This window comes from Mesorhizobium sp. L103C105A0 (assembly GCF_000502215.1).
Lineage (GTDB): Bacteria > Pseudomonadota > Alphaproteobacteria > Rhizobiales > Rhizobiaceae > Mesorhizobium.
In genome coordinates this window covers 287,004-402,346 of the sequence record NZ_AYXF01000004.1, presented here as the reverse complement: position 1 = coordinate 402,346, position 115,343 = coordinate 287,004, and the positions used below count along the sequence as shown (strand labels likewise).

General features: G+C 63.2%; 101 protein-coding genes and 3 pseudogenes (2 of these 104 cut by a window edge). 54 read left to right on the top strand and 50 right to left on the bottom strand.

Annotated elements, in window-relative coordinates:
• Positions 1-1,101, top strand: partial view of a malonyl-CoA synthase gene (locus X727_RS0134035; protein WP_031204298.1) — the 3' portion only. 411 nt of this gene lie to the left of the window's left edge; only the last 1,101 of its 1,512 coding nucleotides appear in the window; its start codon lies beyond the left edge, outside the window; it ends in the stop codon at positions 1,099-1,101.
• Between the two features lie 72 nt (positions 1,102-1,173).
• Here the strand turns inward: X727_RS0134035 and X727_RS149305 are convergent, their stop codons facing one another.
• From X727_RS149305 to X727_RS149330, 6 genes are all read right to left on the bottom strand, one after another.
• Complete coding sequence (locus tag X727_RS149305) at positions 1,174-3,225, bottom strand: ABC transporter ATP-binding protein/permease (protein ID WP_023834396.1); 2,052 nt, start codon at positions 3,223-3,225, stop codon at positions 1,174-1,176.
• 71 nt (positions 3,226-3,296) lie between these two features.
• A complete protein-coding gene (locus tag X727_RS149310) occupies positions 3,297-4,409 on the bottom strand; it encodes an NAD(P)/FAD-dependent oxidoreductase (protein ID WP_023834395.1) in 1,113 nt (370 codons plus the stop codon).
• 9 nt (positions 4,410-4,418) lie between these two features.
• Positions 4,419-5,594: an N-acetylglucosamine-6-phosphate deacetylase gene (gene nagA / locus X727_RS149315; RefSeq protein ID WP_023806186.1), complete on the bottom strand. Its 1,176-nt coding sequence runs from the start codon at positions 5,592-5,594 to the stop codon at positions 4,419-4,421.
• Positions 5,591-6,622 (bottom strand): SIS domain-containing protein, encoded by a 1,032-nt coding sequence (locus tag X727_RS149320; protein ID WP_023834394.1) that lies wholly within the window; start codon positions 6,620-6,622, stop codon positions 5,591-5,593. Before X727_RS149320 ends, nagA begins: the two co-directional genes overlap by 4 nt.
• Complete coding sequence (locus tag X727_RS149325) at positions 6,619-7,401, bottom strand: GntR family transcriptional regulator (RefSeq protein WP_023732576.1); 783 nt, start codon at positions 7,399-7,401, stop codon at positions 6,619-6,621. Before X727_RS149325 ends, X727_RS149320 begins: the two co-directional genes overlap by 4 nt.
• Entirely contained in the window at positions 7,398-8,276 is an 879-nt protein-coding gene (locus X727_RS149330) for an N-acetylglucosamine kinase (RefSeq protein ID WP_023668846.1), read from the bottom strand. Before X727_RS149330 ends, X727_RS149325 begins: the two co-directional genes overlap by 4 nt.
• A gap of 199 nt (positions 8,277-8,475) precedes the next feature.
• Here X727_RS149330 and X727_RS149335 point away from each other — a divergent pair, with 199 nt between their 5' ends.
• From X727_RS149335 to X727_RS149360, 6 genes are all read left to right on the top strand, one after another.
• Positions 8,476-9,432 carry an N-acetylmuramic acid 6-phosphate etherase gene (locus tag X727_RS149335; RefSeq protein WP_023696935.1) on the top strand — a complete coding sequence of 319 codons (957 nt, stop codon included), beginning with the start codon at positions 8,476-8,478 and terminating at the stop codon, positions 9,430-9,432.
• A gap of 1 nt (position 9,433) precedes the next feature.
• Positions 9,434-10,693 (top strand): ABC transporter substrate-binding protein, encoded by a 1,260-nt coding sequence (locus X727_RS149340; RefSeq protein WP_023668844.1) that lies wholly within the window; start codon positions 9,434-9,436, stop codon positions 10,691-10,693.
• A gap of 245 nt (positions 10,694-10,938) precedes the next feature.
• Positions 10,939-11,868 carry a sugar ABC transporter permease gene (locus X727_RS149345; protein WP_023696936.1) on the top strand — a complete coding sequence of 310 codons (930 nt, stop codon included), beginning with the start codon at positions 10,939-10,941 and terminating at the stop codon, positions 11,866-11,868.
• Positions 11,869-12,096: 228 nt separating this feature from the next.
• Positions 12,097-12,936, top strand: a complete 840-nt coding sequence (locus X727_RS149350) for a carbohydrate ABC transporter permease (RefSeq protein WP_023668842.1) — start codon at positions 12,097-12,099, stop codon at positions 12,934-12,936.
• Between the two features lie 250 nt (positions 12,937-13,186).
• Positions 13,187-14,248, top strand: coding sequence for a Gfo/Idh/MocA family oxidoreductase (locus X727_RS149355; RefSeq protein ID WP_023725887.1), 1,062 nt, complete (start codon positions 13,187-13,189; stop codon positions 14,246-14,248).
• Between the two features lie 30 nt (positions 14,249-14,278).
• Positions 14,279-15,277: an ABC transporter ATP-binding protein gene (locus X727_RS149360; protein WP_023725886.1), complete on the top strand. Its 999-nt coding sequence runs from the start codon at positions 14,279-14,281 to the stop codon at positions 15,275-15,277.
• A 26-nt stretch (positions 15,278-15,303) separates the two neighbouring features.
• Here X727_RS149360 and X727_RS149365 read toward each other — a convergent pair whose 3' ends face one another.
• From X727_RS149365 to X727_RS149385, 5 genes are read right to left on the bottom strand one after another with little or no spacing between them, the layout of a single operon-like run.
• The gene (locus tag X727_RS149365) at positions 15,304-16,197 is read right to left on the bottom strand and encodes an ROK family protein (protein ID WP_023725885.1); all 894 of its coding nucleotides are present in this window, start codon (positions 16,195-16,197) and stop codon (positions 15,304-15,306) included.
• On the bottom strand, positions 16,194-16,997 hold the full coding sequence (locus X727_RS1000000167960) for an alpha/beta hydrolase (protein ID WP_023725884.1): 804 nt from the start codon (positions 16,995-16,997) through the stop codon (positions 16,194-16,196). Before X727_RS1000000167960 ends, X727_RS149365 begins: the two co-directional genes overlap by 4 nt.
• Positions 16,994-17,830, bottom strand: coding sequence for a sugar phosphate isomerase/epimerase (locus tag X727_RS1000000167955; RefSeq protein ID WP_023725883.1), 837 nt, complete (start codon positions 17,828-17,830; stop codon positions 16,994-16,996). The genes X727_RS1000000167960 and X727_RS1000000167955 overlap by 4 nt, the downstream gene beginning before the upstream one ends.
• Positions 17,830-18,909: a Gfo/Idh/MocA family oxidoreductase gene (locus X727_RS149380; protein WP_023725882.1), complete on the bottom strand. Its 1,080-nt coding sequence runs from the start codon at positions 18,907-18,909 to the stop codon at positions 17,830-17,832. The genes X727_RS1000000167955 and X727_RS149380 overlap by 1 nt, the downstream gene beginning before the upstream one ends.
• Positions 18,910-18,923: 14 nt before the next feature.
• The gene (locus tag X727_RS149385; RefSeq protein ID WP_023834393.1) at positions 18,924-20,159 is read right to left on the bottom strand and encodes an ROK family transcriptional regulator; all 1,236 of its coding nucleotides are present in this window, start codon (positions 20,157-20,159) and stop codon (positions 18,924-18,926) included.
• 139 nt (positions 20,160-20,298) lie between these two features.
• Here X727_RS149385 and X727_RS1000000166535 point away from each other — a divergent pair.
• Positions 20,299-20,478, top strand: a pseudogene (locus tag X727_RS1000000166535) (ATP-binding cassette domain-containing protein); the annotation flags it as partial.
• Positions 20,479-20,555: 77 nt separating this feature from the next.
• Here X727_RS1000000166535 and X727_RS149395 read toward each other — a convergent pair.
• Entirely contained in the window at positions 20,556-22,358 is a 1,803-nt protein-coding gene (locus X727_RS149395; protein ID WP_023834392.1) for an ABC transporter ATP-binding protein, read from the bottom strand.
• A 191-nt stretch (positions 22,359-22,549) separates the two neighbouring features.
• Here X727_RS149395 and X727_RS149400 point away from each other — a divergent pair, with 191 nt between their 5' ends.
• The 8 genes from X727_RS149400 to X727_RS149435 all read left to right on the top strand — a co-directional run bounded on the left by X727_RS149400 (position 22,550) and on the right by X727_RS149435 (position 31,041).
• Positions 22,550-23,908 (top strand): LLM class flavin-dependent oxidoreductase, encoded by a 1,359-nt coding sequence (locus X727_RS149400; RefSeq protein WP_023668832.1) that lies wholly within the window; start codon positions 22,550-22,552, stop codon positions 23,906-23,908.
• Positions 23,909-23,923: 15 nt separating this feature from the next.
• Positions 23,924-24,700 carry a DUF427 domain-containing protein gene (locus X727_RS149405; RefSeq protein ID WP_023725876.1) on the top strand — a complete coding sequence of 259 codons (777 nt, stop codon included), beginning with the start codon at positions 23,924-23,926 and terminating at the stop codon, positions 24,698-24,700.
• A gap of 35 nt (positions 24,701-24,735) precedes the next feature.
• Positions 24,736-26,379 carry an ABC transporter substrate-binding protein gene (locus tag X727_RS149410; RefSeq protein ID WP_023668830.1) on the top strand — a complete coding sequence of 548 codons (1,644 nt, stop codon included), beginning with the start codon at positions 24,736-24,738 and terminating at the stop codon, positions 26,377-26,379.
• A 37-nt stretch (positions 26,380-26,416) separates the two neighbouring features.
• Positions 26,417-27,376, top strand: a complete 960-nt coding sequence (locus X727_RS149415; RefSeq protein WP_031198523.1) for an ABC transporter permease — start codon at positions 26,417-26,419, stop codon at positions 27,374-27,376.
• On the top strand, positions 27,373-28,254 hold the full coding sequence (locus tag X727_RS149420) for an ABC transporter permease (protein WP_023668828.1): 882 nt from the start codon (positions 27,373-27,375) through the stop codon (positions 28,252-28,254). Before X727_RS149415 ends, X727_RS149420 begins: the two co-directional genes overlap by 4 nt.
• A gap of 99 nt (positions 28,255-28,353) precedes the next feature.
• Positions 28,354-28,839, top strand: coding sequence for a hypothetical protein (locus X727_RS149425; RefSeq protein WP_023834391.1), 486 nt, complete (start codon positions 28,354-28,356; stop codon positions 28,837-28,839).
• 165 nt (positions 28,840-29,004) lie between these two features.
• Positions 29,005-30,444 carry an aldehyde dehydrogenase family protein gene (locus X727_RS149430; protein WP_023746609.1) on the top strand — a complete coding sequence of 480 codons (1,440 nt, stop codon included), beginning with the start codon at positions 29,005-29,007 and terminating at the stop codon, positions 30,442-30,444.
• A 15-nt stretch (positions 30,445-30,459) separates the two neighbouring features.
• Positions 30,460-31,041, top strand: a complete 582-nt coding sequence (locus tag X727_RS149435; protein ID WP_023738080.1) for a DUF1349 domain-containing protein — start codon at positions 30,460-30,462, stop codon at positions 31,039-31,041.
• A 19-nt stretch (positions 31,042-31,060) separates the two neighbouring features.
• Here the strand turns inward: X727_RS149435 and X727_RS149440 are convergent, their stop codons facing one another.
• Positions 31,061-31,840, bottom strand: coding sequence for a helix-turn-helix transcriptional regulator (locus tag X727_RS149440; protein ID WP_023834390.1), 780 nt, complete (start codon positions 31,838-31,840; stop codon positions 31,061-31,063).
• A gap of 110 nt (positions 31,841-31,950) precedes the next feature.
• On the opposite strand from X727_RS149440, the gene X727_RS149445 reads away from it, so the two are divergent.
• From X727_RS149445 to X727_RS149465, 5 genes are all read left to right on the top strand, one after another.
• Positions 31,951-34,110, top strand: coding sequence for a hydantoinase/oxoprolinase family protein (locus X727_RS149445; protein WP_023834389.1), 2,160 nt, complete (start codon positions 31,951-31,953; stop codon positions 34,108-34,110).
• Positions 34,111-34,122: 12 nt separating this feature from the next.
• Positions 34,123-36,327, top strand: a complete 2,205-nt coding sequence (locus X727_RS149450; protein WP_023745193.1) for a hydantoinase B/oxoprolinase family protein — start codon at positions 34,123-34,125, stop codon at positions 36,325-36,327.
• Positions 36,324-36,809 carry an acetone carboxylase subunit gamma gene (locus tag X727_RS149455; protein ID WP_023745194.1) on the top strand — a complete coding sequence of 162 codons (486 nt, stop codon included), beginning with the start codon at positions 36,324-36,326 and terminating at the stop codon, positions 36,807-36,809. Before X727_RS149450 ends, X727_RS149455 begins: the two co-directional genes overlap by 4 nt.
• Before the next feature lie 95 nt (positions 36,810-36,904).
• A complete protein-coding gene (locus X727_RS149460) occupies positions 36,905-37,732 on the top strand; it encodes an SDR family NAD(P)-dependent oxidoreductase (protein WP_023745195.1) in 828 nt (275 codons plus the stop codon).
• A 275-nt stretch (positions 37,733-38,007) separates the two neighbouring features.
• The gene (locus tag X727_RS149465) at positions 38,008-39,291 is read left to right on the top strand and encodes an O-antigen ligase (protein WP_023689977.1); all 1,284 of its coding nucleotides are present in this window, start codon (positions 38,008-38,010) and stop codon (positions 39,289-39,291) included.
• Between the two features lie 10 nt (positions 39,292-39,301).
• On the opposite strand, the gene X727_RS1000000165615 is transcribed toward X727_RS149465, so the two are convergent.
• The 3 genes from X727_RS1000000165615 to X727_RS149475 form a co-directional block, all read right to left on the bottom strand.
• Entirely contained in the window at positions 39,302-40,393 is a 1,092-nt protein-coding gene (locus tag X727_RS1000000165615; protein ID WP_023696958.1) for an acyltransferase, read from the bottom strand.
• A gap of 177 nt (positions 40,394-40,570) precedes the next feature.
• Positions 40,571-41,794 carry a polysaccharide biosynthesis/export family protein gene (locus X727_RS149470; protein ID WP_032885928.1) on the bottom strand — a complete coding sequence of 408 codons (1,224 nt, stop codon included), beginning with the start codon at positions 41,792-41,794 and terminating at the stop codon, positions 40,571-40,573.
• A gap of 217 nt (positions 41,795-42,011) precedes the next feature.
• The gene (locus X727_RS149475) at positions 42,012-42,689 is read right to left on the bottom strand and encodes a sugar transferase (protein ID WP_023668816.1); all 678 of its coding nucleotides are present in this window, start codon (positions 42,687-42,689) and stop codon (positions 42,012-42,014) included.
• Between the two features lie 607 nt (positions 42,690-43,296).
• Here X727_RS149475 and X727_RS149480 point away from each other — a divergent pair.
• Positions 43,297-43,569: a hypothetical protein gene (locus X727_RS149480; protein WP_023668815.1), complete on the top strand. Its 273-nt coding sequence runs from the start codon at positions 43,297-43,299 to the stop codon at positions 43,567-43,569.
• Between the two features lie 47 nt (positions 43,570-43,616).
• Here the strand turns inward: X727_RS149480 and X727_RS149485 are convergent, their stop codons facing one another.
• The 6 genes from X727_RS149485 to X727_RS1000000166530 all read right to left on the bottom strand — a co-directional run bounded on the left by X727_RS149485 (position 43,617) and on the right by X727_RS1000000166530 (position 49,333).
• Complete coding sequence (locus X727_RS149485) at positions 43,617-45,452, bottom strand: ABC transporter ATP-binding protein (RefSeq protein ID WP_023834388.1); 1,836 nt, start codon at positions 45,450-45,452, stop codon at positions 43,617-43,619.
• A 6-nt stretch (positions 45,453-45,458) separates the two neighbouring features.
• A complete protein-coding gene (locus X727_RS149490) occupies positions 45,459-46,427 on the bottom strand; it encodes an HPr kinase (protein WP_023819505.1) in 969 nt (322 codons plus the stop codon).
• On the bottom strand, positions 46,427-48,343 hold the full coding sequence (locus tag X727_RS149495; RefSeq protein ID WP_023834387.1) for a lasso peptide isopeptide bond-forming cyclase: 1,917 nt from the start codon (positions 48,341-48,343) through the stop codon (positions 46,427-46,429). Before X727_RS149495 ends, X727_RS149490 begins: the two co-directional genes overlap by 1 nt.
• Before the next feature lie 3 nt (positions 48,344-48,346).
• Entirely contained in the window at positions 48,347-48,754 is a 408-nt protein-coding gene (locus tag X727_RS149500; protein WP_245274170.1) for a lasso peptide biosynthesis B2 protein, read from the bottom strand.
• Positions 48,747-49,016 (bottom strand): PqqD family protein, encoded by a 270-nt coding sequence (locus tag X727_RS149505; RefSeq protein ID WP_245259933.1) that lies wholly within the window; start codon positions 49,014-49,016, stop codon positions 48,747-48,749. Before X727_RS149505 ends, X727_RS149500 begins: the two co-directional genes overlap by 8 nt.
• 164 nt (positions 49,017-49,180) lie before the next feature.
• Positions 49,181-49,333, bottom strand: a complete 153-nt coding sequence (locus tag X727_RS1000000166530) for a lasso RiPP family leader peptide-containing protein (protein ID WP_023684233.1) — start codon at positions 49,331-49,333, stop codon at positions 49,181-49,183.
• Between the two features lie 484 nt (positions 49,334-49,817).
• Here X727_RS1000000166530 and X727_RS149515 point away from each other — a divergent pair, with 484 nt between their 5' ends.
• From X727_RS149515 to X727_RS149555, 9 genes are all read left to right on the top strand, one after another.
• A complete protein-coding gene (locus X727_RS149515) occupies positions 49,818-50,942 on the top strand; it encodes a nucleotidyltransferase family protein (RefSeq protein ID WP_023834384.1) in 1,125 nt (374 codons plus the stop codon).
• A 130-nt stretch (positions 50,943-51,072) separates the two neighbouring features.
• Positions 51,073-52,095, top strand: a complete 1,023-nt coding sequence (locus tag X727_RS149520; RefSeq protein ID WP_023703574.1) for a glycosyltransferase family 2 protein — start codon at positions 51,073-51,075, stop codon at positions 52,093-52,095.
• 127 nt (positions 52,096-52,222) lie between these two features.
• A complete protein-coding gene (locus X727_RS149525) occupies positions 52,223-52,618 on the top strand; it encodes a hypothetical protein (RefSeq protein WP_023668807.1) in 396 nt (131 codons plus the stop codon).
• A gap of 121 nt (positions 52,619-52,739) precedes the next feature.
• Positions 52,740-53,639: a glycoside hydrolase family 16 protein gene (locus X727_RS149530; protein ID WP_023834383.1), complete on the top strand. Its 900-nt coding sequence runs from the start codon at positions 52,740-52,742 to the stop codon at positions 53,637-53,639.
• Between the two features lie 55 nt (positions 53,640-53,694).
• On the top strand, positions 53,695-55,026 hold the full coding sequence (locus X727_RS149535; RefSeq protein WP_023668805.1) for a UDP-glucose/GDP-mannose dehydrogenase family protein: 1,332 nt from the start codon (positions 53,695-53,697) through the stop codon (positions 55,024-55,026).
• Positions 55,027-55,057: 31 nt separating this feature from the next.
• Positions 55,058-56,137 (top strand): glycosyltransferase, encoded by a 1,080-nt coding sequence (locus X727_RS149540; RefSeq protein ID WP_023668804.1) that lies wholly within the window; start codon positions 55,058-55,060, stop codon positions 56,135-56,137.
• Positions 56,138-56,360: 223 nt separating this feature from the next.
• The gene (locus X727_RS149545) at positions 56,361-57,602 is read left to right on the top strand and encodes a glycosyltransferase (protein WP_023736210.1); all 1,242 of its coding nucleotides are present in this window, start codon (positions 56,361-56,363) and stop codon (positions 57,600-57,602) included.
• Between the two features lie 221 nt (positions 57,603-57,823).
• Positions 57,824-58,993 carry a glycosyltransferase gene (locus X727_RS149550; protein ID WP_023736209.1) on the top strand — a complete coding sequence of 390 codons (1,170 nt, stop codon included), beginning with the start codon at positions 57,824-57,826 and terminating at the stop codon, positions 58,991-58,993.
• Positions 58,990-60,453 (top strand): lipopolysaccharide biosynthesis protein, encoded by a 1,464-nt coding sequence (locus tag X727_RS149555; RefSeq protein ID WP_023834382.1) that lies wholly within the window; start codon positions 58,990-58,992, stop codon positions 60,451-60,453. The genes X727_RS149550 and X727_RS149555 overlap by 4 nt, the downstream gene beginning before the upstream one ends.
• A gap of 225 nt (positions 60,454-60,678) precedes the next feature.
• On the opposite strand, the pseudogene X727_RS1000000166525 reads toward X727_RS149555, so the two are convergent.
• Positions 60,679-61,728 (bottom strand): annotated as a pseudogene (locus X727_RS1000000166525) (polysaccharide pyruvyl transferase family protein); the annotation flags it as partial.
• Positions 61,729-62,022: 294 nt separating this feature from the next.
• Between X727_RS1000000166525 and X727_RS149560 the strand changes: the two are divergent.
• The 6 genes from X727_RS149560 (at position 62,023) to X727_RS149580 (ending at position 69,657) form a co-directional block, all read left to right on the top strand.
• Complete coding sequence (locus X727_RS149560) at positions 62,023-63,195, top strand: glycosyltransferase (protein WP_023684222.1); 1,173 nt, start codon at positions 62,023-62,025, stop codon at positions 63,193-63,195.
• A gap of 44 nt (positions 63,196-63,239) precedes the next feature.
• Positions 63,240-64,235: a glycosyltransferase family 2 protein gene (locus tag X727_RS149565; RefSeq protein WP_023725858.1), complete on the top strand. Its 996-nt coding sequence runs from the start codon at positions 63,240-63,242 to the stop codon at positions 64,233-64,235.
• Positions 64,232-65,179, top strand: coding sequence for a glycosyltransferase family 2 protein (locus X727_RS149570; protein ID WP_023703568.1), 948 nt, complete (start codon positions 64,232-64,234; stop codon positions 65,177-65,179). Before X727_RS149565 ends, X727_RS149570 begins: the two co-directional genes overlap by 4 nt.
• A complete protein-coding gene (locus X727_RS0134020) occupies positions 65,169-66,116 on the top strand; it encodes a glycosyltransferase family 2 protein (RefSeq protein ID WP_023689993.1) in 948 nt (315 codons plus the stop codon). The genes X727_RS149570 and X727_RS0134020 overlap by 11 nt, the downstream gene beginning before the upstream one ends.
• A gap of 75 nt (positions 66,117-66,191) precedes the next feature.
• The gene (galU, locus tag X727_RS149575) at positions 66,192-67,088 is read left to right on the top strand and encodes a UTP--glucose-1-phosphate uridylyltransferase GalU (RefSeq protein ID WP_023668795.1); all 897 of its coding nucleotides are present in this window, start codon (positions 66,192-66,194) and stop codon (positions 67,086-67,088) included.
• 190 nt (positions 67,089-67,278) lie between these two features.
• Positions 67,279-69,657, top strand: a complete 2,379-nt coding sequence (locus X727_RS149580) for a polysaccharide biosynthesis tyrosine autokinase (protein ID WP_023689994.1) — start codon at positions 67,279-67,281, stop codon at positions 69,655-69,657.
• Between the two features lie 89 nt (positions 69,658-69,746).
• Here X727_RS149580 and X727_RS149585 read toward each other — a convergent pair whose 3' ends face one another.
• Positions 69,747-70,448: a metallophosphoesterase family protein gene (locus X727_RS149585; RefSeq protein ID WP_245274169.1), complete on the bottom strand. Its 702-nt coding sequence runs from the start codon at positions 70,446-70,448 to the stop codon at positions 69,747-69,749.
• A 71-nt stretch (positions 70,449-70,519) separates the two neighbouring features.
• Entirely contained in the window at positions 70,520-72,427 is a 1,908-nt protein-coding gene (locus X727_RS149590) for a propionyl-CoA synthetase (RefSeq protein ID WP_023834380.1), read from the bottom strand.
• A gap of 218 nt (positions 72,428-72,645) precedes the next feature.
• On the opposite strand from X727_RS149590, the gene X727_RS149595 reads away from it, so the two are divergent.
• The 4 genes from X727_RS149595 to X727_RS149610 all read left to right on the top strand — a co-directional run bounded on the left by X727_RS149595 (position 72,646) and on the right by X727_RS149610 (position 75,658).
• Positions 72,646-73,443 carry a DUF2259 domain-containing protein gene (locus tag X727_RS149595; RefSeq protein WP_245260048.1) on the top strand — a complete coding sequence of 266 codons (798 nt, stop codon included), beginning with the start codon at positions 72,646-72,648 and terminating at the stop codon, positions 73,441-73,443.
• Positions 73,444-73,944: 501 nt separating this feature from the next.
• On the top strand, positions 73,945-74,232 hold the full coding sequence (locus X727_RS149600; RefSeq protein ID WP_023745210.1) for a PqqD family protein: 288 nt from the start codon (positions 73,945-73,947) through the stop codon (positions 74,230-74,232).
• Positions 74,232-74,666, top strand: a complete 435-nt coding sequence (locus X727_RS149605; protein WP_023745211.1) for a lasso peptide biosynthesis B2 protein — start codon at positions 74,232-74,234, stop codon at positions 74,664-74,666. Before X727_RS149600 ends, X727_RS149605 begins: the two co-directional genes overlap by 1 nt.
• A complete protein-coding gene (locus X727_RS149610; protein WP_023745212.1) occupies positions 74,663-75,658 on the top strand; it encodes an HPr kinase in 996 nt (331 codons plus the stop codon). The genes X727_RS149605 and X727_RS149610 overlap by 4 nt, the downstream gene beginning before the upstream one ends.
• An 8-nt stretch (positions 75,659-75,666) precedes the next feature.
• Here X727_RS149610 and X727_RS149615 read toward each other — a convergent pair whose 3' ends face one another.
• The 15 genes and pseudogenes from X727_RS149615 to X727_RS149680 all read right to left on the bottom strand — a co-directional run bounded on the left by X727_RS149615 (position 75,667) and on the right by X727_RS149680 (position 90,267).
• Complete coding sequence (locus X727_RS149615; protein WP_023725855.1) at positions 75,667-76,692, bottom strand: nucleotidyltransferase family protein; 1,026 nt, start codon at positions 76,690-76,692, stop codon at positions 75,667-75,669.
• Positions 76,693-77,139: 447 nt separating this feature from the next.
• Positions 77,140-78,126: a dihydroxyacetone kinase subunit DhaK gene (dhaK, locus tag X727_RS149620; RefSeq protein ID WP_023668785.1), complete on the bottom strand. Its 987-nt coding sequence runs from the start codon at positions 78,124-78,126 to the stop codon at positions 77,140-77,142.
• A gap of 22 nt (positions 78,127-78,148) precedes the next feature.
• The gene (locus tag X727_RS149625) at positions 78,149-78,574 is read right to left on the bottom strand and encodes a hypothetical protein (RefSeq protein WP_023668784.1); all 426 of its coding nucleotides are present in this window, start codon (positions 78,572-78,574) and stop codon (positions 78,149-78,151) included.
• 10 nt (positions 78,575-78,584) lie between these two features.
• A complete protein-coding gene (ptsP, locus tag X727_RS149630) occupies positions 78,585-80,171 on the bottom strand; it encodes a phosphoenolpyruvate--protein phosphotransferase (RefSeq protein WP_023745213.1) in 1,587 nt (528 codons plus the stop codon).
• On the bottom strand, positions 80,155-80,457 hold the full coding sequence (locus X727_RS149635) for an HPr family phosphocarrier protein (protein WP_023684207.1): 303 nt from the start codon (positions 80,455-80,457) through the stop codon (positions 80,155-80,157). The genes ptsP and X727_RS149635 overlap by 17 nt, the downstream gene beginning before the upstream one ends.
• A 21-nt stretch (positions 80,458-80,478) precedes the next feature.
• Positions 80,479-80,868 (bottom strand): dihydroxyacetone kinase phosphoryl donor subunit DhaM, encoded by a 390-nt coding sequence (gene dhaM, locus X727_RS149640; RefSeq protein WP_023725850.1) that lies wholly within the window; start codon positions 80,866-80,868, stop codon positions 80,479-80,481.
• Positions 80,865-81,467, bottom strand: a complete 603-nt coding sequence (gene dhaL, locus X727_RS149645) for a dihydroxyacetone kinase subunit DhaL (RefSeq protein ID WP_023668780.1) — start codon at positions 81,465-81,467, stop codon at positions 80,865-80,867. Before dhaL ends, dhaM begins: the two co-directional genes overlap by 4 nt.
• A 70-nt stretch (positions 81,468-81,537) precedes the next feature.
• Positions 81,538-83,178 carry a dihydroxyacetone kinase subunit DhaK gene (locus X727_RS149650; RefSeq protein WP_023834379.1) on the bottom strand — a complete coding sequence of 547 codons (1,641 nt, stop codon included), beginning with the start codon at positions 83,176-83,178 and terminating at the stop codon, positions 81,538-81,540.
• Between the two features lie 64 nt (positions 83,179-83,242).
• Complete coding sequence (locus tag X727_RS149655; protein ID WP_023668778.1) at positions 83,243-84,256, bottom strand: ABC transporter ATP-binding protein; 1,014 nt, start codon at positions 84,254-84,256, stop codon at positions 83,243-83,245.
• The gene (locus X727_RS149660) at positions 84,249-85,361 is read right to left on the bottom strand and encodes an ABC transporter ATP-binding protein (protein WP_023707800.1); all 1,113 of its coding nucleotides are present in this window, start codon (positions 85,359-85,361) and stop codon (positions 84,249-84,251) included. Before X727_RS149660 ends, X727_RS149655 begins: the two co-directional genes overlap by 8 nt.
• 2 nt (positions 85,362-85,363) lie before the next feature.
• Positions 85,364-85,567, bottom strand: coding sequence for a hypothetical protein (locus X727_RS149665; RefSeq protein ID WP_023668776.1), 204 nt, complete (start codon positions 85,565-85,567; stop codon positions 85,364-85,366).
• 214 nt (positions 85,568-85,781) lie between these two features.
• Positions 85,782-86,732 (bottom strand): carbohydrate ABC transporter permease, encoded by a 951-nt coding sequence (locus X727_RS149670; RefSeq protein ID WP_023668775.1) that lies wholly within the window; start codon positions 86,730-86,732, stop codon positions 85,782-85,784.
• Complete coding sequence (locus tag X727_RS149675) at positions 86,729-87,676, bottom strand: sugar ABC transporter permease (RefSeq protein WP_031198535.1); 948 nt, start codon at positions 87,674-87,676, stop codon at positions 86,729-86,731. Before X727_RS149675 ends, X727_RS149670 begins: the two co-directional genes overlap by 4 nt.
• 229 nt (positions 87,677-87,905) lie before the next feature.
• A pseudogene (locus tag X727_RS01000000164750) lies at positions 87,906-89,313 on the bottom strand (ABC transporter substrate-binding protein).
• Between the two features lie 255 nt (positions 89,314-89,568).
• Entirely contained in the window at positions 89,569-90,267 is a 699-nt protein-coding gene (locus X727_RS149680) for a PIG-L deacetylase family protein (protein WP_023715560.1), read from the bottom strand.
• Positions 90,268-90,293: 26 nt separating this feature from the next.
• Here X727_RS149680 and X727_RS149685 point away from each other — a divergent pair, with 26 nt between their 5' ends.
• The 5 genes from X727_RS149685 (at position 90,294) to nhaA (ending at position 97,353) form a co-directional block, all read left to right on the top strand.
• Positions 90,294-91,184 carry a DMT family transporter gene (locus X727_RS149685; RefSeq protein WP_023694178.1) on the top strand — a complete coding sequence of 297 codons (891 nt, stop codon included), beginning with the start codon at positions 90,294-90,296 and terminating at the stop codon, positions 91,182-91,184.
• A gap of 40 nt (positions 91,185-91,224) precedes the next feature.
• A complete protein-coding gene (hrpB, locus tag X727_RS149690) occupies positions 91,225-93,687 on the top strand; it encodes an ATP-dependent helicase HrpB (protein ID WP_023834378.1) in 2,463 nt (820 codons plus the stop codon).
• Between the two features lie 32 nt (positions 93,688-93,719).
• Entirely contained in the window at positions 93,720-95,045 is a 1,326-nt protein-coding gene (locus X727_RS149695) for an ActS/PrrB/RegB family redox-sensitive histidine kinase (protein ID WP_023834377.1), read from the top strand.
• An 86-nt stretch (positions 95,046-95,131) separates the two neighbouring features.
• Positions 95,132-95,695, top strand: coding sequence for an ActR/PrrA/RegA family redox response regulator transcription factor (locus X727_RS149700; protein WP_023672848.1), 564 nt, complete (start codon positions 95,132-95,134; stop codon positions 95,693-95,695).
• A gap of 470 nt (positions 95,696-96,165) precedes the next feature.
• Positions 96,166-97,353 (top strand): Na+/H+ antiporter NhaA, encoded by a 1,188-nt coding sequence (gene nhaA, locus X727_RS149705; protein WP_023834376.1) that lies wholly within the window; start codon positions 96,166-96,168, stop codon positions 97,351-97,353.
• Between the two features lie 52 nt (positions 97,354-97,405).
• On the opposite strand, the gene X727_RS149710 is transcribed toward nhaA, so the two are convergent.
• Positions 97,406-97,906 (bottom strand): MmcB family DNA repair protein, encoded by a 501-nt coding sequence (locus X727_RS149710; RefSeq protein ID WP_023713558.1) that lies wholly within the window; start codon positions 97,904-97,906, stop codon positions 97,406-97,408.
• Between the two features lie 449 nt (positions 97,907-98,355).
• Here X727_RS149710 and X727_RS1000000165610 point away from each other — a divergent pair, with 449 nt between their 5' ends.
• Complete coding sequence (locus X727_RS1000000165610; RefSeq protein WP_023834375.1) at positions 98,356-99,084, top strand: Rha family transcriptional regulator; 729 nt, start codon at positions 98,356-98,358, stop codon at positions 99,082-99,084.
• On the opposite strand, the gene X727_RS149715 is transcribed toward X727_RS1000000165610, so the two are convergent.
• On the bottom strand, positions 99,081-99,263 hold the full coding sequence (locus tag X727_RS149715) for a hypothetical protein (RefSeq protein ID WP_023703116.1): 183 nt from the start codon (positions 99,261-99,263) through the stop codon (positions 99,081-99,083). The genes X727_RS1000000165610 and X727_RS149715 overlap by 4 nt on opposite strands.
• Before the next feature lie 299 nt (positions 99,264-99,562).
• Between X727_RS149715 and X727_RS149720 the strand changes: the two genes are divergently transcribed.
• Positions 99,563-100,183: a winged helix-turn-helix domain-containing protein gene (locus tag X727_RS149720; RefSeq protein ID WP_023834374.1), complete on the top strand. Its 621-nt coding sequence runs from the start codon at positions 99,563-99,565 to the stop codon at positions 100,181-100,183.
• A gap of 97 nt (positions 100,184-100,280) precedes the next feature.
• Here the strand turns inward: X727_RS149720 and X727_RS149725 are convergent, their stop codons facing one another.
• Positions 100,281-101,234 (bottom strand): IS1595 family transposase, encoded by a 954-nt coding sequence (locus X727_RS149725; RefSeq protein WP_023834373.1) that lies wholly within the window; start codon positions 101,232-101,234, stop codon positions 100,281-100,283.
• A gap of 79 nt (positions 101,235-101,313) precedes the next feature.
• Between X727_RS149725 and X727_RS149730 the strand changes: the two genes are divergently transcribed.
• Positions 101,314-101,661, top strand: coding sequence for a hypothetical protein (locus tag X727_RS149730; protein ID WP_155923576.1), 348 nt, complete (start codon positions 101,314-101,316; stop codon positions 101,659-101,661).
• A 259-nt stretch (positions 101,662-101,920) separates the two neighbouring features.
• Here the strand turns inward: X727_RS149730 and cueR are convergent, their stop codons facing one another.
• Positions 101,921-102,340: a Cu(I)-responsive transcriptional regulator gene (gene cueR, locus X727_RS149735; RefSeq protein WP_023703112.1), complete on the bottom strand. Its 420-nt coding sequence runs from the start codon at positions 102,338-102,340 to the stop codon at positions 101,921-101,923.
• Positions 102,341-102,578: 238 nt separating this feature from the next.
• On the opposite strand from cueR, the gene X727_RS149740 reads away from it, so the two are divergent.
• Positions 102,579-103,196 (top strand): L,D-transpeptidase, encoded by a 618-nt coding sequence (locus tag X727_RS149740; protein ID WP_023692663.1) that lies wholly within the window; start codon positions 102,579-102,581, stop codon positions 103,194-103,196.
• A 182-nt stretch (positions 103,197-103,378) separates the two neighbouring features.
• Here X727_RS149740 and X727_RS149745 read toward each other — a convergent pair whose 3' ends face one another.
• The 3 genes from X727_RS149745 to trpS all read right to left on the bottom strand — a co-directional run bounded on the left by X727_RS149745 (position 103,379) and on the right by trpS (position 105,810).
• Entirely contained in the window at positions 103,379-103,948 is a 570-nt protein-coding gene (locus tag X727_RS149745; protein WP_023685140.1) for a NifU family protein, read from the bottom strand.
• A 201-nt stretch (positions 103,949-104,149) separates the two neighbouring features.
• Positions 104,150-104,641, bottom strand: a complete 492-nt coding sequence (locus X727_RS149750) for a universal stress protein (protein ID WP_023672856.1) — start codon at positions 104,639-104,641, stop codon at positions 104,150-104,152.
• Between the two features lie 101 nt (positions 104,642-104,742).
• Positions 104,743-105,810 carry a tryptophan--tRNA ligase gene (gene trpS / locus X727_RS149755; RefSeq protein ID WP_023834371.1) on the bottom strand — a complete coding sequence of 356 codons (1,068 nt, stop codon included), beginning with the start codon at positions 105,808-105,810 and terminating at the stop codon, positions 104,743-104,745.
• Between the two features lie 431 nt (positions 105,811-106,241).
• Here trpS and X727_RS1000000166515 point away from each other — a divergent pair, with 431 nt between their 5' ends.
• Positions 106,242-106,406 carry a hypothetical protein gene (locus tag X727_RS1000000166515; protein ID WP_023834370.1) on the top strand — a complete coding sequence of 55 codons (165 nt, stop codon included), beginning with the start codon at positions 106,242-106,244 and terminating at the stop codon, positions 106,404-106,406.
• 19 nt (positions 106,407-106,425) lie between these two features.
• Here X727_RS1000000166515 and murJ read toward each other — a convergent pair whose 3' ends face one another.
• Genes murJ through X727_RS149770 form a run of 3 tightly spaced genes read right to left on the bottom strand, consistent with a single transcriptional unit; the run spans position 106,426 to position 111,754 of the window.
• The gene (gene murJ / locus X727_RS149760; protein ID WP_023834369.1) at positions 106,426-108,024 is read right to left on the bottom strand and encodes a murein biosynthesis integral membrane protein MurJ; all 1,599 of its coding nucleotides are present in this window, start codon (positions 108,022-108,024) and stop codon (positions 106,426-106,428) included.
• A gap of 58 nt (positions 108,025-108,082) precedes the next feature.
• Entirely contained in the window at positions 108,083-110,878 is a 2,796-nt protein-coding gene (locus X727_RS149765; RefSeq protein WP_023834368.1) for a [protein-PII] uridylyltransferase, read from the bottom strand.
• A 33-nt stretch (positions 110,879-110,911) separates the two neighbouring features.
• On the bottom strand, positions 110,912-111,754 hold the full coding sequence (locus X727_RS149770; protein WP_023834367.1) for a glycosyltransferase family 25 protein: 843 nt from the start codon (positions 111,752-111,754) through the stop codon (positions 110,912-110,914).
• Positions 111,755-111,930: 176 nt separating this feature from the next.
• Between X727_RS149770 and X727_RS149775 the strand changes: the two genes are divergently transcribed.
• The 3 genes from X727_RS149775 to X727_RS149785 form a co-directional block, all read left to right on the top strand.
• Positions 111,931-114,444: a heavy metal translocating P-type ATPase gene (locus X727_RS149775; RefSeq protein WP_023834366.1), complete on the top strand. Its 2,514-nt coding sequence runs from the start codon at positions 111,931-111,933 to the stop codon at positions 114,442-114,444.
• Positions 114,445-114,487: 43 nt separating this feature from the next.
• On the top strand, positions 114,488-114,871 hold the full coding sequence (locus tag X727_RS149780) for a DUF305 domain-containing protein (protein ID WP_023685134.1): 384 nt from the start codon (positions 114,488-114,490) through the stop codon (positions 114,869-114,871).
• A 92-nt stretch (positions 114,872-114,963) separates the two neighbouring features.
• Positions 114,964-115,343 carry the 5' portion of an aldo/keto reductase gene (locus X727_RS149785; RefSeq protein ID WP_023834365.1) on the top strand. It continues 466 nt past the right edge of the window, so 380 of the gene's 846 nt are visible here — the first part of the coding sequence; the start codon lies at positions 114,964-114,966; the stop codon falls past the right edge of the window.

Genomic DNA, 115,343 nt, shown 5'->3' with positions numbered 1-115,343 from the left:
GCACTGGCGGCACAGCAGCCCACGGATTTCGACGCCGTGGCGCGCGGGCCGGACGATCTGGCCGCAATCCTTTACACATCCGGCACCACCGGACGCTCCAAGGGCGCCATGCTCAGCCATGAAAACCTGGCCTCCAATGCGCGCGTGCTGGTCGAGCAATGGCGTTTCACCGGGGATGACGTGCTGATCCACGCGTTGCCGATCTTCCATACGCACGGCTTGTTCGTCGCCACCAACGTCACCCTGATGGCCGGCGCCTCGATGCTGTTCGAGCGGAAATTCGACGCCGGCCGCATCGTCTCGCTCTTGCCCCGCGCGACAGTGCTGATGGGGGTGCCGACCTTCTATACCAGGCTCTTGCAGCAGGACGGGCTGGATGCCCAGGCGGCGAAGAACATCCGCCTGTTCGTTTCCGGCTCGGCGCCGCTGCTCGCCGAAACGCACAAGGCCTGGCGCGAGCGCACCGGCCACGCCATTCTCGAGCGCTACGGCATGACCGAGACCAACATGAACACGTCGAACCCCTATGAGGGCGAGCGCCGGGCCGGCACGGTCGGCTTCCCGCTGCCCGGCGTTTCGCTGCGCATCGCCGACCCAGACAGCGGGGATGCGCTTGGCCCGGGTGAAGTCGGCATGATCGAGGTCAAGGGTCCGAATGTCTTTTCCGGCTATTGGCGAATGCCGGAAAAAACCAAGGCGGAGTTTCGCGACGACGGCTTCTTCATCACCGGCGACCTCGGCATCATCGACGCCGATGGCTATATCCATATCGTCGGCCGCGGCAAGGATCTGATCATATCAGGCGGCTACAACATCTACCCCAAGGAGATCGAGAGCGAGATCGACGCGCTGGCGGGGGTTCTGGAAAGCGCAGTGATCGGCATTGCCCATCCCGATTTCGGCGAAGGCGTCACCGCTGTCGTGGTGCGTGCGCCGGCATCGCGGATCACCGGGGCCGAGATCGTTGGCGCCATTGCCGGCCAGCTGGCCAAATACAAGCACCCGAAGCAGGTGATCTTCGTCGATGAGCTGCCGCGCAACACGATGGGCAAGGTGCAGAAGAACCTGCTGCGCGAGACCTACAAGGGTCTCTACGGCTAATCCATAGCCGGCTAATGTCTTTGCCCAAGCGCTTCGCCTGGACATCTGTTCGCGGTTCGGCAGTGGCGCCTTTTACCTGCGCGGCTTTTTCACCCGAGTGCTGGAACCCCACAAAGCGCGGTTCAGCAGGCTGCGTTTGCGCTTGCGCGGGATGAGGTCGACGTCGCTGACGAGCTTGGCGCCGCCCTCCCGCCGCTCCAGGGTGATCTTGCGGCTGTGGAAGGCTTCGAGCTCCGCACGATGCGCCACGCTGATGATGGTGACGTCAGGCAGTTCGCGGATCACCGTCAACATCATCGTGTCCTGGCTCTTCTCGTCGAGCGCCGAAGTCGCTTCATCCAGCACCACGATATCGGGGCGATGCAGCAGCAGGCGCGCGAAGGCGAGGCGTTGCTTTTCGCCGCCCGACAGCGTCTGGTCCCATGGCGCCTCTTCCTTGATCCTGCCGGTGAGATAGCCAAGCCCCACCTTGTCGAGGGCAGCCTTGATTTGCTTGATGGTCCACTTGTCCGCCGCCGCGGGATAGGCGACCGCGCGGCGAAGCGTTCCGGAAGGGATGTAGGGGCGTTGCGGCAGCATGAACAGGCGCCTGTCGGTGTGGAAATTGACGCTGCCGCCGCCCCATGGCCACAGGCCCGCGACGGCCCGCACCAGCGTCGACTTGCCTGAACCGGATTCGCCTGAAACCAGCACCCGCTCGCCCGGCTCGATAACGACCTCGGTTTCCTTGACTACGGAGGTGCCGTCGTCGAGTGTCACGGAAAGATTGTCGAGGCTGAGGATGGCGCCGTCTTCCGCTTCGCCCCGGTTGATGCGTCCGAGCGCATCGCTCTGCTCGGCGCGCTCGAGCCCGTCGAGCGACATCATCAGCGAGGCAATGCGCCGCGCGGAGGCGTTCCAGTCGGCGAGGCGCGGATAGTTGTCGACCAGCCAGCCGAACGCGCCTTGCACGATGCCAAAGGCAGACGCCGCCTGCATCACCTCGCCAAGCGTCATCGAGCCTTCGAGGAATTTTGGCGCGCACAAAAGGATCGGCACGACCGGCGCAAACAGGCTCGATCCCTGCGACACCGCGGCCGTGCGCATGTGCTGTCCGGTCAGCAGCGCCCATTGCCTCAGCACATGGCCGAAATTCCTGTCGATGCCGCTGCGCTCCTCGTCCTCGCCTCCCAGCAAGGCGATGCTCTCGCCGTTTTCGCGCACGCGCGTCAGCGTGTAGCGCAGTTCGGCCTCCGCCTGGTTCTTCCGCTCGGAGAGCTGGACGAAGTCGCGGCCGATGACCACCATCGAGGTCGAGGTGATGACGGCATAGATGATCGCGGTGATGACCAGAAAGCCGGGAATGGTGATGCTCTCGCCGCCGATCGGCAGGGTGAGCGCGCCGCCGATGGTCCACAGCACGACGATAAAGGTAGAGGCCGACAGGAATGCGTTGAGGACGCCGGCAGTGAAATCGACCGGCGACTCGGTGGCGATACGCAGATCCTCGGTCATGCGTGCCTCGGGGTTCTGGTGATCGCCGCCCACGAGGTTCAGCTGGTAGTAGCGGCCGAGATCGGAAGAGCACACGTCTNCGGTGGTCAGCCAGGAACGCCAGCGGCGCTGGATCGTCATGCGCAGATAGACCTGCGCGACGACAAGGCTGCCGCTGCAGATCACCAGCGGCACGAATACGGCGCTGAGGAGATAGACTGTGCGGGCGTTGCGCTGCTCGAGGGCATCGAACATCGAGCGGTTCCAGACGTTGATGCCATACTGGAAACCGATGTTGATGCAGATCAGCAGCAGCACTCCGATCGTCAAAGGCCAGGCGAGCTTGTCGCCATGCCTCCCCCAATAGCCGCGCCCGCTGATCCAGAAACGCCGCAGCAGATATTTTTTGCGCGCCTGCTCGGCCTGCTCGGGCGTCAGCTTGGGATCGGGTTCGACGGCATCCGGCGGCGGCGCAGCCTCGCCAACGGGCTCGGACGCGGCTTCGGCGGCCGATGCTTTTTTCTCGCGCGGCGTGTCCTCGCGCGGTCCATCTCCGCGCGTTTGCCGTGACGGCTTTTCCCGACGCGACTTCGGGGCATCGCGCGCTTCGATGCCGTCGGCCGGTTCCGATTTGGGTTTTGCCTCGGACATATGCCCCGACAACGACCTCCATATCAAAAGGTTTCATGGTATGCGCCTGCCCGACGTTTCAGGAACGCCCGTCATTGCGGATATAAAAGCCCAACGACATGTTCTGCGATGGCGAGGCTGGCGGTAAGGCCAGGGCTCTCGATGCCGAACAGATTGACGATCTGACCGCCCCCGTGGTCAGCCGGTCCCTGGATGACGAAGTCGGCGGCCGGCTGGCCCGGACCGGACAGTTTCGGCCTGACGCCGGCATAGGCCGGTTGCAGGGCGCCGTCCGCCAGGCCGGACCAGTAGCGCCTGATTTCGTCGTAGAAGGCAGCGCCTCGTGCGGGATCGACGGTATAGTCGACGCGATCGATCCATTCGACATCCGGGCCAAAGCGCGCGCTCCCCGACATGTCGAGGGTCAGATGCACGCCGAGGCCGCCATGGACCGGCACCGGATAGATCAGCCGCGAAAAGGGCGAGCGGCCGGAAAGCGCGAAATAATTGCCGCGCGCCAGCCACAGCGGCGGAACACGGTCTTGCGGGAGGCCTTCGATGCGGCCGGCGAGCGCCTGCGCGTCGAGGCCGGCGGCGTTGATGAAGGCGCCGGTCTTCAAGGTGAAACCCTCGCCATCGGCGTCGCGCGTGTCGATCCGGATGCCGTCGGCTTCGATGCTCGCGCCTGAGACAACGGTGAGCAAGGCGAAAGATGCGCCGGCCGCTTCCGCGTCTCCACGCAATGACAGCATCAGCGCCTGGCTGTCGACGATGCCGGTTGACGGCGACAGCAGCGCGCCGGCGCAGCTCAGCGCCGGTTCCAGGCTTTCGGCCTCTGCGCGCGTCAAAAGCTTGAGGTCACCGACTCCGCATTGCGCCGCGTTGATCTGGATCGCCTGCAGTTTGTCCAACTGGTCGGGTTCGACGGCAACGATCAGCTTGCCGGTGCGATGATGGGCGACGTCGTGCTCGCGGCAATAGGCATAGAGACGCTCGCGGCCGTTGACGCAGAGACGGGCCTTCAGGCTGCCCGGCGTATAATGAAGCCCGGCATGGATGACTTCCGAATTGCGCGAACTGGTGCCCGTGCCGATGGCTGCGGCCTTCTCGACCACCAGCACCTCGCGGCCCGACAGCGCCAGCGCGCGGGCAATGGCGAGGCCGACAACACCGGCTCCGGCGACAACGCAGTCGACATCATGCATGGGTGGACTTTAGCGCGGACTGTCCGCGCCTGCAAAAACCTTGTCGCCGCCGATCCAGACGCCGTTGACGTCGAGGGCGTCCGACAGAGCGACGATATCGGCAGCCGTGCCATTGGCGAAGCGGCCGAGCCGGTGGGCCTGGCCGACCGCCTGCGCCGGATAGAGCGAGGCCATGCGCAACGCTTCCGACAGGTCCAGCCCGACGATCCTGTGCATGTAGCGGACGGCCGAGATCATATCGAGATCGGCGCCGGCCAGCGTGCCGTCGGCCAGCCGCAGACTGCCATCCTTGCGATAGATGATGCGGCCGTTAAGGGTGAACGACGTCATGTCGGTGCCGATCGTCGCCATGGCGTCGGTGACCAGCACGATCCTGCCCGGCCCCTGCTTGGCGCGCAGCGCGATTGCCATGGTGGCGGGATCGACATGGATGCCGTCGGCGATGATCCCGGCCGACAGACTGCCTATGTCGATGGCCGCACCCGCCAGCCCCGGCTCACGGTTGCCGATCTGGCTCATGGCGTTGAACAGATGTGTGACCACGCTGGCGCCGGCATCGGCAAAGGCTCTGGCCGTGGCGTAGCCGGTGTCGGAATGGCCGAGGCTGACAATCACACCGGCCTTGGCCAAGGCCGCAACGCGGGCAGGCTCGACGGATTCAGGCGCTATCGTCGTCAGCAGCACCGGCAGGTTTTTGCGTGCCGCGACCAGCGCCGCTTCATCCGCATCCGTCATCGGCCGGATCAGCGCCGGTTCATGCGCGCCCTTGCGGGCGACGGAGAGATGCGGCCCTTCGAGATGCAGGCCGAGAAATCCCGGCAGTTTTTGCCGTGCCGCCCCGGTGCCGGCGGCAATGGCCGCGGCGGTGATGTCAGGCGTATCTGTGATCAGCGTCGGCAGCAGTGCGGTCGTGCCGAACGGCGCATGCGCCCGGCAGATTGTTGCCAGCGAGGCGACATCGGGATGGTCGTTGAGCATGACGCCGCCGCCGCCATTGACCTGCAGGTCGACAAAACCCGGCACCAGCATGCCGCCCCCGGCGTCGATGCGGGCAACGCCCGACGGAATGGCGCCGACGGGATGAATGCCTTCGACCACATCGCCGTGCACGACAAGGGCGGCGTTATCATGCCAGTCGTCGCCATCGAAAATTCGGGCGCCAGTCAGGGCAAAACGGTCGCTCATACGGTTTCCGTCACCTTGCGCAGATTGCGCGGTACGTCCGGATCGAGGCCGCGATGGCGGGCGAAGGCTTCGACGAAGCCGTAGAAGGAGACGATCAGCGTCAGCGGGTCGGTCAAGGGATGACCGGTGGCGACATGCGGCAGCCGCGCCGCGCTCTTGGCTTTGTCCGAGGTTACAAAAACTGCTGCACCCTTGCCGGCAAGGTTGTCGGCAGCCTCTGCCACGGACGGCTCGGAGGCATCGCGGGCGGCGAGTGCCAGCACCGGGAAGCCTGGCCCGACCAGCGCCAGCGGGCCGTGCATGACTTCGGCTGCACTGTAAGCCTCGGCATGCATGCCGCAGGTCTCTTTGAATTTCAGCGCCGCCTCGTTGGCCATCGCCGCCGACGGGCCACGGCCGAGGATGAACAGCGATTGCGGCGTCTCCAACGCGCCGGCCAGCGCCATCCAGTCGCAGGCGATCGCCTTGCTGAAATGCTCGGGCAGGCGGGCAAGGGCGGCCAGCAGTCTGTCGTCGCCGGTGCAATGCGCCATCAGCGCCAGGCCGGCGACCGCCGAATTGACGAATGTCTTGGTCGCCGCGACGCTGCGCTCGGGGCCGGCCAGAATGTCGATGGCAAAATCCGAAGCCCGCGCCAGCGGCGAATCGGCGGTGTTGGTGATGGCGACGGTGAGCGCACCGCCGGCCCGTGCCGTCTCGGCCATGGCGACGATGTCAGGGCTCTTGCCGGATTGCGAGATGGCGAGGCAAGCGGAACCGGCGAGCTTGAGCTTGGCGCCGTAGATCGAGGCGATCGACGGACCGACCGATGCCACGGCCAGGCCGGCGGTCAGTTCGACGGCATATTTCATGAAGGTGGCGGCATGGTCGGACGAACCGCGCGCGACGGTAACGACGAAGCTCGGATCGCGCTCGCGAATGCCGCGTCCGGCCTCGGTCAGCACCGCCGCCGAGCCATCGAGCAGGCGAGCGACGGCTTGCGGAATTTCGTCGATCTCGCGCCGCATATGGGTGGTCTTGGGGATCATGGTCGGCCCTCTTCGCTCGGCCCTGTCAGGCGCAATTCGGCGACGAAATCATAGGCATCGCCGCGGTAGATGGAGCGGGTGAACTCGATCACCTTGCCGCTCGCGAGATAGGAAATGCGTTCGATGTGCAGGCCGGCAATGCCGGATGGCACTTCGAGCAGACGCGCATCGGCGTCGCCGAGATTGGCGGCCGATATGCGCTGCACCGCCCGCACCGGCCGGTTGCCGGTCAGTTGCAGCGCCGCATAGAGTGACGAGCCTATCCCGGCCGGATCCGGCAGCACGCTGGCCGACAACGAGGCGCGCTCGATGGCCAGCGGCGTGTCGTTTGCGATGCGCAGGCGCGCCACGCGCGCCACCAGCTCGTTCGACGACAGGCCGAGCACCATCATCTCGTCGGGCGAGGGCGCGTAGAGGCCGCGATCGAGCCAGGCTGAACGCACCGCCATGCCGCGCCTTGCCATGTCTTCGGTGAATGAAGTGAGCCTGGACAGCGACTGCTCGACGCGCTCCATGCGCGGCGCCACGAAGGTGCCGGAGCCGTGGCGCTGCACGAGGATACCGCCCTTGACTAGGTCCTGCACCGCCTTGCGGACGGTGACGCGCGAAATGTCGGCCTTGGTGGCGATGTCGCGCTCGGAAGGCAGCGCATCGCCCGGCCCGATCAGGCCGCGATTGACGGCGTCCTCGATGCTTTTCCTGAGCTGCAGGTAGAGCGGGGCGCCGCTCTGCGACGACTGCCTCAGCGTGGCGAAGATCTGGTCGGCGGCATCGCTCATCGCGTCGCCTCCGCTTTGACGAAGATGCGGGCCGCCATCTGCACGGCGCCGCCCAGCGCATCGTCGAGCGGCGCTTTCAGCAGCGCCTGGTAGCGCTGGGAAAGGCGCGGCCCATAGAGCGGCGCCAGCCCGCCGAGCAGGCAGAGCGGGGCGTCATCAGAGAGGTCGAGCGCGTGGAGCGACGCCTCGACATCGGCAACCGACTTGTCCACGATCCAGTTGGCGACGCTGTCGCCCTTCTCGGCATGCTCGAAAACCTTGGGCGCGAAGCCGCCGAAATCGCCGGGCTTGGCATTGGTGGTGAACTCGACCACGTCTTCGGGATTGTTGCGGAAAATGGCCATCATGCTGTCGGTCAGGGCTGAGCGCGGCCGGACGCCGTCATGGGCGAGCAGCGTCTGCTCCAGCAGGTCGCGGCCGATCCGGGCGCCGCTGCCTTGATCACCGACCTGAAAGCCCCAGCCGCCGATGGCGCGCGACGTGCCGCCCTTGCGCGCCATATAGGCGGTGCCGGTGCCGAGGATGGCCATGGCGCCGTCACCAGAGCCGACTGCCCCTTCGAGCGCGATCTCGGCGTCCGTCTCGACGCGGCTGATGCTGAACGGCAGGATTGCTTCAAGCTGCTGGCGGTAGGTGCCGACATTGGCGCCGGCAAGGCCGAGAATGGCTGGTGTCTGCGGGATCAGGTCCGGATCTTGCCCGGCGGCGATGAAGGCCTGACGAGCAGCCTCGACGATGTGGGTGCGAGCGCCGGTGAGATCGGTGCGGATGTTGGCGGCGCCGCTTTTGGCACGGCCAATGACAACGCCATCGCCTGTCGCAAGGGCTGCCCTGCAGCTGGTGCCGCCGCCGTCGATACCGAGCACGAATTTCACGCGATGTCTCCTCCGCGCGGATAATACCAATAAAATACCAATAGCCAAGGGATTAATTTCCGTTTCAAAAAGATTAAGGCGTATCAGGTTGAAAAACCCGGGAATTTCGCCGGCTCAACGATTTCCAGTTCGCAATTTCGTTAATGCGTGTGGACAAGTGGTATTTTTTTGGTATTGTTCTTCCATCGGAGGGACAGGGATGGCCGAACCGCGCACCGAAGCGCTTCACAGCAATGCCGAGGGACTGGACATCCAGGCCCCGGACGCCATCCTTTCTTCTTTGGTCAATGCGCAGATCGAGGCCGCCAAGGCTGTGCGCGACGCCATTCCCGCCATCGCCGCCGCAGCCGAAATCATCGCCGGGCGGCTGAACGGCGGCGGCAAGCTCGCCTATGCTGCGGCCGGCAGCTCCGGCCTGATGGCGCTGGCCGACGCGCTGGAGTTGCCCGGCACCTTCGGCATCAAGCGCGAACGCATCGCCATCCTCATCGCCGGTGGCGACGACGCTTTCAAGACCCTGGCCGGCGGACCGGAAGACGACACCGACGAAGCCTCGACGGCAATTGCCGGCGCCGGCATCGGCAAGGGCGACTGCCTGATCGCGATTTCGGCCAGCGGCTCGACGCCCTATGCGGTGCAGGCGCTGAAGGATGCGCGCAGCCGGGGCGCGGCAACCATCGCCATTGCCAACAACAAGGACACGCCCCTGCTCAGGCTGGCCGACGTCGCCATCCTGCTCGAGACGCCACCGGAGGTGATTGCCGGCTCGACGCGCATGGGCGCCGGCACTGCCCAGAAGATCGCGCTCAACATGCTGTCGACGCTTACCGCCATTCATCTTGGCCATGTCCATGACGGCTACATGGTCAATCTCACCGCCGACAACATCAAGCTGCGCGACCGCGCGGCTCGCATCGTCGCCGCTATCAGCGGCCGCGACCGGCAAGACGCCGTGCGGCTGCTCGAAGCGAGCGGCGGCGTCGTCAAAACAGCCATTCTGCTCGCCGCCGGCGCTGCCAACGCCGTTGCGGCCGAGAAGATACTGGAAGGGACCGGCCAGAAGCTGCGGCCAGCCCTTTCCGCGATCGAGGGGAACAAGGGCGCGAAGGCCCCTGTTCTCAAAACCGAACCTGAAAAAGGTCAACAGGGAGACTAGCATGACAACGAAATTACTGACGGCACTGCTTCTCGGCACCAGCATTCTCGGCACCGCCGGGTTGGCTCACGCCGATGACGTAACGCTCAATATCGAAAGCTGGCGCGGCGACGACCTTGCCATCTGGAAGGACAAGCTGATCCCGGCTTTTGAGGCCAAGAACCCGGGCATCAAAGTGGTGTTCGCACCGTCGGCGCCGACCGAGTATGACGCCGCACTCGGCGCCAAGCTCGCCGCCGGCTCGGCTGGCGACCTGATCACCTGCCGCCCGTTCGACAAGTCGCTCGAACTGTTCAAGAAGGGCAACCTTGCCGACCTGTCGGCGCTGCCCGGCATGGAAAACTTTTCGCCCGTTGCCAAGGCCGCCTGGCAGACCGACGACGGCAAGGCGAGCTTCTGCGTGCCGATGGCCTCGGTCATTCACGGCTTCATCTACAACAAGGACGCCTTCGACAAGCTCGGCCTCAAGGTGCCGACGACGCGTGACGAGTTCTTCGCCGCGCTCGACAAGATCAAGGCCGACGGCACCTACATCCCGATGGCCATGGGCACCAAGGACCTCTGGGAAGCCGCGACCATGGGCTATCAGAACATCGGTCCGAACTACTGGAAGGGCGAAGAGGGCCGCGCAGCGTTGATCAAGGGCGACCAGAAGCTGACCGACAAGGACTGGGTTGCTCCCTATGAGGAACTGGCCAAGTGGAAGCCTTATCTCGGCGACGGCTTCGAGGCCCAGACCTATCCGGACAGCCAGAACCTGTTCACGCTTGGCCGCGCCGCCATCTACCCGGCGGGATCGTGGGAGATCGGCCTGTTCAACACCCAGGCGCAGTTCAAGATGGGCGCCTTCCCGCCGCCGGTCGAGAAGGCCGGCGACACCTGCTACATCTCCGACCATACCGATATCGGCATGGGCCTGAATGCGGCGTCGAAGAATGCCGACGCGGCCAAGACCTTCCTGTCCTGGGTCGCCTCGCCGGACTTCGCCACCATCTACGCCAACGCACTGCCGGGCTTCTTCAGCCTGAATTCCACCCCGGTGAAGATGGAAGACCCGCTGGCGCAGGAATTCGTCTCCTGGCGCGACAAGTGCAAGTCGACGATCCGCTCGACCTACCAGATCCTGTCGCGCGGCACGCCGAACCTCGAGAACGAAACCTGGGTTGAATCGGCCAACGTGATCAATGGCACCGACACGCCGGAAGCTGCCGCCAAGAAGCTGCAGGACGGCCTCGACAGCTGGTACAAGCCGGGCAAATAAGAGCTCAGACAACAGACAGGGCCCCAAGTGGACGGCCCTGCGTTTTTCGACAGCATCATCGACTGCGAACGACGGCGCCGCCCCTCATCCGCCTGCCGGCACCTTCTCCCCGTATAGTGACGGGAGAAGGATTAGCCGAAACGCAGGCGCCCCCTCTCCCCGTCCTTCACGGGGAGAGGGTAAGGGTGAGGGGGCAGCGCTGCCGTCGAAGGCAGTGCTAAACCTGATCGGCGGGGACCGCACTCATGGCCGCACAAACACGACCGAAACGACCGTTCCGCTGGCATATCGGCGTCTTTCTGGCGCCGGCGCTGCTGGTCTATACGGCGATCATGATCCTGCCGCTGGCCGGCACGCTGCAGCTGTCGCTGTTCCGCAATGTCGATCAGCATCAGGTGTTCGTCGGTTTCACTAATTTCCGTACGTTGTTCGGCGACCCCAACTGGTCGGTCGGCTTCTGGAACGCGCTGCGGAACAATACCTGGTTCTTCATCATCCACATGGTGGTGCAGAACCCGATCGGTGTCATGCTGGCGGCATTGCTGTCCAGCCCGAGGCTGAGATTCGCCGCCTTCTATCGCACCGCGATCTTCGTGCCGACCATCCTCTCCTTCGTCATCGTCGGTTTCGCCTGGAAACTGATCCTGTCGCCGTTGTGGGGCGTGGCGCCGCATCTGATGGATCTGGTCGGCCTGAAAAGCCTGTTCACGCCGTGGCTCGGCAAAGAACAATATGCCCTGACCGCGCTCAGCCTGATCTCGGTCTGGCAGTTCGTCGGCATTCCGATGATGCTGATCTATGCGGCACTCCTGTCGATCCCCGAAGAGGTGATCGAGGCTGCCGAGTGTGACGGCATCACCGGCATGTCGCAGTTCTGGAAGATCAAGCTGCCGCTGATCCTGCCCTCGATCGGCATCATCTCGATCCTGACCTTCGTTGGCAATTTCAACGCCTTCGACCTGATCTACACCGCGCAAGGGGCGCTGGCCGGCCCGAACTATTCGACCGATATTCTGGGCACTTTCCTCTACCGCGCCTTCTTCGGCTTCCAGCTGCAGACCGGCGATCCCAATATGGGTGCGGCGATCGCCACGATGATGTTCCTGATCATCCTCGGCGGCGTCTGCGTCTACCTGTTCCTCGTCCAGACGCGCCTGCGTCGCTACCAGTTTTAGAGGGGCAGACATGTTACGGCTAAACACCCCCCTCTGGCCTGCCGGCCATCTCCCCCTCAAGGGGGGAGATTGGATGGCACCATTGGCTTCGCAAATCTCCAGCGTTGGAGAAGAGGCGCCGAGCCTCAAGCTGCCAATCTTCCCCCTTGAGGGGGAGATGTCCGGCAGGACAGAGGGGGGTGCCTTGGTGCCGACCTCAACAGTCATCGCTCGTCAGGAGACCTTCCAATGAGCACCGCCACCCGTTCGCTGCCCCGCACCATCGGCGCCCACGCGATCCTTCTGACCTATACGGCGATCGCGCTGTTTCCGGTGATCCTGGTCATCATGAATTCGTTCAAGTCACGCGCCGGCATCTTCAGCGAACCGCTGACGCCGCCGACGCCAAAAACCTTCGACCTGATCGGCTATACCACCGTGATCGGGCAGGGCGACTTCATCCACTATTTTCAGAACAGCCTCGTCGTCACCGTCGCCTCGCTGTTCTTCGTGCTTCTGTTCGGCGCGATGGCGGCGTTCGCGTTGTCGGAATACCGCTTTCGCGGCAACACGCTGATGGGGCTTTACCTCGCGCTCGGCATCATGATCCCGATCCGGCTCGGCACCGTCGCCATCCTGCAATTGATGGTGGCGAGCGGGCTGGTCAACACGCTGACGGCGCTGATCCTTGTCTACACCGCGCAAGGCCTGCCGCTCGCCGTCTTCATCCTGTCAGAATTCATGAAGCAGGTGTCGGACGATCTGAAGAATGCCGGCCGTATCGACGGGCTGTCGGAATACACGATCTTCTTTCGGCTGGTGCTGCCGCTGGTGCGGCCGTCGATGGCGACGGTCGCCGTCTTCACCATGATCCCGATCTGGAACGATCTGTGGTTCCCGCTGATCCTGGCGCCGTCGGAAGAGACCAAGACGGTGACGCTCGGCGCGCAGCTTTTCCTCGGCCAGTTCGTCACCAACTGGAACGCCATCCTGGCGGCACTCTCGCTGGCGATCATGCCTGTGCTGACCCTCTACGTCATCTTCTCGCGGCAGCTGATCCGCGGCATCACATCCGGAGCCGTCAAGTGAGCGGAGCCCTACAAATCTCTGCTGGAGCCTTCACCCCACCCGGCGCTGCGCGCCGACCTCCCCATCAAGGGGAGGTAAAAGGTCGTGGCTTCATTCACGACCGCCAAAGGGCGACTTTCGGAGAAGCTTCTTTGGCAGTGAGGGTGTTCGCGCCAACGTCCTACCTCCCCTCGATGGGGAGGTCGGCGCGAAGCGCCGGGTGGGGTGACACCCTCTCAGAAGGAACAACTGGAACATCTGGAGTAGTTAGGTGACCTCTAAATCGCCCCTTCGCGTCGTCGTCGCAGGCCTCGGTAATATGGGGCGTAGCCATGCGCTGGCCTACCACACAAATCCGGGTTTCGAGATCGCAGCACTCATCAACCGCTCCGACGTGCCATTGCCGGAAGGACTGTCGGGCTATGACATCCGTCGTTCCTTCGACGATGCATTGCGCGATGAAAAGCCCGACGTCGCCTGCATCGCCACCTATTCCGACAGCCATGCCGACTATGCGGTGAAGGCATTCGAGGCCGGCTGCCACGTCTTCGTCGAGAAGCCGCTCGCAACGACGGTGGCGGACGCCAAGCGCGTCGTCGCCGCGGCCAAGGCCAATGGCCGAAAATTGGTGATCGGCTACATCCTGCGCCACCACCCGTCCTGGGTCAGGCTGATCGCCGAGGCGCGCAAGCTCGGCGGCCCTTACGTGTTTCGCATGAACCTCAACCAGCAATCGTCAGGCCCGACCTGGCAGACGCACAAGCAGTTGATGCAGACGACGTCGCCGATCGTCGATTGCGGCGTGCACTATCTCGACGTGATGCTGCAGATCACCGACGCCAGGCCGGTCGAGGTGCGCGGCATGGGGCTGCGGCTGACCGAGGAGATCGCGCCGACAATGTACAATTACGGCCATCTCCAGGTGCTGTTCGACGACGGCTCGGTCGGCTGGTACGAGGCGGCTTGGGGCCCGATGATCTCGGAGACAGCGTTCTTCGTGAAGGACGTGATTTCGCCCAATGGCTGCGTGTCGATCGTCATGAAGGAAGGTGTGAAGTCGGACGACATCGACACCCACACCAAGACCTCGACCATCCGCCTGCACAGTGCGGCGACCGGCGCGGACGGCAAGTTCGCCAGGCCGGACGAGATGCTGTCGATGGACGGCGAACCCGGCCACCAGGACCTCTGCGATCTCGAACAGGCCTTCGTGCTGAAGGCGATCCGGGAAGACATTGACCTGACCCGCCACATGGACGACGCGGTGAAATCGCTCGCCGTCTGCCTTGCCGCCGATGAGAGCGTGCGCAGCGGCGCCCCAGTTAAGCTCTAGTAGGGCAAACTCTAGAACAAGGACGAAGCCGTGGGCTCGCTGGTAATCGAGAATGTGAAGAAGGCCTTCGGGCCGGTCGAGGTGCTGAAAGGCATCAACCTCGAAGTGACCGACGGCGAATTCGTCGTCTTCGTCGGCCCATCTGGCTGCGGCAAGTCAACCTTGCTCAGGGTCATCGCCGGGCTGGAGGATTCGACCTCCGGCAGGGTGGTGATCGACGGCGCGGATGTCTCGGCCACGCCCCCGGCAAAACGCGGCATCGCCATGGTGTTCCAGACATACGCGCTCTACCCGCATCTGACGGTGACGAACAATATGGGCCTCGGCCTCAAGCAGGCCGGCACGCCCGCCCCGGAGATCGAACGCCGCATCGGCGTCGCCTCGTCGATGCTGTCGCTGGAACCGTATCTCGAGCGGCGGCCGGCGGAGCTGTCGGGCGGCCAGCGCCAGCGCGTCGCCATCGGCCGCGCCGTGGTGCGCGAGCCAAAACTGTTCCTCTTCGATGAGCCCTTGTCGAACCTCGACGCAGCGCTTCGCGTCAACACGCGGCTGGAGATCGCGCAGCTGCATCGCCGGCTGAAGGCGACGATGATCTACGTCACCCACGACCAGGTCGAGGCGATGACGCTGGCCGACAAGATCGTCGTGCTCAACGCCGGCCAGATCGAGCAGATCGGCGGCCCGATGGAGCTCTACAATTCGCCGGCAAACGAGTTCGTCGCCGGCTTTATCGGCTCGCCCAAGATGAATTTCATCGACGGCGCCAGATTGGGCGAGACGGCCAAGACGATCGGCGTGCGGCCGGAGCATCTGACCGTGGATCCAAGGTCCGGCGCGTGGAAGGGAACGGTGGTGCATGCCGAACATCTCGGCGCCGACACCAACCTCTATCTCGACTGCGAAAAGGCCGGGCTGATCACGGTCCGCATTTTCGGTGTCTACGACGCCGAGCCCGGTGCGACGCTGTATGCAACGCCCGAGCCGGGTAAGACATACCGGTTTGGGGCGGACGGCAAGACGATCAAGTAATCCTTCGCCGACAGCAACCACGGCGATCACACCGCGCCGAGCAGCACCGCGCCATGGATCGCCGCCTGCCAGCCCAGGGCCGCCCAGCGTATGTCCAGAGGCTCTACAACAAGCGAATGCGGCAGGCTGTCCGCGATGCGCTGCTTGAGCGCCTGGCGGGGATAGGACTTCATGTCGACGATACCGCCGCCGATCAGGATCGTCTGCGGGGAAAACAAAGCGGCTGCCGTTGCGATGGTCACCGCCTGCTGCCAGACGATCTCATCGAGCCATTCGCGCAGCGATGGCGGCTGCCCGGCCGCCGAAAACAGATCGGCCACCGGGATATCGTAGTCTGTCGCGAGTTCGACAAGCGTTGCCCCTGAGGCGTAGGTCTCGACCCGGTTTGGCGGTCCGCTTTCGTCAGGCCGGTAGATCGGCATGTGGCCGATTTCCAGCGCCCAGCCGCCGCCCCTGAAAATGCCGTCCTTGCCGAGATAGGCCGCACCGATGCCGGTGCCGAGATAGACCGCCAGCACCTCCTTTTGCCGCTTCACCGCGCCGGCAACGCTTTCGCCCAGCAATTGCAGCACGACGTCGCGTTCGAGCCGCACGGGAACGCGGAGCCGCGATGCCAGTACCGTACCCAGCCGGATACCGTTCAGTTCGGGAATGTTGGCCGTGTGCAGCACCGTGTCGAAGTCGCGGTCGATGAACCCAGGCACCGTCGCAACGACCCGTGCAGGTTTGAGCCCGGCATCGCGGCAGGCTGCGGTGACCGCATCGGCCAACCCCGCCACCGGCGCGCCCTGGCGCAGTTGCGCGGTCGGGTAGGTGCGGGCGAAATCCACCGGGTGGCCGCGATCGGCAAAGCCAACCTTGACTGACGTGCCGCCGATCTCGACCACGGCGATGGTCTCATCCGCCGTTTTGTCGGTCATGCGAGCGGTTCCAGGAATTCCGAAAGACAGGCGCGGAATTCCAGCCGGTAGGCGGCGCGATCCTGCGATTTGGCTGTGATGGTGCAAAGCCGGGCCGACGGAATGAGCCCGGCCAGCGTCTGTGCGTCGTCCAGTCGATGGACGAGGTCATGCTCATGGCCGATGACAAGGGTCGGCACCGCGATAGCGCGGATGTCCGCCTCGCTCACGCCGGGACCATCGCCGGCGATCGCCGAAAGCAGCCTGCCGAACAGAACCGGGTCCGGGCGAGTGAAGAAGCCTTGCAGGCTGCCGAGATTGTCCGGCGCCAATCTGGCCAGTTCGCCGGCAACAGCGCTGTCATCGAACAGACGCCTTGCGTCTTGGGGCGAATGCCGCATCAAGAGATCGCCGACCACGGCATAGGGCCTCATATTGGCCGGTGCAGCCTGGGATACCCACGCAGGCCGGGCGAGCACCAGCGCCCGCACCCGCGCCGGCCTGTGCACCGCCAGGCGAAGCGCCAGCGCCGCGCCCATCGAGATGCCGCCGACGACGGCCGGGCCTAGGCCGAGATCGTCGGCCAGTGCATCGACGTCCTCGGCAAACGTCGCGATCGAAAGCCGCTCGACCGGCCCGTAGCCGGATCCACCCTGGCCACGGCATTCGAGCGTCACGCGCCGGGTCACCGGCAGATCGGGAAACACGTCGGCGACCTGCGCCTCATCGCCGCCCAGCCCATGCTGGAAGATGACGGGAAGCCCGGCGCCGACGTCCCGGTAGGCAAGGTCGACGCCATCGCGGCTGAAGGTCTCTTTCACGCGAGCTCGCTCTCTTCCAGTACGGTGCGCAGAAAGGCGCCGACACCTGGCGCCTCGGCCTCTGTCAGGCCATGTGTGATCAAGGGGCCGTCGAACCCGGCAGCCTTCAGGCGGCCGATGAAATGTGGGAAGTCGACCACGCCCTTTCCGGCTGCGGCAAAACTGCCATCGGCATGGCGGTCCTTGGCATGGGCCATGCCGATCTCGGCGGCCAGCAGATCGATGGCTTCGCCGATGAGGCGATGACGCTCCGCGCTGTCGGCCACTTCGAACAGATTGGCCGGGTCGAGCACGATGCGCAGCCGCGTGCTGTTCATTTCGTCCAGCAGGCGGCGTGCGGCCCGGGCGCTGGAGAGGACATTGGCCAGTTCCGGTTCGATGCCAAGCTCGATGTCGAAGCGCTCGGCAATCGCGATCGCCGCTTCCATCTCCGTCCGCAGATCGCTCCATGCCGCCTCGCTTGCATTGTCGGGATGCCAGCGCCACTGATCCTGCGCATCCCTTGTGCCGGTGCACAGCGTAATCAGACGGGTGCCCATATCGGCGCATGACGCGGCCAGGACCTCGAGCCGGGCAAGTCCCTGGATGCGAACCGTGCGATCCGGGTGGATCATGTTGTAGGTTCCCGAAACCGCCGCGATCGAAACGCCGGCCTCGCCGCTCGCCTCAGCGACGGACCGGGCCGCGCCGAGCTCAATGCTGTCCGGCATCGACGGCAGTCCAAGGCACGCCATGTTGAACTGCGCCGCCGTGTAGCCGCCGTCCGCGACCGCGCGCAGCACCGGCAAGGCGCCGGTGGTGGCGAAGGTCTTGGCGAAAATCCCAAGCTGCATCACACGACCCCGTCGACATCGGCCAGACGGACGGCGCGGCCGCCGGCAGCGGCCGAGCGGGCGATGGCAGCCATGCCCCTGACCGATGCGATGCCGTCCTCGATGCCGGCGCCGATCATCGGCGCGCCATTCAGCACGACATCGGCAAAGCCTTCGAGCTGCCGGCGATAGAAGTGGCCATCCGCGCCAAGCGTCCGGTGCCAACTGCCATCGGCCTCGCGGAAAATGTCGACCTCGCTGCTCTTGTAGTACCAGGGGTTATACGTCTTCGCGAGAACGCTGCCGTTCTGGCCATAGATCTGGAACCCTTCGTGCCAGTCCATGCGCACGGCGACCGTCAGGTCGAGATGGCCGATCATGCCGTCGGCGAAGATGGTGGTGATGAACCAGCAATAGGCGCCATAGCGCTCGGTGAGCCGGGCCTCCACCGCTTCGATCGGCCCATGCAGATGGCGCGCCGTATCGAGGAGATGGCTGCCATGCGCCAGCATATAATACTGGCGCAGATCCGCCTTGGGATTGACGGCAGGCTTGCGCGCCTTGGCGCTGGTGATGATCAGCGGCTGCACCGCATCGGTCATCGGGTAGCGGTGGGTGCTGTCGCAGTACCAGCCTTTGAACGCCAGCCGCTCGCCCATTTCGTCGTCGACGAAAGCCTTCGCCGCTTGGATGCCGGGATCGAAGCGCTTCATATGGCCGACCTGGAGCACCTTGCCGCTCTTGTGGAGCGCGGCCCGCAAGTGCTCGACCTCTTCGACCGAAACGCCCAGCGGCTTTTCGCAAAGCACATGCTTGCCGGCATCGAGCGCCAGTTCCGCGGCCTTGACGTGAAAAATGTCCGATGTCGCGATGATGACGGCGTCGAGGTCGGGATCGGCCAGCATCAGGCCGTAGTCGGCATAGGATTTTTCAGGCGCGTAGGTCGCGGCCATCCTGTCGCGCAGATCGTCGGCGACATCGCAGATGGCATAGAGATCGGCATTGCATGCCTTGGTGCAGGACTCGAAATGCGCCGCCTGGGCAATCGGACCGCAGCCGAGCACGCCGACACGCAGCCGCTTTTCGTCTTTGCGAGGCATTGAATCTCTCCTGATTAGCGCGCGGCGAGGCCGCGAAGTTGAAATTGCGGATCGCCCGACAAAGCTGCCTGATGCAGCAGACAGGCAGCGCCCAATGCCGGACCGTCGGCGCCGACGCGCGACAGTTCGACTGTGGGAACCGGATAACCTTCAGCCAGGAAGTCCGAGAGGAAAGCTGCCACCTGTTTGGAGACAAAGGGATAGACAGCATTGACCGAGCCGGAGAGGATGATGCGCTCCGGCTGCAAGGTGCAGGCAAGTGTCGCCAGCCCGCGACCGAACCAGAGCGCCCAGTCGCGCGCCGTGGCAACGGCTGGCGGATCGCCGTCGGCCAATGCCGCCACAAACTCATGCAGGCCGGCGCGCAGTCCGCTTATGTGCAAATAGCGCGCCAGCAACGCATCCTTGCCGACATAGGATTCCAGCCGCCCCGGGCGCTTCGCGTCGAAGACAAAACCTTCGTCGCCAATGCGAAGATGACCGATTTCGCCGGCGCCGCCGAGCCGGCCGCGATGCAGCCTGCCGGCATTGATGATGCCGCCGCCAACGCCGTTCTCGATCAGGATGACCAGAGCATCCTCATGGTCCTTGCCCGGCTGCGACCGGTATGTCTCGGCCACCGCCACGGCATTGGCATCGTTCTCCAAGAGGATTGGAAAGTCCGCGCCAAAGGCAGTGCGCAAAAGCTCCGCCAGATTGACCCCGTGCCAGCCAAGGATGGTGGCATGGTATGAAATCCCGTCGGCGGCGGGGAAGCCGGGCACGGCGACATTGAGCCCGTAGGGGCGCGTGCCCGCAGGCAATTGCGAGCGGATCTCGGCGACGAGTTCCCCGATGATGTCGACCGCGGCTTCAGGCGTGCTGCCCGGGCCGGCAAATGCCCTAGAGGCGCTCGCACGCCGCGCGCCGGCAAGGTCGACAGCCACGGCTGCGATCCAGTTGACGCCGATATAAGCGCCAAGGAAGAAGCCGCCATTGCCTTCGATCTCGACAAGGATACCGGGACGGCCGACCCGACCCTCGCTATCCTGCTCGTCATCCGCTCCATCCGACCGCTCGCGCGCCAGACCGGCTTCGGTCAGCCCCAGCACCAGGGCGCCGGTGGTCGACCGGGTCAGGCCGAGATTGCGTGCGAGCGCCGCTCGGCTCGACGCGCCGGCACGAAACAGCGCCGCAAGTGCCCGCGTTTCGTTCGGCCGAAGATCGGTCGACACCAGCACGTCGTTCTCCACAATTTGTTTGATTGACATACTAATAGAATTTCTAGGCGATTTGAAAGACCCAAGGTGGGGTGCATTGCAACAAATATTCAGCATCCCAAAGCCCATTGACCCAAGTTTCAAACGATGATTTGTATCAGAAACTTACAAATTGGCATGGGAGGATGCGATGCCGGTTCTAGCGCGTCTCGAACACATCGTGAAGGATTTCGGTGCCGTTCGCGCGCTGGACAATGTCTCGCTCGACATCAATGAGGGCCAGGTTCTCGGCCTGACGGGCGACAATGGCGCCGGCAAATCGACGCTGGTCAAAACCATCGCCGGAAATTTCCAGCCGACGTCAGGCGCCTCCCAAGCCTGTCCTCCGGCCGCATCGGCCGGGGGACATCTCCTCGAAAGAAGGCTTGTCAGTTGCCCGCTTCGCAATCAGAGACTGCTTGCGTCTCTCCAGCAGGCGATCAGATGACCGTCGCCGGCCTGCCTGACGGGTGGTTGCGCCTTTCGGCAATCGGGCAGCGCGACAGGACAGCGGGCGGCAAAGGAGCATCCGGAGGTCTCGGCATCGTGTGCCGCGACGTGGAGCTGAGCCGGAGCCCTCGGCGCCGTCTCATCCGAGGACGCGGCCAGAAGCAGCTTCGTGTAGGGGTGGTTGAGGCCACGGAAAATCTGCTCGGATGATCCCGTCTCGACCAGCCGGCCGCGATAGAGCACGCCGATCCTGTCGGCCATATAGCGCACCACCCTGAGGTCGTGGCTGATGAACAGATAGGTGGTGTCCTTGTCGCGCTGCAGGTCGTTGAGCAAATTGAGCACGGTCGCCTGCACGGAAACGTCGAGCGCAGAGGTCGGCTCGTCCAACACCACGAGCTTCGGCACGCCGGCAAAGGCGCGCGCAATCGCCGCCCGTTGGCGCTGGCCACCAGACAGCGATCTCGGCTTCTGGTCGACGGTCGTAGCGGCAAGACGAACCGAGGCCAGGAGATCGCCGACACGCTGCTTCACCTCGCTGCGGCTAAAGCCGGCGAGCCGCCGCAGCGGACGGCCGAGGATCCTGCCGATCCGCTGGCGCGGATTGAGCGTGCGGTCGGGTGACTGGAACACCATCTGCACGTCGCGCCGTTCGCTCAGGCTTCTTTTCTCGACGCGCGGCGCGACAGTGCTGCCGAACAGCTCGACCGACCCAGCGTCCGGCGTCTGGAGGCCAGTCACGATCCTTGCCAATGTCGACTTGCCGGAGCCGGATTCGCCGATCAGCCCGAACGTCTCGCCCTGGGCTATCTCCAGGTCGATATCGTGCAGGACGGCCTGGGAGCCGAAGGCGCGGCTGATGCCTTTGCAGGCGACGGCGATCGGACGTGCGGCTTCCGGTTGATCGCTGCGGACAGGCTTCGACGGGCCGGTTGTGTGCATCTCGGCCAGCCTGCCGTCGCGCTTGGTGAAGTTGAGCGCCGGGATCGAGGCGATCAGCGCCTTGGTGTAGGCGTGAACAGGGTTCTCGAAGACATCGTTGGCGATGCCGCTTTCGACCACCGTCCCCGACTGCATCACGGCCACCCGATCGCAGGCCCGGCGGACCATGTTGATGTCATGGCTGATCAGCAGAACGCTGGTTTGGTGATCGCGGCGCAAGTCCTGCAGGATGGCGACGATCTCGGACTGGACGCTGGCGTCAAGCGCCGTCGTCGGCTCATCCAGCACCAGCAGCGACGGGTCGAGCGCAATGGCAATCGCGATGTTGGCGCGCTGCTGCATGCCGCCCGACAATTCGTGCGGATAGAGATCGAGCACCCGCTCCGGATTGCTCACCCTGACGCGGCCGAGCAGCTCGGCGGCGCGGGTGCGTGCTTCGTCCTGCCGAACCGGGCGATGCCGCATGATCGTCTCGGTGATCTGCCGGCCAATCGTCATGGCCGGATTGAGTGCCGCACCTGGATGCTGGTAGACGGCCGCGATGCGATCGCCCCTTAGCCGGCGAAGCTGCTCGCCGGAGAGACTGCGGATCTCGCGACCCTGGAATTCGAGCGCCGACGCGGCGATCCGGGCGTTGCGCGGCAGATAGCGCAGAATAGCGAGAGCCACCGAGCTCTTGCCCGATCCGGACTCGCCGACAAGGCCGAGCGCTTCGCCTTCGCCGATGGCGAGCGACACGCCGTTGACGGCCGGATGCGATCCCCGGCGTCCATCATAGGCGACGGTGAGCTGCTCGACGTTCAGAACCGATGACGACATGTCTTGCTGAAACCACTTTCTTTCGGCGCGGTCTTCGAGGGCAATCGCTTCCGCTTTCGCGCCGCACAATCTCTATAAAATTACTCGAATTAAGCTGGAGCGCAATCTACCTTTCATCGCTCAGGAGAGATTGTCGCAGCCGGTCGAGGCGTCGCGACGGTCCCTTGGAGCAGTTCTGCAAGGAGGCCGACATGGCACGCGACCACATGATCCTCAGCGCGTTTTTCTTCAACCCGCAGGGCGATCATCGTATGTCATGGCGCCATCCGCGCGCGCCCGGCCGCGAAGTGCTCGACTTCGACTTCTACCGCGATCTCGTCCAGTCTGCCGAGCGCGCCAGGATCGATACGATCTTCGTCGCCGACCATGTTGCGATCTGGGATTCCGTACAGAGCGGCGTAGCCCATTACGCCAATGCCCGCCTGGAACCGCTGACGCTGTTGTCGGCGCTTGCCGGCGTGACCAGGCATATCGGCCTCATCACCACCGCCTCGAGCTCCTACAGCGAGCCCTACAATGTCGCCCGCATGTTTGCCTCGCTCGACCATATCAGCAAGGGCAGGGCGTCTTGGAATGTGGTGACGTCGGCCATGGACGAGGAGGCCCGCAATTTCGGCCGCGACGGCAATATCGAGCACGCCTTTCGCTATGAGCGCGCCACCGAATTCCTCGATATCGTCAAGGCACTGTGGGACAGCTGGGAAGACGAAGCCCTGCTTATCGACAAGGCATCGGGCTATTTCGCCGATCCCGACAAGGTCCATGCGATCAACCACAAGGGCCCGCACTTCAAGGTGCGCGGACCGCTCAATGTCTCGCGCCCGCCGCAGGGCCATCCGCTGATCGTCCAGGCCGGCTCGTCCGAAGACGGCAAGAATTTCGCTACCGCGCATGCCGATGCGCACTTTGCCATCTACAGCACCAAGGAAGACGGCATCAAATATAGGCAGGACATCAACGAGCGCCTCGCCCGTTACGGCCGCAAGCCCGAGAGCTTCAAGATCCTGCCGGGCATCCTGCCGATCGTCGCAGCTTCCGAAGCGGAGGGACGCGAGCGGCAGGAGTATCTGCAGAGCTTGCTTCCCGATCGGGTCGGCATCGACCTTCTCTCGAGCTGGAGCGGCGTCGATCTCTCCGTATATCCGCCGGACGGCCCGCTGCCGCCGCTGCCGGACGAGAGCACCTTCAATGGCGGCCGCACCTCGCTCAATCGCGTCAAGGAATGGTCGAAGCAGAACCTCACTCTGCGCGAGATCGCTCGCAAGCTCGCCAACAGCGGTTCGGTGCCGACCGTCGTCGGCACACCGAACCAGATCGCCGATCAGCTGCAGGACTGGTTCGAGGCAGGTGCCGCCGACGGCTTCAACCTGATGTTCCCGCTGCTCCCGGAGGATTGGGTGAATTTTGCCGAGCAGGTCGTGCCGGAACTGCAGCGCCGCGGCGTATTCCCCACCGAATATGCGCCGGGGACGCTGCGTGATCGTTTCGGCCTGGCTCGGCCGGCCAACCGCTTCGCCGAACAGCGCGACAATGTGCGCGCCGTATCCTGACTTGGGGCAACTGATATGACCGCAGCGCCAAAACTTCAGCCCCGCGAAGCCACGGCTCCGCAGCTCATCAATGTTCTGCACAGCCCCAAGCGCATTCGGGTCAAATTCGCCGGCCGCACCATCGCCGACAGCCGCAACGTCCTGGTGCTGCGCTCCAACCATTTTCTGCCGATCTATTTCTTCCCGGCCTCCTCGGTGGACCGCTCGCTCTTGAAGCCGTCCGAGCATCGCCAGCCGCATCCAGTCGGCGGCGAAACCACCTATTGGGACCTGGAGACGGGATCGAAAGCTTCTCCCAATGCGGCCTGGTCGTTTGTCGCGCCGCAGGATGAAAGCCTGTCGCCACTGGCCGGCCGCATCGCCTTCACCTGGAAAGCGGTCGACCAATGGTTCGAGGAGGAGGAAGAAGTCTTCGTCCACGCCCGCGACCCATACGCCCGCATCGACGCTCTGCAGAGTTCAAGCCATGTCCAGATCTGGTTCGACGGCGAAGTGATCGCCGACAGCCATCGCCCGGTGCTGCTGTTCGAAACGCATCTGCCGACGCGTTTCTATTTGCATCCGGACGATGTCAGGCTCGACCGTCTGGTCGACTCGGACAGCACGACGCGCTGTCCCTACAAAGGCATCGCCTCCTACTGGTCGGGCCGGCGCGCCGACGGCTCGGTGAGCCCCGATGTCGCCTGGAGCTACCGCGATCCCATTGCCGAAATGCCCAAGATCAGGGGCCTCATCGCCTTTTACCCGCAAGCCGTCGACCGCATCCATCTCGACGGCGAACCAGTCGCTTAAGCCATTCAACAGTCATTTCAGACAGGGGTTCCAGAATGACCAAACGCAACGACATCAATACGCTTCGCAATCTGTCCGGCGACATCTGGAACGTCGCCGTCGATGAGCACCAGGCCGGCTTCCTCAAGCGCCGCGATCTGCTGAAATACGCAGCCTTGATCGGCCTCACCGGCTTTGCCGCCTCGCAGGGACTTGCTGGTTTCGGCACGGCGCGCGCTGCCGGCGCCGGCGGCACGGTCCGCGTTGGGCTCGGACAGCCGACCAAGGCGATCGATCCCGTCTCCATCACCGATCCGGCCAGCATCGGCGTCATCAGCCAGGTCGGCGAATATCTCATCCTCGACGATCCCAAGGACGGTCTGCAGCCCAAGCTCGCTCTGTCGTGGGAGGCCGACGAGACCGCCAGCCGCTGGACCTTCAAATTGCGGCCGGGCGTAAAATTCCACGACGGCCGCACCGTCACCGCCAAGGATGTGGTGGCGAGCTTCGAGCGGCTGGTCGATCCGGCCAGCGGTTCGTCCGCGTTGTCGGCCTATAAGGGCATCCTGTCCAAGGGCGGCGCCAAGGTCGTCGACGACCAGACAGTCGCCTTCGATCTCGACGGGCCCAACAGCAACTTCCCCTTCTATGTCTCGTCCGACGTCTACAATGCCGTCATCCTGCCGGCCGACTATGCCGGCGATTTCGAGAAGAATTTCAACGGCACCGGCCCGTTCAAGCTCGAATCCTTCCGCCCCAAGCAGGGCGCCAGCTTCGTGCGCAACCCTGATTATTGGGGCGACAAGGCGCTGCCCGACCGCGTCGAAATCAAGTTCTTCGACGACGAGCAGGCGCAGGTGCTGGCGCTGCAGGCCGGCCAGCTCGACGTCATCCCGAGCACGACCCGGCTGGAATTGGCGATCGAGGGCAATCCCAACTTCAAGCTGCTCAGCGTGCAGGCAAGTTCGCATGACGAGGTGCATCTGAGGACTGACCAGGCGCCGTTCACCGACAAGCGCATCCGCCGCGCCTTGGCGCTCACCATCGACCGCGAGGCGGTGGTCAAGGGCTTGCTCAAGGGCCGCGCCATCGTCGGCAACGACACCCCGTTCGCGCCGATCTTCCCCTCGGCCGATCCGTCGGTACCGCAGCGCAAGCAGGACATCGCCGAGGCCAAGCGCCTGCTTGGCGAAGCCGGCGTGCCGAACGGCTTCCCGGTGACGCTGACCACCGAGCGCGCCTATGACATTCCCGATTATGCCGTGCTGATCCAGAATTTTGCCAAGAAGGCCGGCATCGACATCAAGCTCAACGTGCTGCCGCAGGACGCCTATTATGGCTCGGCGAAGTTCGGCTCGTCGCCATGGCTCGATTCCAATCTCGGCATTACCGATTTTGGCCATCGCGGCACGCCCGACATCTTCCTCAATGCGACGCTGAAGAGTTCGGGCGCCTGGAACGCGGCGCATTTCAACAACCCGGCCTATGACGGGTTGCTGCTCGAATACGGCAAGGCCCGCGACCTTCAGGCGCAACGCCTTGCCGCGGGCAAGATCCAGACCTTGCTGCTGGACGAGACGCCGCTGATCATCAGCTACTTCTCGCAATACAGCCGCATCGTCTCGTCGAAGGTCGAGGGCGTCCGCTTCACGGCGATCTCGCATCTGCTGCTCGATCGCGTGACGTTCGCCCAGGCATGATTGCGAGACGTCCAGCCACTCCGGGCACTAAAATCCGATGCTGACCGGCCGCACTGTGTTGGTGCGGGCAGCCTCGCTTCTGCTCACGCTGTGGCTGGTCAGCATGCTGGTGTTCTTCGCCGGGCAGGTTCTGCCCGGCGATGTCGGTCGCCTCATGCTCGGGCCGTTCGCCGATGCCGAGGCCGTCGCGGCGCTGAACAGGCAGCTCGGCGCCGACCAGCCGGTGCTCGTGCAATACTGGCACTGGTTCAGCAGCGTGCTGTCAGGCGACTTCGGCACCTCCCTGTCGTTGCGTTTGCCGGTGGCGCCCTTCGTTCTGGAAAGCCTCAAGCGCTCGGCGGCCCTTGCCGGAATTATCCTCGTCTTTCTGTTGCCGCTGGGCATCGGCGCCGGCATCGTCGCCGGTCTCAACCAGGGCCGCTTTATCGACCGCCTGATCGTACTCGCCGGCGTGTCCTTCGGCATCGTCCCGGACTTCGTCTCCGGCCTGCTGTTGCTCATCGTCTTCGGCCTGTGGCTGAACTGGTTCCCGATCACCGGCGCTGCTCCCGATGGCGCCGGGCTGTGGGTCAGTGGCTATTATCTGATCCTGCCGGCGCTGCCGCTGGTGCTGAACCTTGCCGGCTACATCACCCGCATGACGCGGGCCGGTGTGATCGAGGCGCTGGCCGCCGACTATACGCGCACCGCCGTCCTGAAAGGCCTTGAGCGTCGCGAGATACTCATCCGGCACGTGCTGCGCAATGCGCTGACGCCGACCATCGCCGTGCTCGCGACCCAGACCGGTTACATGCTGGGTGGTCTGGTGGTCATCGAAGCCCTGTTCGGCATACAGGGCCTCGGCAACCTTGTCCTCAACGCCGCCAAGGCGCGAGATTTCCCGATGCTCGAAGCCGGCGTGCTGGTCATGGCGACCATCTTCGTGCTGTCGGCCGCGGCAGGCGATCTCGTGAATGCCTTGCTCGATCCGCGGCAGCGCCGCCGTGTCTCGCCATGATGGAACTGATGGAATTGCCGGAGCGCCGTACGCTGCGCTGGCGGGCAGCAAGTCGCATCCGCGAGACTGTTTCGCAGCTGCCGCCCTCGGTCATCATCGGCTCGCTGATCCTGCTGTTCTGGGTCGGCTGTGCCGTGTTCGGCAGCCTGTTTGTGCCCTACGATCCCTATGCCGAGGATTTCCTCGTCATGCTGGCGCCGCCCGACGCGGCGCACTGGTTCGGCACCGACCAACTTGGCCGCGACGTGCTGTCGCGCATCGCCGTCGGCTCGCGTGACATCCTGCTGGTCGCGCCGGCAGCAACACTGCTCGGCGTTGCCGCCGGCAGCGTGCTTGGCCTCGTGCTCGGCTATTTCGACGGGCTGATCGACGCCATCGGCGCCAGGCTGCTCGACACGCTGATGGCCTTTCCCTTCATCGTCCTCGTCACCATGGCGCTGGTCGCGCTTGGGCCATCGAACCTCACCGTCATCCTTGTGATCGGCATCGCCTATGCCCCGCTGGTGGCACGGACGGTGCGTGCCGCCGTGCGCGAGCAGCGCGAACGCGATTATGTCAGCGCCGCTCGTCTCGGCGGTGAGAGCGCTCTTTCCATCATGTTCCTCGAGATCCTGCCTAATGTCAGGGAAACCATTCTCATCGAGCTGGTCACAAGGCTTGGCTATGCCTTCTTTTCGATCGCCACGCTGAGCTTCCTCGGCCTCGGCATCCAGCCTCCCTCAGCCGATTGGGGACTGGCGGTCGCCGACGGCTACGGCTTCCTGACCGGCGGCAAATGGTGGGTGGTGATCTTCAACTCCGCAGCCATCGTTTCGCTTGTCATGGCAACCAATCTGATCGCGCAAGGCATGGGCGCCTTCGAAAACAGCGATCGGTGAAGAGCGGAACGCTCAGCAAAGCTGACGCGCAATCGCGGACCGTGCGCTAAAATCGTTCCTCGTGATTCGGCTCTGACAGGCCTCAAAGAAAGGAACGGCATGAGCAAGGCCCTCATTACATTCGCATTGGTCGCGGTGCTCACCGCATTGCTCATGGCGCTCAGCCTGGCGGTGGCCAGGCACGGCTATCCCTATGGCGCGATCGGCGTGAGGCGGCTGGACGGCATTGCCGATGCCCGCTCGTTCCTGCCGCTCGCCGCCGTCTATTTCTTCAGCGCCATGCTGATGATGATCCTGCCGATCCGCGCCGCCGGCATCGTCTTGACCCATGCTGCGGATGCGCTGTTCTGGGCGGTGATTGCCCTGTTCGCCACAATTGTCGGCTGTCTCGTCGCCCGCTGGGCTTTCGGCCAGAGCAGCGTGCTGTGGGCGCTCCTGAACTGGCGTTTCCTGTTCGCCGCGGCCATCGTTGGCAGCCATTTCACCATGAACGGGCTGCGCCGCAACATCCTGCTCAGGAGCTTGTTCTTCGTCATCTTCGCCGCGGCGACGCTGGCTTGCCTGTTCTGGACTTTTCCGACCTGACAGGGCCGCTTCATATTGTCCATCTTGAGGTCGCGGCTTTCATAGCCGCGCGCCATCGGCTATCCAGTCCGCAGCTAGATTTCAGCCCTCACAGTGTCGTCATTTGTCTGATAAATGATTCAGGCATACGGCACCGCCAGCGAACCAATACAAGGAAACCGCGACATGAGCCTGTTTCGTAAAAATCTGATCGATGGCGAGTGGGTGGGCGAGGCCGGCTCGCGCAACATCAATCCCTCGAACACGGGCGATGTCGTTGGCGAATATGCCTCGGCCGGCGCCGAACAGGCAAAGCAGGCCATAGCGGCGGCCAAAGCCGCCTTCCCGGCCTGGTCGCGTTCGGCGCCGCTGGTGCGCCACGCCGTGCTGAAAAAGGCGTCGGACGAGATCATGGCGCGCAAGGACGAGATCGGCCGCGCGCTGTCGCGCGAAGAGGGCAAGACGCTGGCCGAGGGCATTGGCGAGACCATCCGCGCCGCCCAGATCTTCGACTTCTTCGCCGGCGAGACGCTGCGCCTGTCGGGTGAATTGGTGCCCAGCGTGCGCCCGGGCGTCGGCGTCGAGATCACCCGCGAGGCCGTTGGCGTCGTCGGCATCATTACGCCATGGAATTTCCCGATCGCCATTCCCACCTGGAAGATCGCGCCGGCGCTCGCGCACGGCAACACCATCGTCTTCAAGCCGGCCGAACTCGTCCCTGAAAGCGCCTGGACCATCGTCGACATCCTGCACCGCGCCGGCTTGCCGAAAGGCGTGCTTAACCTGGTCATGGGCAAGGGCTCGGTGGTCGGCCAAGCCATGCTTGACAGCCCCGACCTCAACGCCATCACCTTCACCGGCTCGGTCGGCACCGGCAAACGTGTGGCTGCGGCCAGTGTGGAGCACATGCGAAAGTTCCAGCTCGAAATGGGCGGCAAGAACCCGATGGTCGTGCTCGACGACGCCGACCTCGCCACGGCGGTCGAATGCGCCATCAACGGCGCCTATTTCTCGACCGGCCAGCGTTGCACGGCCTCTTCCCGGCTGGTGGTGACCGAAGGCATTCACGACCGCTTCGTCGCCGCGCTCAAGGAGCGACTGGAAAAGCTCGTCATCGGCGATGCGCTCGATGCAAAGACGCAGATCGGGCCGGTCGTCGATGCGAGCCAGCTGAAGCAGGACGAGGACTATATCGCCATCGGCAGCCAGGAAGGCGCCAACCTCGCTTTCGGCGGCGAGCGACTCGATCGCGAAACGCCCGGCTTCTATCTCCGGCCGGCGCTGTTTACCGAGAGCACCAACGCCATGCGCATTTCGCGGGAAGAAATCTTCGGCCCGGTAGCCAACGTCATTCGCGTCAAGGACTATGACGAGGCGCTTGCGGTTGCCAACGACACGCCCTTCGGCCTGACCTCCGGGATATGCACCTCTAGCCTCAAGCATGCCACGCATTTCCGGCGCAATTCCGAGGCCGGCATGGTGATGGTCAATCTGCCGACCGCCGGCGTCGATTTCCACGTCCCGTTCGGTGGCCGAAAGGGATCGAGCTACGGCCCGCGCGAGCAGGGCCGCTATGCCGCGGAGTTCTACACCACGGTGAAGACAGCCTATACATTCGCCGGCTGATCGACGGGTGACCCGATGGCAGCGGCGAAAGAGGACCTGACCTGGCTCAACCCGCCGCCGCACCATGCCTTCGGCGATGGCATCGTGCATGTGCGCACCGCCGGGGAAACCGACTTCTGGCGCGAAACCTTCTACGGTTTCTGGCGTGACAATGGCCATTTCCTGTATCGGCCGGTCGAGGGTGACTTCAGCGCCGAAGTCACGGTCAAGGGCGACTACAAGGTGCTCTACGACCAGGCCGGGCTGATGCTGCGGCTGAGTGAAACGCACTGGATCAAGGCCGGCATCGAATACACCGACGGGCTGGCTTACTTTTCGGTGGTGGTCACCAACGACACCTCGGACTGGTCGCTGCTCAGCATTCCCACCGGCCCCGACGGCGTGCGCATCCGGCTGACCCGCCATGCCGAGGCGATCCGCATCCAATATCTTGATACCACCGATGGCAAGTGGAAGCCGGTGCGGCTGGCTTATTTCCCGATCTCCAAATCCGTCGATGTCGGCATGATGTGCTGCTCGCCGCAGCGCGAAGGGTTTGAGGTAACATTCTCCGGCTTTACTGTCGGCCCGCCGATTTCCAGGCAATTGCACGACTGACGGCCATATCGATGGCGGACTAACCGTCTGCCCGATGCTGGAAGAACTGCAAAAACAGCTCCCGTTCGGTGGTTATGTCGAGCTTCTCGTAGATGCGGCGGCGGTGGTTCTTCACCGTGCCGACGGCGATGCCGAGCCGTTCCGCGATGTTGGCGGTCGGATGTCCCGCCAGGATCAACTGAACCAATTCCCGCTCGCGCAGCGACAGTTCCGGCCACAGGCTCGCAGGAATGGTCGGCTCTTGCCGGGGCGAGGCGCCGGGGCCGGTCGGCGCCGATGTGCGGGAGAACTCGGTGCCGCGCGCCTTGATGTCGAGCGCATGCAAGGCCTCGAACACCGGCAGCCGCTCGTCCAGCAGGGCGATTTCGCTCTCCTTGAAGGTGGAGGTCGAGCGGTCGAGGAAGATGCCGAGGCACCAGTCGCCGCCATCGGCCAGCATGATGCCGACCTCGTCGCAGATCTCCGACTGCGCCAGGAAGCCGGCTATGTACTGGCCGCGTTTGGCTTCGTCGTCGGCAAGCCGCTTCAGCGGCAGGATGCCCAGCCGGCGTTCACGCCGCCACGAGGCATAGAACGGGTCGAAGACGTAGTAATTGTCGAGATAGCGCCGGACCATCTCGTCGGAGAAGCGCCGGTGCTTGATGAATTCCGGCGTCTGCGTCGCCGAATATCGGGTCACGGTGACGAGATCGTGCTCGATATCGGCGCCGATCAGGTCGATCAGGCAGTCGACATGCCTGTCCGTACCGGTGGCGGCAATCGCCCTGGCGAGCGGCCCCCAGATATTGCCCATGCGCATGCCCTTTTCTCGGCGATCCCGGTCCGGCGGACATTGTGTCTTTTGGCATATGGCGCAAGGCCGCCCAAGGAATCTAGCTTGAGCCATCCTACAGCAATCCTGAGGCGACCGTGACCCAACCCAACCTCACCAGCCCCATCGTCGGCAATCCAATCGTCATCGGCATCGACGCCGGCGGCACCATGACCGACACGATCCTTGTCGACCAGGACGGCCACTTCAAGATCGGCAAGTCGGCAACCACGCCGAAGAACGAGGCCGAAGGCTTCCTCGCATCGGCCGAAGACGCGGCCGACGCCTGGGGCATCTCGCTGGAGCAGCTGTTCTCCGGCGTCAACGTCGTGCTCTATTCCGGCACCGGCATGCTCAACACACTGTTGTCGCGCACCGGGCGCCGGCTTGGCCTGATCACCACCAAGGGTCTGGAAGACATGATCCTGATGGGTCGCGGCCTGCAGGCCTGGGCCGACTATTCCTATGCCGACCGGCTGCATGCGGTGACCCACCATCATCCCGATCCGCTGGTGCCGCGCCGTCGCACCCATGGCGTCACCGAGCGCATCGACCAGTTCGGCGACATCGTGCTGCCGCTCTACGAGCATGAAGTCGCGATTGCGGCCAGGAAGCTGATTGCCGACAAGGTCGAGGCGATCTGCATCATGACCATCTTCTCGCACGTCAATCCGGTGCACGAAAAGCGCATCGCCGAGATATGCCGCGAGGAGGTGCTGAAAGCCGGCGCCGACATCCTCATCTACACCAGCCACGAGGTCCGCCCGGTCATCCGCGAACAGTCGCGGCTGAACTCGGTGCTGATCGAAGCCTACGCGACGTCGCGCGGCCGCAAGCAGCTTAGGGGTATCGAGGACGTTTCGAAAAAATACGGCTTCAAATACGGCGTGCAGACGCTGCTGTCCTTTGGCGGCCTGACCTCAATCAACCATCCGCGCCTGCACGAAACCATGATTTCCGGCCCGATCGGCGGTATTCTCGGCGCGGCCTATGTCGGCAAGCTCATCGGCAACGACTCCCTGATCTGCTCGGACATGGGCGGCACCTCCTTCGACATGGGCGTCATTTCGCGCGGCCAGACGCGGATCGAGAACGAGCCGCTGATGGACCGTTTCAAGCTCAACGTGCCGACGCTGCATCTCGACACGATCGGCGCCGGCGCCGGCATGATCCTCAAGGTCGACCCGCTGACCAAGAAAGTCTCGCTCGGGCCGGAAAGCGCCGGTTCCGACCCCGGCCCCATCTGCTTCGCCAAGGGCGGCACTGAACCCACCATCGCCGATTGCGACGCCATACTAGGCCGCCTCAACCCGTATTATTTCCTCGGCGGCAAGGTCGTCTTGCAGGTCGAGAAGGCGCGCAAAGCGTTTGAGGAAAAATGCTCCAGCATCCTTGGCGTCGGTGTCGAGGAGGCTGCCGAAGGCATGATCGACATGCTGGAAGCCGATGCCAACAACGCGCTGCGCCGGGTCATCTCCGGCCAGGGCATCCATCCCTCGGAATTCACGCTGCTGTCCTATGGCGGCTCGGGTCCGCTGCATCTGGCCGGCTGCTCCAGGGGCATCGGCTTCAAGGACATCATCACCTTCCAGTTTGCCGCCGCCTTCTCGGCCTTCGGCTGCACCACCGCCGATTTCATGCGTCGGCATTCGGTCTCGACGCAGCACGACATCGGCGCCCGCGCAAGCGATGACGAGCTGCTCGCTTTCGGCAAGAAGGTCACCGACGTCTGGAATGATCTCACCAAGGCGGCGGTCGACGAGATGATCAGCGACGGCCATATCAGAGACAAGATCAAGACCGTGCCGTTCCTGATGATGCGCTACACCGGCCAGCTCGAGGATGTCGAGGTCATGGCACCGCTTGCCGAGGTCAATTCGGCTGACGACATGCGCAGGGTCATCGACGAGTTCGAGGCGGTCTACGCCAAGGTCAACCATCGCGTTTCGCGCTATGGCGAAGCCGGCTTCACCATCACCGAGCTCGGATTGATCGCCACCGCCGACAAGGTCAAGCCGGTGCTCTTGAAGCGCCCGCTCGGCAAGTCGGCCCCGGCAGCAGCGCACAAGGGCGTGCGCGAGGCCTATATCGGGGGACGCCGGCACAAGGCCAATCTCTACGAGATGGACCTACTGCAGCCCGGCCATGAGGTGATCGGTCCGGCCATCATCGAACATCCCGCCACCACGCTCGTTGTTCATCCGCAGGACCGTGTCCACGTCGATGAGTGGACGCTGCTGCATTACACCCATTCTTGAAAGGGCACCGCCATGTTGGACAGACCTGCCTCGGCCCTGCGCCTTCGCGAACGGCTGCTCGATTCAGAACGGCTGATGGAAGAGACCGGCTGCTATGACGGCATCACCGAGCTCACGCTACGCAACCAGGACCCGCTGAAATTCGAGACGCTGCACACCAAGCTGCGCGCCTATTGCGTCTCGGCCCGCGAAATGGCCCGCCGCATCTCGGCCTCGCCCGGCGTGCGCGAAGTCGGCGAAATGGTGGTGGCGATCTATACGCCCGAGGGCGATGCGATCGCGCTGTCCAACGGCATCATGGTCCACGTCCACACGATGAGCCGCTTCATCAAATGGATGATCAAGAACAATTACGAGGAAAACCCGAAGATCCGCGAAGGCGACATCTTCGCCAACAACGATGCTTTCATCGGCACCGTGCAGGTGCCCGACGTCATGGACGTAATGCCGATCTTCCATGAAGGCACGCTGGTCGGCTGGGCCGGTGCGGTCTGCCACGAGCTCGAAGCCGGCGGCATCACGCCCGGCGGCGACGTCTGCCTGGCGCAGGAGCGCTTCACCGAAGGCCTGTTCGTCTGCGCCGAAAAGATCGGCGAGAATGACGAGATCCGCCGCGACTACGTCATCCGCTGCGAGCGCAATCTGCGCATGCCGATCTACTGGGTGCTGGACGAGAAGGCCAAGGTCGCCTCCTGCATCGACATGCGCGAAAGCGTCAAGCAGCTGATCTCGGAGATCGGCCTCGACTACTGGATGAAGGTATCGAAGGAGTTCATCGAGGAGGGCCGTCGTGCCCAGCTCGCCCGCACCCGCCAGCTCACCGTGCCCGGCATCTATCGCGGCCACACCTTCTACGGCCATGTCACGGCGGGCAAGCCCGGCTTCCAGCTGCTTGGCGATCCCGACTGGCTCTACAACATCCCGATCGAGATGGAGATCACCACCGACGGCAAGATCACCATGGACTTCGAGGGCACGCAGCCCTGGGGCTACCATTCGATGAACTGCACGCCGGCCGGCATGGATGGAGGCATGTTCGTCACCTTGACCCAGCACATGAATTTCGAGGGCCTCGTCAATGACGGCGCCTGGATGGCGACCGAGCTGAAGCTGCCGCACGGCACTTGGACCAACCCCGACAATGAGATGGTGGCGACCGCCACATCCTGGGCGCTGCTGCTGCCGGCCTATGGCGTGTTCCAGCGCCTTTTGTCGCGCGGCTTCGTCGCGCGCGGCTTCGTCGAGGAAGCCTTCGTTGGCCAGGTCAACAGCCCGATGATTGAGATGGGCGGCGAAAGCCAGTACGGTACGCCGTTCGGCATGGCGCATTTCGAATGCGCCGCCGCCGGCTCCGGCGCGCTGGCCATCGCCGATGGCCTCGACACCGCCTATGTCGGCTGGAATCCGGAATCCGACATGGGCAACATCGAGGTCTGGGAACAGTCGATGCCGATGGTCTATATCGGCCGCTCGATCATGCCCAATTCGGGCGGCGCCGGCAAATATCGCGGCGGCTGTTCCTTCGTCTCGACCTGGCTGATCAACAAGACCTCGCACCTGCGACTGCACACCTCGGAACACTCCTCGCGGGTATTCGACAATGGCGGCATGTGCGGCGGCTATCCCGCGCCGACCTGCCAGAAGCATCGCGCGGTGCGCAACTCCAACATCCACGAACTGGCGGCAAAAGGCGAACCGCTCGCGCATGCCCCAGGTATCGATCCGCATGTCTCCGACTACGAGAAGAACATCGGCGGCGACCATGCCGTGGTCGAAGGCCCCTACATCACCTCGCCGCACAAGTCGGGGGACATCTTCAGCCATTCCTACAATGGTGGCGGCGGTTACGGCGACGTGCTGGAGCGCGATCCGGTCAAGACCGCCTGGGATGTCGAGAACGGTTTTCTCACCCGCCAGGCGGCGATCCAGATTTTCGGCATCGTGCTGAAGGACGACGCCGAGGGTTATCCGGTTGCCGATATCGACGCCACCGTCGAACGTCGTGCCGCCATGCGCAGAGAGCGTCTGGCCAAGGCGATCCCGGTTTCGGACTGGATCGCTGCCGAACGCGGCCGTGTCGAGAAGGCCGACTTCGCGCCCGAGGTGAAGAAAATGTATGCCAGCGCGATCAAGCTGTCGTCGCGCTTCACCAGGGATTTCAGCGATTTCTGGACCGTCGACGCCAGATCGATCTTCATGCCGGGAGCAAAGCCATGACCTCGTACAGCAAGGAAGTCCTCGGCGATCTCTCAGCCGGCAAGCTCCCCTGGCCTCAGACAAAGCGCATCATGAGCGCCTACAAGGACGACGACCGCTTCTTCAAGATGCTCGCCGTCTATCAGGACCGTGTCACCTGGAAGGACCCGATCCTGCTGCCGGTCTCGGATCACCTGTTCATCTGCCAGAGCGGCGACGAGCGCATCACCCGTTGCGAATGCGGCCACTCCTTCGGCGACTACCGCAAGAACTGGAAGCTCAAGGCTGCGATCAACGTGCGAAACACCGAGGAAGCGCTGCGCGAGATCTATCCCAACAGCGATATCCCCGATCCGCAATGGATGGAAATCCGCGAATTCATCTGTCCGGAATGCGGCACCATGCACGAGGTCGAGGCGGCGGCACCCGGCTATCCGATCGTGCATGATTTCGAACCCGATCTCGAAGGCTTCTATCGCGAGTGGCTGGGCAAACCGCTCTAGCGACGTGGTGACCAGCGCTGCAGGCAAGGTAGCGCTCGTCACCGGGCTGGGTCTAAGACTATCGCATCAAACATCGTATCGGAGATTCACTGCCCATGACAGACCTTTCCGGCCGCAGCGCGATCGTCACCGGCGGGTTTTCCGGCATGGGCTTCGCGATTGCGACGGCGTTGGCGCAAGCCGGCGTCAATGTAGCGGTCGGCTCCTACATCGCCCCCGCCGGCGCCGAAAGAACCGACGCCGCCTACTATCCCGGCGCAGATGAAATCGAGCGCGTGCGGTTGGCCCTGTCTGCCCACGGCACCAGGGTTTATGCCGCCCATCTCGATGTCCGCGACAGCGAGGTGACCAACCGGTTTGCGGCTGACGCGCAGGCCGCCATCGGCCCGGCCGACATACTGGTCAATGCCGCGGGCACCACCGCCGAACAGCCGGTCTGCGGCCATTCCGACGCGCTGTGGAACAAGATCGTCGACACCAATCTCAGCGGAGCGTTCCGCGTCACCCGAGCTGTGCTGCCCGGCATGATCGAGCGCGGCTGGGGCCGTATCGTCAACATCGGCTCGACAGCGGCTTCCGTCGGCTGGAAGGACAACCCGGCCTATTGCGCCTCGAAGGCCGGGCTGCTCGGCCTTACCCGCTGCGTGGCGCTGGAAGGCGCCGCGCACGGTGTCACCTGCGTCATGATCAGCCCGACCTGGGTCGAGACCGAACTGATGCGCCGCAACGTGGCGCAGGTGGTCGAGCGTGAGGGCAACGGCAGAACCGCCGAGGAAGCGATGGCCGAGATCGCCAAGGGCAATCCCCAGCAGCGCATGCTGCAGCCGCAGGAAATCGCGGCTCTAGCCGTGTTCCTGTGCTCGGATCTGGCCAAGGGCATCACCATGGAAAACATCCAGATCACCGGCGGAGCGCTGTGGTAGCGGCCACAGTTTGAATTTTCGAACGAGCGAGCCGCATTAACGCCATTTGTCGGTTGCATGTTCGTTTTGGCCCTGCCTGCGGCAACTTTACCCCTCGCGGCAAATTTACCATTGAGTGACAGGCGATAGAGGTTATATTGTGCACTGCACAATGGATGCCCGCTGATCGGGATCCGGCAAGGGCAGGTTCCGGCGATCGCGCATGACGCAGAAAAGCCGACCATGGGCGCTTCAGCCCAGCTGAAAGGCGGCAGCATGAGAAATCCGGTACGGATATGAAGATCCCGAAATCCATTCTGATCGATCCGGACAACAACAAGGCCTATGCCGCCTTCGCCGTTGCGGTGTCGGTCTTTGCCTTCGCCTACTCCACCAATTTCGGCCAGATCCTGATCCTCGCCTACTATCTGGTATGGCTGCCGCTGCTGTTCGTCGACTACCGGCGTTTCGCCCGCGATCTCTCCAGCGCCTGGCTGCCGCTGCTGTTTGCGGCCTATGTCTGTCTGTCGCTGTTCTGGTCGCAAGCGGCCGGCACCAGCGCGCGGGCGGGGCTGCAATATTTCTCCCACATGCTGTGCGCCTACATCGCGGCGCGCACCATCAGCACGCGCACGCTGGTGCTGGGCTCGCTGATCGGCATCTTCATCGTGCTGCTGTATTCGCTGAAGGTTGGCGCCTATGCGCTCGACACTATCGACGGCACCACCAATTTCGTCGGCGCCTTCGGCTCCAAGAACCAGATCGGCTTCTTCGCCTCGCTCGGCATCTTCTTCTGCTTCGCTTTTCTGGCCTTCTACCGGCGCAACTGGATGAGCTTCGTCTGGACCGCGCCGATCATCCTGCTGTCCGTCTATATGCTGGCGATCGCCCACTCGGCGACGTCAGTCGCTTCGCTTCCGGCGGTGATCGGTGTCGTTGCCTTGCTTGCCATGAGCAAGGTTCTGTCACGCCGCTACCGCCGCGTGCTGTTCGTCGTCGGCGCTACGGCGCTGGTGGGCGGTGTGATGGCTGCGCTGAACCTTGGCTTGCTCGATGTCGTGCTCGGCATCTTCGGCAAGGATTCGACGCTGACCGGCCGCACCTATCTCTGGGAACAGGGCTGGGCCGCCGCGCAGCAGCGTCCGGTGCTCGGTTATGGCTATGCCGCCTACTGGATCCAGGGTTTTGCCGATCCGGAACGGCTCTGGGCCGAGTTCTACATCTCCACCCGCACCGGCTTCCATTTCCACAACACCTATATCGAGACGCTGGTCGAGCTCGGCTTCATCGGCGTGACGATGCTGGCGCTGATCATCCTGCGCTCCTTCTGGGGCCATGTTTCGAAGGTGGTGTTCGGTGACTGGAGCGCCGATTCGGTGGTGCTCGCCGGCGCGGTCGGCATGATGCTGATCCGCTCCTTCTTCGAGGTCGAGATCCTCGGCCCCTATTTCATGGCCTCGTTCATCGTCTATTACGGCCTGTTCAAGCTGCGCCCGGTGCCGCTCGCCAGGGCAAGGCGGGCCTATGTTCCGGTGCCGGACGAGAACACCGCCAACGGCCGCATGCCGGCGCGCGTCTGACTTGCTTATCTCAGGCGACGGCGCGCTTGCGCAGCATCAGCCGCTGCAGGAAGCGGCGCAACGGCTCGTCATAGACGCGCGTGGCGATGTCGGCGATGACGATGACCGAAACCGCCATGACGATGCCGAACCAGGGATGATGCGCGAACGGGTCGATCGCTGCGGCCTTGCCCGCCCCGGCGATGATCATCAGCAGCGGCGTGTGGATGATGTAGATCGGGTAGGAAATCCGCCCCAGCCAGCCATAGAGGCCTGACAGGCGCGGCGCCGTCGGCGCAATAGTGCCGACCACCACCAGCGCCGGGAAAACAAAGACGACGCAGGCGAGATCGTAGGCGACGCGCGCGCCGCCGGCCGGCGCGATGGCAAAGACGATGAGCGTCAGCGCGATCGCACCCTCGACCCACCAGCCGCGCCGCAGGAAGCCGAGCCCGCTTTGATAGCGTGTCATGGACCGGCAAAGCAGCACGCCCAGGAAGAACGAGAAACAGACGCGCGGCAGGCCGCTGATGATGGTCGAGCCGGTCATGCCGAAGTCGAGGGTGCCGGCCACGATCGAAGCGATGACCAGCAGCACCAGGCTGACGGCGATGAGCACGGTCAGCACGCGTTTCGTCAGCAGGAAGAAGACGGCGACATAGGCGATGTTGACGATCAGCTCGAAGAACAGCGACCACGACGCGGGGTTGAGCGGAAAGATCGTGTGATAGGCATCGCTGACCAGCGGGATGAAGAACATGCCGGTCGTCAGCATGGTGCCGATCTCGGAGATCGGCATGTATTCCGCCGGAATCAGCCGGTTCTTGACGATGAGATAGAAGAAACCGAGCAGCGTGCCGGCGAGGTAGAGCGGGTAGAGGCGTATCAGGCGGATCGCCAGGAACGTGCCGAAGCCCATGCCGTTTTCGATCTTGCGGTCATAGGCATGCGCGATGACGAAGCCGCTGAGCAGGAAGAACAGGTCGACCGCCAGATAGCTCGACGGCAGCACCTTGCCGGCGGCCAGGAACGGCGAGAAGTGGTAGAGCATGACGCTGATCGCCGCGACGCCGCGGATGGCATCGAGATTGAGGTAGACGTGGCGCGGTGCGGCGGGCTGCATGGAATGCCTTCAAGCGGTCGAAAAACGGAAGTTCCCGCCCGCACCCTGGCGCGAACGAGCCGAACTGGTTCCTCCCGCCTCCATCGCGCGGGCCTCGCCGAGCGAGCCCGAGCGCTAGAGCAATTCCGGGAAAAGTGGGAAACGGTTTTCCGTCCGGAATTGCTCCAAACAAACAGGTTACTGGCTGGCCGTCGGCGCCAGCTTCACCTTGATGACGTCGCCCGGCAGCACCGGCGTATCTTCCTTGGCGTCGATCTCGCTGGTCTTGCCGTCGGTCACGCGCACCAGCGAATAGATGAGCGCCGGCTCTTCATTGTTGTTTGTGATGGCGGCGGTCGTGGCCGGGTCCGATGCTTGGGCCATCAGGCCCTGTTGCATGTTGACCCTGAGTGCGGCTTCGTTGAGGTCTGCTTCGACCTGCTGCCGGTCGGCGGCAAGTCTCGAGTTCAACGTGTTCTGGGCATCGATGGCATCCTGCGTCGCCTTGCTGACCGACTGCTTGGCGGTGAGGATCGCCGTCTCATAGTCCAGGATCTTGCCCTGCAGATCGGTGACCGACTGTTGCGAGGAAAGCAGGCGTGCGTTGGCGACCAGGCCCTTTTGCGCCAGCGGACCGATACTGTCCGCCTGCTGCTGCGCCAGGTCGACCTGCTTTTGCTGGTTGACGATCTTTTTCTGCAGCGCCTCGATTTCGGACTGCAGGACCCCCTTCAGATCGTCAAGCGCCTGCAGCTTCAGCTTCAACGCTTTCTGGTCGGAGATCAGGATCTGCATTTCGTCGGCGACGATTGTCGCCAGGCGCGGGTCGCCCTCAACTTCCTTAGGCGCCTCGAAACTCTCCTTGCCGGCGAGATCGGCATCGATGCGGGCACGCTTGACGATCAACCGCACGCGCTGGTCGTCATAAATGTCGAAATTGCCCTTGGCGGTGATCAGGTCCTTGCCGAGCTGGGTGCCCAAATCGGCGTTGCGCCGGATGCCGCCGGCGATGCTGATCGCCTTGAGCACGGTCAGCTCCGGCACATAGGGAAACTGGCCAGGCGTCTGGATCTCGCCCGAGATGTAGAACGGCCGGAACTGCACCATTTCCACCGAGGCTTCCGGCTTGTCCGACAAGGCAAGCTTGCGCTGCAGGGCGACGCTGATCGCGGCCGCAACCTCCGACGTGGTCTTGCCGGCGGCCGGCAGTTCGCCGACGAACGGCACCGACAAATTGCCGGCTGGACCGACCGAATATTCGCCGTTTACCGCCGACCAGTCACGGAACGTGCCTTCCACCGTCTGCCACTCGGCGACGCGGATGTTGAGCTTGTCCTGCGAGCCGAGCCGGTACTCGTCGGCCATGGCCGGAACCGCGAGTGACAGAGCGAGGCACGTGGCGACGAGCCGTGCCGGCCGCATCGGGCCGGCAAGGCGAAAATACGCTGATATGTCTGTTTTCAACTGACGTTTCCGATCCGTTTTGGCCCCATCCGCCCGATAGGCCTGCTGCCGAGTGCCTCCTTCGGAACCTGGCAGAACACTATGGCTGCAATGCGAGACCGGCCCATCGCCGAATAGCTTTGGACCGGATTGGCTTCGGGCCGTGCCGGCCCGATTGCTGACCAGTTGCGGTCGGTCAGTAGGAACCGCGCGACATCCACACCGCGGGCACGGTCTTGAGGATGATGCGAACGTCTTCGAACAGCGACCAGTTCTCGACATAGTGACGGTCGAACGCGACGCGACTGTCATAGGAGACATCGTTGCGTCCGCTGACCTGCCAGAGCCCGGTCAGGCCCGGCCGCGACTTCAAATAATAGACCGCGGCGCTGCCGTAGATCTCAAGCTCGTCGCGCACCACCGGGCGAGGCCCGACAAGGCTCATGTCGCCCTGCAGGATGTTGATGATCTGCGGCAGCTCGTCGAGGCTGAGCTTGCGCAGAACGGCGCCGACGCGGGTGACGCGCGGATCGTTCTTCAGCTTGCGGGTCGCGATCCATTCGGCGTTGGCTTCCGGATTGGCCGCGAGATAGGCGGCCAGCACACGTTCGCCGTCTTCGACCATGGTGCGGAACTTGAGGCAGGGGAAAATCCGCCCACCGCGTCCGATGCGCTTGTGGCCGTAGAAGATCGAGCCGCCGTCGGAAAGCTTGACCAGAAGGGCCACCATCAGGAACAGCGGGCTAAGCGCCACCAAGCCGACAAGTGAACCGAAAATATCGAAACTGCGCTTCAGCAGCCCGCCGATGGGTGGCGGAAAATCTACGCCGACATGCGAAAATGCCGCATTGGCCGACTTGGCAACGTCCCTCATGCAAAAGCTCCATACGTTGAACGGATGGTTTATGCCACGATACCAAAAAAATGCTGCAGCGCAACACACAATTTCCCATATGGCTGAAATAGTCACGTCAGGAATTGACTAAATAATAAACCCTCCTTGCCCAAATTTTGCCCTTTATGGCGGGTTTGTGACGAATAATTAGCAACCCTAGGAAATGTAATGCCTTTTTTCGGCGGGTTTTGGGCAAATCGTCCTTTGCCGCAGAGGCAACGGCTTTAAACGATTTTCGAATCACTCGCTTTGTTAAATTAATCAAGTAAAATACTAATCAACATTGTAGATTCTACTGTAGTATAAAGCGCATGACGAGTTAGGCCACCACCCCTGCGTGTGCATCGCAGCATGGCGGAGTCCAAGCCGTCGCCAAGCCGAAAATTATTGCTGGTTGCCCTTGCCGTCAGTTTCGCGCCTTAATAGAGTCGCAAATTATTCCTGATAGAGTCTGGATGGGTTGGGAAGGCCGGAAGCAACCGGCCGAAAAAGAGCAGCTAAATAAGCTCGCATGGCGAATGGGGAGATACTCGGGTGGGTAAGTCATCGCTTTTGCATGCTCGGGCCGGTTGACGGGCCGCCGAACATGTCATTACCAAAATTCGTCATTGGAATGGTTTTCGCCCTCGCGATCGTGGTCGCGTGGTCCTATGTCGACGGCGCGACGGTCACCACAACAGTGCTTCGCGTCATCGGCTGCGCTGTCCTCATCCAAATCGGTTATTTCCTGCTGGTGTATGTGATGATCGCCAGGAGCGCGCCGACATCGGCCGACAGGGCTCGCGACGCCGAAAGAAGCCTCGGCGCCGACAAGGCGGTTGAAGGCGAGAAGCTCTCGGCGAGGCGCAGCGTGCATTGAACAGTCTGAAGCCGCAAGGTCGGCCTCGGATCATCTTGCAGCCGGACTCAGCCTGCTTCGGCCGGCTCGGGTTCCGATTGCTCGCCTGAAAGCATTTTCGACAGGCGGCTGCCGGCCTTCGCTTTCAACCTCTGATATTGCCCCACTTCGACGATTCGTCCGTTTTCGACTGCAACCACCCAGTCGGCGAAGGCGATCATCGATGGCCTGTGCGCAATGGTCAGGATCGTCATCGATCCGCGCAAGCCGTCGATCGACTTGGCGATCAGGGACTGGTTCTGCCAGTCGAGCGCGCTGGTCGCCTCGTCGAGAATGAGCAGCGAAGGTTTGCGCAGCAGCGCGCGCGCCAGCGCGATGCGCTGGCGTTCGCCGCCCGAGAGCCGGACGCCGCGGTCGCCGACCACCGTGTCGAGCCGCAACTCCAGCCGCTCGACGAAGTCGGCGCCATGCGCAGCGCGCAGTGCAGTCCACAGCTCCGCGTCACTGGCTTGCGGCGCGGCAAGGCGCAGATTGGCGGCGATCGTATCGTGCAGCAGGAACACGTCTTGCGGCACATACGCCACCTGGTCGCGCCAGCGCCGGCGGTTGGCGGCGCCGATCTCGACGCCATCGGCCAGGATTTTGCCCTCGCTCGGTTCGAGCAGGCCAAGCAGCATGTCGGCAAGCGTGCTCTTGCCCGATCCTGACGGACCGATCAGCGCCGTTACCTTGCCGGCGGGTAGGCCAAAGGTGACATCGCTCACCACCGGCTTGCCGCCCGCCTCATAGGCAAAGGAGACATTGCGTATGTTGAGCCCGACATCGAGCGACAGCTTGGCATCCGATTCGAGGTTTGCCGGCTCGCGCTCGGCATCGAAACGCGCCTGCATATCGCGCATCGAGGCATAGGCCGGCAGATTGATCAGCACCTGCTGCGCCTGCATCTGCATGTCCATGAAGCGCGGCGCAATGCGCATGAACACCAGAAGCAGGACAACGATCTCGGCCAGCGAGAGGTTGAAGCGGACCAAAGCGACATAGATGAACAGGCTCAGACCAATGACGCTGGCGACCTGGAACAGAGCGGTGCCGATGGTGCTGTTGCGGACATAGTTGATGTTGTCGGCCTTCATCTTCTCCAGCGTCGCGTGAAGCTGCGCGTAATAGGTCGCCTCGACATTCAGGCTCTTGGCCACCTTGATGCCGCCGAGGAACTCCGAGACCGTTCGGTACTGCTCCTGGCGATTGCTGGTCAAAACCCGGCCGAAGGCGCTGGCTCGTGCCCGAAACGGCTGCAGCGCCAGGAAGGTGACGATGCCGACGACAATGGCAAACGCCGTCATCACTGTCGAAATGAACAGCGAGACAACGAGATAACCCGCCAGAAGCACGGCGATCTGCACCAGCATCAGCAGCGAGAACGCCGCCGACTGCACGCGGTCGATATCGCCGGTCAGCGCATGGTCGAGATCGGAGCTGCGCATGCGCGCGAATATCCCCCACCGCGCCTTGCCGATGCTCTCGAACAGGTTCATGCGCAGGCGATTGATGAAGTCGAGCAGCAGCCGCGCCATGTAGACGGATTTATAGCGGTTGAACGCTGCCTGCAGCGCGACAAGCCCGACCAGCAGGCAAAGCACCGTGGTCAATTGCAGCGTTCCGTCCGGAGCCAGCCAGCGCACCCAGTCGCGGTCAGGCAACCTGACCGCGAAATTCTGCTCGGGTCGCCCGACCAGATGCAGCAGCGGCACCAGAAGCAGGATCGAAATGCCTTCGGTCAGGCTTCCCAGGATCAGGAACAGCAATGCCGTGAAGGTCCTGCGCCCGCCGATCCGGGCCATGGCGGCGCCGAAACCGGCGACATCGCGGTAAAACGAAAAGCGCAGGATCTGCGATGCGGCCATGTCAGCTCACCGCGGTCCTTTGTCGGCCGCCAGATCGTTTTCGATCAGGGCGACAGCTTCGCCGATACGGTCGAGCCCGGTCGGCACTTCGAGGCGACAGACGCCGATCTGGCTGGCCAGGGCGGCGCATTGGCGAAGATGTGTCGTGGCAAAATCGCCGACCAGGGCTGGACGGCCGAAACGCGTCACATAGGAAAATTTGATGATTGCCGGCAGGGCGCCGATGCCTGGCAGCGGCGTGATCGCTGCCTTGTCGCCGCGCTCGAGGATATAGATCCGGGTCGCCGGCACCGCGTCTGCCGCAAATCCGGCGTGCAGGCGATGCTGCATCTTGTCGATCGCCGCATGCACCTGCGGGCGTATTTCTGCCTGGCGGATGGGAAACGCGGCGGCGGCATCGGCGGCGAGCTTCAACTGCGGAAAACCCGGAACGATCATCGGCCGGTCCGTGAGATCGAGCGCCACGACATCGTCGGTCAGCAATCGATGCCCGGCACGGATCATCGCGCTCGCCGTCGTCGATTTGCCGGCGCCCTTGTCGCCCATGAAGACAGCGCTCTTGCCGCCGACCGCAATGGCGCTGGCGTGCAGGATGAGCAGGCCGCGCTGGTGCAGGAGCAGTGCCATGACCGGACCGAGCAGCGGAAACGCCAGCAGCGCATCGTCGACATCGGGCGCCGGCTCCACCTCGATGCGGCAGGCATCGGTGATCAGGAAGGCGCCGACCGTCTGCCATGCCAAATATTGCTGCCGCGGCTCGAAACGGAAAGCAGTTCCGGTCTCGGGCGAGGGTTTTGGCAGGTCGATCGGGCCGACCGTGATCAGCACATCGACGCAAGCTGGTTCGCTCGGCTCTAGCTCAGGCAGTTCGACCTGCGAAGCGATCGTCAGCCCATAGGCTTTGTAGAAGTGCTGTGCGCGAGCAGCAATTGCATGGCGGTCATCAGCGGCAAGAGGCATGTTGGCCGGCATCATCAGTGGCTCCCGCGCTGTTGCACCTGCCGCAGCCACAACGATAGCGAAATCGAACGCCATACATACTGGACATCGGGCAAGGTCGCGGCCTCGGGTTGGCTGGAAATGCGGCCATAGGCGGCGGTCACCTCAGGCAGGTTGACGTAAGGGGCAATCCGCGCCGCATCTTTCACCAGCACCTTGTCCAGGAGATCGCGGTGATTGGCCAGCATGCCTTTGACCAAATTGGAGGTGAAATCGATCTTGTCGCGCCGCCACTGCACCGCCGGGGGCAAAATTCCTTCCATGGCACGGCGCAACACCGAGCGGCCAAAGCCCTGGTTCAGCTTTTCCGCGCCGGGCAGTGCCAGGCAGAACTCAACCAGCGGCTTGTCCCAGAAGGGGTAGCGCGGCTCGACGCCGAAATTGGCGGCGGCCTTGTCGAGCACCTCGAAGGCGTGCGGCACCATGCCGTTCGACAGCAGCCAGCGATGGGTCAAGGTCTCGCTGGCGCTGACCGCGGGCGGCATATAGCCGGCCCTGCGGAACCGTTCGACGAGGTCGGTACGCATCGCCAGGTCCGGATTGATCAGGGCGCGCCAGCTCGTCGCCGGCCGCCCAGTGGGATGGCGCCGCAATTTGCCAAGCACGCGGTTCGCGAACCGCTTGATTCTCGCGATGCGCCAGGCCGGCCCGTAAAGGGTAAGGAACTGGTAGTAGAGGCCGAGCATGCCATCGCCATAGGTGTTGGAGGCGCTGCGCAGCTCGCGCCACAGCTCCATCCATTTGCCGGCATAGGCGAGTTCGTGCAGATGGCCGTGGCCCTGCGAAACCACCTCGTCGCCGCCATGGCCGTCCAGCAGCACCTTCATGCCCTTGGCGCCGGCGGTCCTGTAGATGTCGCGGGTCAGCGACAGGCCGGGGGCCAGGAACGTTTCCTCCTGCTCTTCCAGAATGCGTTCGAACTCGGCGAAGGGCGCGTAGTTGCCGACGGAAATCAAAGTGCCGTCGACCTTCTCCTGTCCAAGCACTGCCTCGATGAAAGGCCGCTCGTCCATCGGCGAACCCTTTTCGAACACCAGCGAAAACGTCGGCAGCCTCGGCTTTCTCTGCGCGGCATTCTGAAGGCCCGCCACGCAGGCGATCGAGGAGGAATCGAGCCCTCCGCTCAGCATTGCGCCGACCGCAGGCGTGCCGCGCATGCGGTTGCGGACCGATTGCGAGAACAGATGCCGGAATTCCTCGACCGTATCCGATCGCATCGGCCTTGGCGAGGGTTCGATCTGCCAGTAGCGACGCAGCACCACCTGTTTGCCGGTCACGGTCAGACTGTGGCGCGCCGGCAGGCGGAAGATATCGGCATAGGCTGTCGATTGCGGATCGTCGGGCAGCCCGGCGAGGAAGCCGGAAATCTGGTGTTCGCTGATGCGCATGTCGACGCCGCCGACATCGAGGATCGGCCCGATCTCCGAGGCAAAGACGAAGCGCCGGTCGCTCGAATGATAGTAGAACGGTTTGACGCCGAAATGGTCGCGCACGCAAAACAGCTGCCGGCGCTCGCCATCCCAGATGGCAAAGGCGAAGTCGCCTTGCAGATGCTCGGGGCAGGCTTCGCCCCAGCGCAGATAGGCGCGCATCAACAGCACGGCGTCGGCAACCGAACTGTCCCTGATGCCAAGCCTGGCCAGCAATTCGTCGCGATTGTCCAGCCGGCAGTCCGCGGTGATCGCGAGCTTGCCGCCGGCCATGGTCAGCGGGCCGGGGCCGGCTTCATCGGTGGTGTTGAGCCAGGCGTGGCCAAGAACGACGCCCTCGTCCATCCACCACGAACTGCCGTCAGGCGCGCGATGTTGCATGCGGGCAAGCATGCGCTGGATGTCGGCCGCGGCGGCCGGCTTGCCTTCCTGCCTCAGCAGAATTCCGGCGACGCCGCTCATCGCTCACTGGCCGTGGTCGACGAGATGGTTAAACCTGCCAAGCGAGCCGCCGAGCACGATATGGTCGCCGCTGACCAGCCAGGCATGCGCCTTCAACTCGGTGCCGGTATCGCGCTCGATGCCGATGCGGATTTTTGAGGCGTTGCCCTGGCGGGCAAGCAAATATTGGCCGGAAAGCGCTTGGGTCAGACAGCTTGCGCCAGGCACCAGGCGGGCAGCCGCAGCCACGCCCCAGGCGACACGCCTGAGATCGCCGATGTCAGCTGTCTCGCTTGCATCGAGCCGCGTCACTATTCGGCGAATCCTGTTATAGGAAAGCAGCGTCAGCCCCAGCCGCGCCGCCACGACCACCGCAAGGCAGTGGGCGAGAAAGAGCATCTCCGGCCCGCTCAGCGAGAAAGCTCTAGACAAGTTCCTCATCATGGAGCCTCGCAAGCCCGGCGTCCGCCAAGCCCTTCAACAATCCATCGACATCGGCCTTGCAGCGTTCCGGATCGACATTGTAGCGATCCAGCACGGCGCTGCGGATTTCGGAAATCGGCCGCGGCTCCTGGATCAGCTCCCAGATATAGGCGCCGACGCTGTTCAGGCTGTAATAGATGTTGGACCTCATATCGAGCAGCGCCAGGCCGTTGCCGAATTCGCAGGCCACGGCATCCTTGCTCGCGCTCATCCGATCGTGGTCCGTGGGGTTCCAGTCCATTCCTAAACCTCGCTCACAACACCAACGCTTCGGCAATTCCGGAAAAAGGCGCGAGAGCCGGGGTTTGACCCCCGACTCTCCTTAGTGCGCTCTGTTTGCAGAGTCCGGACTTTGTCACCCCAACGAGAGAAGACTCAGGAGAAGGTGAGTTCGCCGACCGGCGTATGTGCCGGAAACGAGGCGTCGAGTGCCGTAGTACCGCTACCGCCTTGCGTGATGGTCTCGATCGAGCCGTGGACCGTCAGGCTAGGGGTTTCGTACTCATGCTTTTCAACATTCTGTTCCAATTTACTCTCCACTTGTGGACTGGAAGCGGCCTGTCGATTGCCGGCAGCGAGCTATTGCTGCACCGCAATAGCCGCATGGCAGCATTTATGAGTCAAGCCTGATTTACCCGCCGTTAATCAATTCTCGGTTGCGGTAGCCTTCAATGGTGATCAAAACCGCTTGCATTTTCACAGCCTAGGTGATTTCAGCGGAGTGACCGTGGTTCTTAGTTACGTAGCTGATTTTATTACATTAAAATTTAGTCGAACGCTCGTCATTTGGGCGCTAGCGCGTGTTCCCACAAGATTGTTGATGACGTGTCGGGCATAGGCTCCGATCAGGCGACGCCTTGCATCGTTGTACGACTGTGTCGTTAGACGTACAGGTTGCAGGAAAATTGTCTCCGAGGAAAAAACTGGACGCGGCGCATGAATTTGGCGATGCTTTGCTTCGCACTTGCAATATAACGCGCCTGGCGAATTTTTTGCGGAGATGCTGCAGCAGATGGCCTTGCAGGAAGGGACCTTCGAAAGGTTGCGCGCCGCTGGCTGCGCCGACGAAGTGGCCTATGTGCAGGCGTGCCTGCGGCTGTTCTTCGCCTCCGGGGCGAGCCCCAGCACCGCGCCTGCACCGGCCATCTCCGTTGCCGATGTTTGCGACATCGCCAGGCTGAACAAGGTCGCCACCTTCATGCTGAAGGCGCTGTCGCGCCCACCGGCGGGCGAGACGCCGCCGGGATTGCTCGAGTGGCTCGACACTTATCGCCGGCGCACGATTGCGATGAACTCGTCCGGCATCATGGATTCGATGGCCATCGACAAGGCGCTGCGCGGCAGCGGCATCGATTTCGTGTTCCTGAAGGGGCCCCTCCAGCAGCAACTGCTCTTTGGCGACCATTTCATGAAGCCGTCCGGAGATGTCGACATATTGGTGTCGCCGGCCGGCTTCTTTAGAGCTCGCGATGCGCTGCGCTCGATCGGCTACGAGGTCGCCGGCAAGTCCCGCTCCGTCTGGTGGGTGCGCTTTCTGGGCGAGCAGCACATGGTTCGCAGCCAAGGTCGGAAATTGTCCACCGTCGATCTCCATTACCGGCTCCAGCAGCCGGGATCGCCCAGCCCGCGCGATACGGAAGGGTTCCTGCGCCGCAAGCGCGCGCTTGCGATCGCCGGCTCCAGCGTGCCGTTCATCTCGGCCTCCGACACTTTGCTTCTGTCCTGCATCAGTGTCGCAAAGGCGCTGTTCAACCGCGAGCCATGCGCGGGCTATGTCTGCGATATCCGGGCCGCTGCCAGTCGGCTGAGCGAGGCCGAGCAGCAGACTGTGCTCGACTACGCGGCCGAGCAGGGGCTGGCCGACACCCTGCTGCTGGGCCTGCGCGCCGCCGATGTGCTGCTTGGTGGCGCCGGCACGCTGCTGTCGGATCGGGCCACCAGGATCCTGTCACGCATCGGCAATGAAGACCTGTTCCACATGGTCATCGCGCCGTGGCTGTCGTCGCTCAGATGGCCGCAACGGCGCACCGTTTTGTGGGAATTGTGCGGCCGCGAACCTGTCCGCTACCTGACCGAGGCCGGCTGGGCCGCGTCAGCCGACCTCAGCCGGCGGATTTTCGAGCGGGAAAGCCGGTGACGATGAGGGTCGTCATGCAGCAGGCAGATAACGTTCCGTCCCGATCCGCTGGGGATGGATCGGGGTCCGGCGCCGCGCGCCGGGAGGGCGAGGGGCCTCGCGACACTTTATGCAATCGAAAGGCCACCCTATGTCCATGACAGAATCCCGGGTCTGCGTGATCATCGCGGCGCGCAACGCGGCCCGGACCATTCCCGCAGCCATCGCCTCGGCGCTGCGCGAGCCGGAGGTGGCGGAAGTCGTCGTCGTCGACGACGCCTCCACCGATGACACCGCAAAGGTGGCCAGCGCTGCCGATGATGGCAGCGGCCGGCTTTCGGTCATCCGGCTCGACGCCAATCGCGGCCCGTCCTTCGCCCGCAATACCGCCATTGCCGGGTCGAAATCACCTTTCATCAGCATTCTCGACGCCGACGATTTCTTCCTTCAGGGACGGTTTCGCCAGCTGTTTGCCAGCGCCGACTGGGATTTCGCCGCCGACAACATCATGCTGATCCGTGACGATACGGCGACCGATGTCTCGAAGATCGTCGCCCCGTCCTTTTCGGCGGACCCGGAATTCCTCGACTTCGAGCGATTCATCGAGGGCAACATCTCCAGACGGCGTGTCCAGCGCGGCGAACTCGGCTTTCTCAAGCCGGTGATATCAAGGGCTTTCCTCGACAGGCATGGGCTGCGTTACGACGAGAACCTGCGTCTCGGCGAAGATTACGAACTCTACGCTCGCGCCTTTGCCCTTGGCGCACGCTTCAAGGTCATCCGTTCCTGCGGCTATGGCGCGATCGTGCGCGCCGATTCGTTGAGCGGGCGCCACAAGACACAGGATCTGAAGCGCCTCGCCGATGCGGATCTGGCACTGCTCGAGATCGACAGCCTGCCGGAAGGCTCCAAGGCCCTGCTGCGCAAGCACGAGCGGCATGTGCGTGACAAATACCGGCTGCGCAATTTTCTCGATGTGAAGGCCGAGCGCGGCATGGCGTCTGCCGCCGCCTATGCGCTGGCCAGCCAGTCGAACTTCATTCCCATCGTTGTCGGCGTGGCCGCCGACAAGCTCGATGCGTTGTTTCGCCACGCCGGTCTGTCCCCGCGGCAGCAGCCGGTGCCGCCCTTGCGCTTCCTCATGGCCGCTACCAACACGGCGGCGCAAAAGTAGGCTCCGCCAAGTCCGGGACGGCGGCCGCAAGGCTGAAAAAATTGCCTTTCTGAAACTCGGAGGTTGCCTATACGCCCCGACGATGGCACTGTATGTTGCGGTGCAGCAATTTTGGAAGGCCAACCGGATGGCTTCAATTTTCGGCTTCAGGTCCAGGGACCCAGCGCGCGACAAGCAGACCGATCTGGCGCGTTTCGACCGTCTGGCAAAGCTGTTGGATCAGATCACGGCCGAGATTGCGGCCGAGAAGACCGGGTTGGAGGCCCGCTACCGGTCGAAGTCCACCAACGCGGCCTTCCTGGTCGAGTCGATGGAGAACGGCTCGGCGTCGGCACGCAAGCTGTCGGAAGTCGGCGAGCTGACGAAGTCCATCCTGAACTGCGAACAGCGCATCGCCGAGCTGGTGCGCCAGACGAGCCGGATGAAGGAACTGCGTCATTCACTCGACGCGATCGTCGGCGAGGATGGCCAGAGTTCTGATTCGCACGGGGAATATGTCAAACCCGCAGGTCGCTTCGGCTGAACACGGTCACACGAGACACAGAAGAGAAAGTTCGGGGACGGAGGATCGGGATCGGCCCGTTAGCAATGTGGGCCAATCGGTGACTTTGGGTTGGGGCGGAACAGCACAAAGGTGAATTGATATGAACGCAGATCCGAAGACGACGCCCATGGCGGCAATGGATGCCATGATTTCGACGCGGCCAAATCGGCCAATGCGTCTTGTAAACCCAACGCGTCTTCTATCCGTTGGTGCGCTTCTGTTGGCGGCAGCCGCAGCTCTGCTCGGCGCCGCCCACCCCTCCCGCGCCCAGGACGCCTCCCCGGAGATGCAAAGCGCACCGTCCTTCGTCGACGATTTCAAGAGTTTCGATCGTTCGCGCTGGTATGTCTCCGACGGTTGGTCGAACGGCAATCACCAGAACTGCACCTGGTCGAAAAGCCTGGTAAAATTTTCCGACAACATGCTGACGCTCGGCTTCGAAAAGCGCAAACTGAAGGACCGCGAGTTCGCCTGCGCCGAGATCCAGACCAAGCAGCGCTTCGGCTATGGGACCTATGAAGCACGGATGAAGACCGACACCGGATCCGGTCTCAACGCCGCTTTCTTCACCTATATCGGCCCTGCCGACAAACAGCCCTGGTATGAGATCGACTTCGAGGTGCTGACCAAGGATACATCCAAGGTGCAGGTCAACAGCTACATCGCCGGCAAGCCCAAGAACGAGAAGCTGGCCGAGGTCGAAGGCGGCGCCGACAAGGGCTTCAACGACTATGCCTTTATCTGGGAAAAGGACCGGCTGCGCTGGTACGTCAACGGCAAGCTGGTCCAGGAAGTGACCAATCCCGAGCAATTGCCGACCCACTCGCAGAAGATATTCTTCAGCCTCTGGGGCAGCGACACGCTGAAAAACTGGATGGGCGCCTTTTCCGACCCCGGCCGCCAGGTGACGATGCAGGTGCAGCGCGTCGCCTTCACCGCGCTCGGCCAGCCGTGCCAGTTTCCGGAATCGCTGGCATGCAGTGTAAGCAGCATAAAGTAGATCTGAACCGGCCCGGCTATATAAGGCCAAAGGGCGTGAACAGGAATTAACCCGAATGAATTTGACGGTCTTTGGAATTGGCTATGTCGGTCTCGTGCAGGCCGCGGTGCTGGCGGAGGTCGGGCACCAGGTGGTGTGCGTCGATGTCGATGAAAAGAAGGTCGAGCGGCTCAACCAGGGCCTGGTGCCGATTTTCGAACCGGGACTGGAGGCCCTGGTCAAGGAGAACCACGCCGCCGGCCGCATCAAGTTCACCACCGATGCCGCCGCCGGCGTCAAGCATGGCGAGATCCAGATGATTGCGGTCGGCACGCCACCCGGCGAAGATGGTTCGGCCGACCTCAAATATGTGCTGGCGGTGGCCGAGACCATCGGCCGCGAGATGGACGGTCCCAAGATCGTCGTCGGCAAGTCGACCGTGCCGGTCGGCACCTGCGAAAAGGTGAAGGCCAAAATCGCCGCGACGCTGAAGGCGCGCGGGCGCCAGGACCTGGCTTTCGACGTCGCTTCCAATCCTGAGTTCCTCAAGGAGGGTTCCGCCGTCGCCGACTGCATGAAGCCTGACCGCATCATTGTCGGCACCAACAGCGAGGGCACCGAGGCGGTGATGCGGGAGCTCTACGCGCCGTTCAACCGCAACCACGAGAAGATGATCGTGATGGACGTGCGCAGCGCCGAATTCACGAAGTACGCCGCCAACTGCATGCTGGCGACCAAGATCTCCTTCATGAACGAAATGGCCAATTTGGCCGAGCAGCTCGGCGCCGACATCGAGGAGGTACGCAAGGGCATCGGCTCGGATCCGCGCATCGGCTACCACTTCATCTATCCCGGCCTCGGCTATGGCGGTTCGTGCTTTCCCAAGGATGTCCGCGCGCTGATCAAGACCGCCGAAGGTGTCAAGTTCGACGCCAAGCTGCTGCGCGCCGTGGAGGAGCGCAACAATGCCCAGAAGTCGGTGCTGTTCGACAAGGTGCACCGTTATTTCAAGGGCAGTCTCAAGGGCAAGACCTTCGCGCTCTGGGGCCTCGCCTTCAAGCCCAACACCGACGACATGCGCGAGGCGCCGGCGCGCGTCCTGATGGAGGCGCTGTGGCAGGCCGGCGCCAATGTGCAGGCCTACGACCCCGAGGCGATGCAGGAATGCCAGGCCATCTACGGCCTGCGCGACGACCTTTTGTTGTGCGGCACCAAGGAGGCGGCACTGCGCGGCGCCGACGCGTTGCTGATCGCCACCGAATGGAAGAGTTTCCGCGCCCCGTCCTTCGACGCGGTGAAGGATGCCCTGACCACGCCGGTCATCTTCGATGGCCGTAACCTCTATGATCCCAAGGTCATCGCCCGTCACGGCATCGAGTATTTCTCGATCGGCAGGATGGCGGCGTGAAGGCAGGGCGGCACAACGCGGAGCCAGGTTCATGAAAGTTCTGTTTGCAGGCGGCACCGGCTACACGCCGCAATTCAGCGGGGGCGTCCAGTCGAGCACCCACCACCTGGTCGAGCAATTGCGCGAAAACGGTCACGAGGCATCCGTTCTGGCAGCGCTGTTCGGCGACGGCATGTTCGGCTTCAGGGCGCGCGCCAAGATGAAGCTCCTTCGTCAGCGCGCGGTCATCGACAATTTCCCGGGCTATCCGGTTGTACGGGCGTGGTTCCCCTGGGAAGCGGCCGACTTCGCCGTCAAAAAGTTGAGGCCGGATGTCGCGGTCGTGCAGTGCCACAATTCGGTGCCGATCGGCAGAGAGCTGCAGAGGCTTGGCGTGCCGCTGACCGTCTATCTGAGGAATGTCGAATTCGACGAATTGGCCGGCGATCTGCGTGAGCTCCATTCGGCGGTCTATATCGCCAACTCCGAGTTCACCGCGCGCGCCTATAAGGCAAAATTCGATATCGATTCGACGGTTATTCCGCCGACCATCAATCCCGCGTTCTACAGCACACCGACGACCGGTGAATTTGTCACGCTCATCAATCCATATGAGGAAAAAGGCTTCGATCTTGCGGTGCGCATTGCCGCCGCCTGTCCCGAGATCCCGTTCCTGTTCGTCGAAAGCTGGAAGCTCGACGACGATCATCGAGCCCGGATCGAAGCAACAATCTCTCCCCTCCAGAACGTCAAGCTGGAAAGCCGCACCAGCGACATGAAGACGGTCTACGGCCGCACGAAAATCCTGCTTGCGCCCAGCAAATGGGAAGAAGCCTGGGGCCGGGTGGCCTCGGAAGCGCATTGTAGTGGCATTCCCGTGGTCGGCTCGCGGCGCGGCGGTCTGCCGGAAGCGATCGGCGCCGGCGGCGTGGTACTGGACTACGACGCCCCGCTCGCCGACTGGGTCGCAACGATCAGGCGGCTGTGGAGCGATGAGGCCGAGTACAAGCGGCTGTCAGCGACAGCACGTCAGTTTTCGGAGCGGCGGCAGATGAACCCCGACAGCCAGTTCGCAACGTTCATGGGCGTTCTCGACCGCGCAAGACGTGTCGGTTTGGAGCGCGCAGCCTAAACGCGTCGTGTTGCATTTCAGCTGAGACGCTGCACGACCGTGGTCGCGCAAAGTTCCCGTTAGCCAGGTCCAGGCGTCGTGCGCCCGTCCGGATCACTTTTAATTGCTGCAGTGCAATATTTTGTGGCACTGCAGCAATCAACGTGTATTCTGCCTGTCTACATTAGGGCTTGTGCGATATGGACCGCTTGGTCCGAGCAAGCCCCAACCTTATGGGCGGGTCATGCGCGTGGGCTTTGTCGTCGGCGAATTCCCTCTGCTTTCGGAAACCTTCGTCGTGGACCAGATGGCTGGGCTGCTGGCGCGGGGCTTTCAGGTCGAAGTGGTCTGCGAAAAGATGCAAGGTGACCACCGAATTGACCGGCAAAGCGAGCCGATGGCGACGCTGCTCGCCAGAACCCGACATTGGTGGCGATGGGCCGCTGTAATCAGCAAATTTGTACAGCGTCTGCCGCCGCGTCTGCGATACAAGGCCTCGACCGTTCTCGACATCGCCTTTGCACGCCGCCTGAACCGCTGCGACGTGATTGTCGCCCACTTCGGACAGAACGGCGAGAGAGCAGCCGCACTGAAGAAATGGAAGGTGCTCAAACCACCGATCATAACCATCTTTCACGGCGCGGACGTGGCGATCCCGGCGCGGCAGGCAGTGCTCGCGACACAATATGCCGGGCTGACCAAGCATGGGACCCTGAACCTGCCCGTCAACGATTACTTCCGCACGATGCTGCTGGAAGCCGGCCTGTCCCAGGCGAGCACGACGGTCCACCATATGGGAATTGACACCCGCGAAATCGGCTATCGCTGGGAATCGTGGGAAGGCACCCAACTGGTCGTGACGACGGTTTGCCGCCTGGTCGAAAAGAAAGGCGTCGAGTTCGCCTTGCGAGCCCTGGCCTCCCTCAAGGCCTCCCAGCCGCAGCTAGACTGGCGTTACGACATTGTTGGCGACGGTCCTCTGCGGATGAATCTGGAGAAGCTGGCCGTAGAGCTGGGCTTGGCTGGTCGCGTAACATTCCTCGGCAGCCTCCCTCACGCAGAGGTGAAAAGACGGCTTCGCATGGCGCATCTCTTTTTGCTGCCAAGTATCACTGCCAGCGACGGGGATATGGAAGGCATTCCGGTCGCGCTCATGGAGGCCATGGCCGCCGGATTGATTGCGGTCAGCACGTATCATTCGGGAATCCCGGAGCTCATCAAGGATGGGGAGACGGGGTTGCTTGCGCCCGAGCGAGATATTTCAGCGCTTGCCGGCAAGCTTACCTGGGCCGCGGAGCACCCGACCGAATGCGAGCGTATCGCGCTTGCCGCACGCCGCAAAGTCGAGGAGGACTTCAACGCAGATGTTCTGAATGAACGTTTTGCGCAGATCGTTACCCAACTGGCCACATCGAGCCCTGCGCATGCACCCACCGGTCATGTCGGCGTTTCCGAGGGCTTGGCGGATCCTTCATCTGCCGGCTGACACTGCTCCTCTGCGTTTGATCGGCAGGCACGCCAAGCTGAGGGAAATCTTGCTACACTGCACCAAAAATGTTGCAGTGCAGCAAGACCTGTACTAACGTTCCTGCGGGTGGGCCAACAGCGGTAGAGTTCCATGCTGCATGTCTTGTGCTTCCGCCACCCTGTCTTCGGCCCGGCTTTTGTCAAAGGGACACCGGCTCCCCGGACGAGCGCATCCTGCCGATGAAGATCTGCTTTGTAGTCGACAAGTTTCCCTCATTGTCCGAAACCTTTGTTCTCGACCAGATAGCCGGATGCCTTGAGCGCGGCATGGAAGTCGGCGTCGTCTGCAACGAGACGTCCTTCGGCAGGGACAGCAACATCGATGATCCGCGCTGGCAGGCGTTGCCAGGAAAGGTCGTATGCTGGTGGGGTGGCCTGGGTCGCTATCGCCCGCTGCTCAGGAAGTGGTCCGGCAGGTTCTGGGACAAGCTCTCGACCGCCATCGACATTGCTCATGCGCGAAAACTGCAGGGCGCCGACGTCATCGTTGCCCATTTCGGCAACAACGGCATGCGCGTGGCCCGCGCGATCAAGCGCGGGAGGATTTCCGCTCCCCTGGTGACGATATTTCACGGCCGTGATGTCGGCGAACCGCTGCATGACAATACGCTCGCGCGCTACAAGATTGTGTTCGAAAAGGGCGTTCTTCAACTGCCGGTGAATGCGTTTTTCCGCGATGCCTTGATTGAGGTCGGTGCATCGCCGGAGCAGGTTGTGGTTCACCATATGGGGGTGCGGCCGAGTGACATCGACTATCGGTGGCGTTCATGGGAGCAGGCTACGCTCTCCTTCATCTCGGTCTGCCGCCTGACTGAAAAGAAGGGCATCGAATATGCGCTTCGCGCGCTTGCTGGCCTGCCGCGGCGAGACTGGATCTACTCGGTGATCGGCGGCGGAGAACTTCTCGAGCAGCTGAAGGGGATCGCCGCAGAGCTTGGCATTGCCGACAGGGTGAATTTTCTTGGGCCCCGGCCGCACAGCGAAGTCAAACAGCGTCTGCGCGATGCGCATGTGTTCCTGCTGCCCAGCGTCGGCGCCCGCGATGGCGATCTGGAAGGCATTCCGGTTTCCCTGATGGAAGCGATGGCCGCCGGCCTGACGGTGGTCAGCACGTATCATTCCGGGATCCCTGAACTGATCGATGATCACAAGACGGGTTTTCTCGTGGCTGAGCGGGACGTTGCGGCGCTGACCGGAAAGCTTGCCTGGATCGCCGAGAATCCGAAGCCGTGTGAAGAGATCGCTCTCGCAGCGCGCAAGAAGATCGAGGCCGAGTTCAACTCCGATCTGCTGAACCAACATTTCGTGGAAATCGCCATGCGGCTTGGCGAAACGAGGTCGCTTGCATGAACGCCAATCCGCCCCCCCAGTTCGGTCGTGTCGCCCTGCGCGGCGGGCTGGTAACCATCGGCGCCCAGGGCTTCAAGATGGCGATCCAGTTTCTCTCCGTCATCGTGCTGGCCCGTCTGCTCGTCCCCGAGGATTTCGGTCTGGTGGCTTCCGTCGGGCCGATCGTGGCCTTCGTCGGGCTGCTTCAGAATCTGGGCCTGCAGCAGGCTGTGGTTCAGCGCAAGGACATTAGCAACCAGCAGCTCAACCAGGTGTTCTGGATCAGCGCGCTCGTCGGGCTGGGTAGTGCCGTGGTAGTGGCCGGCCTGGCGCCTGCCATCGCCGCGTTCTATGGCGATCAACGTATGTCCGGCATCACCCTTGGCTCCGCCCTGCCGCTGCTTCTCGGCAGTCTCGCCGCAGTGCCGCTGGCGTTGATGAACCGGCACCTGCAGTTCGGCCAGCTCGCACTGAACGACGTGATAAGCGCCGCCGCCGGACTTCTGGCCGCCGCGATCGCGGCCTATGCGGGGTTGGGCTACTGGTCGCTGGTCATCGGCCCGGCGGTTTCGGCAGCTATCGCCCTGGCTGCCGCCTGGCTGGTGGCGCGTTGGACGCCTTTGCGGCCGGACCTGAAGGTCGATGCCGATATATTGTCGTTCGGCGCCAACCTGACCGGCTTCAACCTCGCCAACTTCTTCTCGCGCAATCTCGACAACATTCTCATCGGAAAATATTCCGGGGCGATCGAACTCGGCTATTACGACCGCGCCTACAAGCTCCTGTTGTTCCCGCTTCAGAACATCAACCAGCCGCTTACACGGGTCATGGTGCCGCTGCTCAGCCGCATCCACGATGACAAGGCCCGCTTTCGCGATATCTATGTGCGCACCAACTGGATGCTGGCGGCCGTTACCATGCCGGGCATCGCGGCGCTGACGCTGACCTCCAATCAGATCGTCGGACTTCTCTTCGGCGCGGGCTGGGCACCGGTCGCACCGATCTTTGCCTGGCTGGGCATCGCCAGCCTGGTCCAGTCCGTTTCAAGCACGACGGGATGGATATTCATCTGTCAGGGCAAGACGAAGACCATGTTCCATTGGGGCATCTATTCGTCGCTGACGACCGTCGCTGCCTTCGTCGTTGGCCTGCACTGGGGCGCCGTCGGCGTTGCCGCGGCCTATGCCATCAGCGGTTACGTGCTGCGCGTTCCCGTGCTGGCGCTACTGGTCCATCGCGTCGGTCCGGTGACCGCCGCCGACTTCCTGCTCATGCAGGGGCTTTTCATCGCCTCGTCCCTGCTTGCCTGGTTCCTGTACCTGTGGTTGCCGGCGTCTCTAACGGGCCGGTCAGACCTGCTCGCGGTCTTTTTGGCGCTTGCCCTCAACTACGGCATCGGTCTCGTTTTCATGCTTGCCGTCCCGCAGTCGCGACGCGCTTTGTTCACCACCCTGTCCAACGCCGCGCGCAATATCCGCTGAGCGGCCGGCGATCAGCGGCGCCAGCAGGTTTGTGGCCGACATTGCCGAAGCATGTTCTTCGAGCACGGCCTGAAGGCTTGTCTTGCGATAGCGGTCGAGATTTCCCGCAAATCGGCCGAGCTTTTCGCGCGCCTCTTCGGGCGTCACGGTGTCGATGTCGAGCAGCACATCGTCGACACCGATTCGCTTGGCCACTTCCTTGGTTTTGAACTCGTAGGCGATCGGCAGCACCGGCGTGCCGACGCAAAGCGACATGATCATCATATGCATGCGCGTCGCGACGACGAAGTCGAAGCCCTTCACCAGCGCCATCAACTGGTCCGGCGTGTGGAACGAAGCGTCCACTGTCACGTGGCTGGCGATCTCAGGATCGAGCTCGGCAACGATGGCCTGTGCGGTCTTGGAATCGTCATGGGCATATTCCGGCACGCCCTGACACGTGGAGACGAAGGTCACCTCCTTGCCAAGGTCCCTGACAAGAATTGTGGCGATCTCGCGGACCGAATCCAGATAGCGGCGCATGCCGCCCTCACCGTCGCTGACGTAGTTCCAGTGGCGGACCGAAATAGCGACGCGGCCCGTCGACGCCGGCGGCTGGCTGGAAGCGAGACGCTTGCGGATCCTGTCGGTATCGGCCAAGGCGAATACGGCATCGGCCACCACGTGGCACTTGCCGAGATCCTTCACCAAGTCCCGGATATGGGTCCGCGACCGTTCGTCGCGCAACAGGATGAGCGGACTGCGGTCAAAGATCGGGCCAAGCTCCTGGCGGTTGTAACTTTTGTCGAACGGACCGAGGGATTGCGTGAAGAAGACCGGATCTTTGCCAAATACGGCATCGAGCCTGAACTGATTGAGGCGTCGTTCGAGATTGTAGTTCTCGACGAGATAGGTTCCCCCTGTGGTGACCACCATGTCCGCGTCGGCGTAGATATCGAGACCGCGCCGGTCGCGATGGCTGAAAAAATTGCCTAGCGCGCTGCTGCCAAACCAGCGCAGGGCCTGGAGAACGAGCCGATTGTAGATCGGCTTGAACCGGTCCCTCAGCCCGCTGCCATTCTTGTATCGGAACAGGGATTCCGACAGCAGCTTATGGAATTCGAGGTCGGGATAATCCGTCTTCGGATAGAGTCGTTCCGCAACCTCGGGCTGGCTGTCGAAGACGGCAAACCGCACGTCGCCTTGCACGATCGTCTTGAGAATGTGGCGGATCGCCAGCAGAATCGCCGCATCCCCGGTATTCAGGCAGACTGTGTTTTCAACGACGATCTTCATGGGATACCTCATTTCGTCAGCAGATTCCGCGGCGTGGCCTGCGGTGCCTAGGACGGGCATGGTGACCGAAAATACCCACGCCAGGACGATCCCGATGCGGCTCGCGTCACAATCCATCGCTGCATCGGGCTGGGTGACCAGCCAGAGCGGCGCTCAAGCCCGACGGAGGGTAACGCATCAATTTTGCAGTGCAACAAAAAAGGTGCACTTATGCTACGGCGCACCAAAAATGTTGCGATGCAGCAAAAGCTGGGTTAGCATTCCCGTGGGTGGGCCAACAGCGGTCGAGTTTTCATGCTGCATGTCTTGTACCTTGTGCACGATGTTTCCGACCCGGCGGTGCGCCGGCGGATCATAATGCTCAAGGCAGGCGGCGCGCGGGTCACGTTGGCCGGCTTCCGTCGGACCACAAATGCTGTTCCCGACGTCGAGGGGCTGCAGCCGGTCGACCTCGGCGCGACGCGTGACGGCCGATTCGGCCAGCGTCTGGCGGCGGTCGCCAAGGCGGCGCTGTCGATAGGCTCAAAGCTTGCGGCGATGCCGAAGCCCGACCTCATCATCGCGCGCAATCTGGAAATGCTGGCGCTGGCCAGGCGCGCCAAGGCCGCCTTTCGCGGCGGCGTGCCGATCGTCTACGAATGCCTCGACATCCATCGCCTGGTGCTGCGCAATGACATGCTGGGCAAAGCACTGCGCACAGCGGAGCGTTATCTCGCCCGCGACGTGAAGCTTCTGGTGACGAGCTCACCGGCCTTCATCGCCAATTATTTCAAGCCGTTCGGGCAGGTCGCCGCACCGGTGGAACTGGTCGAAAACAAATACTTCGAAACCGCGCCGATCGCCTTGGATGACAGGTCAAAGGCCGAAAACCCTGCAGCACCCCCGTGGCGCATCGGCTGGTTCGGCGCGCTGCGCTGCCGCCGCTCGCTGGAGCTGCTGGCCGACTTCACGCGCCGTCAGGGCGGGCGCTTCGAGGTCGTCCTCCGGGGCCGTCCGGCACTCTCGGAATTCCCGGATTTCCACGCTTTTGTCGAGGCCGAACCCTATCTCTCCTTTCGTGGCCCCTACCGCAACCCGGAAGACATGGCCGCGATCTACGGCGAAGTGCATTTTTCCTGGGCGATCGATTTCTTCGAGGAAGGGCAGAATTCGGAATGGCTGCTGCCCAACCGCCTCTATGAGGGCTGCCGCTTCGGCGCCGTGCCGATCTCGATGGGCAATACCGAGACCGGGCGCTTTCTCGACCAGCAGGACATTGGCGTCCTGCTTTCCGATGCCACGCCCGAAATCCTGGAAACCGCGCTCGGCCGCATGGACCAGGAGCACTTCGGCAAGGCCAAGGCGCGTGTGCTGGCCCGCAACCCACGAACCTGGAGCTACGACCGCAGCGACTGCCGCGCCTTTGTCGACAGGCTGCGCGGTCTGGCGGCGGTCCCAGGTCCCTTCGTCACCGAAGCGCTGGCTTAGCGATGGCTGATGATGGGAAAAGTACAGAGCATGGGAAGGCGCCGATGACGCAAACCGAAGCGCTGCCGCCAAGCCTGATCGTCATTCCGTGCCTGAATGAGGCAGCCCATATCGGCGCGTTGCTCGAGCAGCTCAGGCCGGCAGCTCTAAGGCTCGGCGCCCGCATCGTCGTTGCCGATGGCGGCAGCACCGATGGTACTTTGGCCATTGTCGAAGCGGTTGCGGCCAAGGACCCTCAGGTCGTCCTCCTGCACAACCCAAAACGTATCCAGAGCGCGGCGATCAATCTCGCCGTCGCCAGCCTCGGTGACCGCGCCGAATACCTGATCCGCATTGATGCCCATGGCGGCTATCCCGCCGATTATTGCGACCGGCTGGTCGAGGAGGCGCTCGCCACTTCAGCCGATTCGGTCGTCGTCTCGATGCTGACCAGCGGCAGCGGCGCGGTGCAGAAAGCGGTCGCGGCGGCGCAGAATTCCAAGCTCGGCACCGGCGGCTCCAAGCACCGGCACCTCTCGGCCGGCGAATGGGTCGACCACGGCCATCACGCGCTGATCCGGATTTCGGCCTTCACCGCGGTCGGCGGCTATGACGAGAGCTTCAGCCACAATGAGGATGCCGAACTCGACTACCGGCTGCGCCAGGCTGGCTACCGCATCTGGATGAGCGGCAAGACGCAGATGGTCTACTATCCGCGTTCGTCGCTGAAGGGCCTGTATTTCCAATATCTCGGCTATGGCCGCGGCCGCGCCAAGAATGTGCTCAAGCACCGAATGATCCCGAAAGTTCGGCAGATGATCCCGCTGCTGGTGGCGCCGGTCGTCCTTCTCGCGGTATTTTCCTTTATCCACTGGCTGGCGGCGGTGCCGCTGCTGGTCTGGACTTCGGTCTGTCTGGGCTACGGCGCTGTGACCGCCATCAGCCAGCGCAGTCCCAACAATGTGCTGGCGGGCATTTCGGCGATGGTCATGCATTTCGGCTGGTCGCTCGGGTTTTGGCTGCAACTGCTCGGCTCGCGATCGCAGCGCGGGGTGGCATGATGGTCGCCGACAGCCGCCGAATCGACATCTGCGTCTGCACGTTCCGGCGGCCGGAACTGGCCGACACGCTGCGGTCGCTCGCTGCCATGGATATGCCTGCCGGTTTCGGCATCGGCGTCATCGTCGCCGACAATGACGACGAGCCGACCGCCGAGCCGCTGGTGACCGCGCTGGCGAGCGAATTGAAGCTCGTGGCCCGCTACCGGCACGCTCCGGCGCGCAACATCTCGGTTGCCCGCAACGCCTGTCTTGATGCCAGCACGGCCGATTTTGTCGCCTTCATCGACGACGATGAAACCGCTTCCCGGCAATGGCTGGCCGAACTGATTGCTATCGCGGAGACAAGGGGCGCCGAGGCCGTGCTCGGTCCGGTGCGGGCGCTCTACCGCCCGGATGCGCCGGACTGGATGCGCAAGGGCGATTTCCATTCGACCTTGCCGGTCTGGGTGCAGGGCGAAATCCGCACCGGCTACACCTGCAACGTCCTTTTGAGGATGAGCGCCGACAGCTTGCGCGACCGTCGTTTCAGCCTGGCGCGCGGCCAGAGCGGCGGCGAGGACACCGAATTCTTCAACCGCATGGTCAAGGCAGGCGGTCGCATCGCCTTTGCGCCAGAGGCGTGGGTCGAGGAAGTCGTGCCGCGTTCGCGAGCCGCTTTCGACTGGCTGCGCCGCCGCCGCTTCCGCTTCGGCCAGACGCACGGCCACCTCATCGGCCATGACGCAGGCGTGATAGAGCGTGCGAAGGCTGTCGGCCTTGCCTCGGCCAAGGCCGTCTATTGCTTCGGCATGGCGGCGTTGACCGCGATTAGCCCGGTCCGCCGCAACCGCAGCGTGCTGCGCGGCATCATGCATGTCGGCGTCGTCAGCGGCCTGGTCGGTATCAGCGAAATTCGCCAATACGGACTGTCTTCCCCGCAGCAAGGAGGCAAGCGTGCAGCCTGACGTCTCCTTTGTCATCGCAGCCTACAATGCCGCGGCCACGCTCGACCGGGCGATCGCAAGCGCCATGGCCCAGCGCGATGTCAGCGTCGAAATCATCGTCGCCGACGACCAGTCGCGCGACAACACGCTCGACGTCGCAAGAGCCTATCCAAAAAATGTCGTCAAAGTGGTTGCGCTGCCGGCAAATCGTGGCCCTGGCGGCGCCAGGAATGCCGGGCTCGAACTGGCTTCCGGCCGCTGGGTCGCGGTGCTCGATTCCGACGATGCCGTCCTGCCCGGGCGGCTTTCTGCCATGATCGCGCGGGCCGAAAGCGCGGGCGCTGTGATCGCCGTCGACAACCTCCAGGTGGTGCGCGAGGACGGCATTGCCGAAGCGACGATGTTTCCCGCCAAATATCTGGAGGGCCTGCGTGAAATCACGCTCGCCGACTACATCGCTGGCAACATCGTTTTCGAATCCACGTTCAACCTTGGCTATCTCAAGCCGATCTTCCAGCGCCGTTTCCTGATCGAAAACGGGCTTCGCTATGATGAAAGTCTGAGCATAGGCGAGGATTACATCCTGCTCGCCAACGCGCTGGCCAAGAGCGGAAAATGCGTCGTCGAGCCGACGACCGGCTATATCTACCACATCCGCACGGGCTCGATCTCGCGCGTGCTCGAGCTTCACCATATCGAGGCGATGCGCAAGGCCGACGCGGTCTTCGCCGAGACCAATTCCATGGACGCTGCTGCTGCGGCCGCCTTCGCCAAACGCGCCCGCAGCCTGCGCAAGGCGGCATCGTTCCTGTCGCTGGTCCAGCACATCAAGGCGCGTTCGCCGTTGAAAGCGATACGCACCGCGCTAAGTGATCCGGCGGCTGTCAGGCACATGTCGATGCCGATCGCCGTCCGCCTCAAAAGGGTGGCGGCGCAGTTTGCTGTCGGCGCGGAGTAAGGAGGGCGAGTACATGAAGACGTTTGTTCGTGGCCTGCAACAGGCTGAAATCGATCTGCTCAGAAGGAATTTGCGATGAAGAAAATCAGGAAGGCAGTCATCCCTGTGGCGGGGCTTGGAACACGGTTCCTGCCGGCAACCAAGTCGATTCCGAAGGAGATGCTGCCCGTGGTCGACCGGCCGGTCGTCCAATATGCGGTGGACGAGGCCTTCGAAGCCGGCATCGAGCACATCGTGTTCGTCACCGGCCGCAACAAGGCTGTCATCGAGGACTACTTCGACCTGCACCCCGAACTGATTGGAACGCTCGAACAAACCGGCAAGAAGACCCAGCTGGAGGCGCTCGAAAGCATGCTGCCCGTGGCCGGCGCCACCAGCTTCATCCGCCAGCAGTCGCCACATGGTCTCGGCCATGCGGTGTGGTGCGCACGCGAAGTCATCGGCGACGAGCCCTTCGCCCTGCTGCTCCCCGATATGGTGTCGTTCGGTCGCCGAGGTTGCCTGGCTGAAACAGTCGATCTCTATCAGCAGACCGGCGGCAATGTGATCGCCGTCGAGCGCTGTGATCCCAGCGAGACCAGCAAATACGGCATCGTCGGGCGCGGCGCCGAGACAGGCAGCGGCTTCGAGGTGACGGCCATGGTCGAAAAGCCGGCGCCGGCCAATGCGCCGTCGAACTATTACATCAACGGCCGCTACATCCTGCAGCCCGAGATCTTCTCGCTGCTGGGCAACCAGCAGCGCGGCGCCGGCAACGAAATCCAGCTTACCGATGCCATGGTGCGGCTGGCGAAAAGCCAGTCTTTCTTTGCCCAGCCTTTCAATGGCCGCATGTTCGACTGCGGCTCCAAGGAAGGCTTCATAGAGGCGACCATCGCCTTCGCGCTGGCGCGCGACGACATGAAGGGACCTGTGCTGGAAATGCTGCAGGCGTTCGTGCGGTCGCATGAGCGTCAGGAAGTGGCCGCATAATGCCCATCTTTCGAGGGCATATGCGTTTGGACGATGGCGCGGCTCATGCCTGCACGCCTGGCCGCTCAGGCCCGGCGCCGGATGGCATGAAGCTTGCGTTGCATATCTTGCCCCCGATCTCCGCAGCTTCGGACGAGGTGGGACCTGACCCGTCTCGCTCCGGCGCCTGTAACCTAGAATTGGATCGAAGATGAATTATGCAAGCTTTCCTCTCGACAAGAGGATGCCATTGCCCAACCCCGATCAGGAAAAGGGTGAAGACTTCATCGACGTCGAGCGCCTGCTTGGCATGGCGGCGCGTCAGGTCAAGGTGGTGGCGGTCTGCGCCATCATCGGCCTGTTCCTGGGGTTGCTCTATCTGCAGACCACGCCCAAGCAATACATGTCGGTCGCCAGCGTGCTGATCGACGAAGGCCTGAACAAGGTCATCGACGACATCTCGGCTGCATCCGTCACCATGCAGACCGACGCCGCCCTGCTCAGCCAGATCGAAATCATCACCTCGGCGCGGCTGGCCTCGGTGGTGGTCGACAAGCTGAAACTCGACCAGAACGCAGAGTTCATGAACCCGCCGCAATCGGCGCTGGTCAAGGGCATCGGCTTCGTGCGCGGCGTGATCGGCTATTTCCGCTCAAGTTCCGCCGAGCAGATTCCCGGCATGGAAAACGTCGATGAGGCGACACGCCAGGCCATGATGCAGACGGCGCGCCACGACTATGCCGTGCTGAAGCTGCAGAGCGAGGTGCTGGCGCAGCGCAACGGCCGCTCCTATGTGCTCGCCATCGGTTACCAGTCGACCAATCCGGCGCTCGCCACCGCCATCACCAAGGCCTATGCCGACGCCTATCTCGCCGACCAGCTCAATGCCAGCTTCGACGCCACCGAGCGCGCTGCGGTCTGGCTGCAGGGCCGGCTGACCGAGCTTCGTCAGAACTCACAGGCGGCCGCTATGGCGGTCGAGAAATTCAGGGCCGAGCATGGTCTGGCCGCCAACAGCGACGGCCAGCTGATCAGCGACAAGCAGATTGCCGATCTCACCGCGCAACTGATCGTCGCGCAGGCCGATACGGCGCGCGCCAGCGCCCGCTATCAGCAATACAAGACCATCGTCGAAAGCGGCTCGGACAATGCCTTCAACGATTCCGCCATCTCAAGCGATCAGCCGGCAAGCTCCGTCATTGCAACGCTCAAGACCCGCTATCTCGCAGTGGCCAAGCGGCTGCAGGACGTGACGGCCAATTTCGGCGCCGACCATCCGCAGGCGGTGGCGCTGGCCAAGGAAAAGGCCGACCTGTCGACCCAGATTTTCGGCGAGTTGAAGCAACTGACCGAAAGCTATCGCAATGAATATGAAGTCGCGCTTTCACGCGAGACCTCACTGAGGCAGAAGATCGCCGACGCGGCCGGCAAGAGCTCCATCGACAACCAGAGCCAGGTCAAACTGCGCGAACTCGACCAGCAGGCGCAGGCGCTGACCACGCTCTACCAGACCTTCCTTAGCCGCTACGAGGAGGCCTCGCAGCAGCAATCCTTCCCGGTCGGCAAGGTCCGCATCATCTCGGATGCCTCAACGCCGCTTTCCGCCTCAAGCCCGCGCACCTCCAGGGTGCTGGCGCTGTCGCTGGTGCTTGGCGTGCTGCTTGGCGCCGGCTTCGGTGGCCTGAATGAGTTCAACGAGCGCTTCTTCAGGACCGGCGAGGACATTCGCGATCGCGTCGGCCTCAAATTCCTCGGCTATTTGCCGATGATCGGCGGCAGGCTCGGCAAGGACGCCGACGGCGGTGCGGCGGATGCCAAAGGCGCCAACACATTGTCGGCGGCCGAGAAACGGGCGCGCATGCGGGTCAGCGTCGATGCGCCGGCATCGATGTTCTCCGAAACGCTGCGCAACGCCAAGATCGCCTTCGACGTCGTCATGGAAGGGCAAGGCAGCCGGGTCATAGGCGTGGTCTCGGTCCTGCCCGGCGAGGGCAAGTCTACGGTCGCCGCCAATCTCGCCGGATTGCTGGCCGCCAACGGCTCGAAGACGCTTTTGATCGACGCCGATCTGCGCAATCCTGGCCTCAGCCGCAACCTCGGCATGGAGGCCGAGCAGGGGCTGATGGAGGCCGTGGTCAACGGCCAGACCTGGCAGTCGGTCGGCAAAGTCGACCGCCAGACCAAGCTGGCGATCATCCCGGCCGTGCTGCGTGGGCAATTCTCGCATACCAGCGAGCTGCTGTCGTCGGCCGGCATGCGGCGCTTCATCGACAACGCCAAGGAGACGTTCGAGTACATCATCGTCGACCTGCCGCCGCTCGGCCCCGTGGTCGACGCCAAGGCGTTTGCGCCGCTGGTCGACGGCTTCGTGCTGGTTGCCGAATGGGGCCGCACGCCGCGCGCCATGGTGCGCTCGCTGCTGGAGCAGGAACCCTACGTCGCAAGCAAGGTCGTCGGCGCCGTGCTCAACAAGGTCGATCTGAAGAAGCTGCCGAAATACGGCTCGCTCGGCGGCTCGGAAAAGTTCTTCGACCGCTATTCGACCTACTATCTGGAGAAATCGGACGTGCGGGCCAAGACCGCCGCCTGAACGGAGCGCGATCCTGAAAAGGAGCGTGACCCGGAAAAGCGGATCCGGTTTTCGGAAAAGATCACGCTCAAACGAAGAAGCACGGCAGGTCAGGAAAAGATCAGCTTGCCGAATTTACCCGCGATCCTGAGCGCTGTCAGCCGGCCGCTTCGAAACGCGCCGGTGTCGATGCCGAGCCGGCGCCCGTCGAGCCTGGGAATATCGACCGGCGTGTGCCCGTGCACCACAAAGCGGTCGAGCAGATGGGCGGCGTTGAAGAACTCGTCGCGGATGTTGAGCAGGTCCTGCTCATCCTGTGCGACCAGGTCGATACCCGGCCTGATGCCGGCATGGACGAAAACGAATTTATCCGAACAGAGCAGCACCGGCAGGCTGCGCAGAAAGTCGATATGGCTGGCCGGAATGACTTCCTTCACGCGCCGGTCGACCTCGTCGTTCGAGGCATAGAGGCTGGCAAGCCGCGCCGGATCGACCCCATAGGAAAACAGCGTCTCGCGGCCGCCGACCGCCAGCCAGCGGTCCCGCGACAGATATCCGTCGAGATAGTTCAGCATCGCCACTTCGTGGTTTCCCGCCAGGCAGACGCGCAGGAACCCTGTTGGCGGTAGCGCCAAGACATGGTCGAGCACGCGCGCCGATTGCGGCCCGCGATCGATATAGTCGCCGAGCATGACGATAATCTTGCGGCCGCGAAATTGCAGCGCGTCGAGCTGGATCTTCTGCTCCAGCGACAGCAATTCCTTGTAGCAGCCATGCACGTCGCCGATCGCGTAGACGACGGTGTCGTCCATATCCATTTCCAGGCGCTCGCGCGGCGCCGGCCGGGGGGGCCTGGATCGCTGGAACAACGCCACTGGGGCCGTCAGACCCCGATGCCGCGGGCTTTGAGCGCCGCGGTGATCTCGTCAAGAATGGCGGGATCGTCGATGGTCGCCGGCATCGTCCATTCTTCCTTGTCGGCGATCTTCTGCATGGTGCCGCGCAGGATCTTGCCGGAGCGCGTCTTGGGCAGGCGCTTGATCGTCACCACGGTCTTGAAGGCCGCGACCGGGCCGATCCGTTCGCGCACCAGCCCCACCACTTCGCCTTCGATGGCAGCGGTATCGCGCGACACACCGGCATTGAGCACGACGAAGCCGAGCGGGACCTGGCCCTTCATAGCGTCAGCGACGCCGATGACGGCGCATTCGGCAACATCGGGATGCGCTGAAAGCACCTCCTCCATGGCTCCGGTCGACAGCCGGTGTCCGGCGACATTGATGATGTCGTCTGTGCGCGCCATGACATAGAGGTAGCCGTCGTCGTCGATCATGCCGGCATCGGCCGTCTTGTAGAAGCCGGGAAATTCCTCGAGATAGGCTTGCCGGAAACGCTCGTCGGCATTCCACAGCGTCGGCAGGCAGCCGGCCGGCAGCGGCAGTTTCACCGCCACATTGCCAAGTGTGCCGCGCGGCACTTCATGGCCGGCATCGTCGAGCACGCGAATGTCGTAGCCCGGCATCGGCACGCCGGGCGAGCCGTATTTCACCGGCAGCAGGCCGAGGCCCGCCGGGTTGATGGTCATCGGCGAGCCGGTCTCGGTCTGCCACCAATGATCGACCACCGGCACGTTGAGTTTCTGCTCCGCCCATTTGATGGTTTCCGGGTCTGCGCGTTCGCCGGCCAGGAACAGAATGCGGAATTTCGACAGATCGTATTTCGGCACGAATTCGCCCTTGGGGTCCTGCCCCTTGATGGCGCGGAAGGCCGTCGGCGCGGTGAACAGCGCGACCACGCCGTGTTCTGCGATCACCCGCCAATAGGTGCCGGCGTCGGGTGTGCCGATCGGCTTGCCCTCGAACAGCACGCTTGTCGCACCATGCAGCAGCGGTCCGTAAACGATGTAGGAATGGCCGACCACCCAGCCGACATCGGAGGCCGCCCAGAATACTTCGCCCGGTCTGACGCCGAACTCGTTTTCCATCGTCCATTTGAGCGCGACCATGTGGCCGCCATTGTCGCGCACGATGCCCTTAGGCTGGCCGGTCGTGCCGGAGGTGTAGATGATGTAGAGCGGGTCGGTGGCGAGCACCGGAACGCAATCGACGTTGGCGCTCGCGGCGCGCTCGCGGGCAACGGCGTCGGCAAAATCGATATCGTAATGCTCCCTCAGATCGCAGCGCAGCTGGTCGCGCTGCAGGATCAGGCAGGCGTCCGGCTTGTGGCGGGACATTTCGATCGCCTTGTCGAGCAGCGGCTTGTAGGCCACGACACGTCCAGGCTCCAGGCCGCAGGACGCGGAGATGACCAGCTTCGGCTTGGCGTCGTCGATGCGGGTGGCGAGCTCGTGCGAGGCAAAGCCGCCGAACACCACCGAATGCACCGCGCCGATGCGGGCACAGGCAAGCATCGTGACCGCCGCTTCGGCCACCATCGGCATGTAGATGATGACGCGGTCGCCTTTGTGAATGCCACGGTTCTTGAGCACCGAAGTCAGCGCTACCACTTCGCGCTTCAATTCGGCATAGGTGAATTTCTTGACCGTGCCGGTGATCGCGCTGTCGTAGATAAGTGCGATCTGGTCGGCGCGGCCGCTTGCGACATGGCGATCGAGAGCGTTGAAGCAGGTGTTGCAGCTGGCGCCGTTGAACCAGCGCCCGTAAACGCCCGCCTTGGCATCGAAGACGCTGGTCCACGGCGAATACCAGTCGATCGCCTCGGCGGCAGCGGCCCAGAATTGTTCCGGGTCGCGTTTCCAGCCGTCATAGACCTCGTGGTAGCGTGACGCCATTCATCCCTCCTCGGGAAAACTCTCTATCTTGCAATAGCCTATGCGGGTTTTCCCGGCCACGTCTTTCCCCAAATGCCATGTCTTTCCCGAAATTTGGGGCTTGGCCGATCTCGCCTTGGCCATAAATTGCAGGCACCATGGCCGGGTTTGAAATCGGGGCAGGGCGCGCAATGACGGTACGATACGGGGTTGGATCTGCCGTTGGAGCAGCGCTGCTGTTGACGATCGTTTCCGCCGCCCAGGCCGGCGATGCCGCCGCGCGGCGGATCATCGGCTTTTCCCCCGACGGCAAATATTTCGCCTTCGAGCAATATGGCGAGCTCGACGCTGCCGTTTCCGGCTGGTCGCAGATCGACATCATCGACACAAGCACAGACGAGTTCGTCGGCGGCAAGCCGATCCTTGTCCTCGATGAATCGGAAGAGGCGACCACGACGGTGGAGCAGGCACGGGCGCAGGCCGCAAAGCAGGCCGCGCCAATCCTGGCCAAATACGGCATTGCCGAGCGCGGCACGCGCACGGCCTCCGACAGGTTCACCTTCCCGGACGACACGGTCGAGTACAACGACATCCCCCGCCTCGAGCAGGCCGCGCAGAAATGGCTGTCGCCGTTCTATGGCGAAACACTGATTTCGACCATCCAGCTCGATGAGATCCTTGCCGACAGCAAGGAGGATTGCTTGGCAAGCTTTGATGACGCCAAGCCAAGCGACCAAGTTCTTCCGGGCGACAAGACACTTCAGGGCGACAAGACACTTCAAGGGGACAAGGCGGGCAAGGCGCGCGGCTTCCGCCTGTCGCTGCAGGGGCAGGACGGCAAGCCGTTCAAGGTCATGCACGAGGACAAGGCCGTGCCGGGCTCGCGCAACTGCCCGACTTCCTACAGCCTGTCGGAATCCTACGAATACACCCCGCCCGGCAGGCCGGCGGTACTGGCCGTGCTGGTGCAGCGCTTCAGCCAGGGCTTCGAAGGACGCGACCGCCGCTTCATCGCCGTAACCGGCCAGGCACGCTAAGCCGCGGCCCGTCTTGTGGCAGGCAGAAAAAGCTCATGCGCCCGGAGAAAGCAGGGCGTTCGTGTCGGATATCAGTCTTAAAGCGGCAAGGCCGCCAGCATCAGCCCGACGCCACCCGCAATCAATATGGCGGCTGCCAACGCTTTTCGATGACGTTCGAACGCGGTCGGCGCCCGCTCCCAATTGTAACGCATACCCAATGCTCTCCCAAAACCCCGCGACTGCATAGCTTACTTTAGGTAAGAAAAGCAAGACCTTGACCCTGCGAGATAGCCGGCTTGACGGCTTGCGGCGGTGATTACCAGCTGCAATCACCGACTATTTCTGGGGTGCTTCCCTGTTTTAAGACCCGCCGTCTTCGGTTGCGTGTGTCGTGAGGATTTTGGCGTTGCCGGATTGCCACAGAACGGTCGGGCCTGCCTGTTCTCCCTCTCGCCCGCGCAATGGACAGACCCGCATCGCCGCGCTATCTGCTCTCCAGGAAAATGGTGGAGGGGCTCCATGGCCCAAATCGGTTCTGAAATGGTTCTGCGGCTGGCGGACGACGCCTCGGTCCAGCATGTCGGCGATGGCGCCGTCGTGCTCTTGGCGCGCAGCGGCCAGCTTTACACCTGCAACGGCACCACCGAAGCCTTTCTCGACAAGGTGGACGGCGCCCGCAGCCTCGACCAGATCGTCGTCCTGTTGTGCGACGAGTTCGAGGTCGACAAGGGCACGCTCGACCAGGACATGGCGGCGCTGGCCGCCGAACTGGTGAGCGAAGGCATTCTCGCCGACCCGGCTCCCTGATGGTGGACGGCGTTCTCCTGCGCGCTTTGTTTCGTGTCCATTTATGGGCAAGCGCGCGGCTGATGCCGATCCTGGTCGGCCGCCGCAGCTTCGAATCGGTGTTGAAATGGGCGCCGCTCAGCGCACCCACCCCTTATCGCGGCCTGTCGTCAGCCTACATCGTCGCTGCCGTCAACCGGACCGTCCGGCACCCCTGGCTGATGCGCGACCGCAGATGCCTGCGCGAGGGCCTGCTCGCCCACCGCTTCCTGCGCTTTGCCGGCTTCGATCCGGATCTGCGCTTCGGCGTCGATCCGAAGTCGATGCAGGCGCCGCGCATGTCTGCCCATTGCTGGGTCTGTCTCGATGGCCGCCCGGTGGTCTCGGACAGCCTCCCCGGCATGGTCCAGATCTATCGCCATCACGCCGATGCCGGAAAGGCGCACGCTGCTTGACCGGTCCGGCGACCACCTTCTGCTATGATCTCCAGGGCCAAGTCATCAGCATATCGGCCTCGCGGGCCGATCTCTGGCCAAGCTTCGACCTCATGCTCGGCACGTTGCGCGTCAGCGGGCCGGCCGAGCCGGGTTTCCGCATCGATATCGTCGAGACGCAGGAGTTAGAGGAATCGCCTGCCGGAAAACTCGCTTTCGACGGCGACGTACCGGAAGACGGCCATTGCCGGCTGATCGACGGTGGCGGCACCGTTCATCTGGTCTTTCCCGGCCTGCAGACCGTCTCGATCAATGCCGATGGAGGCTGGGCCGAGATACGAGTCCATCCCGATGCCAAGGTCAAATGGACGGTGCTGATGATGGTGCTGGATGCAGCACTTGATGCCGGCGACCAGCACATGCTGCACACCGCCGGCCTGACATTGCCCGGCCGCGAGGCGCTCGTGCTGATCCATGCGCCGAGCGGCACCGGCAAGTCGACGACGTCGCTGGCGCTGGCGTCGCAAGGTTTCGGCCTGTGCTCGGATGACGCCATGATCCTCAAGGTTTTGGCCGGTGGCGGCATCACGGCCTGGGGCTTGCCGCGCAAGGTGAAGGTCCACCGCCACACCGCGGCAATGCTGCCCTTCGTGGCGCCTTGCCTTGGCGACAAATGGGACGCCAATGGCGAGCAGGCCGTCTCGCTGGAACGTCTCGCCGAGATCATCCGCATCGAGGAAACTGTCGGCAGACCGGTTGCGGCACTGTTTCATCTCGCCCGCTCGGCGGACGCGCAAACCCGGCTCGTGCCCATGACCAGGACAGACGCCATGGTGGCGCTTGCCACCGACAATGTCAGGACCGGCATGACCGGCCTTTTGCCGGCGCAGAAGCGCCGCATGGCAACCATCGCAACGCTGGTCAAAGCCGTCCCGACATTTACCCTGGAAGTCGGCGCGAACCCGGCCGAGGCGGCCCCGCTGATCCGCTCGGCGCTGGCGGCGCGGGACTAAAGCACACTTCAGGCAGAATGCGGCTTTGGCCTGGCGAGGCGCTGGATCCAGCGGAAGGCGTCGCGGCGCAGGCGCGAATGCATCTTGTCCCTGGAATTGACGCCGAGCAGCGTATCGCCGGTGATCAGCCATTTGGCCAAAAATATCGAGAGGTCGGGCTTGATGCGGTCGGCCAGTTCGATCGCGCGCGGTGCATCAAACAGCCGCCCCGTCACATTGAGAACCGTCGCCAGTTCGAGCTCGATGCCGCTGATGCGCGCCGCCTCGAAAAGCCGGTCTTCATCCGCGGGCGACCGCAGCGCGCGCACGCCCTGCAGCACATCGACGCAAAGCTGCAGCCGGTGGAACTTGTGCCCGCCGGCGGCGTGGACAATGGCGATGGTCAGCAGCGCGGCCGGCGTGTCGGCCTCGCTGCCGTCGATGATCTGCAATTCGCGAAAGCCCAGCGACAGCCGCCGCCGCATGCCGGAATCATGCACCAGGTTGCCGTGCAGTTCGATCAGCAGGCTGGTATTCTCCTTCTCCAGCCACTTGAACTCCTGCAGATCCTGCGACTGCGCCTCGCCGCTCCAGAGCTCGAAGCCGCATCCGGCAATCACCGGGTTGGCTTCAATGATGCTGGCCGGCTCGACCAGAATGTCGATGTCGGTGAACGGCCGGTCAGCGGCGTGGCGGTAAAGTTTGCGTGCGAAGACCGGACCCTTGACGATGCGGGCCGGAACATTTTTCGCCGCCAATGCCTTCATGATGCGGTCGCCATGATATTGCAGCAGCATCGATTGGCCGGTCGCCAGCGTCGAGCGATCACGCAGTTCCGACAGCTTTTGCCGCAAGGCTGCGTCCGCAGGCAGTTGGGCGTCGCCGATCTCGCTGAGCTTGCGCAGCATGATGGGAAGCACGCCGTGGAACTCGGCATTGACGAGCAGTGCCAGCAAGCTTTCGGCAGCAACGTCACGGCCAATGGCAGCCGGCGCCTCCGGGTCGGCGAAGGTCAGCAGCAGTTTTTCATCGGCAGGCGCAAGAGATGGCAGCATCAAACCCGGATGACGTTCGCCCACATGAGCAATTCCCGTCCGGAATTGCGTCAAACAACCAACTCAGAGGAGCGTATGTTGCAGAAAAGCATGCATGAAGCCAGCGTGTGGTGGCAGAGCCAGCTCATGAATTGACTTTCCACGGTTTCGGTCCATTCTTTTGCACTGACTGAAAAGGGTGTTTGGAATGGCCAAGAAAAAGTATGAAGCGCCCGTGCTGCGCAAGGCAGGAAAGTTGTCCAGCGTGGTGGCCGGGCCGTCGCTGCCGATACCGCGATAAGACTTCTACGGCTTCGGTTTGGATGAAGCCGGAGCGGTCGGCCGCAAGGCAAGCCGCGCTGCAGGCGGGCAATCTGTCGGCGTGACTGCGGGTAACGGTCCGTCCGGTCCCGCAGGCTAAGGCAAGTTCATAAGCCGCCTGTTCGGGATATGGGCAAGGCCCCTCCGTTACAGTCCCCAGCGCAGCGCGGCTGTGTGCACCGGCGCGTCCCACATTGACGTTGCCTCGTCATCCAGCATGGTCAGCGTGATCGAGCAGCCGGCCATGTCGAGCGATGTCACGTAGGACCCGACCAGCGAGCGGGTCACCGTCACGCCCTGTTTTTCGAAGATGTTTCGGGCGCTGTTGTACATCAGATAGAGCTCCATCAGCGGCGTGCCGCCAAAGCCGTTGATGAACAACAGTGCCGGGCCTTTCGCCCTGTCGCCGAGATCGCCCAGGATCGCGGCGCAAATCTCTTCGGCGATCGCATCGGCGCTTTTCAACGTGTCGCGACGCCGGCCGGGCTCGCCATGAATGCCGACGCCGAATTCCATCTCGCCATCACCAATCTCGAAGGTCGGCCTGCCGGCCGCCGGCACCGTGCAACTGGTCAGCGCCACGCCCATCGAACGCGTCGCGCTGTTGATGCGACCGCCGAGCGCCTTGAGATCCGCCAGCGCCATGCCTTGCTCGGCGGCGGCGCCGACGATCTTCTCCACCACCAGCGTGCCGGCGACGCCGCGCCGGCCGGTCGTAAAGGACGAATTCTCGACGGCGACGTCATCATTGATCACCACCTGCAGGACGCCGTCGGCCATTTCGCCGGCCATGTCGAAATTCATCACGTCGCCTTCATAGTTCTTGACGATGAACAGGCAGCCGGCGCCGGTATCGACGGCGGCGGCCGCCGCCAGTATCTGGTCCGGCGTTGGCGAGGTGAAGACCTGGCCGGGGCAGGCGGCGTCCAGCATGCCGTGACCGACAAAGCCGGCATGCAGCGGCTCGTGGCCGGAACCGCCGCCCGAGATCAGCGCCACCTTCCCCGGCTTCATCACCTTGCGGCGAATGAATTTGTGCTCCTCGCCCAGCACCAGGATGTCGGCATGAGCTGCAACGAAGCCGTTGAGGCTTTCGGTCAGCACCGTGTCGACGGAATTCATAAACTTCTTCATGTGTCCTCCCGACACAACACGATCAGCCGCCACTCCTGCCGGTGATGCTGGTGATCTTCTGGATGAATTCGTTGATCGCCTTGTCGAGCGCTGCATTCTGCTTGTCGTCGCCGAAATCGGGCACGATCAGCGAGACATGCCGGGTCTTGCGCATGCCTGCCGCAACCGACATCTTGCCGGGATGCGCCAGATGATAGGCAGCCAGAAACTGATCGCGCTCGGCCGGACTGAAATGGCAGACCGAAAAAATAGCCGGCAGATGTTTTGACGGGATCGGGGTCGAATAGGCCGCGCTGGAAATCTGGGTGACGAAGCTGCGGTGCTTGCCAAGCGCGTCGGCAAGGCGTTGTCGCATACCCGACGGTCGCTGGTCGATGACCTGCGACAGGATCGTCTTGTAGGCGCGGATCGCCTCTTCGGAGCCGGCTTCTGGTGTCTTGTCGGCCATCTCAGTCATCCTAGACCGATGCATCCGAGATGGCCGCCTTGGCCATGGCGAGTTGGGCGGGAGCCACCGAGAGATCCCGCAGGCCGGCCTCGAGCAGTGCCGGGATCGATGCCGGATCGCCGCCGGCATCGCCGCACAGGCTGACTGGGATTTTCGCGCGCAGGCCAAAAGCGGCAACCGAGCCGATCAGCCGTAACACGGCGGGATGGCGGACAGAATTAAGATGCGCCACGGCTGCGTTATCGCGGGCAGCCGCCATTACATATTGGGTCAGATCGTTCGAACCGATCGAGAAGAAGGCGACATCGGCGAACGCCTCCGGCGCGATCGCCACCGAAGGCACCTCGACCATGATGCCGAGCGGCGGCATTTTTTGCGCGATGCCGCGCGCGGCAAGCCCGGCCTGCTCCTCCACGAACAGAGCGGCGGCGCGTTGGTATTCCTCCGCGACGGCGATCATCGGAAACATCACCTTCAGATTGCCGTGCACCGCCGCGCGCAGCAGCGCCCGGATCTGTACGCGAAACACCTCCGGCCTTGCCAGCGACAGCCTGATGCCACGCAGCCCGAGGAACGGGTTGCTCTCCTCGACGGTGAAGCCCGGCACCGGCTTGTCGCCGCCGGCGTCGACGGTACGGATGGTTACCGGCTTGTCGCCTGCCCATTCCAGCACCTTGCGATAGGCCTGGTATTGCGTCTCCTCGTCCGGCGGCGCCTTGCCGAACAGGAATTCGGTGCGCATCAGCCCGACCCCGTCGCAGGTCGAAATGTCGATGCCGTCGACCTCGGACGGATCGGCGATGTTGACCTGCACGCGCACTGTCGTCCCGGCCCGGGTTACCGCCGGTTTCGCGAGATAGACTCCGGCCTTGTCTCGATGTGCCACAAACGAGGACGAGGACCGGTGGAACGCTTCGATCTCGGTCGTGGTCGGCGAAAGCACGATACCGCCATGCTCCGCATCGAGCAGAGCCAGACCGACGGGATTAGCCGGCGAAGCGCCAAGCCCCACCACCATCGGCACGCCGCGCGAGCGCGCCAGCATGGCGACGTGGCTGGCGGCGCTGCCGGCCCTCAGCGCGATGCCGCCGCCGGTGCTCCAGTCGGTCTCGAGAAAGCGCGTCGGCGCGATGTCCTCGCCATAGAGAATGGCGCCGGCTGGTGGAGCGCTCTCCTGCTCCTCGGTAAGGGCGCGCAGCACGCGGTCGCGGATATCGCTGATATCGGCGGCGCGAGCCCGGAAATAGTCCTGGTCTGACGTTTCGTAGCCGGAGATCTCGGCGTCCAGCGCCTGTCGCCAGGCCATGTCAGCCGGCATGCCGGACGCGATCGCGGCAAAAGCCGGGCCGGTCAGTGCCTCGTCCCCAAGCATGGCGAGCTGGAATTCGAGAATGCCGGCGGCCTCGTCATCGGCGGTTTCGATCAGGGTCGCGAGCCGGTCCGTCGCGCTGGCGATAGCTGCTTCCAATGCGGCCTTCTCGTCCGCGGCGCTCGCCTTGCCCGTGTAGTGCGCGGTGCCGTTGTCGAGGTTGAACAACGGCCCCTCGGCATAGCCGGCCGAGGCCGAAATGCCTTGCAGCCTAAGCGGTTCGGGCATGGCCCGCATCCTCGTCGAAACCGCGTCGCACCAGCTCGGCCAGCGCTCTCACGGCATCATCGGCGCCGTCGCCTGTGGCCCGGATGTGCAGCATGGTGCCTTTCGGCGCCCTGGCCGCCATCACCTTGACGATGCTCTTGGCGTCGAACCATGGGCCGTTGGCGGCAAGCGCAATCTCCACCTCGGCGGCAAAGCTCTTGGCAAGCTTGGTGAACTTCACCGAAGGGCGCGCGTGCAGACCTACCTCGTGGGTGATCAGGACGGTGGCCTCGGCAAATGCGGACATCAGGTCAAAATTCCCGTTCGCTCACGACGGCGACAATTCATGCGCCGTCGCCACCACTTCCTTCAGCGAGGCCCCGCCGGACGCCTCCGTCGCAGCCATCACCGCGCCTTCGACGATCGGCGCGTTGCAGACGATAATCCTGAGCGCCCGCGGCTCGCCGATCATTTCCACCGCCATTTCCGAATTGGTCTCGGCGCCGCCGAGATCGACCAGTATGGCGACGCCCGCCTCCGACCACGCCTTGTCGATGGCGCCCATGATCGCTTCGACGCTGGTGCCGAGCCCGCCATGGCCGTTTCCGCCGCACCATGCAAGCGGCACTTCGTCGCCCACCATCTGCCGCACCATGTCGGCCGTGCCTTCGGCAACCAGCGGCGAATGCGAGACGATGACGATGCCGACATTGCTCATGCTTGGCCCTCGACGGTTTCGGCGACGGTCCGCACCAGCAGCGCCACAGAGCGTCCGCCGGCATCCATATGACCGATTGAGCGGTCGCCGAGGAATGAGGCGCGACCGCGTGTTGCCTTCATCGGCACGGTCGCCTCGGCAGCCATGTCGGCGATATCTGCAATTTCCATGGCCGTCTTTCCTTCGACCAACGCGTCCTGCACAGGTTGCAGCACATCGAGCATGGTCTTTTGACCGACCTGGGATTTGCCTCTGGCGGCCACAGCTTCGATTGCCTTGCCGAAAGCAGCCGCCAGATTGGCACGATCCGGCTCTCCCGAAATCTCCTTGCCCAGCGCCAGGAACAATGTACCGAAGAGCGGCCCGGATGCACCGCCAACCGTCATCACCAGCTTGGTGCCGATCGCCTTCAGCGCCTCGGGCAGCGGCTTGGCCGAAAACGCCTCGGCATCGGCACGCAAGGCCTCAAACCCGCGCTTCATGTTCAGCCCATGGTCACCGTCGCCGATCGCCTGGTCGAGCGCGGTCAACTCTTCCGAGTGAGCGGCGATCGTGTCCGCGGCGGCGGTGATCAGCCTGGCAAGGTCGAACGCTGCCATGTCCAGATTCCCGGTTTCGATCCTGCCGGCAGTATCGCAAGAGTTTTCATTCGACAATCTAAGCATGCCGTCAGGCCGTTGCATGCAGCGCGGCGGCCGCGAACACTTCGGCCACGGCATGGGCGCCAGGGTCGACTACGCCCTGCAATTTGGTGCCGACATAGGCGGAGCGCCCGGCCTTCGCCTTCTCCATGGCCGCGGTCGCCTCGGCGCCGTGCCGTGCCGCTGTAGCCGCGGCATCCAGCCCCTTGGCATCGAGCGCCTTCAGCCCCGGCTCCAAGGCATCGACCATGGTGCGGTCGCCGACCCTGGCGCCGCCATAGAAGGTCATCCGGTCAAGCCCGGCAAGCAGCGCCTTGGACAGGGTTGCTCCGCCGTTCGAAGCCTGAGCCGCCGCCGTGAAGAAGATCGACAGCAAGACGCCTGAGGAGCCGCCCATTGCGACGCCCAGACTATCGCCTATAGCCGCAAGCGTGGCGGCAGGGTCGGCCAGCGGCAGCGCATCGAGCCGTTCCAGCACGCTGCGCGCGCCGGTCGCAACCGTCGAACCGGTATCGCCATCGCCCGCCTTGGCGTCGAGCCCGTTCAGTGTCTCTTCGAGCGCGATCAGCCGTTCGCAGACCGTGATGATCAAACGCCTGGTGCCGGAATCCTGGCTGGCCCTTTGGGCTGCGCTGTTTCCAGCCGCTTTCGCCATAGGCACGATAGCCGGCGCGACGACGGTTTTGGCCGGCATCCAGGCATGTGGGCCGACAGGCGCCAGCAAGGCTGCCTCGCGCGCCGCATCGAGCTTGATCAGCGACAGCGAAAAACCGTTCATGTTGAGCGCCGTCATCAGCGGTCCGGGGCCGATCGCAAGCTTCACGGTCTTGGCCAGCGGCGAGGCCAGCACGGCATTGGCGACCAGCGACATCTCAAGCGGCGGCACCGAGCCGAGATTGTTGATGAGCAACGCGTGGCTGGCGTTCGGGTCGAGCCGCGCGGCCAGCCGCTCCGCCATGATCGCCACCAGCTTGTCGGCGCTTTGCACCGCGATGCGCTCGACGCCCGGCTCGCCATGGATGCCGAGGCCGAGTTCGCCGTCATTTTCGCCGAACCGCTCTTCATGTGGCTGGCCGGGGATCGAGCAGGACGACAGCGACGTGCCGAGCGAGACGATGTCCTTCGCCGCCGCGCGAGCGGCTGTAGCAACGGCTGCCAAGTCCTGACCGGTCTCCGCCAAATGGCCGGCGATCTTGTGCACGAACAAGGTGCCGGCGACGCCGCGCGGCTGGTTGATACCCGGCAGGGCGATGTCGTCGGCAACGATCGCCATCTCGACGCGAAACCCCTCGGCGCGCGCCTTCTCGGCCGCCAGGCCGAAATTGAGCCGGTCGCCGGTGTAGTTCTTGACGATCAGCAGGCAGCCGGCGGGGCCGGTCACCGCGCGGATGGCCGCCAGCACCGCCTCGACGCTGGGCGAGGCAAAGATCTCGCCCGAAACCGCCGCCGTCAGCATGCCCTTGCCGACAAAGCCGGCATGAGACGGTTCGTGTCCGGCGCCGCCACCGGAGACGACGGCAACTTTCGCCTTGTCCCAGTCGGCGCGCAGCACGACCTTGATCTCGGGGTAACCGTCGAGGCGCGCGAGATCGCCGGAACCGATAGTCCGCAACAGCCCGTCCAGCGCCTCGGTGACGATCGTTTCCCTGCGGTTGAAAAAGTGCTTCATCGAATTCGTCCTGTATTCGTCAATCAGAAGCCGGTGCCGTGCCCTTGGCGAGACACCGAAAACCTCACATCAGTCTTTGTCCGTCGGCGCCGAAATAAAGTGGCGAGCGGTAGCGGATCACCACTTTGTCGCCCTCGGCCAGATCCGTATCGGGGTCGGTGAGCGTCACCAGTTTCTTCGGGCCGACCGTAACATGCAGATGGTTCTGGTCCCCGAGATGTTCGACCCAGTCGACGACGCCGTCGGCATGGCCGTTTGCGGTCTTCTCGATCGACAGATGCTCGGTGCGCGCGCCGATGGTCTTGGTTCCGGTCGGCGCCCCACCATCAGGCAGCAGTCCCGCTGGCAGCAGATTGATCGCCGGCTGGCCGAGCCGTGCGGCGACATGAAGGTTTGCCGGCTCGGAATAGATGGTGCGCGGCGTGCCGATCTGCACCAGCACGCCATTGTTGAGGATGCCGATGCGGTCCGCCATGGTCATCGCCTCGATCTGGTCGTGCGTGACATAGAGCATGGTGGCGCCGAGCTCGGCTTGGATGCGCTTGAGTTCGAGCCTGAGATCGGCGCGCAATTTGGCATCCAGCGACGACAGCGGTTCGTCCATCAGATAGATCGACGGTTTGCGCACCAACGCTCGGCCGATGGCGACGCGCTGCATCTCGCCGCCCGACAGCTTGGTCGAGCGGTTGGCGAGCTTGTGGTGGATGCGCACCATCTTTGCCACCTCTTCGACGCGGCGGCGAATCTGGTCCTCCGGTACTTTCCGCGCCGGCGAGCGCAGCGGGAAGGCGAGGTTGTCGTAGACTGACAGATGCGGGTAGAGCGAATATTGCTGGAAGACGAAAGCGGTGTCGCGCTCGGCCGGCGACAGCGTCGTCGCATCGTGGCCGCCAATATGGATCGTGCCGCCATCCGGCCGCTCCAGTCCGGCGATCAATCTCAGCGTCGTCGTCTTGCCGGCGCCGGTCGGGCCGAGCAGCACGACGAATTCGCCATCGGCGATGTTAAGGTCGAGGCCATCGACGGCGACATGGTCGCCGAAGCTTTTGGTCACGCCCTTGATGTGCACGTCAGCCATGCTGCGCTCTCCCTTGAGAGGCGGTATCGTGGATCGCGGTGCGCACCGCCCGACCCGAGCCCTTGTCGAACAGCGACAGCCGCGCGCTGTTCAACGTCAGCCCGACATGATCGCCGGCAGCGAGCCGGATTTCGGCCGGCACCCGCGCCTTGATGATGCCGTCCGCCGTCTCCACCGCCACGATCTGCGTCGTGCCGAGATATTCGGTGCCGTAGATGGTGCCGCGCAGTTTCGACGCATCGTCGAAACGGATGTGCTCGGGACGGATGCCGAGCGCCATGTCGGCGGGCGCAATTTCCTCGCGCACTTCCGGCACCGCCACCTTGGCGCCCTGGACGACGATTTCCTTCGCCCCCTTCGCCAGCCCGCCACCGAAGCCCAGGAAATTCATCGGCGGCGAGCCGATGAAGTCGGCGACGAACATGGTTGCCGGGCGGTCGTAGATTTCGCGCGGGCTGCCGAACTGTTCGATAACGCCATGGTTCATCACGGCGATCTTGTCGGCCATCGACATCGCTTCCATCTGGTCGTGCGTGACATAGACGGTGGTGGCGTGGATGCGGTTGTGCAGCTCGCGCAGCTCATGCACCATCAGATCGCGGAATTCGGTGTCGAGCGTGCCGAGCGGCTCGTCCATCAGGAAGCATTTTGGCCGTCGCACGATGGCGCGACCGAGCGCCACGCGCTGGCGGTCACCGCCGGCAAGGCCCGAGACCGATTTGTTGAGCAGATGGTCGATGCGCAGCAGCTTCGCCGTTTCCTCGACACGGCTTCGAATCTCGGCCGAGGGCATGCCTTGCGCGAGAAGCGGGAAGCCGATGTTCTTGCGCACGTTCATATGCGGATAGAGCGCGAACAGCTGGAAGACGAAGGCGATGTCGCGTTCGCGCGCCCGGCGCATGGTGACGTCCTCGCCGCCGAGCAGGATCTGGCCGCCGGTCGGCAATTCGAGGCCGGCGACCATGCGCAGCGTCGTCGTCTTGCCGCAGCCCGAGGGACCAAGCATGACGAAGAACTCACCATCTTCGACGACGAAGCTGGAATCCTGCACCGCGACGAAATCGCCGAAGGCCTTTCTCAAATGTTGGACGCGGATTTCGGCCATGATTATTCCGGGAACTTCGAGACGATGATGAACATCACCGTGCCGGCGAGCATGGTGATGAAGGAGTAGGTGTAGAGCGCCAGCGCGAAGGGCTGGAACAGCATCAGGAATCCAATGGCGATCAGCGTCGTGGCGATGTTTTCCATCAGGCCGCGCCGGGCCCAGCGAGGCCAGGATGACTTTTTGGAGATGGCTGGGCGCGTCATGCGCAGCTTCCTTCCTTCTGCCCGGCAACGGGGCGAGACGGTTGCCAGGTGGTTCCCCCACTCCGTCGCTGCTTCGCAGCGCCACCTCTCCCCCCTCCGGAGGGAGAGGAAGGGAGCCTGGCTGAATGAAGTTCGCGTCCTTCCTCTACCCCGTCGATCGGGGGAGAGGTGTCGAGCGAAGCTCGACGGAGTGGGGGTCGACCTGGCACACCAATCATTTGCGCACCGCCCCAAAAGTGATGCCGCGCAGCAATTGTTTGCGAAGCAGGATGGTGAAGACCAGGATCGGCACCAGGAAGATGGTCGTGCCGGCCGCCACCGCCGGCCAGTCCTGGCCGCCTTCGCCGATGATGGTCGGGATGAAGGGCGGCGCGGTCTGCGCGGTGCCGGAGGTCAGGAGTGCGGCGAACGCATATTCGTTCCAGGCGAAGATCAGGCAGAAGATGGCGGTCGCGGCGATGCCGGTAGTCGCTTGCGGCAGCACGGTGCGCCAGAAGGCCTGCAGCCTGGTATAGCCGTCGATCATCGCCGCTTCTTCATACTCGCGCGGGATCTCGTCGATGAAGCCTTTCAGCAGCCACACCGCGAGCGACACGTTGACCGCGGTGTAGAGCAGGATCATGCCGAGCGCGGTGTCGGACAGGCCGAGCTCGCGGTACATCAGGTAGATGGGAATCGCGACCGCGATCGGTGGCATGAAGCGCGTCGACAGGATGAAGAACAGAAGGTCATCGGCCAGCGGCACCTTGAAGCGCGAGAAACCGTAGGCCGAAAGCGTGCCGAGGAATACGGCGCAGAAGGTGGAACCGAAGGCGATGATCAGTGAGTTGACGAAGCGCGGCAGGAAGTTGGACGGGCCGGCAATCACCATGTTGCGCTTGCGCGAGGTCTCGTCGCAGAAACCGGTCGCGGGTCCGAGCGAGTTGATATACTCGGCCGTTTGCCTGGTGCGCGTCGTGAACAGGTTGCAATAGCCCTCGATGCTCGGCTGGAACAGAATCTTGGGCGGATAGGCGATCGAATCCGGCGGCGTCTTGAAGCTGGTGGCGAAGATCCACAGCAACGGCACGATCGAGATCAGCGCGTAGAGCACGATGATCGTGCCGGCGATCCGCTTCGAATTGGCCGAGGGGGCGACGACGGAGTGGGCGGTGGTCAGGCTCATCTCTGCTTCACCTTGTTCAGCGCCTTGACGTAGATGTTGGCCAGCCCAAACACCGCGACGAACAGGATGATGGCGAAGGCCGAGGAATATCCGGTGCGCCAGCTCTCGAAGGCCTGCCGCTTCAGCGTGATCGAGGCGACCTCGGTGGTCGAGCCCGGCCCGCCACCGGTCAGCAGGTTGACCATGTCGAACATCTTGAAGTTCTCGATGCCGCGAAACAGCACCGCCAGCATGATGAAGGGCAGCGCCATCGGCAGCGTGATCGACCAGAACTGCCGCCAGTTGGACGCGCGGTCGACCTCGGCGGCTTCATAGATGTATTCGGGGATGGAGCGCAGGCCGGCGAGACAGATCAGCATAACATAGGGCGTCCACATCCAGGTGTCGACGATGATGATCGACCACGGCGCCAGCGACACGTTGGACAGCATCTGGATGTCGGTCGGTGGTATCCGGGTGACGAACGAGATGGCGTAGGCGAACAGGCCGATCTGCGGCTCGTAGAGGAAACGCCAGAAATTGCCGACCACCGCCGGCGACAGCATCATCGGCACCAGGATGATGGTCGTCCAGAAGGCGTGGCCGCGAAACTTCCTGTCGATCAGCCATGCCAGCGTGAAACCGATCAGCGTCTGCAGCAGGATCGTCCAGAACACGAAATGCGCCGTCGTCTGCATGGCGATCCAGATGTCCTGGTCGCCGAGGATGCGCTGGTAATTGGCGAAGCCGAGGTTTTTCACCACCTCGTTCGGGCGGTTCGCGCGGAAGTTGGTGAAGGACAGGTAGATCGCCCAGAACAGCGGGAAGATGTTGATGGCCAAGAGCAACAGGATCGTCGGCGAGATGAACAGCCAGGCGAGGCCCTTGTCGCTGATCCCCCGGACCTTGCGGGCCAACGGCTCCGGGGTCGCCCGGGCAACGTTCTCCGCAGTCCGATTGAGCATGGTGAGTCCTGCTTCGGTCACGTCAAGTCTCGACACTGGAATTTATCTGAACTGCGTCCCGTGCCAAGGGCAGCACGGGACCAAGAGCATGATGCCGAAAAGTGTGAAGCGGTTTTCGGACGACATCATGCTCTCTCTCTTTTTAGCCCTGAGGCGGATGATTTCTGATCGATTCGGCCTGAAAATCATCCGCCTCTGGGGTCAGGCTCGGGAGGAGCCGTTGGTCCGGTTACATCTTGCCGTCGTCCTGGAACACTTGCGTCCAGTCCTTGACCAGGCCGTCAAGCGCGTCCTTGGCCGAACCCTGGCCGGCAACGACATAGTCGTGGAAGCGCTTCTGCGACGCCTGCAGCAGCGGTGCGTAGCTCGGCTCGGCCCAGAAGTCCTTCACGATCGCCATCGAGTCGAGGAAGGTCTGTGCATAGGGCTGGCTGGACGGGAAGGCCGGGTCCTTGACCACCGCGTTCAGGCAGGAATAGCCGCCGAGCGACCACCATTTGGCCTGTACATCCTTGTTGGCGAACCACTTGATGTATTTCAGCNAGGCAGGAATAGCCGCCGAGCGACCACCATTTGGCCTGTACATCCTTGTTGGCGAACCACTTGATGTATTTCAGCGCCGATTCCTGCTTGTCTGAATAGGACACGACCGAAATGCCCTGGCCGCCAAGCTGCGCAAACTGGGCACCGCCGGGACCCTTCGGATTGACGAAGTAGCCGATCTTATCACCGCCGACATTCTCGTCCTTCTGCAGGCCGGGCCAGGTGAAGGCGAAGTTCATGTGCATGGCCACCTGACCGGATTTGAAGGCGTCGACGCCTTCGCCCATATAGCTGTTCGAGGCACCCGGAGGCGTGCAGCAATCGTAGAGCGACTTGTAGAACTCCAGGCCTTTGACCGCGTCTGGCGAATTGACGAAGCCTTCCATCTCGTAGGGCTTCTTGGGGTTTTCATACTGGAAGCCGTAGCTGTAGAGCACGTCCATGGCGCCCATGGTGATGCCTTCCGAGCCACGCTCGGTGTAGATCGAAGCGCCATAGACGGTCTTGCCGTCGATCTCGCGCTTCTGGAAGAACTCGGCGACCTGCTTCAGTTGGTCGAAGGTGGTCGGCGGGCCGAGATCCCAGCCATATTTTTCCTTGAATTCCTTCTGCAGCTCCGGCTTGGAGAACCAATCCTTACGGTAGGTCCAGCCGACGACGTCGCCCATGGCCGGCAGCGCCCAGTAGTTCGGCGTGTTCTTCGGCCATTCGGAATAGCCGACGACTGTTGCCGGCACGAAGTCGTCCATGCTGATCTTCTCCTTGTCGAAGAAGTCGTTCAGCTTGACGTAGTGGCCGTTCTCGGCCGAGCCGCCGATCCACTGGCTGTCGCCGATGATCAGGTCGCACAGTTTGCCGTGCGAGTTGAGCTCGTTGAGGAAGCGGTCGGCATAGTTGGTCCACGGCACGAATTCGAATTTCATGCCGATGCCGGTTTCCTTGGTAAAATCCTTGGACAGTTCGACCAGCGCGTTTGCCGGATCCCAGGCGGCCCAGCAAAGCGTCAGGTCTTCAGCGTGCGCGGCGTTCGAGACGGCTGTCGACGCGGTAATCGCCGAAGCCAGCCCCAACGCCAGTTTCAAGCTCGATTTCATGCCTTCCTCCCATTTGCGAAACGCGCCCGGATGGCCGTTTCAAGAACCCCTCAACCCTCGCTCCTCCGAGGGGCTAAACACGGCGCGCTATGCGTCGCCAGGGCGGCGCGGTGCGCCGCAGATGTTTAGTAATTTGTTTAGTGATGCAATTTTTACTAAACAAGGCAAGCGAATTCGTCGCTGCGCCGCAACATGGCCAAACGGCGATTGAAATCGTTGGGAAATGATTTGCCGGACGGCTCGCCCGGAAGTTGCTTAGCCGGGGTCGCCTATAATTTTCGTCTGCGGCGTCACCGGCCGGACAGGGGGCGCGGGCGGCAGCAGCGCGCGGATGTCGGCGAAGGGAAATGTCGGCTCGAATCGGAAGGCCTCGGCCAGGGAGCCGGGAACGCTGTTGCATTGCCCGGCGCGAAACTCATTCTGAACGCGCGCTCTGTCGACATATTGCTCCGGCCACTGCGATTGGTGCGCTCGGATCGCCTGCGTCTTGATATCGCCGTAGGCGGAAATGTCGACGTAATGCGTCGGCGCAAAGCCGGTGCCGCCCATCGTGTCGGCATGCAGCACGGGGACGCCGAACGAGGCCGCGATGCGCACGCCGTCCGACAAAGCACGATGGTCGGCGTGATAGTCGTTGGGGGCATGCGTGATAACCAGATCCGCCGCGGTCTCGCGTATCAGCGCTTTCAGCGAAGCGATCAGTGCCGCATCAGCCACCAGTTCGCCGTCGGGAAAGTCGAGAAAGCGAAGGGTTGCGCCGAGCAGCGCCGCAGCGGCCGCCGCCTCGTCGCGGCGGACACGAGCCAAAACGCTCGGGTCGCCCATGCCGCCCCTGGCGCCATCCGTGGCCACGGCAAAAGTCAGTTCTGCGCCTTGCGTGGCATAGGCAGCCAGCGTACCGAACATGAATATCTCGATGTCGTCGGGATGCGCGCCGAGCGCCAATACCTTCACTGCACTCTCCCCGGAAATGGAAAAACGTGACGAACGGAATCCTGCTCGCCCTCATCGCCTATGCAAGCTATTCGTGCAGCGATGCCGTTATCAAGAGCCTTGGCGGACAGTTCACCGTCTTCGAGATCGGCTTCTTCATCACGCTGTTTGCCGGCTGCTTCCTGTTTTTCAGCCGCCCAGTCGATGAGCGCTGGCGCGACTTCTGGCGCACCGGGCGGCCATGGGCGGTGCAGGCCCGCGCCTGGGCCGGCATCGCCTCGGGCGTGCTCAGCGTCTACGCCTTCACCACCATTCCGCTGGCCGAGACCTATGCACTGATCTTCCTGGCGCCGCTTTGCGTTACCATTCTCTCGACCGTCATCCTGAAAGAAAAGGTCGGTCCATGGCGCTGGCTGGCGGTGGTTGCCGGCTTTGCAGGTGTCATGCTGGTGGTGCGGCCAGGTTTTCGCGAGTTGCATCTCGGACACCTTGCCGCCTTCACGGTGGCCTTCCTTGCCGCGGCCAGCGTCATCCTGATGCGGTCGCTCGCCCAGCAGGAAAAGCGCACCACCATGCTCGGCGTGCTCATCGGTTACGGGCTGCTGTTCAACGGGGCCGGCACCATCGCCACATCGTTCACCCTCCCCAACGCCATGCAGCTGCTGTGGCTGGTGCTGGGCGGCGCCTTTACCGCCGGCGGCCAATTGCTGCAGTTGCTGGCCGCCAAATACGCACCGGCCAACCGCATCGCGCCGACGCATTATTCGCAGATCGTCTGGGCGGTGATCCTCGGTGCGTTGTTCTTCCAGGAGTATCCGGACTGGATATCGCTGGTCGGCTTGGCCGTCGTTGGCGCGTCCGGCCTGCTCACCATGGTGCGCGAGGAGGTGCGGCTGGGCACGGTGCGCTGGAACCCGTTTGCGCGCACGAGGCTTTGAGCCGTTGCACGGTTGTGGTGACCGCTGATATGCGGACGCAATGACGACGAGATCCTTGCCGGAGCTTCCGGTATCCGCCGTGCTGCCGGCCCTGCGCGAGGCGCTCGGCTCCGGCAACAGCGCCGTTCTGGTGGCGCCGCCCGGCGCCGGCAAGACGACGCTGGTGCCGCTGGCGCTGCTCGATGCGCCCTGGCTGGTCGCCGGCAAGATCGTCCTGCTCGAACCGCGCCGGCTCGCCGCCCGCGCCGCCGCCCGCCGCATGGCCGAATTGCTTGATGAAGAGCCTGGCGCCACTGTCGGCTATGCCATGCGCATGGAAAACCGCACATCGGCCCGGACAAAAATCCTGGTCGTCACCGAAGGCGTCCTGGCGCGCATGATCCTAGACGATCCCGAGCTGCCCGGCGTCTCGGCGGTGATTTTCGACGAATTCCACGAGCGCTCGCTCGACGGCGATTTCGGCCTGGCGCTGGCGCTCGACGTGCAGGGCGCGCTGCGGCCGGATTTGCGGCTGCTGGTGATGTCGGCAACGCTCGATGGCGCGCGCGTCGCGAAACTCCTGTCCGGCGCCCCGGTGATCGAAAGCCAAGGCCGTGCGTTCCCCGTAGATGTCAGATACGACGAGCGGCCAGCCGGCGTTCCCATCGAAGACGCCATGGCCAAGGCGATCCGCTCCGCTCTTGCCGGCGAGAGCGGCAGCGTGCTCGCCTTCCTGCCGGGACAGCGCGAGATCGAGCGCACCGCCGAGCGGCTGCAGGGCCGGCTCGGCGCCGACACCGACATCGTGCCGCTCTACGGCCAGCTCGACAACAGGGCGCAGGATGCCGCCATCAAACCGGCGCCGCCCGGCCGCCGCAAGGTGGTGCTGGCGACGTCGATCGCCGAGACCTCGATCACCATCGACGGCGTGCGCGTCGTCATCGATTCCGGCCTGTCGCGGCTGCCGCGCTACGAACCGGCGAGCGGCCTGACCCGGCTGGAGACGGTGCGCGTTTCCAGGGCGTCCGCCGACCAGCGCGCCGGCCGCGCCGGGCGTACACAGCCAGGCGTCGCCATCCGCCTCTGGCGGGCCGAGCAGACGGCGGCCCTTCCCGCCTTCACCCCACCCGAGATTCTGGAAGCCGACCTGTCCGGCCTACTGCTCGATTGCGCCGCCTTCGGCGTCGCCGATCCCGCAAGCCTGTCCTTCCTCGATCCGCCGCCCATTCCCGCGCTCAACGAGGCGCGGGCGCTGCTCCTGGCGCTGCACGCCATCGATGCAGCCGGCCGGCTGACGGAGGCGGGCGGCGCGATGCGCAAGCTGGCCCTGCCCGTGCGGCTCGCACACATGGTCGCTGAAGCCGCTGGCGGCGGCCACGCGCTCGAGGCTGCGATGCTAGCCGTCCTGCTCACCGAGCGTGGTCTCGGCGGCGACGGTGCCGACCTCGAACGGCGCTTGATGCGCTTCCGCACCGAAAAGTCACCGCGCGCCGTTGCGGCAAGGCAGCTTGCCGGGCGATTGGCGAAGGAGGCGGGCGGCGCCAAGAGCAGCGAAACCGCTTCTGCCGGTCTTCTCCTCATCCACGCCTGGCCGGACCGTGTCGCAAAAGCGCGCGGTGAGCGCGGCCGTTTTGTGCTGGCCAATGGCTCCGGTGCAATGGTCGACGCCGCCGATCCGCTGGCCGGCGAGACCTGGCTGGTCGTCGCCGATCTGCAAGGCAAGGCGCAAAACGCTCGTATAACCGCCGCGGCCGCGGTCCACGAGACCGACATCCGTGCCGCTCTCGCCGACAGGATCGAGACGCGCCGCGAGACAAGCTTCGACCGCGAGCGGCGCGCGGTGCGCGTGCGCGAGACCGCCAGGCTCGGCGCCATCACTTTGTCGGAGCGCATGCTGCCCGCACCAACTGGAACAGACGCCGACCGCGCCATAACAGATGCCTTGCGCGAGCACGGCCTGTCGCTGCTGGAATGGAGCAAGGACGGCGAGACGCTGCGCCAGCGCCTAGGCTGGCTGCATCGCGGCCTCGGCGCGCCCTGGCCCGATGTTTCGGAAGCCGCCCTGCTCGAACGCCTCGACGACTGGCTGCTGCCGTTCCTGTCGGGCAAGGCGTCCTTCGCCGCCATCGATCCCGGCGTGCTGTCGTCGGGCCTGATGGCGCTGGTGCCGCATGATTTGCAGCGCAAGATCGGCACACTGGCGCCGACCCATTTCGACGCGCCCTCCGGCAGCCATGTGCCGATCCGCTATGACGGCGAATGGCCGGTGCTGGCCATCCGCGTGCAGGAACTATTCGGCCTTGACCGCCATCCGGCAATCGCCAACGGCACCGTACAGCTGACGCTCGAGCTGTTGTCGCCGGCGCACCGGCCGATCCAGACGACGCGCGACCTGCCCGGCTTCTGGCGCGGCTCCTGGGCCGATGTGCGCACCGATATGCGCGGCCGTTATCCCCGCCATGTCTGGCCGGAAAATCCGCTGCTCGCTGCGGCCACCGCCCGCGCCAAACCGCGAGGGACCTAGCGCTCGTCCTTTCCCGGTTATAATCCTTCGCTATGATCAACATCCTGCACGCCCCAGACTTCCAGCAAAGCCAGCGGCTGCGCCTCAACACGCTGATCCGGCTGCGCTGGCTGGCCATCGTCGGCCAGAGCCTGACGGTGCTGGTCGTCGCCTATGGGCTCAAATTCCCGCTGCCGGTCAGCTTCTGCTTCGCGCTGGTCGCCTGCTCGGCCTGGCTCAACCTGGTGCTGACCTTCCGCTATCCGGCAGCGCACCGGCTGACCCCGTTCTCAGCCTTTTTCATCCTGACCTTCGACAGCCTGCAGCTTGCCGGCCTGCTCTATTTGACAGGCGGCCTCACCAACCCGTTCTCGGTGCTGATGACCGTGCCCGTCGTCATCTCGGCGGCGTCGCTGCCGCTCCGGCTGACTGCGGTGCTCGGCGCGCTGGTCATGGCGGCGGCCACGTTGCTGGTCTTCTTCCATCAGCCGCTGCCATGGTATGAGGGCGCGCCGCTGCCCATGCCATTCATCTATGTCGCCGGCATATGGATGGCGGTGTTTTCCTCGATCGCCTTCACCGCCATCTATGCCTTCCGCGTCGCCGAGGAAGCCCGCCTGCTCGCCAATGCGCTTGCCGCCACCGAACTGGTGTTGCAGCGCGAGCAGCATCTGTCGGCTCTGGATGGGCTTGCCGCCGCCGCCGCGCACGAACTCGGCACGCCGCTCGCCACCATCGCCCTTGTCTCCAAGGAGATGGAAAAGGCACTTGGCGACGACCCAAAATACGGTGAGGACGTCAAACTTCTGCGGTCGCAGAGCGAGCGCTGCCGCGAGATCCTGAAGCGGCTGACCAGCCTGTCCTCCGAGGGCGAGGCGCATCTGTCGCGTCTGCCGCTGACCTCGCTGGTCGAGGAGGTGACCGCGCCGCACCGCGATTTCGGCATCTCGATCAAGCTTCGGCCGGGCGAGCGCGTCGGCCCCGAACCGGTGGGACGACGCAACCCCGGGGTCATCTACGGCCTCGGCAATCTTGTCGAGAACGCCGTCGACTTCGCCCGCAACAGTGTGACGGTGCGATGGAGCTGGGACGAACTCGACGTCACCTTCTCGATCATCGATGACGGGCCGGGCTTTCCCCCCGAAATCATCGACCGCATCGGCGAGCCCTATATGTCGACGCGCCAGGGCAACGAAGCCGGCGGTGGCCTGGGCCTCGGGCTGTTCATCGCCAAGACCTTGCTCGAACGCTCCGGCGCCACGCTCGATTTCCGCAATTCGAGCGGGCTGGGCGAGGGCGCGATCGTGCAGATATCGTGGCCGCGCACGGTCTTCCTCAACCCGGAATCGGTGGGGATCTCGATGTTCGACACCGCGTAAAAGCCTTGGCGGAGGCGGCAAAATTGGACAATGGCGTTCAGGAACTATATCTGCGTAAAATTAAGGCAGCAGGATTTTTTAAGATAATGACTGGCGAAGAAGCAATTGGCGCAATGGTCGAAGGCGAGGACACCTCGCTGCTCATCGTCGACGACGACAAGCCGTTCCTGACGCGGCTGGCCCGCGCCATGGAAACCAGGGGTTTCGTGGTCGAGACGGCCGAGAGCGTCGAGGAGGCAGTGGCCAAGGCGCGCGCCCACCCGCCAGCCTATGCGGTGGTCGACATGCGGCTTGGCGACGGCAACGGCCTCGACGTCGTCGCCGCCATCCGCGAGAAGCGCGACGATGCCCGCACCGTCATCCTCACCGGCTACGGCAACATCGCCACCGCGGTGACCGCGGTGAAGCTCGGCGCCATCGACTATCTGTCGAAGCCGGCTGACGCCGACGACGTGTTTGCAGCGCTCACCCGCACCGCCGGCGAGCGCGCCGCCCCCCCGGAAAATCCGATGTCGGCCGACCGCGTGCGCTGGGAACACATCCAGCGCGTCTACGAAATGTGCGACCGCAACGTGTCGGAAACCGCGCGCCGGCTCAACATGCATCGCCGCACGCTGCAGCGCATACTCGCCAAGCGCGCACCACGCTGAGGTTCACGCGCCGGCGGCGCCGGCCGCCAATTGCCGACCTCAGCGCTGCCCCTCACCTGCCTGCCGGCGTCCTCTCCCCGTATAGAGACGGGGGAGAGGGGCGCTCTCATCGCCGGCTTCGCCAATCGCCGGCGTTGCAGGAGACGACGGCGAGGCTGAAGCTGCTGTCCAGCCGATAGATGGGTAACACTTTGAACCGGATACATAGGTGACACTTCTCTCCCCCTATGCGTCCGCCGCAGCGCCAAGCAGATTGGTTGGCGCGGCGGTGCGGCNTGTCCAGCCGATAGATGGGTAACACTTTGAACCGGATACATAGGTGACACTTCTCTCCCCCTATGCGTCCGCCGCAGCGCCAAGCGGATTGGTTGGGGCGGCGCCAACGCTGGAAACAGTTGCGCTTGCCGTGCCATCGACCTTTGCCCATCATCGGCAATAACGCCGCCGGAAAACCCGGCAACGGAGCACACATGCGCGACAAGCAGCCGAAATCCATCCTTCGCGAATTCCTCGACGGCGAGGCGGCGGGCGGCATCATCCTGATGGTTGCGGCAGCCCTTGCGCTGATCGTCGCCAATTCACCATTGGCCGGAACCTATTTCGCCGCTCTCCACGCCTATCTCGGCCCGCTCAGCGTGTCGCACTGGATCAATGATGGGCTGATGGCGGTGTTCTTCCTGCTGGTCGGCCTCGAGATCAAGCGCGAGATGCTCGACGGTCAGCTCTCGACCTGGCCGCGCCGCGTGTTGCCGGGCGTCGCCGCCGCCGGCGGCATGCTGGTTCCCGCGCTGGTCTATGTCGCCATCAACCGCAACAACGCCGCCGCGCTCTCCGGCTGGGCGATCCCGACCGCCACCGACATCGCCTTTGCGCTCGGCGTACTGTCGCTGCTCGGCAACCGCGTGCCGGCGTCGCTCAAGATCTTTCTCACCGCGCTCGCCATCATCGACGATCTCGGCGCCGTCATCATCATCGCCATCTTCTACACAAGCGGCTTGTCGCTCGCCTATCTCGGCGCCGCCTTCGCCGTCATCGCGGTGCTCATCGTGCTCAACCGCAAGCGGGTGACGAGGCTGACGCCCTACCTAGTGCTCGGCGCCGTGCTGTGGGTGCTGGTTCTGAAATCGGGCGTGCATGCCACGCTGGCCGGCGTCGCGCTGGCGCTGACCATCCCGCTCCAGGTGTCTCCCGGCAGCGGCCACGATCTCGACCATTCGCCGCTGCACCGGGTTGAACACGGCCTGCACAAGATCGTGCCCTTCGTCATCATCCCGATCTTCGGCTTTGCCAATGCCGGCGTGTCGCTGGCCGGCCTCAGCGCCTCTGCCCTGGTCGAGCCGCTGACGCTCGGCGTTGCCGCCGGCCTGGTGCTGGGCAAGCTGGCCGGCGTCTTCGGCTCGTCGGCGCTTGCCATCCGTCTCGGCTTCGCCGACCTTCCGGTCAATGCCGGCTGGCTGCACATGATCGGCATTTCGCTGCTCTGCGGCATCGGCTTCACCATGAGCCTGTTCATCGGCCTGCTTGCCTTCGCCAACGACATGGCGCTGCAGGACGCCGTCAAGGTCGGCATCCTGGCGGGGTCCTTCGTTGCAGCGCTGCTGGGTGCCGCCGTGCTGCTGATGGCGCCGGCGGCAGGGGCGGAGGAAGAGGTGGAGTAGGTGTTCTTTGGTTCCTCTCCCCACTTCGTGGGGCGAGGAACTTGAGCTTCGTCTACTCGCTCTCTCCCGCCAGCGCCGGCACCGCCACACCCGCCAGCTCCGCCGCCAGCAGCCGCGCCGCACCCGCCCGTGCAATGCGCAGCATCAGCGCCTTGCGCGTTGCTGCGGCCATGCGGTGCTCGGGCGCCTCGCGCAAAATCTCGGCGCCGTAGCCGTCGGACAGGATGAAGCCGCATTCCTCCGGAAAAATATCCGAGGGCACGCCGGGATGCGTGGCGAAGAAGAAGCGGTCGGAGTGCAGCCGGTAATCAGGCCATTTGCGGTCGACGCGAAAATCCTCGATCGAGGATTTGATCTCGATGATCCAGATGTCGCCCTGCCTGGTCAGCGCCACAAGGTCGGCGCGCCGCCCGGTGGCCAGCGACAGTTCGGGCAGCACATGCATGCCCATTTGCATAAGCAGCCGCTGCACGCCACGCCGCACCAGCATGGCGCGTTCGGACTGGCGGCCGTCGATCAGCGGATTGAGGGGAATCGGTGAAATGATCGGCATGGCAGCCACCATGCCAGATTTTGTTCACGGTTTGAACCCTGTGTGACTAGGCGATTATCCGGTTGACAAACCCAAAGTGAAATAGGATTATATGCCTGACAGGCCGGCGCAGGGGACAATTCAGGCCCTGCTATCAATCTTTAATATATAACTCAAAAAAGGATACAATTATTCCAATAATTACGGCGATATGAAGTGCTATATAGACGTATATCAGAGGTTTTCTATCGGTCTTTTTCCACCTATTTGTTCTGATATCTAAAAGACTGAAATATATAAATATTATGACTGGCGTTGCAGCAAAAAGAAACATCGGAAGTGACACGGAGCGCCTCAAAGAATCTATGGAACGCGAAACATACCGTGTGCAATTTCCGAAAGCTACCCAGCCGTAGGGGAATAGAGCCACCTGTGCTAATGTTGCCGCCTTGGGCAACGGGGGCACCGCGATGGTTGATTCTGGTGAGCAACAGTTGACGATGTTCGATGCGATGAAGTTGTTGAACTTCACCGACGAGCGCTTGTTTGTTGACTCTTTGGCCGTGGCGGAACGGTTCGGCAAATTACACAAAAATGTCCTTCGCGATGTCGAAGGCATTGAATGCTCAGAGGAATTTTATCGGCTCAACTTTGAGCCGATTGAATACGAGGATAATCGTGGCCGCCTTCAGCCTATGTTCCGCATGACGCGGGATGGGTTCTCGTTGCTACTTATGGGCTTTACCGGCCCTAGGGCAATGCGCTGGAAAGAGCGCTATATCCAAGCGTTCAATATGATGGAGGCGGAGCTTCTCCGCCGTAGCATCGAACGCGCTGAAACTCGGGGCCGAAGCAAAACTATCCGAATTGCCGCAACCGATTCCTACAAGGAGCATGGTGCGACGGAGTGGTTCCACTATTCGAATAACACCGATGCGATTTACAAAATCATGTTCGGCGGGACGGCAGCCCAACTGCGGACGAAATGGAAGCTCCCCGGTAAGTGCAATGTCCGCGACCATCTATCCACCGACCAGCTAAACATGGTCATCCAGGTTGAAGGTGCGGTTACCCTTCAACTTGAAGCGAGGAAAATCTCAAACCCCGATGACCAAGTCGCAGTCGTCAAACACGTCGCAACTGGCTATAAGGCGCTGATCGATGCGCCGATTCAAACCACACGGCGCATTGGGGCCTAGTCCTTGGCTTCCTCTCGCTTCCGGCGCACCAGTTCTTTTATCTGCTCATTGGTGAGCTTCGGTGCGTGGGCGATCTTGTTCACCACGGCTTCAAAGGCGGCGTCTGACTGATCGGTTTTCAGTTCGCCGGCGGCTTCCCGGAACTTCTCGACTTGCGACTTCGGCTGCTTGGATTCCATCACAGGATGTCCTGCTTGAGTTTTGAGTGGGTTTCGTAGCGGCCAACCCTAGCGCTGCTTGTTTATTCCAGCGACTCATGCGATAAGGGCTGTGTGGGGTTCGTGGCCCCACACAGCCCTTTAACCTCAACCCAGCCCGGTAGGCCAAGAGACGAGGAGGTTGCAAAGAAGATGACGGTCAGAATAGCAGGAGGGGGTCCACGACCCCTGATGTCCCACTGAAAGCCGCCAGTCGGCTGCTTCGCAGTCAGTATCGACGGCTTCCCGTATAGCACCACTAAGCTCTGGGAGCAACAAAAATGTCTGTGGAATCAATGGCCACTGACCCGTACGAGGTTGTGCTTAATGATCTCCGGGCCAAGAAGGCTCAAATAGAACAAGCCATTAGCGCCATCGAAGCGATCCGTGGCGGAACCCCATCCGGCTCTTATTTGACGGCGGCTTCGGTCGCCCCCACGGGGCAAAATTCGGACATTGATTCGCCGGGGGCCTTCTTGGGAATGTCCATTGTCGACGCTGCTAAAAAGTTGCTGGCGGCCAAGCGTCAACCTTTGCGCAATCCCGACATTGCTGCCGCATTCAAGCGTGGCGGCCTCGCAATGAACTCCAAAGATGCCGTCAACACCATTGGTTCGGTCCTTACACGCCGCGCTAATGATGTTGGCGATCTCGTGAAGGTTGACCGCGGAACTTGGGGTCTCAAAGAATGGTATCCCAACAGGAGTTTCAAGAAGGGCGTTCCTGTCGAGAAGGGTGAGGTAGTTGCACGGCCACTCCTATCGGACGAGGAATTCCTCGGTGATAGCCGCATGCTTTCCTTAGACCAGCTTGCCAAGCTTAAGGCAGCCGGCATGACCGAGGAAGAACTTCGGGCAATGCCAAAAGACGAAGCCGACCAATATCTGGACTTGCTCTCATAGCAAAGCCGGGGTTCATCGCCCCGGCTTCGTGTGCCTCGCATATCGCCAGTAGGGCAATTCGAGTTGCACCGCCTTCCGGAAATGCGTCCGCTTCTCGTCAAGCAGGTCTATGATAGGTGAGGCGCTTACCAGCGGCACCCTTCAACGCGATGAAAGTGCGGGTGCCGTCATCAACACCAATGGCAATGCGGTTGCTGTAGCGGAAGTCGAATTCAGCGAGGTAGCGGTGCAGATGGTGTTCGCCGCAATGCCGATAGACGCCTTTCATGCCGCGCTTGAAAATCGAATAGAAGCCTTCCACGGTGTTCGTGTGGATGGTCTTCTCGCCTTCGTAGCGCACGTACTCGTCCTTGGAATGCGTGACGACATCGTGCGAGGCGAAATCCTGGCTGGCACGGCGATAGATGCCGCTTTCGTCGCTCATCAATGCGCTCTCGCGAGCGATGTTGGCGCGAACGATTGGCATGACGTTGCCCATGCGGGCCGTATCGACGTGGAAGGAACGGGCGCGGCCACCACGCTCTACCAGCGTAACGACCGTGTTCTTGTGAGCGCCACCGCCACGTTTGACGGGAGCGTTAGCGAGACGGCCAATGTAGGTCTCGTCAACTTCTACGGTCTTGCCGTTGCCGCCAAGCGGGGAGAAGTCGCCAGATGCCATTGCAAGGCGAATGCGGTGGCACAGGAACCAAGCGGTCTCATACTTGCATTCGAGTATGCGGTGCATCTGGTGAGCGCTGATGCCCTTCTTAGAGGCACACATAAGGTGGATAGCCTGAACCCACTTGGTGAGCGGCATATGGCTTTCCTCAAAGATCGAACCCATACGGACGGTGAACTGCGAGCGGCAAGCGCTGCACTTGTACAGGCCGTGACGCTCGACACCATTGGGGTTCTTCTTGGACGGCTTGGTGCGAACGCCCTTCAATGCGTAGTGGCGATCAACAGAGCCGCACTTGGGGCAAACCGGACCATTCGGCCACAAGATGCCTTCCACATGCTCGAAAGCCTTGGCTTCGTCGTGGAACTCGGGGCGGGACAGAACGGACATGGAAATCTCCTATGCCCTTACCCCACGTAATCACTTTGGGTTTGTCAACCGGATAATCGCCTGTGACCATGGCGATCGTATGGTTGACAAACCCATAGGCGAATTTTCTCTCGCAATGATAAGAAGCACGGTCCTTGGCACGAGGGGAGACACCATGGGGTTTTTGGGATTCATCAACCGGCTTTTCCCCGCGACCGAAGAGTTGCGCCGGTACTCAGCAATCGCGGGTCCCTATTCATTCATGTTTCTGGTGAAGCGCATCCCAGCCGAAAACCGGAAATTCGTACGCTTCCGCCTCAGCCATATGGGAGCGGTCCAGGATAGTTACACATTCAGCGTCGAGGAGTTCGGTTCCCTCGTTGATGCCGTCCTGAAGACAAAGGCAGAGATAGATGACCCACTGCTCACGAGCGCTACCCAGCCGTAGGGGAATGGCGGCAATTATACGGTTGACAGAACTGAGGCTACGACTTGATCCGAGCGCCTTCCGCGATCGCACCATATCTGTATCGGCGCCGTCTGGTATTGCTCCGGAACGCCCCTGCGTCCGCCGATCAACTTCCGTTCTTAGCTATAAGGCGGCCGGACTAAAGTCTTGCGCCGGGAACGCAAAGGTCTGATGTAACCGCTTTGGTTCCGTTCTTGTCCCTTGGACGTTCCCGTATTTTAGTCAGTCGAGATACTACCTATATGGCCGAAGCCGGCCTGTTCTCGAGCAGCGCAGCCCCCGCAATGTCATCCAAAATCGGGCAATCCGGCCGGTCGTCACCATGGCAGGCCTGGATCAGCGTCTGCAAGGTCGTGCGCATCGACTGCAGCTCGCGCACCTTTTCCTCGATGGCGCTCACATGGGCGGCGGCAATCTCGCGCACATCGTGGCTGGCGCGGCTGCGGTCCCGGTAGAGCGCCATCAGCTGCCGGCAATCGTCGATTGAAAAGCCGAGGTTGCGAGCGCGGCGCAGGAAGGCTAGCCGATGGATGTCGTCGCTGGAATAATCGCGATAGCCATTGCCGGCGCGCGCCGGGGCGATCAGGCCGATCTCTTCATAGTAGCGGATGGTCTTGGCCGGCAGGCCAGACCGCGCCGCGGCATCGCCTACATTCATTGTTATTCCTCGATGTGGTTCCCTGATTCTAGGCTATCCGACAGGACCGACCATTGTTTTTCCTTCACAATCCCGTGAGTCCTGTTGCCGAAATGCCATAGTTGCCGGCTTACCGGCACGTAAGCTCCTGCATATAGGCATCGCGCGCTTGGCAAGCAAAGCAAATGCCAGCATGAATGATTTCAGGAAAAGCGGCCGTAACGTGTCGCGACATCTTGGCGGGGCATCGGACCATTTCATGCGCATGAAGTCATTTGCAATCGTCGCCGCACTTGCGTTGTCGGCCGCGATCTCGGGTTGCAGCACGATCGGCTCGCAACTGTTCACCAACAACTACGGTTCGGTGAACGATGCAGGCTACCAACTGCCGCGCATCCCGATCGAGAGGGTGCCGCTGAAGTACCACCGGCAAGAGGTGAACTACGACACCTCGGAAAAGCCGGGCACCATCGTCGTCGATACCCAGAACAAGTTTCTCTACTTCGTCGAAGGCGACGGCCGGGCGATCCGCTACGGCATCGGCGTCGGCCGCGAAGGCTTTGAATGGCACGGCACCGCCCATATCGCGCTGAAGCGCGAATGGCCGACCTGGACGCCGCCGCGGCAGATGATCCAGCGCCAGCCGGAGCTAGCGAAGTTCGCGAGCGGCATGGAGCCGGGCTTGAAGAACCCGCTCGGCGCGCGCGCCATGTATCTGTTCAACAAGGGCGGCGACATGGGCTACCGCCTGCACGGCAGTCCGGAATGGAATTCGATCGGCAAAGCGATGTCGTCAGGCTGCATCCGGCTGATGAACCAGGACATCATCGACCTCTACGACCGCACTTCGGTCGGTGCCAAGGTCATCGTGATGTAGGACCTTGATCCGGAACCGAGGTCCACGAAAGCGAAAAGTGGAACCGGTTTTCGGGAAGATCAAGGTCAAGATAGGCGTTACCCTTCGTACGCGGACCGTCTAGGCAACAACGGACGTCCAAAACAGAAAACCGGGCAATCTGGCCCGGTTTTTTGTTGCTCGCTCGAATGCGTGAAGGGGTCTTAGGAGACCTGCTCGACCTGCTGTACTTCCGGCACGAAGTGGCGGAGCAGGTTCTGGATGCCGTGCTTCAGCGTCGCCGTCGAGGACGGGCAGCCGGCGCAGGCGCCCTTCATGTGCAGGAACACGGTGCCGTTCTCGAAGCCGCGGAAGGTGATGTCGCCGCCATCCTGGGCAACCGCCGGGCGCACCCTGGTGTCGAGCAATTCCTTGATGGTGATGACCAGTTGCTCATCGGCCTTGTCGTAGAATTCGCCGGTCTGGCTGGTCTCGGCAGCGGGGCCGGCGTTGACCATGACGGGCGCGCCCGACATGAAATGCTCCATGATGGCGCCGAGGATGGCCGGCTTCAGGTGCTGCCAGTCCGGGCCGTCCTTGGTCACGGTGATGAAGTCATAGCCGAAGAAGACGCCGGTCACGCCGGGGATCTCGAACAGGCGGCCGGCCAGCGGCGAGGCGCTGGCTGCACTGTCGGCGTCGCGGAAATCGGCGGTGCCTTCGACAAGCACTTCCTTGCCGGGCAGGAACTTCAGCGTTGCCGGGTTCGGCGTCGATTCGGTCTGGATGAACATGGCCGTCTCCGTGCCCCAGTCGGGCAGCTAGTTTGGAATAGTTCTAAATAGGCTCAATCTGCTGGACATTCAAGCGAAACGCATCGCTCAAAATGGCTGGCTGGCGGAATGTTTTTACTGGCTGGGGATGAATCCCGCGCGGGCTATAAATCCAGGATCGTGATGTTATCCGAACCGCTTCACACTTTCCGGCATCACTCTCTATGCGAGGCTGTCGATCTCCTCGTCGGAAAGGTTCTGCGGCACCACTGTGACGGGAATAGGGAAGGCGGCGCCCTTGCCGGCAACAGCCCCGACCAGCGGCCCGGGTCCTTCCTTGCCGGCACCTGCCGCCAGCACCAGGATGGCGATGTCCTGGTCTTCCTCGATCAGCTTGTGGATCTCCTCGGTCGGCTTGCCTTCGCGCACCACCATCTCGGGCTCGATGCCGAGCTTCTGGCGCACCTTGTTGGCGTAGCCGTCGAGTGCCGCGCGCGCCGTGGCGTTGGCTTCCTCGCGCATGATCTTCTCGACGCCCAGCCAGTGCTGAAAGTCGTCCGGTGTGATGATGTAGAGCAGCACCAGCGTGCCGCTGGTGCTCTGCGCCCGCTTGGAGGCGTACGCGACGGCGCGCTCGCACTCCGGCGTGTCGTCGATGATCGTCAGGAATTTCCTGCGATGGCCGGCTTCGCGACTGAGGCGTTTGGAGACCATGTCTATCTACTCGATGTTTTCGGCCGCAATCTGCCACCGCGACAGACCGGCGGCAAGCCGCCGGCCTTGGGCCAGAATGGTGCGGTGCACTGACGGTAGGATCAGCCCTGCAACAGGCCTATAATGTCGCGTACCGTCTTCATCGTGGTCTCAGCCAGCGCGCCGGCGCGTTCGCCGCCGTCTCTCAGCACCGCGTCGACATGGGCGCGGTCGCCTTCGATGCGGCGCATCTCGCCGGCGATCGGCGCCAGTTTTTCCACGGCAAGGTCGGCAAGCGCCGGCTTGAACACGGAAAACTGCTGGCCGCCGAACTCCTTCAGCACGTCCGCCTTCGACATCTCGGCCAGCCCTGCATAGATGCCGACCAGGTTTTCCGCTTCCGGGCGGCTTTCCAGGCCGTCGACTTCGCTTGGCAACGCTTCCGGGTCGGTCTTGGCCTTGCGGATCTTCTTCGAGATGGTGTCGGCATCGTCGGTCAAATTGATGCGCGACAGGTCGGACGGGTCCGACTTCGACATTTTCTTCGAACCGTCGCGCAGGCTCATGATGCGCGCCGCCGGCCCGCCGATCACCGGTTCGGTTATCGGGAAGAACCCGTTTACCGTCTCTTCGCCGACCTGCATCTCGACGCCGACGCCAAGACTGGCGATGCGGCTCGAAAAATCATTATTGAACTTTTGCGCGATGTCGCGGGTCAGCTCCAGATGCTGCTTTTGGTCCTCGCCCACCGGCACATGGGTGGCGCGGTAGAGCAGGATGTCGGCCGCCATCAGTGAGGGATAGGCTAGCAGGCCCAGCGAGGCATTTTCGCGGTCCTTGCCGGCCTTGTCCTTGAACTGCGTCATCTTGTTCATCCAGCCGATGCGCGCCACGCAGTTGAAGATCCAGGCAAGCTCGGCATGCTGCATCACCCGCGACTGGTTGAAGACGATGTGCTTCTTCGGGTCGATGCCGGAGGCAAGGAAGGCCGCGGTAATCGAGCGGGTCTGGTCGGCGAGGTCGTCATGGACGAGTTGTGCCGTCAGCGAATGCAGGTCGACGACGCAATAGATGCAGTCGGACGTTTCCTGCAGGGCGACGAATTTCTTGATGGCGCCGAGATAGTTGCCGAGATGCAGATTGCCGGTCGGCTGTACCCCGGAAAAGACGAGCTGTTTGAAGGCGGTCATGATGTCCTCATGGCTTGTGGAGGGCCGTATAAGCGTGATTCCGAAAAGTTGCAGACTTTTCGGAGCCAATCACGCGGCTGGAAACCACGCGCGGCGAAAGTCTTGCGACGGCGCGCTTATGGACGAAGGGGCGGAGAGGATCAAGAGGCGGGGATAGCGCGGTCGCGTCTGATGCCCCTGTATATTGACCTGACAGGTTGGCGCCGCCCCTCATTGTCCTGCCGGACATTTCTCCCCGTATAGAGAGGGGGGGAGAAAAACGCCGTCATCGCCCGCTTTCGCCAATCGCCAGAGAAAGCGCTGGCGCCATATTCAGCCTCTTTCTCCCCGTTCACGGGGAGAAATGCCCGGCAGGGCAATGAGGGGCGGCGCTGACATCGACATTTATGATATATTTGAACCTGCATTGCATATCATCGGATGAGAAATCGATGCCCGCCGTCAACAACGAGGAAGCCCCAAAGCCCCGACAGGACCACGAGACGCCGCTTGAAACAGCGGCGCGGCTTCGGGCCGAATTCGGGGTCGAGCTTAGCAAGCAGGCACCCGAACCGCTGCCACGCTCGGTTTACGACAAATTGTCTGGCGAAGTTTAACCAGGTTCTACGGTTAGGCTTACGGATCTGGAGACTGTTCCGTGACCGGCGGTGTGCCCTTCCGCCCAATATTGCGCCGGATCATGCCGAAATCGGCGCCGCCGGTGGCAAAGGCCATGACGAAGTAGAGAGCCGCTCCGCCGGCCACGAGCGCCAGCAGCGTCGTTGCCTTGATCACCAGTGGCGAGCCGGGGCCGAGCCTGACGGCCAGCCAGTGCTCGGCGAAATAGAGCGCCACCGCCATCACCGCAGCCGACAGCACCAGGCGCGGAATGCGCTTCAGCAATGGCACGTCGCGGCCCCAATGGCCACGTCGGATCAGCACCGCAAGCAGCATCACCGCGTTGACCCAGCCGGCGACGGCCGAGGCCACCGCAATGCCGGGCGCGCCCATTTTCGGGAACAGCGTCAGCGCGGTGATCACGTTCACGCCGACCGAGATGGCGGCGAACATCATCGGCGTGCGCGTATCCTCGCGGGCGAAATAGCCGGGAGTGAAGGCCTTGATCAGCACGAAGGCCGGCAGGCCGAGGCCGAAAATCGCCAGGATCGCGGCCACGGTCGGCGTCGAGCCGTTGGCGGCGAAGGCGCCGCGCTCATAGACCAGCCGCACGATCGGCTCCGCCATTACCCAAAGGGCCGCCGCCGCCGGCAAGGTCATGAACAGGGTGAACTCGACCGAGCGGTTCTGCAGATTGGCTGCCTCGACCAGATTGCCCGATTTCAGCGCCCGCGACAGCTCCGGCAACAGCACGATGGCCACCGCGACGCCGACGACGCCGAGCGGCAGCTGGTAGATGCGGTCGGCGTAAGCAAGCGACGACACGGCGCTGTCCTGCGCCGACGCGATCGCCGTGCCGATCAGCTGGTTGATCTGGGTGATGCCGCCGGTGATCGCCGCCGGCAGCGCCAGGATCAGCAGGCGCTTGACGTTGGGCGTCATCTTCGGCCGGCGAAAACCGATGGCGATGCCGGCATTGCGCACAGCCACCCAGACAATGGCGAGCTGTACCAGCCCCGCCGCCAGCACGCCCCAGGACAGGCTGAAACCAACCTCACGGGCATCCATGCCGTGGTACCAGGCGTAGCCGAGCACGCTAATCAGGATGATGTTGAGGAATGCGGGCGCCACGGCAGCCGCGAAATAGCGGCGCAGCGAATTCAGCATGCCGGCCATCATGGCTGCGAGCGACATGCAGATGAGATACGGGAACATGATCGTCGCCAGCAGGACGGTCGTCTCGAATTTGCCCGGCGTGTCGGCAAAGCCCGGCGCCACGAGATAGCGCACGATCAGCGGCATCGCCAATTCCATGACGATGGTCAGCGCCAGAAGTGCGGTGAACAGGACGCCGAACACTTCCTCCGAAAAGCGCTTGGCGCCGTCGGTGCCGTGGGTCTCGATCTCCTTGGCAAACAGCGGCACGAAAGCGGCGTTGAAGGCGCCTTCGGCAAACAGCCGGCGAAACGTGTTGGGAAACTGAAAGGCGGCGTTGAAGGCGTCCGCCACCGGCCCGGTGCCGAGTGCGGCCGCCATCAGCATTTCGCGGCCAAAGCCAAGGGCGCGGCTCATCAGCGTGCCGGACGCAACCGTGGCGAATTTCTTGACGAGGCTCATGCGCGGGGAGATTGCCTGGATGATTGGGACAAAGGGGATGATTGGGACAAAGTGATGGTCACTCGGCCGCCGCCTTGGCCTTGCCGCCGCGCTCTGGGACAACGCCTTCAAGCGCCGCGATCAGCCTGGCGTGGATGGTGGCGGTGCGTGCCGGGTTGTCGATCTTCTGCCCCGTAAGGTCGGTGACATAGAAAGTGTCGATCACCTTCTCGCCGAAGGTGGTGATGTGAGCCGAGGCGATGTCGAGCGAGAGATCGGACAACGCACTGGTGATTTCCGACAACAGCCCAGGCCGGTCCAGTCCCTCGACCTCGATCACCGAAAACCGGTTCGACAGCGTGTTGCGGATTTCGGCGCGCGGCGGAATCTTGAACACCTTGGCGCCGCGCCGCGGCCGGGTGCGCTTCTCGATCATCTCCGGCAGCCAGCTCTTGCCCGACAGCACGTCCTCGATCAGCCGGCCGACGCGCTCGGCGCGACGGCGCTCATCCTCATCGCGGTCGAATTCCCGTGAGATCAGGATGATGTCCAGCGCGCGGCCGTCGGACGTGGTGAAGATCTGCGCGTCGACGATGTTGCCGCCGGCGCCGGCACAGGCGCCGGCAATAACCGAAAGCAGGCGCGGATGGTCCTGCGCCAGCACGGTGATCTCGGTCACCGCCTCGAATTGGTGGGTCCTGACCACGGTGGCGAGCTTCTTGCCTGCCGCGTCGGCTTCGCGAATGAATTCGGCATGGCGCAGCTGATCGGGGAGGTCGACCGTCAGCAGATAGTTCTCGTAATGCAGGCCGACATAGCGCTTGCGGGCCTTGTCCGGCCAATCGGCCAGCGCCTCGGCCAGCCGCTCGCGCGCCGCCGCCGTCCGCTTGGCGCGCGACACTTCCGAGAAGCCGCCGGTCAAAAGCAGTTCGGTCTCGTAGTAGAGCGTGCGCAGGAGCTGGCCCTTCCAGCCGTTCCACACGCCCGGCCCGACACCCCTGATGTCGCAGACGGTCAGGATCAACAGCATTTTTAGCCGCTCAACCGATTGCACGATCGAGGCGAAATCCTCGATCGTCTTGCGGTCGTTGAGGTCGCGCGTCTGCGCCGTCATCGACATCACCAGATGGTTCTCGACCAGCCAGGCGACTGTCTCGGTGTCGGCCGCCGACAGCCCCATATGCGGGCAGATGCGGCGCGCGATCCGGGCGCCGGCCTCTGAGTGATCCTCCGGCCGGCCCTTGGCGATGTCGTGCAGCAGCACCGCGACATAGAGCGCCTCGCGGCTCTTCTCTAGCCCCGGCATCAGCGTGTGCGAGAGCGGATGCACCTTTTCGCCGTCGCCGCGCTCGATCTCGGCCAAGACGCCGATGCAGCGGATCAGGTGCTCGTCCACCGTATAGTGGTGGTACATCGAGAACTGCATCATGGCGACTATTCTGCCGAAATCGGGGATCAGCCTGCCGAGCAGGCCGGCCTCGTTCATGCGCCGCAAATTAAGCTCGGCATTGCGGTCCGAGGTCAGGATGTCGAGGAACAGCCGGTTGGCCTCCTCGTCGCGCCGCAGCGACTTGTTGACCAGACCGAGCGAGCGGGTGAGCAGCTTCAGCGCATCGGGATGGAACTCCAGCCCGTGCTTGTCGGCGAACCAGAACAGCCTGAGCAGATTGACCGGGTCGCGCTCGAACACGCTGTCGTCGGCGACGTTGATGCGGTGATTGTCGACAATGAAGTCCGACGTGCCTGCCAGCTTGCGCTTGCGGCGCTGGAAGGTGAGGAAGATGCGGTTGAAGCCGGGCACATGCTTGGCCTGCTCTTCCTCGAGCGCGGCGCAGAAGATGCGGGTGAGGTCGCCGACATCCTTGGCGACGAGGAAGTAATGCTTCATGAAGCGCTCGACCGCCGACAGACCGGGATGGGTGGTGTAGCCCAGCCGTTCGGCGATCTCGCGCTGGATATCGAAATGCAGCCGTTCCTCTGGCTTGCCGGTGAGGAAATGCATGTGGCAGCGCACCGCCCACAGGAAGTCTTCGGCCTTCTGGAATTCGCGGTACTCGGCCTCGGTGAAGACACCTTTCTCGACCAATTCCTCGCCGGTGCGCACGCGATAGAAGTATTTGGCGATCCAGAACAGCGTCTGCAAATCGCGCAGGCCGCCCTTGCCGTCCTTGACGTTGGGCTCGACCAGATAGCGGCTTTCGCCGGCCTTGGCATGGCGATCGTCGCGTTCGGCGAGCTTGGCCTGCACATATTCCGGTCCGGTGGTGCGCACCACTTCATGGTCGAAGCGAGCGAGCAATTCGTCGAAGAGCTTCTGTTCGCCCCACAGGAACCGCGCTTCCAGGATCGTGGTGCGGATGGTGATATCGCTGCGCGACAGCCTGAGACACTCGTCGATGTTGCGGGTGGCGTGGCCAACCTTCAACCCGAGGTCCCACAGCATATAGAGCATATATTCGACGATCTGTTCGCCCCACGGCGTCTGCTTGTAGGGCAGCAGGAACAACAGGTCGATGTCGGAGCCCGGCGCCAGCGTGCCGCGGCCATAGCCGCCGACGGCGACGACCGCCATGCGCTCTGCGGTCGAGGGGCTTTTCACCCGGTAGACGTGGGTCGCGGCGAACTCGTAGAGGGCGCGGATGATCTCGTCCATCAGATGCGACAGCCGGGCGGCGCAGGCCGTGCCGCTGCCATCGTCCATCAGCATGCGCTCGGCAACCTTGCGGCCCTCGGTCGGCCGATCCTTCAGCAGCCGGAGCGCACCGACGCGCGCGCCGGGCTCGATGCCGCTGGCCGCCGAGATCAGCGCCGTCATGTCGCGGCGCAAAGCCTCGCTGTCGATCAGCGCGTCGAGCTTGAGGGAGATTTTTGCCATGGATTGCCGGTGGGCCTCGCCTTTGCGCGGCGTCTATAGCGCGTTTTCACGGCGCTGTGTATGGGGCGGACGGACGCGTCGGCCGCGATACCAGAAAGGGATGATCATCTCGCGCCGGAGCCGGAAGAGATCGGCGATCTGCCGCGTCAACCGCCTGGTCTCGATCCTTACCTTGGCGGTGATTGGCCTGGGGCGCCGTTTACCTATCCCGCTTGCCACCCATTCCTCTGTTCGCTCCTGCTTGAGCAGGCTTGGCAATCTCACCGGACTGTCGCCGAGGAATTGTGCCTGCAGGCACAATGCTGGGACGAGTTGGTAAATGACCTTGTCGGACGAGGTAGCAAAACGCGGATTGAAGATGAGGTGATCGACGGGAATGCTGATCTCCTTCGTTGCCGCAAGAAGGTCCCGCGCGGCCTGTCTGGACAGGATGTATCCCGCCGTACCGATATGGAGCCCGTGCAGTCTGCTCGCAGAAAAACCGTGGCCGCAGGCAACTTGCTTGCGTGAAATTACGGTCCGGTTGAAGAACGTTTCCAACTTGACGATGTCCGCATCGGCGGGAATCCAGCCCGCATCGGCAAGCAAAGCGCCGGCTTTGTCCGGGAAAACGACATCGTCCTCGAAAATCGCCGCGTAAGCATCCTCACCTGTCGCGATCATCGACCAACACTGTTGGTGGCTGAGCAGGCAGGCAATCTCGGCGTCGGCCAGGCGCAAATGCTTCTTGCCCTGCGGCATTTCGGCCAGATCCGGCCGATCTCGCGCATCGATGGCGGCGACCCGCTCGAAGGCGATGCCGATGCGCGCGAACTCCGCCGTTAGATGGGCGAGGCGATCGCGGGACCGATCGAGATTGATAATCAGGCATTTCATTTGGGTGGGATCGATGCAGTGGGACGCGCGTCCATAGCATGGGAACAAAGTTGCGTAAGCGATTTTCCCTCGATGTGCGCGATGACGGCCACGATCGAAAAGTGGAAATCGCCCCTTGACCTTCCAGTTACTGGAAGCACTACCTCCTCACCCAGACAGATATAAGGCACTTTTCGATGGCGCATTCCGAGCATCACCACCACGCGCACGCGGCCGATGGCAACTGCTGTACGGCAAAGGCTGCTGAGCCGGCCGCCGAAGCAGTGGTGCGCGATCCGGTCTGCGGCATGAGCGTCGATCCGGCAGCCGGTAAGCCGACGGCCGAGCATGGCGGCCGTCTCTTTCACTTCTGCAGCGAGGGTTGCCGTACGAAATTCGTCGCCGGGCCCGAAAAATACCTGACCGCCACCGACCCCGTCTGTGGCATGAGTGTCGACCGCGCTACCGCCAGGCATTTTTTCCGCCACGAAGGCCAGGGTTTCTATTTCTGCTCGGCCGGCTGCCGGGCGAAGTTCGAGGCCGAGCCGCAAAACTATCTCGGTGACAGGCCGACGCCGTCGCCAGTGCGGAAAGGCACGCAATACACCTGCCCGATGCATCCCGAAGTGATAAGAGACAAGCCCGGCTCCTGCCCGATCTGCGGCATGGCGCTTGAGCCGATGGGCGTTCCCACTGGCGATGAGGGCCCGAACCCCGAACTGGTAGACTTCACCAGACGGTTCTGGGTCAGCGCGGTGCTGTCCCTGCCGCTGCTGATCGTTGCCATGGCGCCGATGCTCGGCCTGACGTTCCAGGCGTTTGTCGACGGGCGAACGATGGTCTGGCTGGAATTGGCGCTGGCCAGCCCCGTCGTGCTGTGGGCGGCCTTCCCGTTCTTCCACCGAGGCTGGGAGTCGCTGGTCAACCGCAGCCCCAATATGTGGACGCTGATTTCGCTCGGTGTCGGCGCTGCCTATCTCTACAGCGTGGCGGCCACTCTGTTCCCGGACATTTTTCCACACCAGTTCCGCGGTCATGGCGGCACAGTGCCGGTCTATTTCGAGGCAGCCGCCGTCATCGTCGCGCTGGTATTCCTCGGTCAGGTGCTCGAATTGCGGGCGCGCGAAAAGACCGGCTCGGCCATCCGTGCGCTGCTCGACCTGGCGCCGAAGACGGCACGGCTGATCGGGGAGGACGGCTCCGACACCGACGTGCCGCTCGTTGCGGTCAAGACCGGCGACCACCTGCGCCTCCGTCCGGGCGACGCCGTGCCGGTCGACGGCACTGTAACGGAAGGCCGTTCCTCCATCGACGAATCGATGATCTCGGGCGAGCCGCTGCCGGTCGAAAAAACGAAAGGCGATGCCTTGACCGGCGGCACGCTCAACAAGAACGGTTCGCTGATCATGCGCGCCGAAAAGGTCGGCTCCGAAACGACGCTTTCGCGCATCGTCGAGCTGGTCGCAAAGGCGCAGCGTTCGCGCGCGCCGATTCAAGGTTTAGCCGATCGCGTCTCCTTCTACTTCGTGCCGGCCGTCGTGCTGGTCGCGCTCGCGGCCTTTGCCGCCTGGGCGATCTTCGGTCCCGAACCCAGCTTGATCTTTGCCATCGTCTCGGCGGTCTCGGTGCTGATCATCGCCTGCCCTTGCGCGCTCGGCCTGGCGACGCCGATGTCGATCATGACCGCCACCGGGCGCGGGGCGCACGCGGGCGTGCTGATCAAGGACGCGGCCGCGCTCGAGCGCTTCGCTTCGGTCGACACGTTGATCGTCGACAAGACCGGCACCTTGACCGAAGGCAAGCCTCGCTTGACCGATGTCGTCGCTGCCGACGGCCTGTCCGAGAATGAGTTGCTGGCGCTCGCCGCCGGGCTGGAAAAAGGCTCGGAGCATCCGCTGGCCGAGGCCATTGTCGGCGGCGCCGGCGAACGCGGGCTGACGCTCATCGAGGCCAGCGGCTTCGACGCCGTCACCGGCAAGGGCGTATCCGGCACGGTGTCTGGCAGGAAGGTTTCTCTCGGCAACGCCGCCATGATGGCCGACGTGGGCATGGACACCGCTTCCCTTTCGGCGAAAGCTGAGGCGCTGCAGGCCGAGGGCAAGACGGCGATGTTCGTTGCGGTGGACAAAAGACTGGCCGGCATTGTCGCGGTCGCCGATCCGGTCAAGGCAACGACAGCCGAGGCGATCAGGGCGCTGCACGACAGAGGGTTGCGGATCATCATGGCGACCGGCGACAATGAGCGCACGGCGCGCGCCATCGCCAAAAGCCTTGGTATCGACGAGGTGCGCGCCGGCCTGCTGCCGGAACAAAAGGCAGCCCTTGTCGAGGAGTTGCGTGCGAAAGGTGCCGGCGTCGCCATGGCCGGCGACGGCGTCAACGATGCGCCGGCCCTGGCCAGCGCCGATGTCGGCATCGCCATGGGCACCGGCGCCGATGTCGCTGTCGAGAGCGCCGGCATTACGCTGGTCAAGGGCGATCTCAACGGCATCGTCAGGGCGCGAACGCTCGCCCAGGGGACGATCCGCAACATCCGCCAGAATCTGTTTTTCGCCTTCCTCTACAATGTGCTTGGCGTGCCGGTTGCTGCCGGCGTGCTCTATCCGCTCACCGGCACGCTTTTGTCGCCGATGCTGGCGGCGGCGGCCATGAGCCTGTCTTCGGTTTCGGTCGTCGCCAACGCATTGCGGCTGCGGACGTTGAAACTCTGAGCAAAGCCCCCAGATACGAATTTCAATCAACAGGAGATCACGGATGACCTTGGCTAAGAAAATCGTGCTTTTGATGATGGCGGCGGGAATGCTGCTTGCCGTTTTCCTCGAAAGCGTCCCGGCGCAATCCGAAGAGATGAAACACGACATGGGCGCTATGGGCGCGCAAGGTCCTTCGACCGACGGCTACAAGGCGGCGATGGACAAGATGCACACCGACATGATGATCGAATATTCCGGCAATGCCGATGTCGATTTCGTGCGCGGCATGATCCCGCATCATCGGGGCGCGATCGACATGGCCAAGGTGGAACTCGCCAATGGCAAGGATCCCGAAATCCGCAAGCTGGCCGAAGATGTCATCGCCGCGCAGGAAGCCGAGATCGCCAAGATGCAGGCCTGGCTCGCCGCCCATCCGGCGAAGTAAGGCAGCAACGGCCATGCCGGAGAGATCCATTCTGGATTTCTCTCCGTGGTTGTGATGCCATTCACATCGATTACACGGCGCCAGGAGCCCACATGCCATCGACGATAAGAGCCACCACGCTGCCTTCGGGCGAGGCCGTCCAGGTGCTGGGACAGGGCACATGGAAGATGGGCGAGGATTCCCGCCGCCGCGCCGGGGAGGTCAATGCCCTGAAGCTCGGGCTGGACCTCGGCATGACGTTGATCGACACCGCTGAAATGTATGCCAGCGGCGGCGCCGAGGAGGTGGTGGCGGAAGCCATTGCCGGGCGCCGCGACGAACTCTTTCTTGTCTCCAAGGTATTGCCGTCCAATGCCTCGCGCGCCGGCGTGGCGCGGGCCTGCGAAAACAGCTTGAAGCGCCTGCGCACCGACCGCATCGATCTCTATCTCCTGCATTGGCCGGGCAGTGTGCCTCTAGGCGAAACGGTCGA

Bases quoted from the DNA above. Each gene is read 5' to 3' on its own strand.
- X727_RS149310 (WP_023834395.1), bottom strand. From the start codon at position 4,409: ATGCATGATGTCGACTGCGTTGTCGCCGGAGCCGGTGTTGTCGGCCTC.
- nagA (WP_023806186.1), bottom strand. From the start codon at position 5,594: ATGAGCGACCGTTTTGCCCTGACTGGCGCCCGAATTTTCGATGGCGAC.
- X727_RS149320 (WP_023834394.1), bottom strand. From the start codon at position 6,622: ATGATCCCCAAGACCACCCATATGCGGCGCGAGATCGACGAAATTCCG.
- X727_RS149325 (WP_023732576.1), bottom strand. From the start codon at position 7,401: ATGAGCGATGCCGCCGACCAGATCTTCGCCACGCTGAGGCAGTCGTCG.
- X727_RS149335 (WP_023696935.1), top strand. From the start codon at position 8,476: ATGGCCGAACCGCGCACCGAAGCGCTTCACAGCAATGCCGAGGGACTG.
- X727_RS149340 (WP_023668844.1), top strand. From the start codon at position 9,434: ATGACAACGAAATTACTGACGGCACTGCTTCTCGGCACCAGCATTCTC.
- X727_RS149345 (WP_023696936.1), top strand. From the start codon at position 10,939: ATGGCCGCACAAACACGACCGAAACGACCGTTCCGCTGGCATATCGGC.
- X727_RS149350 (WP_023668842.1), top strand. From the start codon at position 12,097: ATGAGCACCGCCACCCGTTCGCTGCCCCGCACCATCGGCGCCCACGCG.
- X727_RS149365 (WP_023725885.1), bottom strand. From the start codon at position 16,197: ATGACCGACAAAACGGCGGATGAGACCATCGCCGTGGTCGAGATCGGC.
- X727_RS1000000167955 (WP_023725883.1), bottom strand. From the start codon at position 17,830: ATGCAGCTTGGGATTTTCGCCAAGACCTTCGCCACCACCGGCGCCTTG.
- X727_RS149380 (WP_023725882.1), bottom strand. From the start codon at position 18,909: ATGCCTCGCAAAGACGAAAAGCGGCTGCGTGTCGGCGTGCTCGGCTGC.
- X727_RS149385 (WP_023834393.1), bottom strand. From the start codon at position 20,159: ATGTCAATCAAACAAATTGTGGAGAACGACGTGCTGGTGTCGACCGAT.
- X727_RS149395 (WP_023834392.1), bottom strand. From the start codon at position 22,358: ATGTCGTCATCGGTTCTGAACGTCGAGCAGCTCACCGTCGCCTATGAT.
- X727_RS149400 (WP_023668832.1), top strand. From the start codon at position 22,550: ATGGCACGCGACCACATGATCCTCAGCGCGTTTTTCTTCAACCCGCAG.
- X727_RS149405 (WP_023725876.1), top strand. From the start codon at position 23,924: ATGACCGCAGCGCCAAAACTTCAGCCCCGCGAAGCCACGGCTCCGCAG.
- X727_RS149410 (WP_023668830.1), top strand. From the start codon at position 24,736: ATGACCAAACGCAACGACATCAATACGCTTCGCAATCTGTCCGGCGAC.
- X727_RS149415 (WP_031198523.1), top strand. From the start codon at position 26,417: ATGCTGACCGGCCGCACTGTGTTGGTGCGGGCAGCCTCGCTTCTGCTC.
- X727_RS149420 (WP_023668828.1), top strand. From the start codon at position 27,373: ATGATGGAACTGATGGAATTGCCGGAGCGCCGTACGCTGCGCTGGCGG.
- X727_RS149425 (WP_023834391.1), top strand. From the start codon at position 28,354: ATGAGCAAGGCCCTCATTACATTCGCATTGGTCGCGGTGCTCACCGCA.
- X727_RS149430 (WP_023746609.1), top strand. From the start codon at position 29,005: ATGAGCCTGTTTCGTAAAAATCTGATCGATGGCGAGTGGGTGGGCGAG.
- X727_RS149435 (WP_023738080.1), top strand. From the start codon at position 30,460: ATGGCAGCGGCGAAAGAGGACCTGACCTGGCTCAACCCGCCGCCGCAC.
- X727_RS149440 (WP_023834390.1), bottom strand. From the start codon at position 31,840: ATGCGCATGGGCAATATCTGGGGGCCGCTCGCCAGGGCGATTGCCGCC.
- X727_RS149450 (WP_023745193.1), top strand. From the start codon at position 34,123: ATGTTGGACAGACCTGCCTCGGCCCTGCGCCTTCGCGAACGGCTGCTC.
- X727_RS149455 (WP_023745194.1), top strand. From the start codon at position 36,324: ATGACCTCGTACAGCAAGGAAGTCCTCGGCGATCTCTCAGCCGGCAAG.
- X727_RS149460 (WP_023745195.1), top strand. From the start codon at position 36,905: ATGACAGACCTTTCCGGCCGCAGCGCGATCGTCACCGGCGGGTTTTCC.
- X727_RS149465 (WP_023689977.1), top strand. From the start codon at position 38,008: ATGAAGATCCCGAAATCCATTCTGATCGATCCGGACAACAACAAGGCC.
- X727_RS1000000165615 (WP_023696958.1), bottom strand. From the start codon at position 40,393: ATGCAGCCCGCCGCACCGCGCCACGTCTACCTCAATCTCGATGCCATC.
- X727_RS149470 (WP_032885928.1), bottom strand. From the start codon at position 41,794: ATGCGGCCGGCACGGCTCGTCGCCACGTGCCTCGCTCTGTCACTCGCG.
- X727_RS149475 (WP_023668816.1), bottom strand. From the start codon at position 42,689: ATGAGGGACGTTGCCAAGTCGGCCAATGCGGCATTTTCGCATGTCGGC.
- X727_RS149480 (WP_023668815.1), top strand. From the start codon at position 43,297: ATGTCATTACCAAAATTCGTCATTGGAATGGTTTTCGCCCTCGCGATC.
- X727_RS149485 (WP_023834388.1), bottom strand. From the start codon at position 45,452: ATGGCCGCATCGCAGATCCTGCGCTTTTCGTTTTACCGCGATGTCGCC.
- X727_RS149490 (WP_023819505.1), bottom strand. From the start codon at position 46,427: ATGATGCCGGCCAACATGCCTCTTGCCGCTGATGACCGCCATGCAATT.
- X727_RS149495 (WP_023834387.1), bottom strand. From the start codon at position 48,343: ATGAGCGGCGTCGCCGGAATTCTGCTGAGGCAGGAAGGCAAGCCGGCC.
- X727_RS149505 (WP_245259933.1), bottom strand. From the start codon at position 49,016: ATGAGCGCGAGCAAGGATGCCGTGGCCTGCGAATTCGGCAACGGCCTG.
- X727_RS149515 (WP_023834384.1), top strand. From the start codon at position 49,818: ATGGCCTTGCAGGAAGGGACCTTCGAAAGGTTGCGCGCCGCTGGCTGC.
- X727_RS149520 (WP_023703574.1), top strand. From the start codon at position 51,073: ATGTCCATGACAGAATCCCGGGTCTGCGTGATCATCGCGGCGCGCAAC.
- X727_RS149525 (WP_023668807.1), top strand. From the start codon at position 52,223: ATGGCTTCAATTTTCGGCTTCAGGTCCAGGGACCCAGCGCGCGACAAG.
- X727_RS149530 (WP_023834383.1), top strand. From the start codon at position 52,740: ATGAACGCAGATCCGAAGACGACGCCCATGGCGGCAATGGATGCCATG.
- X727_RS149535 (WP_023668805.1), top strand. From the start codon at position 53,695: ATGAATTTGACGGTCTTTGGAATTGGCTATGTCGGTCTCGTGCAGGCC.
- X727_RS149540 (WP_023668804.1), top strand. From the start codon at position 55,058: ATGAAAGTTCTGTTTGCAGGCGGCACCGGCTACACGCCGCAATTCAGC.
- X727_RS149545 (WP_023736210.1), top strand. From the start codon at position 56,361: ATGCGCGTGGGCTTTGTCGTCGGCGAATTCCCTCTGCTTTCGGAAACC.
- X727_RS149550 (WP_023736209.1), top strand. From the start codon at position 57,824: ATGAAGATCTGCTTTGTAGTCGACAAGTTTCCCTCATTGTCCGAAACC.
- X727_RS149555 (WP_023834382.1), top strand. From the start codon at position 58,990: ATGAACGCCAATCCGCCCCCCCAGTTCGGTCGTGTCGCCCTGCGCGGC.
- X727_RS149560 (WP_023684222.1), top strand. From the start codon at position 62,023: ATGCTGCATGTCTTGTACCTTGTGCACGATGTTTCCGACCCGGCGGTG.
- X727_RS149565 (WP_023725858.1), top strand. From the start codon at position 63,240: ATGACGCAAACCGAAGCGCTGCCGCCAAGCCTGATCGTCATTCCGTGC.
- X727_RS149570 (WP_023703568.1), top strand. From the start codon at position 64,232: ATGATGGTCGCCGACAGCCGCCGAATCGACATCTGCGTCTGCACGTTC.
- galU (WP_023668795.1), top strand. From the start codon at position 66,192: ATGAAGAAAATCAGGAAGGCAGTCATCCCTGTGGCGGGGCTTGGAACA.
- X727_RS149580 (WP_023689994.1), top strand. From the start codon at position 67,279: ATGAATTATGCAAGCTTTCCTCTCGACAAGAGGATGCCATTGCCCAAC.
- X727_RS149585 (WP_245274169.1), bottom strand. From the start codon at position 70,448: ATGGACGACACCGTCGTCTACGCGATCGGCGACGTGCATGGCTGCTAC.
- X727_RS149590 (WP_023834380.1), bottom strand. From the start codon at position 72,427: ATGGCGTCACGCTACCACGAGGTCTATGACGGCTGGAAACGCGACCCG.
- X727_RS149600 (WP_023745210.1), top strand. From the start codon at position 73,945: ATGGCCCAAATCGGTTCTGAAATGGTTCTGCGGCTGGCGGACGACGCC.
- X727_RS149605 (WP_023745211.1), top strand. From the start codon at position 74,232: ATGGTGGACGGCGTTCTCCTGCGCGCTTTGTTTCGTGTCCATTTATGG.
- X727_RS149615 (WP_023725855.1), bottom strand. From the start codon at position 76,692: ATGCTGCCATCTCTTGCGCCTGCCGATGAAAAACTGCTGCTGACCTTC.
- dhaK (WP_023668785.1), bottom strand. From the start codon at position 78,126: ATGAAGAAGTTTATGAATTCCGTCGACACGGTGCTGACCGAAAGCCTC.
- X727_RS149625 (WP_023668784.1), bottom strand. From the start codon at position 78,574: ATGGCCGACAAGACACCAGAAGCCGGCTCCGAAGAGGCGATCCGCGCC.
- ptsP (WP_023745213.1), bottom strand. From the start codon at position 80,171: ATGCCCGAACCGCTTAGGCTGCAAGGCATTTCGGCCTCGGCCGGCTAT.
- X727_RS149635 (WP_023684207.1), bottom strand. From the start codon at position 80,457: ATGTCCGCATTTGCCGAGGCCACCGTCCTGATCACCCACGAGGTAGGT.
- dhaM (WP_023725850.1), bottom strand. From the start codon at position 80,868: ATGAGCAATGTCGGCATCGTCATCGTCTCGCATTCGCCGCTGGTTGCC.
- dhaL (WP_023668780.1), bottom strand. From the start codon at position 81,467: ATGGCAGCGTTCGACCTTGCCAGGCTGATCACCGCCGCCGCGGACACG.
- X727_RS149650 (WP_023834379.1), bottom strand. From the start codon at position 83,178: ATGAAGCACTTTTTCAACCGCAGGGAAACGATCGTCACCGAGGCGCTG.
- X727_RS149655 (WP_023668778.1), bottom strand. From the start codon at position 84,256: ATGGCTGACGTGCACATCAAGGGCGTGACCAAAAGCTTCGGCGACCAT.
- X727_RS149660 (WP_023707800.1), bottom strand. From the start codon at position 85,361: ATGGCCGAAATCCGCGTCCAACATTTGAGAAAGGCCTTCGGCGATTTC.
- X727_RS149665 (WP_023668776.1), bottom strand. From the start codon at position 85,567: ATGACGCGCCCAGCCATCTCCAAAAAGTCATCCTGGCCTCGCTGGGCC.
- X727_RS149670 (WP_023668775.1), bottom strand. From the start codon at position 86,732: ATGAGCCTGACCACCGCCCACTCCGTCGTCGCCCCCTCGGCCAATTCG.
- X727_RS149675 (WP_031198535.1), bottom strand. From the start codon at position 87,676: ATGCTCAATCGGACTGCGGAGAACGTTGCCCGGGCGACCCCGGAGCCG.
- hrpB (WP_023834378.1), top strand. From the start codon at position 91,225: ATGACGACGAGATCCTTGCCGGAGCTTCCGGTATCCGCCGTGCTGCCG.
- X727_RS149695 (WP_023834377.1), top strand. From the start codon at position 93,720: ATGATCAACATCCTGCACGCCCCAGACTTCCAGCAAAGCCAGCGGCTG.
- X727_RS149700 (WP_023672848.1), top strand. From the start codon at position 95,132: ATGACTGGCGAAGAAGCAATTGGCGCAATGGTCGAAGGCGAGGACACC.
- nhaA (WP_023834376.1), top strand. From the start codon at position 96,166: ATGCGCGACAAGCAGCCGAAATCCATCCTTCGCGAATTCCTCGACGGC.
- X727_RS149710 (WP_023713558.1), bottom strand. From the start codon at position 97,906: ATGCCGATCATTTCACCGATTCCCCTCAATCCGCTGATCGACGGCCGC.
- X727_RS1000000165610 (WP_023834375.1), top strand. From the start codon at position 98,356: ATGGTTGATTCTGGTGAGCAACAGTTGACGATGTTCGATGCGATGAAG.
- X727_RS149715 (WP_023703116.1), bottom strand. From the start codon at position 99,263: ATGGAATCCAAGCAGCCGAAGTCGCAAGTCGAGAAGTTCCGGGAAGCC.
- X727_RS149720 (WP_023834374.1), top strand. From the start codon at position 99,563: ATGTCTGTGGAATCAATGGCCACTGACCCGTACGAGGTTGTGCTTAAT.
- X727_RS149725 (WP_023834373.1), bottom strand. From the start codon at position 101,234: ATGTCCGTTCTGTCCCGCCCCGAGTTCCACGACGAAGCCAAGGCTTTC.
- X727_RS149730 (WP_155923576.1), top strand. From the start codon at position 101,314: ATGGTTGACAAACCCATAGGCGAATTTTCTCTCGCAATGATAAGAAGC.
- cueR (WP_023703112.1), bottom strand. From the start codon at position 102,340: ATGAATGTAGGCGATGCCGCGGCGCGGTCTGGCCTGCCGGCCAAGACC.
- X727_RS149740 (WP_023692663.1), top strand. From the start codon at position 102,579: ATGCGCATGAAGTCATTTGCAATCGTCGCCGCACTTGCGTTGTCGGCC.
- X727_RS149745 (WP_023685140.1), bottom strand. From the start codon at position 103,948: ATGTTCATCCAGACCGAATCGACGCCGAACCCGGCAACGCTGAAGTTC.
- X727_RS149750 (WP_023672856.1), bottom strand. From the start codon at position 104,641: ATGGTCTCCAAACGCCTCAGTCGCGAAGCCGGCCATCGCAGGAAATTC.
- trpS (WP_023834371.1), bottom strand. From the start codon at position 105,810: ATGACCGCCTTCAAACAGCTCGTCTTTTCCGGGGTACAGCCGACCGGC.
- X727_RS1000000166515 (WP_023834370.1), top strand. From the start codon at position 106,242: ATGCCCGCCGTCAACAACGAGGAAGCCCCAAAGCCCCGACAGGACCAC.
- murJ (WP_023834369.1), bottom strand. From the start codon at position 108,024: ATGAGCCTCGTCAAGAAATTCGCCACGGTTGCGTCCGGCACGCTGATG.
- X727_RS149765 (WP_023834368.1), bottom strand. From the start codon at position 110,878: ATGGCAAAAATCTCCCTCAAGCTCGACGCGCTGATCGACAGCGAGGCT.
- X727_RS149770 (WP_023834367.1), bottom strand. From the start codon at position 111,754: ATGAAATGCCTGATTATCAATCTCGATCGGTCCCGCGATCGCCTCGCC.
- X727_RS149775 (WP_023834366.1), top strand. From the start codon at position 111,931: ATGGCGCATTCCGAGCATCACCACCACGCGCACGCGGCCGATGGCAAC.
- X727_RS149780 (WP_023685134.1), top strand. From the start codon at position 114,488: ATGACCTTGGCTAAGAAAATCGTGCTTTTGATGATGGCGGCGGGAATG.